Here is an 89,517-nt window from a genome sequence, read left to right as displayed (position 1 = left end):
GATGTCGAGCGCGATCAGCTCGGCCGCCGCGCGCGCCTGCGCCCGCGTCTCGGCCACCACCGCCGCCACCGGGTCGCCCACATGGCGCACCTTGCCCTGCGCCAGCACCGGGTGCGGCGGCTCCTTCATCGGCTGGCCGTGCTTGTCCGTCACCTGCCAGCCGCAGGGCAGCCCGCCCACATCCTTGAAGTCCTCGCCCGTGAACACCCGCAGCACCCCCGGCGCCGCCGCCGCCGCCGAAACGTCGATCGAACGGATGCGCCCATGCGCCACCGGCGAGCGCAGGAAATGCACATAGGCCTGCCGCGGCAGGTTTATGTCGTCCACATACTTGCCGTTCCCCGTCAGGAACCGCACGTCCTCGCGCCGCTTCGACGCGGCCCCGATCCCGAAATCCTTCGGCATTCGCTCGTCCTCCCTTGCGGGCCGCGCTCGGCGCCCGCCCATCTTCCCGCCCGCGGCCGCGCCGCGGGCCCCGGGCGGCGCCGCGCGCCGCCCCGCCTTCCCCGCCGGGCCCCTCCGCGGCCCGGCCGCCGCCTCACTCGGCCGCCGCGGGCGCCGCGCGCAGCTCCTCGGCCGCCGCCAGAATCGCCTTCACGATGTTGTGATACCCCGTGCAGCGGCAGATGTTCCCCTCCAGATACGCCCGAACCTCCGCCTCGCTCGGCGACGGGTTCTCGCGCAACAGCGCCGCCGCGCTCATCACCATCCCCGGCGTGCAGAACCCGCACTGAAGCCCGTGATGCTCCTGGAACGCCCGCTGGATAACCCCAAGCGAGCCGTCCGGCGCCGCCATCCCCTCGATCGTCGTCACCTCCGCCCCCTGCGCCTCGAGCGCAAGCATCGTGCACGACTTCACCGCAGAACCGTTCACATGCACCACGCACGCCCCGCATTGCGACGTGTCGCACCCCACATGCGTCCCCGTCAGCGAAAGTCCCTCGCGAAGAAACTCCACCAGAAGCGTCCGGTCCTCCACCTCGCCCGCAACCGCGCGCCCGTTCACCCGCATCGATACGATCGTCATGCGTTCCGTCTCCCTGTTCCCTGCCGCGCGACGGCTCAGCCGGTGATGCGGCTCAGCCAGCTCTTCTTCTTCGGCGCGTCGCCCTCGGCCGCGCCCTCGGCGGCTTCGGCCTCGGCTTCGGCCTGCGCATCGGGGCCCTCGACGACCTCCTTGAAGCGGGTGAAGAACTGATCGGCCATCTTCTTGGCGAAGCCGTCGATCAGCCGCGAGCCCAGCTGCGCCAGCTTGCCGCCGACGCTTGCCTCGACCTCGTAGGTGAGCTCGGTTCCCTCCTCGACGTCGCTCAGGCGCACATTGGCCGCGCCCTTGGCGAAGCCGGCCGCGCCGCCCTTGCCTTCGCCCGAGATGCGGTAGCTTTCGCCCTCGACCACGTCCGACAGCTGCACCGCGCCCTTGAAGGTGGCCTTCACCGGGCCGACCTTCTGCGTGACGGTGGCCTCGAATCCCTCTTCGGGGCTGCCGGTCAGCTCCTGGCAGCCGGGGATGCACTGGCGCAGCACCTCGGGATCGTTGAGCGCGGCCCAGACCTGGGCGCGGGGGGCCTTGATGATGCGGGAGCCTTTGAGTTCCATGCGCGTCTTTCCTTGCAAGTGCGCCGCGGCGCGGCCATGAGCGGCCGGCGCGGGCGGGGATCAGCCGTGATCGGCGCGCGGCATGGCCGCACGCTCATAGGCGGGATAAAGGTGAACGACCGAGCGCGCGAACTCGTCCGGCTGCACGCCCATGGCCGCGAATTCGGGCGGCAGCGGCGCGGCCATGAGCTCGGGCATCGAGAGCCCGCGCTCGGCGCCGTCGCGCAGCGCGCCGTCGAGCCAGTCGAGATAGGCGCGCGTCTGGCGCAGCGCGCGGCCTTCGGGGTCGATCGGGCCATGGCCCGGCAGCGTCGCCGCGGCGTCGAGCGCGGCCAGCTGCTCGATGCTGCGCCGCCAGGCGTCGAGATCGGCGTCTGGCGTGGTCGGCGCGCGGTCGAGAAAGGCGAGGTCTCCGGCGATCAGCGTGCCCGTGCGCCGGTCGAGCAGCGCCAGATCGGCCGGCGTGTGCCCCGACAGGGCCAGCGCCAGGAAGGGGCGGCCGCCCAGCGCGACCTCGCCCGGCTCGACGACCGCGTTGGGCGGCGTGGCTTCGGAGCCCCGCATCCAGTCGCCCAGCAGGCGATACATGTTGTCGGCGTAGGAGTCGCCATGCAGGGCGATCTGGCGCTGCGTTTCGGCCAGCGCCAGCACGGGCAGGTCGGCGAAGGCCTGCGCGCCCATGAAGTGGTCCGGGTGCTGATGCGTGACGAGGGCGGCGAAGACGGGCCTGCCCGTGGCGCGCAGCGCGGCGGCGCGCAGCTCTTCGCCGTAACGCAGCGAGGGGCCGAGATCGACGGCCAGGACGCCCTCGTCGGTCTCGATCAGGGCGCAGTTGACGATGGCGCCGCCGTTCTCGGCCGAGAAGTATTCGCGCCGGCCCTCGATCATCCAGATGCCGGCGGCGACCTGGCGCGGCTCGAGCGCATAGGCGCGCCGCGCTTCGGCCCAGAGCGGCGCCGCGCCGCCCAGCGCGCCCGCCGCGAGGCCCGCCGCGCCAAGGGCCGCCGCCCCGCGCAGCGCCTGGCGGCGCGACAACGCAGCCGGGGCGGCGGGGGCGGCGGCGGCGTCGGGCCCGCCGCGCGCCGGCCGGGGGGCGGCGCGGCGCGGCGCGCATCGGGGGCGGCGCGGGCTCATTGGCCCACCGCCGCGCGCAGCTCGGCGCGGATCTCGTTGCCGTTGTTGTCGCGCCCCTCCAGCAGCGCGGCTTCGCGGATCGCGCCCGGGGGCCAGAACAGGGTGAATGCGGGGTCTTCCTCGACCGGCTCGTGCAGCTCGATGCGCGCGGGCGCGGCGCCGCCGTCGGGGGCGACGGTCAGGGTCTCGATGAAGAAGGCGGGGATGCCGTCAGCAAGGCCCGTGTCCATGGGATGGTCGACGACGAAGCGCACGCGTCCGCTGTCGGGCCAGACGCGCCCGCGCACCTGGCCCAGCCGGTCGGCCCAGTCGTCGGTGGCGTAGGCGGCGGCGGGCGCGGTGCAGCCGCCGCCGGCGGCGTCCACATAGGCGCCGCCCACATGCCATGCGCCGTCTGCGGTGCGGGCGGCCGCGCGCACGGGCGTGGCCTGGTCGATCTTGAAGCGCAGAGCGATGCGCGGCTCGGCCCCGCCGGGGCGGTAGGTGAGGATGTGCGGGATCGGGCCGTAATCGACGCTGACCACGATCATCTCGACATCGCCCAGCGCGCGCGCGTCGACCAGCACGGGAACGTGAAAGCTGTCCTCGGCCGAGGCGGGGGCCAGCACGCGCACGCGATCGTCGAAGGCGATGCGGTCGGGATCGCCCAGCAGCATCATCTGGTGGTAGTCCCACATGCCGCTGGCGAAGGGATCGTCCAGCTTGACGCGGGGCGCGTCGAGCGCGCGCGCGGGCGCGGCGGCCGTCAGCGCGGCCAGGGCGGCCAGCGCGGCCAGCGCGGCGGGGGCGCGGGTGCGGGGTGCGGGCGTCATGGCGTCTCTCCTTCTCCGGCTCGGGTCCGGGGGGCGCGTCACCAGACAGGCGGCGCGTAGGTCAGGCCGCGCCGCGCGAAGATGGCGGCGACGCGCCCGTCCTCGACCGCGGCGCGCACGGCGTCGTTCACGGCGTAGCCCAGCGCGCGGTAGGTGTGGCGCACCGCGACCCCCAGCGGCCAGGAGGGGCGCGCCAGCCCCGGCAGGGGCGGCGCGTGCACGGCCATGCCCTCGGTCAGCGCCGCCTCGAGCTGGCCGCGCGGCCCCATCACGGCGGGCACCTCGCCGGCGGCCATGGCGGCCATGGCGGCGGCCGTGCTGGGGTAGTGGCGCACGTTCTGTTGCAGGGCGCCGCGCGCCGCGCCCAGAAGGTAGAGGTCCGCGATCGAGTCGGTCTCGACCCCCACCGTGGCGTAGCGGAAATAGGCCGGGGTGGGCTTCTCGTTCGGCTCAAAGGCGTCGCGCCGCCAGGCGATGGCCAGCGTCTCGGTCATGTAGAGCCCCGTGATCACGGCCAGATCGTTGCGCAGCGCGAATTCGCGGTCGTAGGGCACGTGCATCAGCACGTTGACCACCTTGCGCTCGATCACGTCGCCCTTCCAGACGTGGTTGCGCAGGTCGTCGTCCACGGTCTCGTCGGCGCCGACGAGGCGAAAGCGCGGCTCGACGTCCAGCGCCCGGGCGATCAGGCGCCCGATCTCGACGTCCACGCCCTCGGCGCGGCCGTCCTGCTCGTAGGACCACGGGGGGAAGGCGTCATAGACGCCGATCTCGATCCAGCCGCGCTCGACGATCTGGTCGAGCGATTGCCCGACCACGTCGCGCCCGGCGTTCTGCGGCCTGTCGCGGCCCGCGGCCGGCGCGCCCAGCCCCGCGCCCAGCCCCGCGCCAAGCGCCGCCGCCGCGCCCAGCACGAAGCGCCGCCGCCCGTCCCTCGGTCCGTTCCGCGCGGCCATGCCGTTCCTCTTGCGCCCGTCGCTCATGCGCGCATTCTCCGTCCGCGGGGCGGGCCGGTCAATGGCGCCTTGGTCGCCCCGGCCCGCGCGCGCCTCAATGCGAGGCGGAAAGGCCGATGGTCAGCTGCTCGGCGGCTTTGTGCGCGCCCGCCGCCCCCTCGGCCAGGGCCAGCGCCGCCTCGCGCGCGGGCGAGTCGGCGTATTCGGCGCCCGACAGGGTGGGGATCTGCTCGGCGATGGCCTCGAGCTCGGCGCGCAGCTGCGCGGCGCGCGCGTCGTCCACGCCGGCGGCCAGCTCGTCGCGGATCTGCCTTAGGCGCTCGGCATGCGGCTCGAGCGCCTCGTTGTCGGGGCGCGTCTCGATATAGGTGCGGATCGCCCAGGCCGCCTTCTGGCCCAGCAGCTCGCCGAAGGCGGGCATCTTGGTGATGCCGTTCTGGGTGTAGCCGTGGCGGAAGCGCTCGACGAACCACTCGTCGCCGTCGAAATCGGCGCTCAGATAGCGCAGGTCCGGCGCCAGCCCGCCCGACACCGCGCCCAGCCCGTGGCAGCGCGCGCAGTTCTGGTTGAAGCCCGAGGCGCCGATGCGCACGGCCTCTTCCAGCACCTCGCGGCCCATCGAGCGGTAGGGGTTCTCGTCCAGCCACTCCTCGCCCAGATCGGGCAGCGAGCCCGTCTCGACGGGTTGCGGAGCGACGTCGCCATGACCATGCGCGGCGGTGGCGGCGGCGGCGAGGACGAGGGCGAGCGCGGCGCGGGCCGCGGGGCGGCGGTGTGGCAAGGCTGATCCTCCCTGGATCTGGACCGCGCGGCGGTGGGCCGGCGGGGTCGGTTTCCGTTGCGTTCATCTAGGGGCGCCGGCCATGGTTGCGCCATTGAACTTTGGTTGCGGCGCGGGCGCGGCGGCGCCGTTCTTTCGTCGTATCGCCCCCACGCGCGAAGGCGCGCAAGATGCCCCCACGCGCGAGGTGCGCAGGGCGATGGCCGCGCGCGCAGGCGCGCGACATGATCGCCGCGCGCCGGCGCGCGCTTGACGAAGCGGCGCCGCGGGCAAGGTGGACGAGGGGCGCGCGTGCGCCCCCGATGTCGAGGGCGGAGGAAGGATGACGAGCTGGATCGGGGCGAAGACGCGCGGGGCCGCCCGGCTGCTGCTGGGCGCCGCGCTGGCGCTGGGGGCGGCGCGCGCGCCGGCGGCGCAGGACGCCGAGGCGTTCGAGATCGTCTATCTGGAACGCGCGCCCGCGCCCAGGCCGGTCTTGTCGAATCTCGACCCGCGCCCCGCGGATCTGGGCCTGGCGGGGGCGCGGCTGGGGGTGGCCGACAACGCGGCGATGGGGCGCTTTCTGGGCCAGAGCTGGCGGCTGAGCGAATTCGTCGTCCCGCCCGAGGGCGACTTCGCCGCCGCCGCCCGCGCGGCGCTGGCGCGCGGCGCGCCGGTGATCGCGAACGCCCCGGCCGAGGATCTGCTCGCCCTCGCGGACATGCCCGAGGCGGCGGGGGCGCTGATCTTCAACGCCGCCGCGCGCGAGGACGCGCTGCGCCGCGGGGCCTGCCGTGCCAACGTGCTGCACACGATCCCCAGCCGCGCCATGCTGGCCGACGCGCTGGCCCAGTTCCTGGTGCGCAAGCGCTGGACGCGCTGGTTCGTGATCGAGGGCCGCGGCGCGCGGGACCGCGCCTTCGCCGACGCCATGGCGCGCGCGGCGGCCAAGTTCGGCGCCCGCATCGTCGAGCGGCGCGAATGGCCGCTGGACGCGGACATCCGCCGCACCGCCTCGTCCGAGGCGCCGCTGCTGACCCAGGCGCCCGAGCACGACGTGCTGATCCTGGCCGACGAGGCCGACGACTGGGACCGCTACATCCCCTACAACACCTTCAGCCCGCGCCCGGTCGCCGGCACCGAGGGCATGGAGCCCGTCGCCTGGTCGCGCCCGGTCGAGGCCTGGGGCGCGGCGCAGCTGCAGTCGCGCTTTCGCGATCTGGCCGGGCGGGACATGACCTCGGAGGACTACGCCGCCTGGGCGGCGGCGCGCGCGGTGGGCGAGGCGGTCACGCGCCTGGCCGCGGGGCGCGATCCGCACGATCCGCGGGCGCTGCGCGCGCATCTTCTGTCGGGCGCCTTCGAGATGGGCGGCTTCAAGGGCCGCAAGCTCAGCTTCCGCCCGTGGAACGGCCAGCTGCGCCAGCCGATTCCGCTGACGCATCCGCGCGCGCTGGTCGCGCAGGCGCCGATCGAGGGGTTCCTGCACCGCGTCACCGAGCTCGACACGCTCGGCTACGATCAACCCGAGGCCGGCTGCGCGGCCTTCGAAGACAAGGGAGAATGACCTCATGAGCATCCGCGCGCGCATTGCGTCGCTGCTTGTCGCCCTGGCGCCGCTGACGGCGCTTGCGCCCGCCGGCGCGCAAGGCGCCGAGATCTGGGTGACGAACGAGAAGGACGACGCGATCTCGGTCATCGACGTCGAGTCGCTGTCGGTCACGCGCACCGTCCCCGTGGGCGAGCGCCCGCGCGGCGTCACCTTCTCGCGCGACTACTCCAGGCTGTATGTCTGCGCCTCGGATTCCGACGCGGTGCAGGTCATCGACCCCGAGACGGGCGCCTTGCTGCACAACCTGCCCTCGGGCGAGGACCCCGAGCAGTTCATCCTGCACCCCGACGACCGGCGCCTTTACATCGCCAACGAGGACGACGCCGTGGCCACCGTCGTGGACACCGCCGCGCGCACGGTGCTGGCGCAGATCGACGTCGGGGTCGAGCCCGAGGGCATGGCGGTCAGCCCCGACGGCAAGGTGGTGATCGTCACCTCGGAAACCTCGTCCATGGCGCACTGGATCGACGCGGACACGCACCGGATCTTCGCCAACACGCTGGTCGATCAGCGCCCGCGCCACGCCGAGTTCACCCATGACGGCAAGCAGCTCTGGGTCTCGTCCGAGATCGGCGGCACGATCAGCGTGTTCGACGCCGCCACCCAGGCGCTTCTGGGCAAGATCGGATTCGAGATCCGCGGCGTGAACCCCGACCTCATCCAGCCGGTGGGCTTCAAGATCACCTCGGACGATTCGCTGGCCTTCGTCGCGCTGGGCCCGGCGAACCACGTCGCGGTGGTGGACGTGCCGGGCCGCAAGGTGCTGGACTACATCCTGGTCGGGCGCCGCCCCTGGCACATGGCGATGACGCCCGACGACAAGCTGCTTTTCGTCACCAACGGCGTGTCGGGCGACGTGACGGTGATCGACGTCGCCGCGCGCGAGGCCGTCAAGACGATCAAGGTCGGCCGCTATCCCTGGGGCGCGGCCTGGCGGCCCTGAGCGGCGGGGCCGGCCCGCGCGGCGGCGGCTCCGGGGCCCCCGCGGCGGGCGGTTGCGATCGAGGCTCGCGCCCGCTTTGCGCGCTTGCGGCATCGCATCGCGGGCGCGGCGCGCCCCCCGGATCGCGGCGCCCCGATCGCGGCCCCGAAGCGCGCCATTGACCGCGGCGCGCGGGCGGTGGAACCTGACGGCGCGCGCCGCGGCGGACGCTGCGCGCCAGGCGAAAGGAGCAGGGCATGAGCGATCGCGAACCCCGGGACAGGGTCGAGCGCTGGGTTGATCTCGATGCGGACGCGCAGAGGGTGTGGGCCGAGGTGGGCGGCTTCGGCGCCATCGCCGACTGGCACCCGCTGGTCGAGAGCTGCGAGCTGGTCGAGCTGGACGGCGACCTGCACCGGCATCTGCGCCTGGCGGACGGGGCGCTGATGCTCGAGCGGCTGGTCGAGCAGGGGCCTCATCATTACCGCTACGAGATCGTCGAGGGGCCGCTGCCGGTCGAGGACTACCTGTCCACCTTCACCGTCTTCGCCCGCGGCAAGGGCTGCCGGGTCTTCTGGTCGGCCAGCTTCGAGCCGGCGATTCCCGACGCCGAGGAGGCCGACCGCGTGGTCGCGGCCGTCTACGAGGCGGGTCTTGCGGCCATCAGGGACCGGTTCTCGGCGTGAGCGGGGCGCGCATGGGCGCGGGCGAGGGGGCTCTGGCCGCCGGGCTGGCCGGGGGGCTGAGCGTGCAGGGGGTCAGCTTCGCCTATGGCGCGCGCGAGGCGCTGCGCGACGTCGGCTTCTCGGTCGCGCCGGGGCGCTTTTGCGCGCTGCTGGGGCCGAACGGGGCGGGCAAGTCGACGCTCTTCGCGCTGCTCACGGGGCTGGCGACGCCGGCGCGCGGGCGCATCGTTGCGGCGGGGGCCGACCTTGGCCGCGCGCCGCGCGCGGCGCTGGCGCGCATGGGCGTGGTGTTCCAGCAGCCGGCCATCGATCTGGATCTGAGCGTGCGGCGCAACATGCGCTATTTCGCGGCGCTGCATGGCCTGTCGGGGCGCGAGGCCGACCGGCGCATCGACGCGGCGCTCGAACGGCTGGGCATGCGCGAGCGCGCGCATGAGAAGGCCCGCGCGCTCAATGGCGGGCACCGCCGGCGCATGGAGATCGCGCGCGCGCTGGTGCACGATCCGTCGCTGCTGCTGCTGGACGAGCCGACCGCGGGGCTGGACGCGCGCGCGCGCGCGGCGCTGGTGGCGCATGTGCACGACCTGGCCGAGGACGGGGTGTGCGTGCTGTGGGCCACGCATCTGACGGACGAGGTGCGCGCCTCGGACGACGTGGTGATCCTGCATCGCGGGCGCGTGGCGGCGGCGGGCCGCGCGGACGAGATCTGCGCCGGGCGTCCGCTGGCCGAGACCTTCGCCGCGCTGGCCCCGGCCGAGGAGGCGGCATGAGCGCCGGATCCGCGCCCAAATCCGCCCCCGAGTCCGCCCCCGAATCCGCGCCCGGCCTGCGCGTTCCCGGCGCCCCGGGGGCGGGGCGCGCGCGCCCGGCGCCGCGCCTTGGCGCGCGGGCGCATCTGGCGGCGCTGCGCGCCATCGTCGCGCGCGAGGCGCTGCGCTTTCTGACCCAGCGCGCGCGCTTCTTCGCCGCGCTGGTGCGGCCGCTGGTGTGGCTGCTGGTGTTCGCGGCGGGGTTCCGCGCGGCGCTGGGACTGTCGATCACGCCGCCATATCAGACCTACGTCACCTACGAGGTCTACATCGTGCCGGGGCTTGCGGCGATGATCCAGCTGTTCAACGGCATGCAGTCGTCGCTGTCGCTGGTGCATGACCGCGAGACGGGGTCCATGCGGCTGCTGCTGACCAGCCCGCTGCCGCGCTGGTGGCTGCTGTCGTGCAAGCTGGCGGCGGGCTGCGCGGTGTCGCTGCTGCAGGTCTACGTCTTCCTGGCGGCGGCGGCGCTGTGGGGCGTGCGCGCGCCGCTCGAGGGCTATGCGCTGGCGTTGCCGGCGCTGATGCTGACGGGGCTGATGCTGGGGGCGATGGGGCTGGCGCTGTCCTCGACCATCACGCAGCTCGAGAATTTCGCGGGAGTGATGAACTTCGTCATCTTTCCCACCTTCTTCCTGTCCACGGCGCTTTATCCGCTGTGGAAGATGCAGGAAAGCTCGCCGCTGCTGGGGCGGATCTGCGAGCTCAATCCCTTCACCCATGCGGTCGAGCTGGTGCGCTTCGCGCTCTATGGGCAGATGAACTGGGCGGCGGCGGGCTGGACGGGGCTGGCGCTGGCGGCGTTCTGGGCGCTGGCGATGGTCGGCTACGACCCGGCGCGCGGGCTGATGCGCCGCCGGGCGCGCTGAGGGCGGCGCGCGGCATCGTGATCGGGTTTGAGCGCGCGGGCGCGGCGCGATGTGGCAGCCTGACGGCGATCCAGCGCCAGGGAGCCGAACCATGCCCCGACATCTCCGCCTTGCCTTGACGATCGCCCTTGTCTCGCCCGTCGCCTTTCCCGGCGCCGCGCCGGCCGGCGCGGCCGGGACCGCGTCCGCGCGCCCCCTCGCCGCCGCGTCGGCGCCGGGCGGGGCGGGCGGCCAGGGGATGACGGGGCATGTTTCCGCGCCCTCGCGGGGTCAGGCCGGTCCCGCCGGGGCCGTCCATGACCACGCGGCCCATGGCCATGCGGGCCAAGGCCGCGCCGCCCACCACGACCGGGTCGCCGACGGACACGCCGCCGACGGACACGCCGCCCATGACCACGCCGCCCACGGCCACGCAGCCATGGGCGCCCAGGCGGCGGCGTTCGCGCCGCCGCGCGCGCCGCGGGGCGGGCGGATGATCGAGGTCGCGGGCGAAGTCATCGACAGCTGGTGCTATCTTTCGGGCGTGATGGGCGGCCCCGAGGCGGTGACCGGCTCGGCGCATCACGCCTGCGCGCTGTGGTGCGCGGCGGGCGGCATTCCGGTCGCGCTGCTGGCCGATGACGGCGCCGTGCACATGGTGCTCAAATGGGAGGGCGACGACCATGTCGCGGGCGGCGAGATGATCATGGACGCGCAGTCGCGCCGGGTGCGCGCGCGGGGGCTGTCCTTCGCGCGCGACGGGGTGCGCTGGCTGCTGGTCGAGCGCGTGCTGACCGATGAGGGCGTGGTGCGCCGCTCGCACGAGGAATACGGCGTCGTTCCGGCCTTCGCCATTCCCGAGCCCGCCGCGCAGGGAGAGGACCGATGAGCCCCGCCGCGCGCCGGGTGCGCGCGCCGCGGGTTTGGGCGGGTCAGGGGGCCGCGCGCCGCTGCGCCGCCCGCGCGCGGCGCGCGCTGGCCGCGGCGGTGGCGCTGAGCTGCGCGGCGGCGCAGGGCGCGGCGCAGGAGGGCCGGTTCGCCGCCGGCTCGCAGGCCGCCTCATGGGGGCTGGCCGGCGAGGAGAAGGCGCGCTTCGAGGCCCGCGTGACCGACATATTGTGCGAGCTGACGGGCGACTGCCCGCCCGATTGCGGCGGCGGGCGGCGGCAGCTGGGCCTTGTGCGCGCGGCCGACGGCGCGCTGATCGCGGCGGCCAAGAACGCGCAGCCGGTCTTTTCGGGCGCGGTCGCGGATCTTGCGCCTTATTGCGGGCAGGTGATCGAGGTGGACGGGCTGATGGTCGGCGCCGATCCGCGCGATCCGACGCGGGTCTTCATGGTGCAGCGCATCCGCGCGCCCGGCGCGGCCGAGTTCGCGCCCGCCAACCGCTTCACCCGCGCCTGGGACGAGGCCCATCCCGATCTGGCCCGCCTGCCGGGGCCGTGGTTCCGCAAGGATCCGCGCATCCTCTCGCGGATCGCGCGCGACGGCTGGCTCGGGCTGGGCCCCGCGGCGGACGCCGACTTCCTCGCCCGCTGGTTCGAGTAGCCCGCCCTTCCGCCAGATGAAACTTTCGTTCGCGGGGTGAGCAATTCGGGCGAAAGCAAGGCATTATTTCCTTCCGGGCGTGCGCGCCGCGCCGCGTCCGCATGAACGTCAGGGAGGATGACATGATCGAGAACGGCAAGACCACCCGCCGCCGCGCGCTGGCCGCGCTGGCCGGGGCGGGGGCGGGCGCGCTGGCGGCGCCGGCCATCGCCACCGCCGCCGGCCAGACCACGACCTGGAAGGTGCAGACCTCGTGGCCCGGCGGCGTGGGGCTCAAGATCTTCAAGGACTGGTGCGCCACCATCGTCGAGAAGACCGGCGGCGAGCTGGCCTTCCAGCCCTTCGGCGCGAACGACGTGGTGGGCGACTTCCAGCTGTTCGACGCCGTCAAGAACGGGGTGCTCGACGCGGTCAACCCCTTCACCATCTATGCGCAGGGAATCATCCCCGCGGCCACGTTCCTGACCTCGTATCCGCTGGGGCTGCGCAACCCGCACGAGTTCGACGTGTTCTATTACGGACTCGGCGGGCTCGACATCGCGCGCGAGCTCTACGCCGCGCAGGGCATGCACTTCGTCGGGCCGATCCATCACGGGCCGAACATCATTCACTCGAAGGTGCCGATCCGCTCGATCGACGACTTCCGCGGCCGCAAGATGCGTCTGCCCGGCGGCATGGTGGCCGAGGTGTTCAAGGAGATCGGCGCCGAGACCACGGTTCTGCCCGGCTCCGAGATCTTCCCCGCGCTCGAGAAGGGCACGATCGACGTCGCCGATTATGTCGGGCCGGCGGTCAACTACGCGCTCGGCTTCAGCCAGGTGACCAAATACATCTCGATGGGCCCGCCGGGATTCATGTCGCTCTACCAGCCGGTCGACCTCATGGACCTGACCGTGGGCATGCGCAGCTGGGAGGCGCTGAGCCCGCAGATGAAGCAGTTCGTCGAGATGGAGGTGCACGAGTATTCCGACCTGCACCACGCCGCCATCCAGAAAGCGGACCAGGACGCGTGGAAGAAGTTCGAGGCCGACGGCGTCGAGATCACGCGTCTGAGCCAGGACGACGTCGAGCTGATGACCGAGGTCGCCGTGCCGATCTGGTTCAAATACGCCAACCGCGACCGCGATTCGGCGCGGATCTTCAAGATCCAGCTCGACTACATGATGTCGGGCTCGCTGGGCTATGTGACGCCCGAGATGGTCAAGGGCCTCGAGCTCAAGCTCTGACCGCGTCGCGGCGGGCGCCCCGTGCGTCCGCCGCGCCTTCTTGCGCCGATCCACCGCCAACTCTTCAGGAAGGAGGGGCTTGATGCCCGCTCTGGATTTCACCCTGCCGCACTGGGCCTATCTGCTGGGGCTGATCCTGTTTCCGGCCGCGGCCATGGTCCTGGCCCGCCGCCCGCGTCCCAGGGCGCGGCGCCATTCGCTGTTCCTGGGCTACCTGATCCTCGTCCTTGGCGGGATCATGGGGCTGCACAGGCTGTATCTGAAGAACTTGTGGGGCCTGGCCTACGCGCCCTTCTTCATCTTCATCCTCTACGCCAACGGCATGGCGACGGATGCGCGTTCGGACTATTCCGACGCGGCCGACCTGGTCCGCCAGGCCGAGCGCGTCATCGCCCAGGAAGAGCCGCGCGTCGCCCAGGCGCGCGAAGAGCTGGACCGCCTGCGCGCCGCCGTCGCCGAGACCGAGGAGGACAGCTTCGCCCGCAAGCGCGCCGAGAAGAACCTTCAACGCGCCCTCGACCGCATCGAGCGCGGCGAGGCGCGGCTGGAGCAGGCGCGCGCCGACCTTGAAGCCGCCCGCCCGCGCGAGGCCGAGGCCGCCGAGCGGCGCGCCTTCTGGAACGCGGCGGCGGGCTGGGCGCTGCGCGCGATCCTGCTGTTCATGCTGATCGACGCCGTGCTGATGCCCTGGATGGTGCGCCGCGCCGACGCGGCCATCGTGCCGGACGCGCCGCTGAGCGAGGCCGAGCGCAAGCTGGCCGAGATCGAGGAGGCCGAGCGCCGCCGCGACGAGGACCACGTCTCGGACGGGTGGACGGGCTGGATCGACCGGCTGTCGCTCTATTCGGGCGAGTTCGTGGCCTACTGGGCGGTGATCGCGGTGGTGGTCTACTACTACGAGGTCATCTCGCGCTATGTGTTCAACTCGCCGACCAGCTGGGCGCACGAGTCCATGTATCTGATGTTCGGCATGCAGTATCTGGTCTCGGGCGCCTATGCGATGCTGACCGACAGCCATGTGCGGGTCGACGTCTTCTACGCCCGCCTGCCCCCGCGCGGAAAGGCGCTGGTGGATCTTCTGACCTCGGTCTTCTTCTTCATCTTCGCGGGCACGCTGCTGGTCACCTCGTGGATCTTCGCGATGGACTCGATCGCCGTGTCCACGGGCAACGGCCTCGTGTCGCAATGGGCGCGCGGCGAGCTGGGCCTGGGAGAGATGCTGGCGCGCTTCGATCTGGGGCAGCTGACCGACCCGGCGATCCGCTGGGGCGAGATTTCGTTCAACGAGTGGGAGATTCCCCTTTGGCCGATGAAGTGGATGATGGTCGCGGGCGGCGCGCTGCTGCTGCTGCAGGGCGTGTCGAAATTCGCGCAGGATCTGCGCGTCCTGGTGCGGGGAGGCTGAGCCATGGGGCTTGAGATTTCGATCGAGTGGCTGACCCTGATCATGTTCGGCAGCCTTCTCGTGCTGCTCATGGCGGGTCTGCCGCTGGCCTTCGTCACCGGCGGGCTGGCCTGCGCCTTCCTCTTCATCCTGGGCGACGCGCGGGCGCTCAACATCGTGCCCAGCCGCATCTTCCCGCTGATGACGAACTACCAGCTGTCGGCGATTCCGCTCTTCATCTTCATGGCGGCGATGCTGGAGCGGGCGGGCATCATCAACGACATGTTCGACGTCATCTACAAGGTGCTGGGCGGGGTGAAGGGGGGGCTGGCCTCGGCCACCATCCTGGCCTCGACCATCCTTGCGGCGATGGTGGGCGTGATCGGCGCGGCGGTGGTGACCATGGGCATCATCGCCCTGCCGGCCATGCTGCGCCGGGGCTACGATCCCAAGATCGCCATGGGCTCGATCATGGCCGGCGGCACGCTGGGCATCCTGATCCCGCCCTCGATCCTGGCGATCATCTACGCGGTGGTGGCCGAGCAGTCGGTGGGCGAGCTGTTCATCGGCGCGGTCATCCCGGGTCTGATGCTGTCGGGGCTCTACATCCTCTACGTCACTGCGCGCTGCTACGCCAATCCGCGCCTGGGGCCGCCGATCCCGGTCGAGGAGCGCATTCCCCTGCGCGCCAAGATCCGCCTCATCGGCAAGATGTCGGCCCCCATCGCGCTGATCGTCATCGTGCTGGGCGTGATCTTCACCGGCGTCGCGACGCCGGTCGAGGCGGCGGGCATCGGCACCTTCGGCGCCTTCATCGTCGCCGCCATCCACCGCAAGCTGGACTGGCCGACCGTGCGCGAGGCCTGCCTGACCACGCTCAAGGCCTCGGCCATGGTCATCTGGATCATGTTCGGCGCCACGATCTTCGTCGGGCTCTACGTGCTCGAGGGCGGGCAGCAATTCGTGCAGAACGCCCTGGCGGCGACCGGGCTGGGCCCGTGGGGGGTGCTGCTGACGATGCAGGCGGTGCTCATCATCCTGGGCATGTTCCTGGACTGGGTGGGCATCCTGCTTTTGTGCGTGCCGATCTTCGTGCCCATCATCAAGGCGCTGGGGCCGGCGGCCTTCGGCATGGCCGATCCCGACGACCTGGTGCTGTGGTTCGGGGTGCTCTACCTGGTCAACATGCAGATGAGCTTCCTGTCGCCGCCCTTCGGCTACGCGCTGTTCTACCTGCGCGGCGTGGCCCCGGCCGAGATCCCGATGAGCGACATCTTCCGCTCGGCGCTGCCCTTCCTGTTCCTGCAGGCATGCGGGCTGGCGCTGTGCATGGTCTTCCCGAGCATCGTCATCTGGCTGCCAAGGCTGGTCTATGGCTGAGCCCGCGCGGCGCGCCCCGAGGCGGGCGCGCCGCATCCGCGCTTGCCCCGCGGGGCGCGCGGGCTATCATGCCCGCGCAGCACGGAGCGCCGCATGAGTTTCTCGATAAGGCAGAAGCGCATCCTCGAGATCGCGCACAAGGTCGGTCACGTCACCGTCGAGGGTCTGGCCGAGGAGTTCGACGTCTCGCCCCAGACGATCCGGCGCGACCTGAATGAGCTGTGCGAGCAGGCGGCGCTGATGCGCACCCATGGCGGGGCGGTGGTGGCCTCGGGGGTGGCGAACATCGGCTACGACCAGCGCCGCGTGCACATGCAGGCCGAGAAGGAGGCGCTGGCGGCGCTGTGCGCGGCCGACATTCCCGACGGCTGCTCGCTGTTCATCAACATCGGCACCACCACGGAGGCGGTGGCGCGCGCGCTGCTCAAGCATCGCGAGCTGATGGCCATCACCAACAACATGAACGTGGCCATGACCCTGGCCCGCAACCCCGATTGCGAGGTGGTGGTGGCCGGCGGCGTGCTGCGCCGCTCGGACAACGGGCTGGTGGGCGAGGCCACGACCGACTTCATCCGCCAGTTCAAGGTCGACATCGCCATCATCGGCGCCTCGGCGGTGGACATGGACGGTACGCTTCTGGACTTCGACTATCGCGAGGTGCGCGTGGCGCAGGCCATCATCCAGAACGCGCGGCGCGTGTTCCTGGTGGCGGACGGGTCCAAGTTCGAGCGCTCGGCGCCGGTGCGCATCGCCTCGCTGACGGATCTGGACGCGCTTTACACCGACCGCCAGCCGCCCGCCCCGATCCGCCGCCTGTGCGCCGAGCACGACATCGCCCTGCGCGTGCCCGCCTGAGCGCATGCCTGAGCGCACGGCGGCCCCTTTCCAGCGATTGAGACCCTGCGAGGCCGCATGAAGACCATCCGCGAACCCGCGCGCGACATTCCCGTGATCCACGAGACCGAAGTGCTGGTGGTCGGTTCGGGCCCCGGCGGGCTGGCGGCGGCGCTGGCCGCCGCGCGCGCCGGCGCGCGGACGGCGCTGGTCGAGCGCTTCGGCTGCTTCGGCGGCAACCTGACCGCGGTCGGGGTCGAGGGTTTCGCCTGGTATCGGCACGAGCGCACGCAGGACAGCGAAGGCATCGGCCGCGAGTTCGAAGAGCGCGCCCGCGCCGCCGGCGCCGGCACGCCCGAGCCGCAGTCGCAAAGCTGGGCCATCGACGCCGAGGGCTTCAAGGTCGTCGCCGACCGCATGGTGCAGGAGGCGGGCGTGCATCCCATGCTGCACCGCGCCTTCGCCGCGCCGATCATGGAGGGCGACGCGATCGTGGGCGCCATCGTCGAATCCAAGGCCGGGCGCGAGGCGATCCTGGCGCGCCGGGTGATCGACGCGACGGGCGATGCGGACGTGGCCCACCGCGCCGGCGCCCCCACGCGCAAGACCGCGCGCGAGCGCATGCAGGCGGCGTCGGTCATGTTCTCGATGACGGGGGTGGACAAGCGCGCCTTTCTCGAGGCCGTCAAGGCCGAGGCGCCCACCTACAAGGACTGGGAAAGCGGCGAGTGGACGGTCGAGACCGACGGCAAGGAGGATGCGATGTTCTCGCCCTTCCTGCGCAAGCCCTTCGAGAAGGCCATGGCCGAGGGGCTGATCGATCCGGGCCTTCAGACCATCGCCGGCACCTGGGGCGCGGCCTATGACACGGGCGACCTGACCTATCTGAACCTGGTTCACCTGGCCGGCTGCGACGGCACGGACCCCGACGACCTGACCCGGTTCGAGATGGAGGGGCGGCGCCAGGCGATGCTGGCGGTCGAGGCGCTGCGCCGCCATCAGCCCGGCTGCGAGCGCGCCCGGCTGCGCAATTTCGGCATGACCATCGGCATCCGCGACACGCGCAAGATCCTGGCCGTGCACGACATGACCGGCGCCGAGGTGCGCGGCCAGGCGCGGTTCGAGGATTCGATCGGCATCTTTCCCGAATTCATCGACGGCTACGGCATCCTGATCCTGCCGACGACGGGGCGCTATTTCCAGCTGCCCTACCGCACGCTGCTGCCGCGCCGGATCGAGAACCTTCTGGTCGCGGGCCGCGCCACCGGCGGCGACGAGGTCAGCCACGCCGCGACGCGCAACATGATGTGCTGCACGGTGACGGGGCAGGGGGCGGGCGTCGCGGCGGCGCTGTCGGCGCGCAGCGGCCGCAGCCTGCGTGAGCTGGACGTCGGCGCCCTTCAGGCCGAGCTGCGCCGGCAGGGGGTGCGGCTGTGCTAGCGACGCCCTTTGCGATCATGGCCGCGGCGGCGCTGCTCGAGATCGCGGGCTGCTACGCGGTCTGGGTGTGGTGGCGGCTGGGCGGCTCGGCGCTGTGGCTGGCGCCTGGGCTGGTTTCGCTTGCCGGCTTCGCGTGGCTTCTTGCGCTGGGGCCGGCGCAATTCGCGGGGCGGGCCTATGCGGCCTATGGCGGCGTCTATGTGACCGCTTCGCTGCTCTGGCTGTGGGCGGTCGAGGGGCAGCGGCCCGCGCCGGCCGATCTGGCGGGCGCGGCGCTGTGCCTGGCGGGCGCGGCGACGATTCTGGCCGCCGCCCGCTGAGCGCACCGCCGCCGGCCGCCCCCTGGGCGGGCGATGCCCTGGGCCGACCCCTGCGCGCAGAATGACGCCCTCGGCCGTCGGCGGCGCGCCCGCCGCCGTACTCGGCAGGCGACCCGGGCCGGGGCGCCCCTTGGGCGGGCGATGCGGCCAGCCGTCCTTTTGCTGGAGGCGCCGCCGAGCACTCGCTTGCGGGCGATGCCCTGGACCGACCGTGCCGCGGGGGATGGCGTCGTCGTCCGCCGCCGCGCGGGGGCCGCGCCGTGCGGGCGGCGCCGCCGAGAGGCCGCCCTGCGGGGGGCGCCCCCGGCCCAGCCCGCCGGCGATGCGGCCGGCCGCCCCTTGCTTCGGCGATGCCGCCGGGCGCCCCCGGCGCGGTCGCGTCGGCCCTGCGCCGCGCGCGCCATGCCGCGGCCGGCCCGCCGAGGCGCCGCCGGGCCGTCGGCGAGGTTTAGCGCCCCACCGAGACGTAGCGCAGCCCCGCGCGCTCGGCTTCGGCCGGGTCGTAGACGTTGCGCAGATCGGCGAAGCCGTCGCCCTTCATCACGCCGCGCAGCCGCGCCAGGTCCAGCGCGCGGAACTGGTTCCACTCGGTGATCAGCACCGCCGCGTCGGCGTCGCGCGCGGCCTCGTAGGGGTCCTCGACCCATTCGACGCCGGGCAGCAGGGCCTCGCCCTCCTTGCGGCCGGCGGGATCGCAGACCGCCACGCGCGCGCCCTGGCCGATCAGCGCGGGCACGATGGTCAGCGCGGGGCTTTCGCGCATGTCGTCGGTGTTGGGCTTGAAGGTCACGCCGAAGACCGCGATCTTGCGCCCGTTCACCGAGCCGCCGCACAGATCGATCACCTTCTCGGCCATGCGGCGCTTGCGCGCGTCGTTGACCGCGATCACCGTCTCGACGATGCGCATGGGCGCGGCGTGCTCCTGCCCGGTGCGGGCCAGCGCCATGGTGTCCTTGGGAAAGCACGAGCCGCCATAGCCCGGCCCCGCATGCAGGAACTTGGGCCCGATGCGCCCGTCCAGCCCCATGCCCTTGGCGACCTCCTTCACATTGGCGCCGACCTTCTCGCACAGATCCGCAACCTCGTTGATGAAGGTGATCTTGGTGGCGAGAAAGGCGTTCGAGGCGTATTTGATCATCTCGGCCGACTCGAGCGAGGTGAACATCACCGGCGCCTCGCGCAGGCTCAGCGGGCGGTAGATCTCGCGCAGGACCTCGCGCGCGCGGTCGGTCTCGGCGCCGACCACCACGCGGTCGGGGCGCATGAAATCCTCGATCGCCGCGCCCTCGCGCAGGAATTCGGGGTTCGAGGCGACCTCGAAGCCGATCTTGCGGCCCGTCTCGTCAAGACGCGCGCGGATGGTCTGCGCGACCATGCGGTTCGTGCCCACCGGGACGGTGGACTTGGTCACCACCACCGTGCCGTCGTCCATCACGTCGGCCAGCTCGCGCGCGGCGGCGAAGACGTAGCTCAGATCCGCATGCCCGTCGCCGCGCCGGGTGGGCGTGCCCACGGCGATGAACACCGCCTGCGCGCCGGCCGCCGCCTCGGCCAGATCGCCGGTGAAGGACAGGCGCCCGGCCTCGACGTTGCGGCGCATCAGATCCTCGAGCCCGGGCTCGTAGATGGGCGTGCGGCCCGTGCGCAGCGTGTCGATCTTGGCCGGATCCTTGTCGACGCACACCACATCGTGCCCGAAATCCGAAAAGCAAACCCCCGAGACCAGACCGACATAGCCCGTCCCGATCATCGCGATGCGCATGCCCGCGCCTCCTTGTCCCGCAATTGCGTCGTCCAAATCCCGCGGCCCGGCCGCGCCGGCGGGGGTATCAGGTTCAGGCGGCTTTCTCCAGCCCCGGAAGGTTCAGCGCGCGCACCAGGTCGCGCACCTCCTGGCGGGCGGCGACGTGGCTGAGCGAGAAGGTGAAGCCCTGCTCCTTGAGGTCGAGCAGCGTCAGCCCGTTCAGGAACATCTCGCGAAAGATCACGCGCTCGGAAAAGCCGGGCACGATGCGAAAGCCGATGCGCCGCGAGAGCTCGGCCATGGCCTCGCCGACCTTGTGCTTGTTGCGCGCGTGCAGCGTCGAGACGCGGTTGCGCAGCACCACCCAGTCGGCGGGCCTGAGGCCGGCGCGCGCGCGCAGCTGGCGCGCCTTCCAGACCATTTCCGAATAGATCGACGGCCCCAGCACGCGCCCGCTTTCGGGATCGACCCGCGCCAGCAGGTCGAAGTCCACGAGGCTGTCGTTGATGGGGGTGATGAGCGTGTCCGCCGCCGCATGGGCCATCTGGCTGTAGAAGCTGTCCGAGCCGGGGCAGTCGATCAAGATGAAGTCGCACTCGCGCTCGAGCTCGGCGATGGCCTCGGAGAATCGCGCCTCTTCCTCCTCCTGCGCGGCGATGCGGTCGCGCAGGTCGGAGGCGGCCAGCGCGATGCGCCGCGGCAGCGCAAGCTGCTGGCCCGTGCGGCGGGCGAAGGCCTCGCGGTTCTCGAGGTAGCGGAAGAAGGTCCTCTGCCGCAGGTCCAGATCGAGCGCCCCGACCCGCATGCCCGCGCGCGCCAGAGCGACGAAGATGTGCATGGCGGTGGTGGACTTGCCCGAGCCGCCCTTCTCGTTGCCGGTCACGATGATGTGCGCCACGCGCCGACCTCATGTCACGAATGCGAAAGCGCGCCCCGAAGCGGAGCGCGCCTGCAAGCTAGCGAATCCCCGCGGCGGGGGGAAGATCAGAAGCCGAGGCCCTCGTACTTCTTCTTGAACTTCGACACCCGGCCGCCGGCGTCCATCAGGCGCTGCCCGCCGCCGGTCCAGGCGGGGTGCGAGCTGGGATCGATGTCGAGCGCCAGCACGTCGCCTTCCTTGCCGTAGGTCGAGCGCATCTTGACGATGGTGCCGTCGGTCATCTTGACGTCGATGAAGTGATAGTCGGGGTGGATGTCTTTTTTCATGACGTTGCGACCGGCGCCCGCCGGCCTCCTCTGTTGCGTCGGGACTGACCGCCGCGCGCGCCCGCGGGCCGGTGACGACGTCGCCCCCCAGATCCGAAGCCCGGCCTTTAGCGCATAGGCGCGCGCGCCGCAAGAGGGGGCGCGCGCGGCGTTGGCGCCGGGGCGCGGGCGGCCTATCGTGCCGCCGGGTCGGGGCGGAGCGGAAGGGGTTGCGGATGAGCGGCGGATCGGCGGGGCGGCCCGCGCTGGGTTTCGTCTTCGCGGCGGTGATGATCGACGCGATGGGCATCGGGCTGGTCATGCCGGTGATGCCGGCGCTCTTGCGCGAGGTGACGGGGCTGGGCCTCGATGGCGCGGCGCGCTGGGGCGGGGCGCTGTCGCTGTGCTACGCGGCGATGCAGTTCCTTTGCGCGCCGCTTCTGGGGGCGTTGTCGGACCGGCGCGGGCGCCGGCCGGTGCTGCTGACCTCGCTGGCGGCGCTGGGGGCGGCCTATCTGGCCATGGCGGCGGCGGGGTCGATCTGGACCCTTCTGGCGGCGCGGCTGGCGGCGGGCGCCGCGGCGGCCACGCATTCGACCGCCTACGCCTATGTCGCCGACGTGACCGCGCCCGAGCGGCGGGCGGCGCGCTTCGGCCTTCTGGGCGCGGCCTTCGGGCTGGGCTTCGTGCTGGGGCCGGCGCTGGGCGGCGCGTTGGGCGAGCTTGGGCCGCGCGCGCCTTTCCTGGCCGCCGCGGCGCTGGCTTTCGCGGCGGCGGGGCTGGGCCTGGCGGCGGCGCCCGAATCGCTGCCGCCCGAGCGCCGGCGCCGCCGCCTGTCGCTGCGCGGGGCGCACCCGCTGCGCGCTCTTGCGCGCGCGGCGCGGATGCCGGGCATGGGGCCGATCCTGGGGGCGGTGCTGCTCTACGATCTGGCGATCTACGCCTATCCCTCGGTATGGAGCTTTCACGTCGCCGCCGCCTATGGCTGGAGCGCGGGGCAGGTGGGCATGTCGCTGGCCGCCTATGGGCTGGTGTCGGGAATGGCGCAGGCCTGGCTGATCCGCCCGGCCCTGGCGCGGCTGGGCGAAAGGCGCACGGCGCTGATGGGGCTGGGGGCCGATGCGCTGGGCGCGCTGGGGCTGGCGGCGGCGCTGGGCGGTTGGAGCGTCTATGCGCTGATGCCGCTTCTGGGCGCGGCGGCCATGGCCGGGCCGGCGATGACGGCGATGCTCAGCCGCCGCGCAAGCGAGGCCGCGCAGGGCGAGCTGCAAGGCGTGCTGGCGGCGCTGTCGGGCGCGGCGGCGATGATCAGCCCGCCCGTGATGACCTGGATCTTCGACCTGTTCGTCGGGCCCGGCGCGCCCTTCCACGCGCCCGGCGCGCCCTTTGCGCTGGCCGCGGCGCTGGCGGCGGGGGCGGCGTTGCTGCTGGCCGCGCGCGCCTGAGGCGTCGCCCGCCCCCGGGTGCGAAGAGCATCGCCCGGCCCCGGGCGCGTAGAGCGTCGCCCGGCCCCGGGCGCGAAGAGCGTCGCCCGCCCCCAGGCGCGAAAGAACCTCGCCCCCCCGGGCGCGAAGAGCATCGCCCGAGCCGGCGCCGCCGGCGGCGCACGCTCAGTCGAAGCGGTAGAAGGCCTCGTAGATCGGCTGCAGCGTGCGCTCGTCGAACAGCGAGGACACCGAGGTGTCGTTGCCCACGTTCAGGATCGCCTGCGCGAAGAGCGGCGCGACCGACACCGCGCGGATGTTCGGCGCGGCCTTGGCTTCGGCCGGCAGCGGGATCGAGTCGGTGACCACCAGGCTTTCCATCGCCGAGTTCGACACCCGCTCGACCGCCGGGCCCGAGAGCACGCCGTGCGTGATGTAGGCGTGCACGGCCTCGGCGCCCTCGTCCTTGAGCAGCTGCGCCGCCTTGCACAGCGTGCCCGCCGTGTCGCAGATGTCGTCGACGATCAGGCAGATGCGGTCCTTGACCTCGCCGATGACGGTCATCTCCTCGACCACGCCGGGCTTCGAGCGACGCTTGTCCACGATCGCCAGCCCCAGGCCCAGGCGCTTGGCCAGCTCGCGCGCGCGCGCCACGCCGCCGACGTCGGGCGAGACCACCGTCAGCTTCGACAGGTCGGGGAAGTGATGGCGGATGTCCAGCGCGAAGACCGGCGAGGCGTAGAGGTTGTCTACCGGGATGTCGAAGAAGCCCTGGATCTGGCCCGCATGCAGATCCATGGTCAGCACCCGGTCCACGCCGGCCTGGGTGATCAGATTGGCCACCAGCTTGGCCGAGATGGGCGTGCGCGCCGCCGTGCGCCGGTCCTGACGGGCGTAGCCGAAATAGGGAATCACCGCCGTGATGCGCTGGGCCGAGGATCGGCGCAGCGCGTCGGCCATGATCAGCAGCTCCATCAGGTTGTCGTTGGCCGGGTTGCAGGTCGACTGGATGATGAACACGTCCTCGCCGCGGACGTTGTCGTAGATCTCGACGAAGATCTCCTTGTCGTTGAAGCGCTCGACGCGCGCGTCGGCCAGCTCCATGGGCGCGCCGCGATAGACGGTCATGCGCCGGGCGATGGCGTTGGCCAGCGCCGGGTTCGAGTTGCCGGCGATCAGCTTCAGATTGATGTCCGCCTTCATCTTTCGTCGCCCCTTCCTGTCATGGCCGCGCCCGCCGCCGGCTCCGCCGCGCGGGTTGCGCCGACTGATTGCGCCGCCTGTTCGCGCCGCCTGCGCCCGCCGCCGGCTCCGGCTCCGGCGCCCGCGCGCGGGCTCGGCCGCCTGCGCCCGCGGCCGCGTGCGCCCCATACCATCGGGCGGGGGGGTTGCAAAGCCCGATGAACGGGTCATTCTGGCGCAAACGCCCGTAAGGAGACCGAACGAATGCCGCAGGACGCCCCCGATCCCGCCGCCGATTCCGCAGCCGAGCGCGTGATCGAGTATTTCTTCTCGCCCCTTTCGCCCTTTTGCTGCCTTGCGGGGCTGCGGCTGGAAGAGATCGCCGCGCGCCACCGCGTCAGGGTGCGCTACATTCCCTTCGACATCATGAAGGTGTTCGCCGCCGTCGGCGCCCAGCCGGTGGGCAAGCGCCATCCCTCGCGCCAGGAATACCGCCTGCAGGAGCTGCGCCGCCTGGCGCGGCTGAGCGGCATTCCCCTGCGCCTGTCGCCGGCGCACTGGCCGACCGACCCCGCGCCCGCCTCGATCGCGCTGGTCGCGGCGCAGCGCGCCGGGGCGGGGGATGTGGGCCGGGCGGCGCATGCGCTCATGCGCGCCTGCTGGGTCGAGGAGCAGGACATCGCCCGCCCCGAGGTCATCGCCCGCGCGCTGGCCGAGGGCGGCATCGACGCCGGCGCGCTGAGCCCCGACGCGCGCGACCGGGCCGAATACGAGGCCAACGCCGATCTGGCGCTGGCGCGCGGGGTGTTCGGCGCGCCCTTCTACATCGTGGGCGACGAGCGCTTCTGGGGCCAGGACCGGCTCGGGCATCTGGACCTGCACCTGTCGGGGCTGCTGTGAGCAAGGCGCGCGTCGAGCTCGACGGGCTGTCCTTCGCCCTGCGCCGCGCCGGCCCCGAGACGGGGGGCCGCGCGCCGGTCCTGCTGGCGCATTGCTCGCTGGCCCATTCGGGGCTGTGGCGCCCGATCATGGATGCGCTGGCCGACGAGCGGCGCTGCGTTGCGCCCGATCTGCCCGGCCATGGCGCCTCGGCCGCCCCGCCCGAGGGCGTGACGCTGCCCGATCTGGGGCTGCGGCTGTGCATCCGCCTGCTCGAGGAGCTGACCGAGGGCGGCGCTCGCCCGGCGCATGCGGTCGGCCTGTCGCTGGGCGCGGCGATCCTGGGCATGGCGGCGCGCGAGCGGCCCGACCTTCTGGCCAGCGCAACGCTGATCGAGCCGGTCTATTTCCACCTGCTGCGCCTCGCCGGCCGCGAGGAGGAGGCGCGCGAGGAAGAGGCGCTCATGGCCGAGGTCGAGGCGCTCTGGCGCGCCGGCCGCGGCGCCGAGGGGGTGCGCCGCTTCATGCAGGTCTGGGGCGCGCCCGGCGGGCTGGCGGGCCGGGGCGAAGAGGGCCTGGCCTATGCGCTGCGCTGCTACGGCCATCTTCGGCGCGACTGGGACCGGCAGCGCGCGGGCGGGGGGCTGATCTCGGCGCAGGACATCGCCGCGCTGCGCACGCCGCTTCTGCTGGTCGACGGCGCGCGCACGCCGCGCCCGGCGGCGGCGGTTCTTGATGTGATGCAGGCGCTGAACCCGGCGGCGCGGCGCGTGACCATCGCCGAGGCGGGGCATCTGAGCCCCGTCACCCATCCGGCCGAGACGCTTGCGGCGCTGCGCGCCTTCTGGGACGAGGTCGAGACCCCGGCCCCCGGCGCGGCGCCCTGCGACCCGGTCGGGGCCGGGCCGCTCGGCTGATCCGACCCGGCGCGGCGCGGCGCGCCGCGCGCATCTGGCGCCGGGGGGCGCGATCGGCTATGCGGTCCCTCGATCCGACATCCGAACAGGAAGCCCGCCATGCCCGAGCTCGACCTGGACTTCGTCCGCGACCAGTTCCCCGCCTTCCGCGAGCCCTCGCTGCGCGGCTGGGCGTTCTTCGAGAACGCCGGCGGCTCCTACGCCTGCCGCCAGGTGATCGACCGGCTCGACCAGTTCTACCGCCGCACCAAGGTGCAGCCCTACGGGCCCTATCCGGCCTCGCGCATGGCGGGGGCGTGGATGGACGAGGCTTATGAGCGCATGGCCCAGTGGCTGTGCGTCGGCCCGGACGAGGTGCATTTCGGCCCCTCGACCTCGCAGAACGTGCAGGTGCTGGCGAACGCCTTCCGCCAGATCTGGGCCGAGGGCGACGCGGTCATCGTCACCAACCAGGATCACGAGGCCAACTCCGGCCCCTGGCGGCGCCTGGCCGACGCCGGCATCGAGGTGCGCGAGTGGCGCGTGGACGAAGAGGGGCGGCTCGACCCGGTGCGGCTCGACGCGCTGCTGGACGACAAGGTGCGCCTCGTCGCCTTTCCCCACGCGTCGAACATCGTTGCGCAGATCAACCCGGCCGCCGAGATCTGCGCGCGCGTGCGCGCGGCGGGGGCCGTGTCGGTGGTCGACGGCGTGTCCTTCGCGCCGCACGGCCTGCCCGATGTCGAGGCGCTGGGGGCGGACGTCTACCTGTTCTCGGCCTACAAGACCTTCGGCCCCCATCAGGGCGTGATGACCGTGCGCCGCGAGCTGGCCGACCGCCTGCCCAATCAGGGCCACTTCTTCAATGCCGGCGACATCCGCAAGAAGCTGGTTCCCGCCGGCCCCGACCATGCGCAGGTCGCCGCGCTCGAGGGCGTCGTCACCTACATGGAGGCGCTCGACGCGAAGCACTTCCCCTCCTCGGCGGCGGCGGACCGGCGCAACGCGCGCGTGCGCGCTCTGATCCGCGCCGCCGAGACGCGGCTCCTGGCGCCGCTCATGGCCTATCTCGAGGGGCGTGGCGACGCGCGGCTGCTGGGGCCGGCCGATCCGGCCGGGCGCGCCCCGACCCTGGCGCTGGACACCCGCCGCGACCCGCGCGAGGTCGCCGAGCGCCTGGCCGAAAGCCGCGTCATGGCCGGGGCGGGGCATTTCTACGCCTGGCGGCTGATCGAGGCGCTGGGGATCGACCCGCGCCGGGGCGTGCTGCGGCTCAGCTTCACGCATTACGCCTCGGACGAGGAGATCGACCAGCTGATCGCCGCGCTGGACCGGGCGCTCTGAGCCATGCGCGTGGTGGGCGGAGCGCTGCGCGGACGCCGCCTGGCGGCGCCGGGCGCGGCGGGGGGCGGCGCGGCGCATCTGCGCCCGACCGCCGACCGCGTGCGCGAGGCGCTGTTCAACATCCTGGCCCATGGCGTGCCCGACCAGCCGCCCCCGCCGCAGGGGCGGCGGGTGCTGGACCTGTTCGCGGGCACCGGCGCGCTGGGGGTCGAGGCGCTCAGCCGCGGCGCCGAACGCGCGACCTTCGTCGACGACCTGCCCGCCGCCCGCGCCCTGATCCGCGAGAACGTCGAGAATCTGGGCCTGATCGGGCGCGCGCGCATCCTGCGCCGCGACGCGACCCGGCTCGGGCCGTGCCGCGAGCGTCCCTATGATCTCGTCTTCCTCGACCCGCCCTACGCGCAGGGCCTGGGCGAGCGGGCGCTGGCTTCGGCGCAAGAGGGCGGCTGGCTTGCGCCCGGCGCGCTGATCGTGTGGGAAGAGGCCGCCGAGGTCGAACCCGCCCTCCCTGCCTGGGCCGAGCTTGTGGACGCGCGGCGCATGGGGCCGGCCTCCCTGCGCATCCTGCGCGCGCGCTAGCGCGCCGCCCCGCTCCGCCGGGCTGGGCCGGCGCAGGGCAAGGGCGGGGCGGAGCTTGGCAGACGACTCGCGCGAACGCGCCGGCCGGCGAGAAGGCTCCCTGGCGCGGAGTTCGGCGGATGACGCGCAAGAGAACGCGCGGGCCGGCCGCCGGTTCCGGGGCGCTGGGCGCAGCGCCCGGGGCGCGCGCGAGAAGGCGCGCCGGTCCGGGGCGCGGGCGCCCGCCGCGCCGGCCGGCCTCGGCGCCCATCCCCAGGCGCGGGCGGATAGGCGGCGCGGGCCGCGCCTTGTCGTTGCCTCTGGCGCCGCGCGCGCGGGCCGCTATGTTGATGCGCGGACAATCCATGTCGCAGCGAGAGGAACCCGTCATGACCATCGAACCCGGCCAGCGCCTGCCCGAGGCGCGTTTTCTGGAGCTTGGCCCCGAGGGCCCCGTCGAGGTCCCGTCCGAGGCGCTGTTCAAGGGCCGCCGCGTGGCCGTCTTCGCCGTGCCCGGCGCCTTCACGCCGACCTGCTCGAACGCCCATCTGCCCAGCTTCGTCAAGGCCGCCGGAGAGCTGAGCGAGAAGGGCGTGGACGAGATCGTCTGCATCGCCTCGAACGACCCGTTCGTGATGCGCGCCTGGGGCGAGGCGACGGGCGCGCTCGAGGCCGGCATCCGCATGCTGACCGATCCCGACGGCGCCTTCGTGCGCGCGCTCGGGCTCGACTTCTCGGCTCCGCCGGCGGGGCTCTTCAACCGCGCCAAGCGCTTCTCGATGCTGGTCGAGGATGGCGAGCTCAAGGTCCTCAACGTCGAGGACAACCCCGGTCAGGCCGTGTGCTCGACCGGCGAGGTGCTGGTGGACATGATCTGATCCGCCCCGGCCGGACGCGGCCGCGCGCCGCCTCCGGCCCTTGCGGGCGCGGCCGGGGCGGCGATGGCCCATGCGCATCCTGCCCGGCGGCGCGAGGCGCGGCCTTGCCCGCGCAACAGCCGCGCCGCCTGTCGCGCCTTCATCGCTCCCGAACCCGTATTGGCGGCGGCGGCGTGCGCGCCGGGGGCCGGCCGCCCGCCCCGGCCCGTTGCGCGGCCCGGGGCGGGCGCGATTCCGAAGGGTTGCGCGCAAGGGCCCGCGGCGGCCGGGACTTGCGGGGCGGGGCGCCGGCCGCGCGCCGCGCCCGCCTCAGCCCGGCGCGCCGCCCGCGCCGCGCGCGGCGCGGGCGCGGGCCGAGCACAGATCCTCGACCGGCTCCGAGTGGTCCAGATGCACGCGCGCCTCGGGGCCGGCCAGCGCGTCCATGCGCCGCGCCAGGCGCAGGTCCAGCTCGCTCAGCCCGTCGCAGTCATGGGTCGAGAGCGTCACGTCCACGACGTTGTAGACATTCGTCCATTCGGGATGGTGGTTCAGCTTCTCGGCCCACAGCGCCGCGCGGGTCATGAAGCCCCACGCCTCGACGAAGCTCTTGAACTCCCAGATCTTGCGGATCGCGTCGCGGCCCGGAACCGCGCGCCAGCCCGCGCGGCCCAGCTCGGGCAGCGCCGCGGCGCGCGCGTCGTCGTCAAGCGGAGCGGTCATCGTCGTCCTCCTGCGTTGCGGGGCCGGGGGCGCCCTTGCGGAATGGCGCGCGCGCGCCCGCCCAGGCGATTTCGCGCGCCACCGCCGTGCGCTCGGCCGCCAGCCAGTCGTCCAGCGCGGCGCGAAAGCCCGGATCGGCGATCCAGTGCGCCGACCAGGTGGGCCGGGGCTCGTAGCCGCGCGCCAGCTTGTGCTCGCCCTGGGCGCCGGCCTCGACGCGCGACAGGCCCATCTCGATCGCCGCCTCGACGGCCTGATGATAGCACAGTTCGAAATGCAGGAAGGGGCGGCGTTCGAGGCAGCCCCACCAGCGGCCGAACAGCGCCTCGCGGCCGATGAAGTTGAGCGCCCCCGCGATCGGGCGCCCCTCCCGCTCGGCCAGGATCAGCAGGATGTCGTCGCGCAGATGCGCATGCGCCTCTTCGAAGAAGGCGCGCGTCAGATAGGGCCGCCCCCATTTGCGCGCGCCCGTGTCCTGGTAGAAGCGCCAGAAGGCGTCCCAGTGCTCGGGGCGGATGTCCTCGCCCGTCAGGCGGCGGATGCGCAGGCCCTCGGCGCCCTCGCGTCGCTCGCGCCGGATCTGCTTGCGCTTGCGCGAGGACAGGGCGGCCAGAAAGTCGTCGAAGCCGCCATAGCCGCGGTTGAACCAGTGGAACTGCTCGCCCATGCGCGGCAACATGCCCAGCCCCTCGGCCAGGCGCGCCTCGTCCTCGGTGCAGAAGGTGACGTGCAGCGAGGACATCCCCGCCCGCGCCGCGACGCGCGATGCGGCGCGCAGCAGCGCCGCCGCCGTCCCGGGCGGGGCGTGCGCGCCGGTCAGCAGCCGCCGCCCGCCGACCGGGGTGAAGGGCACGGCCGATTGCAGCTTGGGGTAATAGCGCCCGCCCGCGCGCTCGTAGGCGTCGGCCCAGGCATGATCGAACACGTATTCGCCGAAGCTGTGCGACTTGACGTAAAGCGGCATCACGGCCAGCGGCGGCGCATCGTCCCGCCCGGCCGGGCGCAGGGTCAGATGGGCGGGCGTCCAGCCCGAGCCCGGCCCGACCGAGCCGCTGTCCTCGAGCGCCTTGAGGAAGCGGTGCGTGACGAAGGGATCGGCGGGGCGCCCGCCCGCGGCCGCCTCGGGCGCGGCGCAGGCGTCCCAATCGCGGGCGGGCAGGGCGCCGACGCCCTCGACAAGCGTCGCGACGAAGCCCTCGCCCGGCGCGTTCATGGCCGCGCCGCCCTCAGGCGCCTGGCCGCGCGGCGGGGGCGGGGCGCCGGGCCGCGTAGCCCTCGAAGGTGACGTTGTCGGCGTGCTCGCGCGCGCGGTCGTCCTCTTCCTGCGAGCGGGTGGTCCAGCACAGCACCGGCACGCCCCGCGCCCGCAGCGCCGCGCAGGCCGGCGAGGGGAAGTCGCGCGCGCCGAACGAGACGAAATCGGCCCCGAGCGCGTCGAAATCCTCGAGCCGCGACAGGCGCCCGCGCTCTTCCTCGCTCAGCGAGGCCAGCGCCTCGGCGTTGCCGTAGCCATACGAGACCAGACCCCGCGCCCATTGCGGCGCGTTGTCGCGAAACCAGGCGATCACCCGCGGATCGAAGGACATCACCGCCACCGGCCCGCGCGCGCGCGGCAAGAGCTCGGCCACGCGGCGCTCGAGCGGGCCGACGCCGACGTCGATGTGCTGGCGCTTGATCTCGATGAGCAGCGGCGTGTCGACCAGCTCCATCAGCTCGGCCAGGGTGGGAATGGTTTCCGTCCCGCCCATCAGGGTCATGCGCCCGAGCTCGGCCGCGCTGCGCGCGCGCACCGGGCCGGCATGGCCGGGAACGAGGCGGTCGAGGCAGTCGTCGTGGAACACCATCGCCTCGCCGTCGGACGAGATCTGCACGTCGGTCTCGACGCCGTAGCCCGCCGCGCAGGCGGCGCGGGCGGCGGCGCGCGAGTTCTCGGGCGCGCGCGCGGGGTCGTTCAGGTCATGCAGCCCGCGATGGGCGATGGGCATGCCCCGGAAGTCGGGATGAAGGCGGGTCATCGGATCTCGAACACTCCCTCGACCTCGACCGCCACGCCCAGCGGCAGCGAGGGCACGCCCACCGCGGCGCGGGCATGCGCGCCGATCTCGGGGCCGAAGACCTCGGCCATCAGGTCCGAGGCGCCGTTCATGACGATCGGGTGGTTCTCGAAATCGGGGGCGGCGTTGACGTAGCCGGTCAGCTTGACCACGCGCGTCACGCGGTCGAGATCGCCGCCGCAGGCGGTCTTGAGCTGCGCCAGAAGGTTCAGCGCGCAGGCCCGCGCGGCGCGCATGCCCGCGTCGATCTCCATGTTCGCGCCCAGCTTGCCCAGGATCAGGCGGTCGCCCTCCTTGGCGATCTGGCCCGAGACGAAGACCAGATCGCCGCTGCGCACCCAGGGCACGTAATTGGCCGCGGGGGCGGGGGCGGCCGGCAGTTCGATCCCCAGTTCGGCGAGCCGCGCCTCGATGCGTCCGGTCATGGCCTCTCCTCTCTCTCTCGTTGCGCCTTCAGCCCTCGCGCAGGGCGCGGGCGAAATAGTCGGTCAGCGGTTTGGTCAGATAGCTCAGCGGCGATCTTTCCGTCGTCTTTATATAGGCTTCGGCGGGCATTCCGGGAACCAGCTTCAGCCCGCCGAGCTTGGCCTCCTCGCCCTCGTCCATCTGCAGCGTGACCACATACCACGAGCGCCCCGTCGCCTGATCGACGAAGGCGTCGGGCGAGACGCGCAGCACATGCCCCTCGATCTGCGGCGTGGTGCGCGAGGAAAAGGCCGGAAAGCGCAGCGTGGCCGGCTGGCCGGGGTGGATCTGGTCCACGTCGGCCGGGTTCACCTGCGCCTCGATCAGCAGCCGCGCATCGGTGGGCACGATGTAAAGGATCGGGTCGCCCGGGCGCACCACCGCGCGCACCGCGTGCACGGCCATCGAGTGGATGACGCCGCCGATGGGCGCGCGCACCTCCATCCGCTCGAGCCGCTCGTCGAGCGAGGCCAGCCGCTCGCGCAGCTGGTTGGCCTGATACTGGATGTCGCGGGCCTGGGCGATGGCGTCCTCGCGCCGCTGCGCCTCGAGCTCGAGGATCTGGATCTCGATCTCGGCGGCGCGTCCGCGCGCCTCGGCGATGGCGGCGGCCAGTTCGCCGACCTGGCCCTGCAGCCGCGCCTCTTCGCGCTGCAGCGCCAGCAGGCGGCCCAGCTGCGCAAGGCCCTGCTCATACAGCTTGCGCTGGCCCTCGAGCTCCTGCTCGACAAGCGCCAGCTGGCGGCGCAGGGCGTCGGCCTGGGCCTGGGCGCCGGCGATCTGCTCGTCGATCTGGGCGCGGCGCTCGCGCAGCTGCTTGATCTTTTCGCGCAGGGTTCGGCGGCGCGCCTCGAACAGCTGGCGCTGGCCCTCGACGATGGCGCGCGCCTTGGGGTTGACGGCGGCCGCTTCGACCAGCTCGGGATCGAACGAGATCTCTTCGGCGTCGTCGCGCTCGGCCTGCAGGCGCGCGCGGCGGGCCAGAAGCTCCCAATACTGGCCTTCGAGCGCGGCCTTCTCGTTGCGCATGAGCGTGTCGTCGAAGCGCAGGAGCGGCTGCCCCGCCTCGACCCGGTCGCCCTCCTGCACGAGGATCTCCTTGACGATGCCGCCGTCCAGGTGCTGGACGACCTGCTGGCGCGTTTCGACCACGACCCGGCCCGGCGCGACGACCGCGCCGGCGATGTTGCTCAGCGCCGCCCACGAGCCGAAGCCCCCGACCAGAAGCGCCAGCCCGACGAGCCCCGTCAGCACGGCGCGCCGGGCGGGAAAGCGGCGGGCGGGATCGTCGTCGGGCGCGGGGGCCGGCTTGCGGGTCGCGGGTTCGGCGGGGCGGGCGCGCCCGCGGGCGGCCTGGGCGGTCATGGGCGTTCTCCCTTCGCGCCGGGCCCGGCCTTGGCCGCCGGGCCGCCGGGCCCGGGATCGGGCGCGGGATCGGACGCGGGATCGGATGCGGGATAGGGGGCCGGGCGCGGGGCGCGGCCGGCGGCGGAGCCGGGCGCAGAGACGGGCCGGCTCGCGGGCGCCGCCGAGGGCAAAGTTGCGCTCGCCGGGGCGGAGGCGGGGGCCGAACCCGGCGCCGCGCCCCGCGCCGATGCCGCCGCCGATGCTGGGGCCGATGCCGGGGCCGACGCCGGGGCCGATGCCGGGGCCGAACCGGGCGCGGCGGCCGCGGGCGGGCGGGCCGCCGCGGCGCCGGGGACGACCTGCGCGTGGTTGAGAACATGCTGGCGCAGCACCTCGTCGCGGGGGCCGAAGGCGCGGCGCACGCCGTTCTCCATCATCAGGATCAGGTCGCAATGCTGGATGGCCGCGGGGCGATGCGCCATGACGATCACCGCCTTGCCGCGCGCCTTCGCCTCGACGATGGCGCGGTTGAGCGCCTCGGACCCCTCGGCGTCGAGATTCGAGTTCGGCTCGTCCAGGATCAGCACCGCCGGGTCGCCGTAAAGCGCGCGCGCCAGCGCGATGCGCTGGCGCTGACCGCCCGACAGCCGCGCGCCGCCGGCGCTGACCTGGGTGTCGTAGCCCTGGGGCAGGTTCAGGATCATCTCGTGCGCGCCGGCGCGCTTGGCCGCCTCGACCACCTTGGCGTCGTCGGGCCGATCGGACATGCGGGCGATGTTCTCGGCCACCGTGCCGTCGAACAGCGCCACCTCCTGCGGCAGATACCCCACATGGCGCGCCAGATCCTCGTCCGAATACTGATCGAGCGCCGCCCCGTCGAGTCGCACCGTCCCCGAGGCCGGCTTCCACACCCCCGCGATGGCCTTGGCCAGCGTGGACTTCCCCGAGGCCGAGGGGCCGATCACGCCCATCGCCTGACCCGGCTCGAGGCGGAACGAGATCATGCGGATGGTCGCCTGGCTTTCGCCCGGCGCAAGAACCGTCAGGTGCTGCGCCTCGAGGATCGAGCGCGGATCGGGCAGGCGCGTGCGCGGCGGCTCGGGCGGGCTGCGGTCGAGCAGCTCGGACAGCGAGCGCCAGCCCTGCACCGCCCGCTGCAGCAGCGGCCACTGCCCGATCGCCTGCTCGATGGGCGCCAGCGCGCGCCCCATCAGGATCGAGGCGGCGATCATCATGCCGGGCGACACGTCGCCGCGGATCGCCAGATAGGCGCCCAGCCCCAGCATCAGCGACTGCAGGAAGAAGCGCAGCGTCTTGGACGCGGTCGAGAACCAGCCCGTGCGGTCCGAGGCCGCGATCGTGCTTTCCAGCGCCAGCCCGCGCACCTGCGCCCAGCGGTCGAGGATCGCGCGCCGCATGCCCAGACCCAGCACCGTCTCGCCGTCGCGCCGGGCCGCCTCGGTCAGCGCCTCGGCCTCGGCGCCGGCCATGGCGGCGCGCTGCTGCAGCTCGCGCGACAGGCGCTGGTTCAGCCAGGTCAGCGTGACCAGCAGCGCCCCGCCCGTCAGCGCCAGCGCGCCCAGCATCCAGTGGAACGAGAAGATCGCCAGCAGGAACACCGGCGTCCAGGGCATGTCGAAAATGGCGAAGGGCGCCGGACCCGACAGCAGCTTCTGCACCGCCTCGAGGTCGCGCAGCCCCGTGGCCGGGCGCGCGCGCTCGGCCGGCGAGACGGCGCGGCGCAGGATCGCGTCGAACACCCGCCGGTCCAGCCGCGCCTGAAAGCGCGCCCCCGCCCGCGCCAGCACCCGCGCGCGCGCATGGTCCAGAACGCCCATCATCAGGAACAGGAAGCTCATGATCGCCACCAGCGCCAGCAGCGTCGCCTCCGAGCGGCTGGCCAGCACCCGGTCGTAGACCTGGAGCATGAAGATGGGACCGGTCAGCATCAGGAGGTTGACGAAGACGCTGAACAGGGCGACCGAAAGGAACAGCCGCCGGCCCTCGGCCAGCGCCTTGCGCAGCTCGTCCCGTCCCGGGCTTGGCTTGGCGGTCATGGAACCTCGTATGCCGGCGCGGCGTTAACCGCGCGTTTCGATCATGCGCCGATCCTGAGGCCCTGGGCGCCCGGCGGGGCGAGTCGGCAGGGCGAGTCGGGGCGCGGCGGATCGCGCCGCTGCGTCCAGTCATACCAGCCCCGCGCCCCGGCTGCGAGGCGATTGCGCGGCGCCGGCGCAACATCGGGGGGCGGGATGGCCGCGCGCGCGGCGGGGCCGATTGCGCCGGGCAGGCGCTTGCTCTAATCGGTCGGGACCGTCGGCCGCAGAAGCGAAGGGATGTTTTGCCGTGAAGCCGCTTTTCAGATCCGTTCTCGTCGCCTCCGCCCTCGCGCTGTCGGGCTGCGCCGCATCGAACGCCCCCGACGCCTTCGCCGCGGACCCGTATGAGGGCGCGAACCGCGCGGTCCACGGCTTCAACAAGGGCGTGGACACGGTGGCGCTGCGGCCCGCGGCCGTGGTCTACGACGTCGCCGCGCCGGCGCTGGTCAAGCACCTGGTGGGCAACGCGCTGGACACGCTGGCGCTGCCGGGACGCTTCTTCAACCGCGTGCTGCAGGGCGACGTCGAGGCGGCGCTGACGGCGGCGGGGCGGCTGACGGTGAACCTGATCATGGGCCTTGGCGTGCTCGACCCCGCGACCGAGATGGGCCTGCCCAGCGAGCCGACCGATTTCGGCGTCACCCTGGCGCGCATGGGCGTCGAGGAAGGCCCCTATCTGGAGCTGCCGCTTCTGGGCCCGAGCACCGCGCGCGACGCCGTCGGCCTGGTGGGCGACGTGCTGCTCAACCCGCTGACCTACGCCGCCTCGGGCACGCTGGCGGGCGATTACGGCTATCTGCGCGCGCCCGTCGCGGCGGTGCATGGGCGCGCCGGCGCCATGGCCGCCATCGACCAGGCGCTCTACGAATCCGAGGACAGCTACATCGCCGTCCGCAGCGCCTATCTGCAGCGCCGCCGCCGCCAGATCGAAGGCGGCGCCTCGGCCGAGTCGCTGCCCGACATCTACGGCCAGTGACCGGCGCGCATGCGCGACGAAAGAACGAGGTTTTCGAGATGATCAAGATCGGCCGCCGCGGATTCCTGGCCCTGTCGGGCGCGCTCCTGCTGGCGCGGCCGGCGGCGGCGCTCGACGTCGGCGCGGCGCGCGGCTTCGTCGCCGATGTCGTCGGGCGCATCCAGGCGCTGGTCGATTCGGGCCGCCCGCCGGCCGAGCAGGCGGCCGAGTTCCGCCGCATCCTGGCCGAGGTCGCCGACGTCGAGGCCATCGCCCGCTTCGTCGCCGGCCGCCCCTGGCGCGAGATGAGCGACGCCCAGCGCGCCGCCTTCCGCGAGGCCTTCCTCGACTACGTGTCGCGCCTCTATGCGAACATCATGGCCGACTACAAGGGCGAGCGGATCGAGATCGTCGACGCGCGCGATTTCGGCAAGAAGGGCGTGCTGGTCGTCGGCCGCATCCTGCGCCCCGCGGGCGACGGCTCGCAGGTCGAGTTCCTGGTCTCGGATCGCGGCGGCGATGGGCTCAAGGTGGTGGACATGGTGGTCGAAGGGGTGTCCATGCTCCAGACCCAGCGGCAGGAGCTGGCCGCCATGCTCGAGAAGCGCGGCGGCGACGTGGACCGGCTGATCGCCGACCTGCGCGGCTGAGCGGCGCTCAGCCCTTGCGCGGCGACAGGTATTTCCACACGCCCGAGGCGCGCAGCGTCTGCCGCCCGCCGGCGTGAAGCTCGCACTCCATGAACGCCAGCTCATGCGTGGCGCGCACCAGCCGCGCGGCGCCCAGAAGGCGCTGCCCCTTCTTGGCCGCGGCGATGAAATGCGCGTCCATCTGGATGGTGGTGCAGGGGCGATTGCCGCCCGCCGCATAGGCGCCCGAGCCCATGCCGATGTCGGCCAGCGTCAGCGACACGCCGCCATGGCAGACGCCGCCGATGTTGATGTGGTGCGCCTCGATGTCGAGAAAGAATCGCCACTCCGAGTCCGAGACGCGGGCGAAGGAAACCGGGCCGACATGGGCGTTGAAGCCGTGTCCGTGTATGGTGCGCCAGGGAAGGTTGGGGTCGAATTCCATGTCGGATTCCATTCGGGCTTCGCGTTTGGTTGAAAAAACGGAATAGCATTTCGCAATGAGGCAGGCGACAGGAATGATCGTCCGGCGCACGCCGGGCCCCGGTCTGTTCGACATCACCCCCGAGGCGCGCGCCTGGGCCGAAGAGCGCGCGCGCGGCGCCGACGGGCTGCTGACGCTGTTCTGCCGCCACAGCTCGGCCTCGCTGACGGTGCAGGAGAACGCCGATCCCGACGTGCGCCGCGATCTTGAGGACGCCTTCGCGCGCCTGGCGCCGCGCGGCGCGGGCTATCGTCATGCCATGGAGGGGCCCGACGACATGCCCGCCCATCTGCGCGCGGTCCTGTCGGGCGTGAACGTCGCCGTGCCGCTGATCGGCGGCAGGCTGGCGCTGGGAACCTGGCAGGCGATCTATCTGTGGGAGCATCGCGACCGGCCGCACCGGCGCGAGGTCGCGCTGCATCTGCTCTGGGGCTGATCTCAGCCGCCCGCGCGCATCGCGCGCGCCGCCGCCAGCCCCGCGGCGCGCCCCGTGGCCAGGCAGGCGGTCAGCAGATAGCCGCCCGTCGGCGCCTCCCAGTCCAGCATCTCGCCCGCGAAGCGAAGGCGGGGCAGGGCGCGCGCCGCAAGGTCCTGGTCCAGCGCGTCGAAGCGCAGCCCGCCGGCGGTCGAGATCGCCTCTTCGATCGGGCGCGGCGCGGTGACGGGCAGGGGCAGGCGCTTGAGCGCCGCGGCCAGCGCGGCCGGATCGGTCAGCGCCCGGCGCGGCGCCAGCTCGCGCGCCAGGGCGGCGCGCACCGGGTCGAGCCGCGCGCGCTTGCGCAGCCGGTTGGCCAGCGACTCGCCGTGCGGCGCGCGCGCCAGAGCCCGCGCCAGATCGGCCTCGTTCCGGTCGGGGACCAGATCCAGCGTCAACGCCGCCGGCCCGCGCGCCAGCGCCTCGCGCAGCGCCGCCGACAGGGCGTAGACGGCGCCGCCCTCGATGCCGTGGCGGGTGACCACGAATTCGCCGCGCACGCGCAGCGCGCCCAGTTGCAGCGCCGCGCCCTTGACCGGCGCGCCGGCGAAACGCGCGCGCATGGTTTCGGACCAGGGCGCGTCGAAGCCCATGTTGGCCGGCTTGAGCGGCGCGATCTCCAGCCCCAGCGCGCCCAGCGGCGCGGTCCACGCGCCGTCCGATCCCAGGCGCGGCCAGCTGGCGCCGCCCAGCGCCATCACCGTTTGCGCCGCGCGGATGGCGCGCGGCCCCTCGGGGGCGTCGAACAGCGCCGTCCCGTCGGGCGCGAAGCCGGTCCAGCGCCAGCGCGCGCGCAGATCCGCCCCCGCCCCCGCCAGGCGCCGCAGCCAAGCCCGCAGCAGCGGCGAGGCCTTCATCTCGCGCGGGAACACGCGCCCGGACGAGCCGACGAAGGTCTCGACCCCCAGCCCGCGCGCCCATTCGCGCACCTCGTTCGGGCCGAAGGCGTCGAGCGCCCGGGCCAGCGCCTCGGACATCGGGTCGAAGGCGGCGCGAAAGCGCTCGGGCGGCTCGGCCTTGGTCAGGTTGAGCCCGGACTTGCCGGCCATCAGCAGCTTGCGCCCGAAAGAGGGCTTGGCCTCGGCCACGATCACGCGCAGCCCGGCGGCGGCGATCGCCTCGGCCGCCATGAGCCCGGCGGGGCCGCCGCCGATGACGAGGGCCTGGGTTGTCTCGACGTCTTTTTCGTGCAGCATGACGGTCGTTTAGCGTTTTTGGGCGGTGGCCGAAATGATCAAGGCGATCGAGATCGCGAATTTCCAGCGCCTCGAGGGGCCGGTCCGGATCGAGCTTGGCCGGGTCACGGTGCTGGTTGGCGCGAACGGTTCGGGCAAGTCTTCGGTGCTCAAGGCGGTGCATTGGGCGACCCGGTGCGCCTCGTTGGCGAGCGGCGCCAAGCCGGGCCGGGTGACGCTGGAGCAAATGGACTATGTCCCGTCGCGCGAATTTCACGCCCTTGCCCATCGCCAGCGCCTGCAGGCGAAAGCGCGCCGTGGAAACCCCAAGAAGCCGGTCGTCGTGGCGTTCGAGGATGCGAACGGCCAAAGGACGACGATCGAGGTGAGCGCCGTCAGCAACGAGGCGGGCGTCAGCGCGCCCGCGGACGGGCCCTTGGCCGACGCGCTCACCGCCGAGCAACCGGCCACGGCCTACATTCCGGGCCTTGCCGGGCTGGCCGAGCAAGAGACGATTCTTGCGGAGCCGATCCTGCGGCGCAAGGCCGCCTCGGGCGAAGGCGGGTCGGTCCTTCGCCAGCTCTTGCTCAAGCTGGCGGCCGGGGACAAGGGCGACACGGGCGCCAAGGAACAGGAGCCCGGCGACCTTGCCGAATGGGTTGGCAACGTCATTCCCGGGGTGACGTTCTGGGTGAAGTTCGATCGCCGCCGCGACGCGGTCGTCGAGGCGTGGTTTCTGACGCCGGACATGCGAATCGCCTCGGGCGGCAACAACGCGACCCAACGTCGGCCGCTGGAGATGGCCGGGACGGGCCTTTTGCAGGTCACGCAGATCTTCGCCTATTTGCTCCACTTCAAGCCGACGCTGCTGCTGATCGACGAGCCCGACGCGCATTTGCACCCCTCGGCGCAAGAGCGCCTGATGCGCGCGCTCGAGGAAGCGGCCGAGGCGTTTCCCCAAACGCAGATCATCCTGACAACCCATGCGCCGCGCATGGTGCGCGCGGCGGGCCCTGACACGAGGGTCGTCTGGATGGAGGACGGCAAGGTGCGCGACACGGGCGCGTCGGTGGCCGAGCGGATGGGTTGGGGCGCGCTCGACAAGGACGTGATCCTTTTCACCGAGGACGAGAACGCGGCGATGCTGCAGGCGCTGCTCCAGCAATGGCCCGAATGGTCGCGCCGCGTGGCCGTCTGGTCCTGCTTCGGCGCCGGCGCACTGCCGGATGGTCGCAAGCTGGCGAAGTTCCGCGAACGGCACAGGATCGGGACGCTGGTGCACAGGGACCGGGACTTCATGTCCGACGCGGACGTGGCGAAGTTGCGGGAGAAGAAGGGATGGCGCGAGGAGGACCTCTGGGTCACCCCCGGCTCCGACATCGAGGATTGCTTTCTCGACCCCAAGCACATCGCGCGCGCGCTGGACATTCCCTTGGCGCTGGCCAAACGCGCCCTGGACGATGCGATCGCCGCCCTCGACGAGAACGAAAGCCGGAATGAGTTCGAGGACGCCTATCGCGCGGCGGTGCAGTCGATCCCTTCGGGCGACCGCGTGGCGCCGGGCGCGCGATACGAGGAACTTGGCAGGCACGGTCGCGCGACCATCAAGGGCAAGACGCTGAAGCGGAAGCTTTGGAAGTCGCTTGTGAAAATCCTCAGGCAAGAGGGGTTTGCCGATCGGCTGGGCCGCAAGCAGCGCCTTTGTCGCGGCGATCGCGAGCGGCCCCTTGCGCCTTGCCTGAAGGAAGCGCTCGAGCGGGCGGCGCCCCCCGTCTGACCCCGCGTCGCCTTTGCGCCGCGCGGCGTCGCGCGCGGGCGGCCGGGGCGGGCGGCGCGGCGCCAGAATGCGGGCCGAGCGCACGGCGATGGCGTCGCCGGGGGCCTGGCCCCGCTCTCGACCGTCCTGAACGCCCGGATGCCTTTGGCCGGGCGCCGATCGCCCGGCAGATGCGGGAGATCGGAACATGACCCGGACCGAAGCCGCCGAGCGGCCCGAATTCTTCGCCTTTCGCAACGGCCCCAAGGCCCCCTTGCCCTTCGCGCCCGAGGAATACGCGGCGCGCCTTGCGGGGCTGCGCGCGATCATGGCGCGGCGGGGGATCGACGCGGCGGTGCTGACCTCGATGCATTGCGTGGCCTATTACTCGGGCTTTCTCTACTGCGCGTTCGGCCGGCTCTATGCCTGCGTGGTGACGCAGGGGGCGGCGACGACCGTCTCGGCCAACATCGACGGCGGCCAGCCCTGGCGGCGCTCGGCCTGCGACAACGTCGTCTACACCGACTGGAAGCGCGACAATTTCTGGCGCGCCGTGCGCGCGCTGGTTCCCGCGGGCGCGCGCATCGGGATCGAGGGCGACCACCTGACGCTGCAGCAGTCGGCCAGGCTGGCCGAGTTCCTGGGCGCGCCCGAGACCGCCGACATCGCCCCCGACGCCATGCGCCAGCGCATGGTCAAGTCGCCGGCCGAGATCGCCCTGATCCGCGAGGGCGCGCGCATCGCCGATCTGGGCGGCGAGGCGATGCGCGGCGCGATCCGCGAGGGCGCGCGCGAGATCGACGTGGCCATGGCCGGGCGCGACGCGATGGAGCTGGAGATCGCCCGCGCCTTTCCCGATTCCGAGCTGCGCGACACCTGGGCGTGGTTCCAGTCCGGGCTCAACACCGACGGCGCGCACAACCCGGTCACGACGCGGGCGCTGCGGCGCGGCGACATCCTCAGCCTCAACGCCTTTCCCATGATCAACGGCTATTACACGGCGCTCGAGCGCACGCTGTTCCTTGGGGCGCCGGACGCGGCCTCGCTGACGATCTGGGAGGCCAATGTGGGCGCGCACGAGCTGGGGCTGAGCCTGATCCGCCCCGGCGCGGTCTGTTCCGAGATCTGCGCGCGGATCAACGAGTTCTTCGCCGAGCGCGGGCTGCTGCAATGGCGCTCGTTCGGCTACGGGCATTCCTTCGGCGTGCTCTCGCACCACTACGGGCGCGAGGCGGGGCTGGAGCTGCGCGAGGACGTGGACACCGCGCTTGCCCCCGGCATGGTGGTGTCGATGGAGCCGATGCTGACGATCCCCGAGGGCCGGCCCGGCGCCGGCGGCTATCGCGAGCATGACATCCTGATCGTGACCGAGACGGGGGCCGAGAACATCACCCGCTTTCCCTACGGGCCCGAGGCGAACGTGATCGACGCCTGAGCCCCGCGCGGCCCCGGCGGGGCCGCGCCGCGGCGCGCTCAGCGGGTTTCGAGCTCGTCCATGATGCGCACCAGCATCCCCGCGATGCCCGGCTCGGACAGGGCGTGGCCGGCGTCGGGGACCATGTGAAGCCGCGACTCGGGCCAGGCGCGGTTCAGCGCCCAGGCCGAGACCGGCGGGCAGATCAGGTCGTAGCGGCCCTGGACGATGTGCCCCGGAATGCCGCGCAGCCGCCCCGCGTCACGCAGGATCTGGCCGTCTTCCTCGAGCCAGCCGCCATGGGCGAAGTAGTGCGCCTCGATGCGGCTGAAGGCGCGCGCATAGGCGCCGTCGGGTGCGCCGCCGCCCCCGCGCAGGGTGGCGCAGGCGGCCTCCCAGCCGGCCCACAGGCGCGCATGGACCGTCTGGACGTTCGTGTCGGGATCGGTCAGGCGGCGGTAATAGGCCGCGATCAGGTCGCCGCGCTCGTCCTCGGGTATGGCCTCGACGAAGCGCGACCACGCCTCGGGGCGGAACAGCCCCGCGCCGCCGCCATAGAACCAGTCGAGCTCGCGCCGCGTCATGAGGAACACGCCGCGCAGCACCAGCGCGGCCACGCGCTCGGGGTGGGCCTGGGCGTAGAGCAGCGCCAGCGTCGCGCCCCAGCTGCCGCCGAACACCGTCCAGCGCTCGATGCCCAGCGCCTCGCGGATGCGCTCGATGTCGGCGACCAGGTCCCAGGTCGTGTTCGCCTCGAGGCTGGCATGGGGGCGCGAGCGCCCGCAGCCGCGCTGATCGAACAGCACCGCGCGCCAGCGGCGCGGGTCGAAGAAGCTGCGCATGGCCGGGCTGCACCCGCCGCCCGGGCCGCCATGCAGCACCACCACCGGCTCGCCCAGCGGGGCGCCGCATTCCTCGACATACAGGTCATGCCCGCCGGGAACCTGCAGCCGCATGGTGCGGAAGGGTTCGATGGGCGGATGAAGGGGGCGCCGGGCGCGCGGGTCGTTGTCGCTTTCTCGCATCGTGATGCTATGTCATAGGCCGAGCATCCTTCATGTCCAGAGGCAAACGCATGACCGTCAACACCGTGGATCCGGCCGAGGTGGCGAAATTCGAGGCCATGGCGGCCGAATGGTGGGACCCCAACGGCAAGTTCAAGCCGCTGCACATGCTCAACCCCTGCCGGCTCGACTATGCCGTGGCGCAGATCGCGGCCCAGCACGGGCGCGACCCCGACGCCCCGCGTCCCTTCGAGGGGTTGCGCATTCTCGACATCGGCTGCGGCGGCGGGCTCCTGTCCGAGCCGATGGCCCGGCTGGGCGCGCAGGTGGTGGGCGCCGACGCGGCCGAGCGCAACATCCCCGTCGCGCGCCTGCACGCCCGGCGCATGGGGCTCGAGATCGACTACCGCCACACCACCGCCGAGGCGCTGGCCGCGGCGGGCGAGCGCTTCGACGCCATCCTCAACATGGAGGTGGTCGAGCATGTGCCCGATCCGCAGGCCTATCTGGACGCCTGCGCGACGCTGCTGCGGCCCGGCGGGGTGATGATCTGCTCGACCATCAACCGCAATCCCAAGAGCTTCCTGTTCGCCATCATCGGCGCCGAGCATGTCATGCGCTGGCTGCCGCGCGGCACGCATGAGTGGTCGCGCTTCATCACGCCCGACGAGCTGGCCGCCCATCTGTCGCGCGCGGGTCTTCAGCTGGTCGATCGCAAGGGCTTCGTCTTCGACCCGCTGCGCTGGTCGTGGTCGATCTCGGAGCGGGACCTTTCGGTGAACTACGTCACCGCCTCGGTCAAGCCGCCGGCCTGAGGGGCCGGCGCGGCCCGCGCGGGGCTCGGCGCGGGGTTCGGCGCGGGGCTCGGTTCGGGGCGCGGCTCGGCGGCTCGGCTCGGCGGCTCAGGGGTCCGGCGGGGCGAAGGGGCGCGCATTGGCCAGCGCCGGCACGCGCGCGCGGGCCTCGTCGCAGGCGCGCGGGTCGAGCTCGACCAGGGTCACGCCGGGCGCCTCGCCGGCGTCGGCCAGCACCTCGCCCCAGGGACCGACGGCCAGCGAATGCCCGAAGGTCGCGCGCGCCCGGCCCTCGCGCGCGGGGTGGGTCCCGGTCTGGGCCGGGGCCAGCACGAAGCATCCGGTCTCGATGGCGCGCGCGCGCAGCAGCACATGCCAATGCGCCCGGCCCGTGGGCACGGTGAAGGCCGCGGGCGAGGTCAGCGCCCAGGCCCCGGCCTCGGCCAGCGCGCGGTGCAGGGCGGGAAAGCGGACGTCGTAGCAGATGGTCAGCCCCATGCGCCCCCAGGGGGTGTCGGCGGCGACGGCGCGCGCGCCGGGCCGGAAGGCGGCCGATTCGCGATAGCGCGCGCCGTCTTCGCCGCCGGGCTCGGCGTCGAACATGTGGATCTTGTCGTAGCGCGCGCAGCTCGCCCGCCGCGTCGATCATCAGCGCGCGGTTGACGAACAGCTCGGGCGCGTCCTCGGCGCGCAGCAGGGCCGAGCCGACCAGGATCCAGATGCCCAGCTCGGCCGCCAGCTCGCGCATTCCGGCCACGAAGGGGTCCTCGGCCTCGGGGCGCAGCACGCGCTGCTGCAAGGCGCGCGAGAACGAGATCAGGTTCGAGGCTTCGGGCGTCAGCGCCATCTGCGCGCCCTCGGCGGCTGCGCGGCGGATGAGCGCGCGCGCCGCGTCGAGGTTCTCGGCCGGATCGTCGGACGAGGTCATCTGCACCAGCGCCGCGCGCAGCGGCCTTGGGGGCGGCGCCGGGCGCGGGGGGGCGGGGGGCATGCCCTCAGGCCGCGCTCAGCAGCGCGTCGAGCTTGCCCGCGCGCTCGAGCGCGAAAAGATCGTCGCAGCCGCCCACATGGCGCCCGTCGATGAAGATCTGCGGCACGGTGCGCCGGCCGCCCGAGCGCTGGATCATCTCGGCGCGAAGGCCGGGTTCGCGCATCACGTCGTATTCGACGAAGGGCACGCCCTTGCGCGAAAGCAGCGCCTTGGCGCGCGCGCAATAGCCGCAGATGGGGGTGGCGTAGATCTCGACCTTGTTCACGCTTCTCGTCCTTTCGCCCGGCCATGCGCGAACCCGCCGCGCGCGCAGCCCTGGGGCAATATATGCCGCCCCGGCCCGGGCGCAACGCCGGGCGATCGCCCGAGGCGGCGATTCGCGCGGGGCCCCCGCCCCCGACGTCCCCCCCGACGTCCCGCAGCCGCGGCCCGGCGCCTTCAGGGGGCGTCGTCCTCGGCGAAGGGCTCGGGCACGGCGCGGGCCAACGCCAGGGCGAAGACCTCGGCCGCGCCCGCTTCGCGCAGCGCGTCGGCGCAGGCCGAGAGGGTGGCGCCGGTCGTGATCACGTCGTCCACCACCAGCACCCGCCGGCCGGCCACGCGCGCGCGCAAGGCCGGGCGCACGCGGATCGCGCCAGCGAGGTTGGCGCGGCGCTCGTCGCGGCTCAGGCCCTTCTGGCTGGGCGTGGCGCGCACCCGCTCGAGCAGGTCGGGAACGAGGTCGTCCTTGCGATCGGCCAGCCGCGCCACCTCGCGCGCCAGCGTCGCCGCCTGGTTGGCGCGGCGGGCGAAAAGCCGCCGCCAGTGCAGCGGCGTGGGCGCGATCAGATCGGCCGAGTCGATCAGCGGGCGGCCGATGCGCCGCATCCACAGCGCCGCCGGCCGCGCCACGTCCAGCCGGTCGCCATGCTTGAGCGCCAGCGTCAGGCGCCGGCCGATCCCCTCATAGACCAGCGCGGCGCGCGCGCGCGCGAAGCTGGGGGCCTGGTGCAGGCAGGCGTCGCAGATGTCGGCGTCCTCGTGCCCCAGCGTCGGCGCGCCGCAGCGGTCGCACACGGGCTCGGCGACGAAGGTCGTCTCGCGCCAGCAGTCCGGGCACAGGCCGTGCGGGGTCTCGACCTCGGCGCGGCAGTTGATGCACAGCGGCGGGAACAGCGCCTCGGTCAGCCAGCGCGCGGCGCGGCGCAGCGGCGTCGGGGGGCGTTCGTCCCGGTGCGGGCGATGGGGGGCGCGCGATGGCGCCGCCGCGGCGGAGCGGGGCGGGCTGGCGGCCGGTTGCGCAAGCGGGTCCGGGGCCGCCGCGCGCGCGGCGATGATGGATGGAGCCGTCGACGTCATGCGTCTCTCCTTCCCCTCGCCGCCCGGGGGCACTATACCCTCGTCGCGCGCCGCTGTCGCGCGCGATGTGCGCCGCGGCGCGGGCGCGAAGGAGGGCGGCGCATGACCAACGAACCCCCGCTTCTGTTCGACCGCGCGCTGCTGATGGCGCGGCGCGCGCGCGTCGGCGCGCCGGGCGCGGCCGATTTCCTGCATGCCGAGGCCGCCGCCGGCGCGGCCGAGCGGCTGCTGCCGATCGCGCGCGAGTTTCCGCGCGCCGCGCTGGTCTGGCCCGGCGCGCCGGCGTGGCGGCGCGCGCTCGAGGCCGCGCCCTCGGTCGGGCGCATCGACGAGGTCCCGCTGCGCGCGGACGAGACGCTGGAGTTGCCCGAAGGGGCCTATGATCTGGCGGTGTGCGGGCTGACGCTGCACTGGGCGAACGACCCCGTGGGAGCGCTGATCCAGATGCGCCGCGCGCTGCGCCCCGACGGGCTGATGATCGCCTGCCTTCTGGGCGGGGCGACGCTGCACGAGCTGCGCGCCGCGCTGGCCGAGGCCGAGGCCGCGGAGGAGGGCGGGCTGAGCCCGCGCGTCGCCCCCATGGCCGAGATCCGCGACCTTGGCGGGCTGCTGCAGCGCGCGGGCTTCGCCATGCCCGTGGCCGACGGCGACCGCATTCAGGCCACCTATGCCGATCCGCTGGCCCTGATGCGCGAGCTGCGCGCCATGGGCGAGACCAACGTGATGACCGCGCGCCGGCGCCGCTTCCTGCGCCGCGCGACGCTGGCGCGGGCGTGCGAGATCTATGCGCGTCACTTCCCCGCCCCCGGCGGGCGCGTGCGCGCCACCTTCGAGATCATCACCCTGACCGGCTGGGCGCCCGGACCGGGCCAGCCGAAGCCAAGGCGCCCCGGTTCGGCCACGGCGCGGCTCGCCGACGCGCTGGGCGTGCCCGAGCTGCCGGCCGGCGAGAAGGCGCCGCGCGCGCCCGCCGCGCCGCCGTCAACCGACGGCCCCGGCGACAAGGATGGCGGCCAGGGCGGCCGAAGCTGACGGCGCATCCGCCCGGTCGGCGGCGACGCGGAGGCAAGGCGGCAGGCGGCAGGCCACGTCCGCCCGCGTCGCTGCGGCGCGCCCGCCCCGGGGCCTGCGCCGCCCCTGCGCCGCGCCGCATCCCTTCGCCCCCGGCCCCGGCCGAACGGCGCCCCCCCGCGCCTGCGGCATCCGGCCCGCCCGCCGGCATCGGCCTTTGATCGCGGCGCGCGGCGGGCTAACTAAGCGCCAGCCCGCGGCGCGTTCGCGCGATCCTGCATGCCAATTCAGAATTCAGACGGAGACCCGTATGCCCGACGCCAGCCCGATCCTCGACAGCCCCGGACAGGGGCGCCTGGCCCACGCGCCCGCCGATCACCCGCCCGTGCCGCGCGCGCGCATCGGGGTCATGCTGGCCAATCTCGGCACCCCCGACGCCACCGACTACTGGTCCATGCGGCGCTATCTGAACGAGTTCCTCTCGGACCGGCGCGTCATCGACTATCCGCGCTGGTTCTGGCAGCCGCTGCTGCAGCTGGTGATCCTGACCAAGCGGCCCTTCACCTCGGGCGCGGCCTATCGCAGCATCTGGAACGTCGAGCGCGACGAAAGCCCGCTGCTGACCGTCACCCGCGCCCAGACCGAGGCGCTGGCCGAGCGGCTGACCCGCGATCTGGGCGAGCGCGTGGCGGTCGATTTCTGCATGCGCTACGGCAACCCCTCGACGCGCGAGCGCGTGCGCGCCATGGCCGAGGCGGGGTGCGAGCGCATCCTGTTCGTGCCGCTCTATCCGCAATACGCCGGCGCGACCACGGCCACGGCCAACGACGCCTTCTTCGCCGCGCTGGCCGAGCTTGACCGCCAGCCGGCCGCGCGCACCGCGCCGGCCTATTTCGACCACCCGGCCTATATCGACGCGCTGGCCGCCTCGGTCGAGCGCGCCTACGCGGCCATGGAGCGGCGCCCGGACGTGCTGGTGGCCTCGTATCACGGCCTGCCCAAGCGCTACCTGACCGAGAAGGGCGACCCCTATCACTGCCAGTGCGTCAAGACCTCGCGCCTGTTGCGCGAGCGGCTCGGCTTCGCGCCCGACGAGGTGGTCACCGCCTTCCAGTCGCGCTTCGGCTCGGAGGAATGGCTTCAGCCCTACACGGTCGAAGAGGTGGCGCGCCTGGCGCGGGCGGGCAAGCGGCGCATCGCGGTGATCGCGCCGGCCTTCGCCGCCGACTGCGTCGAGACGCTCGAGGAAATCAACGAAGAGATTCGCGAGGCGTTCGTCGAGGCGGGCGGCGAGTCGTTCGACTACATCCCCTGCCTGAACGACGACCCGGCGCATATCGACGCGCTCGAGCAGATCGTGCGGCGCGAGCTGGCGGGCTGGATATGAGGGGCTGGCCCGGCCCGGAGCGGGCATGAGCGACGACGCCGGACCTGCCCCCCGAGCGGTTGCCGCGCGGGTCATGCGGGGCCCTCGGCCGGTCGCGCGGCCCATTTGACGCGCCCGCCCGCGCCGCTAGGGTGGAGCGGGCCGAATCCCCGCGCCCCCGCGGCGCGGTTCCCCATCGAGCGGAGAGCACCATGACCGACCCCACCCCCGTCGCGGCCGTCGCCCTTTACGCCGGGCTCAACGGCCTGATCCTGGCATGGATGGTCATCGCCATCGTGCGGCTGCGCCTGCGCCTTGGCGTGTATTTCGGCGATGGCGGCCACGCGATCCTGGCGCGGGCCATGCGCGGGCAGGCCAATTTCATCGAATTCACGCCCATGTGCCTGATCCTTCTGCTGATGATGGCCATGCTGGGCGCGCCGCTCTGGGTGCTGCACCTGTTCGGCGCGACGCTGACGCTCGGGCGTCTGCTGCACGCCATGCACTTCATGGCCGCCGACGCTCCGGCCTGGCAGCGCAGCGTAGGCGCGACGCTGAGCCTGGCGGTTCTGGTCCTGGGCGCGCTGGGCGTCGCGGGGCACGCGCTGGCGGCGATGTGAGGCGGGCCATGACGGATTTCGACCGAGCGATCGACCCCGCCGCCGTCGCGCGCGCCCTTCTGGACGAGGCGCGCCGCGCCGGCGCGGCCGAGGCCGACGCCGTGGTGGCGGCCGGGGTCAGCCTGTCGGCGGATGTGCGCGGCGGCGCGCTCGAGCACGCCGAAAGCGCCGAGGGGGTGGATGTGGGGCTGCGCGTCATCCTGAACGGGCGCCAGGCCTGCGTCTCGGCCTCGGACGCGTCGGCGCGCACGCTGCGCGCGCTGGCCGAGCGCGCGGTGGCCATGGCGCGCGTCGCGCCCGAAGACCCCTGGTGCGGTCTGGCCGCGCCCGAGCAGCTGGCGCGCGACGTGGACGCCTCGGCGCTCGAGCTCGAGGACCCCGCGCCGCCCCCCGCGCCGGCCGAGCTCGAGGAGCTGGCCCGCGCCGCCGAGGCGGGCGCGCTCTCGGTCGCGGGCGTGAGCCAGGTCGAGGGCGCGGGCGCCGCCTGGGGCCGCAGCGTGTTCCACCTGGCCGCGACCAACGGCTTCGAGGGCGGCTATGCGCGCACCACCTCGTCGATCCATGTCTCGGCCATCGCCGGCGAGGGGCTGGGCATGGAGCGCGACCACGCCGCCGAAAGCCGCCGCCGGCGCGACGCGCTGCCCGACCCGGCCGAGATCGGCCGCCTTGCCGGCGCGCGCGCCGTGGCGCGTCTGGGCGCGCGCAAGCCGCCCTCGGGGCCCGTGCGCGCGGTGTTCGAGCGGCGCGTGGCGGCGACGCTGATCGGCCACCTGACCGCGGCGGCCAACGGCGCGGCCGTGGCGCGCGGCGCCAGCTGGCTGCGCGATCGTCTGGGCGAGGCGGTGCTGCCCGAGGGCTTCGACCTGATCGAAGAGCCCCGGCGCAAGCGCGGCCCCGCCTCGCGCCCCTTCGACGCCGAGGGTCTGCCCACCGCCGAGCGCGCCATCGTGCGCGGCGGCGTCCTGCAGGGCTGGACGCTGGACCTGGCCAGCGCGCGCCAGCTGGGCATGGCCCCCACCGGCAACGCCCAGCGCGGCGCGGGCTCGCCCCCGCATCCCGGCGTCGGCAACCTGCGCCTGCGCGCGCCGGCGCTCAGCTTCGACTCCCTTCTGCGCGAGCTTGACCGGGGCGTGCTGGTGACCGGGCTCATGGGCGCCTCGATCAACCCGACCACGGGCGATTACAGCCGCGGCGCCTGGGGGTTCTGGGTCGAGGACGGGCGCATCGTCCATCCGGTCGGCGAGATGACCCTGGCCGGTTCGCTGCCGCAGATGCTGCGCACGCTGCGCGCGGCCGACGACGCGGACGAGCACCGCGCCTTCGTCGTGCCCAGCCTGCTGGTCGAGGGGCTGACCCTTGCCGGAAGCTGAGCGCCCCGCGCCCGGCCCGCGGGGCGGCGACGCGCCCGCGCCGCCGCAGGACTGGCGCGCGGCGGATCTGCGCCTGCTCGAAGAGGCCGCGCGCGAGGCCGGGCGCCTGGCCATGCGGCGCTTTGGCGGCGCGCTCGACAGCTGGGACAAGGGCGGCGGGCAGGGGCCGGTCTCGGAGGCCGATCTCGAGATCGACCGCATGCTGCGCGCCGAGCTGCGCGCCGCGCGCCCCGATTACGGGTGGCTGAGCGAAGAGACCGAGGACGACCCCGCGCGCCTTGACGCCGAGCGGGTCTTCGTCGTCGATCCCATCGACGGCACGCGCGCCTTCATCGCCGGACAGCCGACCTTCGCCCATTCCCTGGCGGTGGTCGAGGGCGGGCGCCCCCAGGTCGGGGTCGTGTTCCTGCCGGCCAGGGAGCGCATGTTCGCCGCGCGCGCCGGCGCCGGGTCGACGCTGAACGGCGCGCGCCTGACCCATGGCGGGCGCGAGACGCTCGAGGGCGCGGCGGCGCTGACCGGCGCGGCGCAGCTGGCGCCCGAGCTGTGGCCGGGCGGCCCGCCGCCGGTGCGCCGGCATTTCCGCTCGTCGCTGGCCTATCGGCTGTGCCTGGTGGGCAGCGGCCGCTTCGACGCCATGATCACCCTGCGCGACGCGTGGGAGTGGGACGTGGCGGCGGGCGAGCTGATCGCCGCCGAGGCGGGCGCGGTGGTGACCGACGCGCGCGGCGCGCCCACGCGCTACAACGGGCCGCGCGCGCGCCTGCCCGGAATGATCGCCGCCGCTCCGGCGCTGCATCCGCAGATCATGGCGCGGCTGCGGCGCGCGGATTGACGCGCGCCGCCCCGCCGGTCTAGGGCTGCGCGCAGAACGCGCCATGGGCGCCTGAACGATCGGAGCCGGACATGACCCAGAGACTGCACCTCGTCTTCGGCGGCGAGCTTGTCGATCCGCAGAGCACCAGGTTCAAGGATGTGAGCAAGATCGACGTGGTCGGCATCTTCCCCAACTACGCCGCGGCCTACGACGCCTGGAAGGAAGCCGCCCAGCGCACCGTCGACGACGCGCACACGCGCTATTTCATCGCCCATCTTCACCGCCTGCGCGACGAAGAGACCGAGGCCAGCCCCACCGAAGAGCTCGGCTGAGCCCGATGGCCGCGCCCCTGCGGGCCATAAGGCGCAACGCCTTCGCGCGCGAGCTGGCGGCGCGGCTGGGCGCGTGGCTGATCCGCGCGCTCGACCGCACGGTGCGCTGGCGCGTCGAGGGCGAAAGCGTGCGCGCCGCGCTGCGCTCGGGGCGGGGCAGGTGGCTTCTGGCGGCGCCGCATGGGCGGCTCTTGATGGCGCCGGCGGAAAAGACGCCGGGGCTGCGCGTGGCGGCGATGATCTCGGCCAACCGCGACGGCGAGATCATCGCCGCCGTGGTGCGCCGCTTCGGGGTCGAAGCGGTGCGCGGCTCGAGCTTCGATCCGCGCAAGGCGCACAAGGATCGCGGCGGACGCAAGGCGCTGGCCGAGGCCGGCGCGATGCTGGCGGCCGAGGAGGATCTGCTGATGGTCCTGACCCCCGACGGGCCGCGCGGCCCGCGCCTGCGGCCCAAGGCCGGGCTGTCGGTGCTGGCCGCGCGCACGGGCGCGCCGGTGGCGGTGTGCGCCTATTCGGCGCGCCCGGCGCTGGTGCTGGGCAGCTGGGACCGCTTCATGATTCCCTTGCCCTTCGCGCGCGGCGCCAAGGTCTACGGTCCCGTCATCCCGCCGCCCGACGGCGCCGAGCCCGCCGCCATCGAGGCGCACCGCCTGCAGGTCGAACGCGCGATGATCGAGGCGGTGCGCCGCGCCGACGCGCTGGTCGGGCGCGCGCCGCTCGAACCCGGGCCGCCGCTGGGGCAGGCGCGCGCCGGCATCGACCGTGACGACCCGGCCCCGCTCGCCGGTCGGGCCGGACCCGCGCGCGCCGCCGCGCCGGATTCCGACGCATGAGCGCGCGCGCGCCCTTCAGCCCCGCGCTTGCGCTTTACCTCGGCGCGGCGCGGCTGGCCGAGGGGCCGGCGCGGCTGCTGCTGGCGCGGCGCGCGGCGCGGGGCAAGGAAGACCCCACGCGGCTGGCCGAGCGGCTGGGCCATGCCTCGCGCCCGCGCCCCGACGGGCCCCTGGTCTGGATCCACGCCGCCAGCGTCGGCGAGTCGCTGTCCGCCCTGCCGTTGATCGAGGCGCTGGGCGCGGCGCGCGCGGATCTGCGCTTTCTGGTCACCACCGGCACGCGCGCCTCGGCCGAGCTGATGGCCGCGCGCCTCGGTCAGCGCGCGCTGCACCAGTACGCGCCGCTCGACGCGCGGCCCGCGGCGCGGCGCTTCGTGGCCCATTGGCGGCCCGATCTGTGCGTGTGGCTTGAAAGCGAGCTGTGGCCGGCGCTCATCGTCGAGGCCGCCGCTTCGGGCGCGCCCCTGGCGCTGGTCGGAGGGCGGATGTCGGCGCGCTCGGCCGCGCGCTGGCGGCGGCTGGCGCCGGGCATGGCGCGCGCGCTGCTCGGCCGCTTCGCCGTCGTGGCGGCCCAGGACGAGGACGCAGCCGCGCGCCTTGCGGCCCTTGGCGCGCGCGAGGTGCAGGCGACCGGCTCGCTCAAGGCCGGAGCGCCGCCCCCGCCCGATCTGCCCGAGGCGCGGGCGGCGCTGGCGGCGCTGGGGCGGCCGCTGTGGCTGGCGGCCTCGACCCATCCGGGCGAAGAGGCGATGGTCGGCGCGGCGCATCGCGTCGCCGCGGCGCGGGTTCCGGGGCTGCTGACGCTGATCGCGCCGCGCCATCCCGCGCGCGCGCAGGAGATCGTCGATGCGCTGCGCGCCCAGGGGCTGACGATCACGCGCCGCGCGCTGGGCGAGGCGCCGACGGGCGACGTGCACCTGCTCGACACGCTGGGCGAGATGGGCGCCTGGCTGCGGGTCGCGCCGGTCGCCTTCGTCGGCGGCTCGTTGGCGCCGGTGGGCGGCCACAACCCGCACGAGCCGGCCGCGCTGGACGTGGCCATCCTGCACGGGCCGCATGTCGGGAATTTCCGCGCCGAATACGAGGCGCTTCGGGTCGCGGGCGGCGCCGTGCGCGTGGACGACGCCGAGGCGCTGGGGCGCGAGGCGGCGGCGCTGCTGCGCGACCCCGACCGCCGGCTGGCGCTGACGCGCGCCGCGCGCGCGGCGCTTGACGGCGGCGCGCGGGCCGTGGCGCGCACCGCGGCGCTGCTGGCGCCGCTGCTGCCCGCGCCGGCGTCGCCCCAGGCGGAAAGAGGCGGGACATGATGCGCGCGCCCCGGTTCTGGTTCCGCCCGCCCCGGGCGCCGGGCCTTGCCGCGCGGCTGCTGGCCCCGCTTGGCGCGGCCTACGCGGCGGCCACGCGGGCGCGGCTGGCGCGCGGGCAGGGCTGGCGCGCGCCGGTTCCCGTGATCTGCCTGGGCAATCTGACGGCGGGCGGCGCGGGCAAGACCCCCGCCGCGATCCACGCGCTCGAGCGGCTGGCCGAGATGGGCGTGCGCGCCCATGTCGTCACGCGCGGCCATGGCGGAACGGCGCGCGGTCCGCATCTGGTGGACCTGGCGCGCGACGACGCGGCGCTGACCGGCGACGAGGCCCTGCTGCTGGCCGCCTTCGCGCCGGTGTGGGTGGCGCGCGACCGGGCGGCGGGGGCGCGCGCGGCCGTCGCCGCGGGGGCCGAGGCGCTGGTTCTGGACGACGGCTTCCAGAACCCGGCCCTGGTCAAGGACCTGTCCATCCTGGCGGTGGACGCCGAGACCGGCCTTGGCAACGGGCGCCCCATTCCCGCCGGCCCCTTGCGCGAGCGTCCGGCCGAGGGCATGGCCCGCGCCGACGCCGTGCTGCTGATCGGCCCGCCCGAGGCGCGCGCCGCCGCCCCCGCGCGATGGCCCGTTCTGCGCGCGCGGCCCATCCTGAACGCCGAGCTTCGCGCCCGTCCCATAGGCATCGACTGGCGCGGGCGGCGCGTGGTCGCCTTCGCCGGGATCGGCCGGCCCGAGAAGTTCTTCGACACGCTGCGCGCGCTCGGCGCCGAGCTGGTCGGCGCGCACGCCTTTCCCGACCACGCGCCCTACGCGCCGCGCATCCTGCGCCGCCTGCAGGCCGAGGCGGCGCAGGCCGATGCGCAGCTCGTGACCACCGAGAAGGACGCGGTGCGCCTGCCGCCGGCCTTTCGCGGCATGGCGATGCCGCTTCCCGTCGCGCTGGTTCCCGAGGATCAGGCCGCCTTCGACGCCCTTCTGCGCCGCGCCCTCGCGCGGCCTGCGCAAGGCTGAGCGGCCGGGCGCGGATCGCGGATCGCGGAGCCGATCGCCGGCCGCCCCTTCGGCCCGAGGGCGCCGGGAGACGGCAAGGGCGGCGGCTCGAACGCGCCGAGCGGGCCCCTTGGGCCGAGGGCGCCGGGAGACGGCTCTTGCGGGCGGGTCGGACATGGGGCGCCGATGCGGCGCGCCGGCGGCGCGGGCCGAAGGGCATGCCCCATCGCCGCGGCGACGCGGCCTGCCGGCGCGGCGCCGCGCGCGGCCGATCGAGCGCGCGGCGTCGGCGCGGGGCGGGCCGCACGGGCCAGGGCGCGAGCGCAGGGCGCCCCCAAATCGCCCCAAAGCCGCCCATCGACCGGCGCCCGGCAGGGTCAGCCTGCGCGGCATGGTCCCTCGCGCGACGCTTCTCGCGGCGCGTTGCGGGCGCGCAGCCCCGGCGGCTTGCGCGCCCGTTTTTTTGCGCCTTCCTTTTCTGGCGCTCTCTCGCCCCTCTCTGCGGGCCATGCGCATCGCTCGCGGCCCAAGCCGGCGCCCCGGCCCTTGTGCGGCGGCGGCGAGGGGGTCCAGGCGGCCCTTGTGCGCGGCGGCCTCGGCCGCGCGCCGGGCGCGAGCGCGCGCCCAAAGTCGGATGGCGGCGCGCCGCCGCCGCGCCTAGCATGGCGCCATGATCGCACGTCTCGTCCTGTTCCTTGTCGCCGTGATCTGGACGCTTGCGGCGTCGGCTCCGCCGGCGGCCGCGGCCGCGGCCGAAAACGCGCCGCTTCTCTCCGAGGCCGAGCTTGCGGCGCGCGTTCCCGCTCCTTACCGGCTGGGCGCAAAGCTGACGGAGGAGGGGGTGCACGAGATCATCGATCTGAGCGGGCGCCCGGCGGGCTACATCTTCGAAACGCGCCCGCTTGCGCCCATTCCGGGCTTTTCCGGCGCGCCGATCGACCTTCTGGTGACGCTGGACGGCGAGGGGCGCTTCCTTGACGTCGAGCTCATCGACCATAACGAGCCCGTCTTCGTCTCGGGCCTGGGCGAGGCGCCGTTTCACAAGTTCGTCGAGCAGTATCGCGGCCGCTCGATCGCCGAGAACCTGACCGTCGGCGTGCCCTACGGCGCGCAGGGGGGCGCGGGCTCGGCGGCGACCTATCTGGACGGCGTGACCAAGGCCACCGCCTCGGTGCGGATCGCGCATGAGAGCATCCTGGCCGCGGCCTTCGCCGTCGCGCGCGAGCGCATGAAGGGCCTGCGCGCCGGTCCGCCGCGCGCGCCCGATCCCGACCATGACGAGAAGCTGGACTGGGCCGCGCTCGAGGCGCAGGGCCTGGCGGGCCGGCTGACGGTCACGAACCGCCAGCTGCAGGAGGCCTTCGCCGGCTCGTTGTGGGAGGATGACGACCCCGAGGCGGCGGCCGACCCCGACGGCGTGTTCCTGGATCTGTGGGTGGTGGATGTCGGCCCGCCCGCGCTGGCGCGCGCCGCCCTTGCGCCCGAAACGCTGGCCGAGCTGCGCGCCTTCCTGGCCGTCTCGGACCATGACGAGCCGCTGCTGCTGGTCGATGCGGGCCGCCATGGCCTGGTGTCGGAGGATTTCGTGCGCAACACGGCGCCGGACCTGATCACGCTCGAGCAGGACGGCCTGCCCATCGCCCTGCGCGACGCGGATCTGGAGGTGCAGCTTGCGCCCGGCGGCCCCGAGGCGGCGCGCGCGATGATCCTGCGCACCGATCGGCGGCTGGGCTTCGACCCGGCGCGGCCCTGGACGCTGCGCATCGCCGCCTTGCGCCGCCACGGCCCCTTCATGCCCCAGATTGGCGCGCGCAGCTTCGAGCTGACCCACGTCACGCCCGAGCGCTTCTTCCGCGCGCCGCAGGCCGCGCCCGCGCCCGCGCCGCCCTGGGTCGAGGCGGCGCTGGCGCGGCGGGTCGATCTGGCGGCGCTGGCGGCGCTGCTGCTGGCGCTGTTCGCGGCGCTTGGGCCGTGGATGCGGCGCCTGGCCGCCAGCCGCGCCTATCTGCCGGCGCGCCTGGCCTTTCTGGCCGCGATGATCGCCTTCGTCGGCTGGCACGGGCAGGGGCAGCTGTCCATCGTCACGGCGCTGGGGACGCTGCGCGCCGCCGTGCAGGGGGGCGGCTTCGCCTTCCTGCTCTACGACCCGTTCTCGCTCATGATCTGGGGCGCGGCGATTCTGGGCTTCGTGCTGTGGGGGCGGGGGCTGTTCTGCGGCTGGCTGTGCCCCTACGGCGCCATGCAGGAGCTGGCCCACCACGCGGGCCGCGCGGCGCGCCTGCCGCGTCTGCGCGTGGCCGAGCGCTGGGACCGCCGGCTCAAGCTGGTCAAATACGCCGTGCTGGCCGTTCTGGCGGCGGCGGCGCTGATCTCGCCCTCGGCCACCGACGCGCTGGTCGAGGTCGAGCCCTTCAAGACCGCCGTCACCGTCGGCTTCGACCGCGAGTGGCCCTATGTTCTTTACGCCGCCTTCTGGCTGGCGCTGGGCGCGGCGCTGTTCAAGGGGTTCTGCCGCTATGTCTGCCCGCTCGGGGCGCTGATGGCGCTGGGCGGGCTGCTGCGCGGGCGCGACTGGATCGCGCGCCGGGCCGAGTGCGGTTCGCCCTGTCAGCTGTGCCGGGCGAAATGCCCCTACCAGGCGATCGAGAAAAGCGGCCGCATCCGCTATGACGAATGCTTCGCCTGCCTCGACTGCGTCTCGATCTACGAGGACCCGGCCCGCTGCGTGCCCCGCGTCCTGGCCGCGCGCAAGGCCGGGCCGAGGCGGCAGGCGCCGGTCGCCGCGCCGTCCGCAGCGGCCAGGGCGCGCTGAAGGGGGCCGCGGAGCCCGGCCTTCCGCCGGGCGATCGCAGCCGGGGCAGGGGAAGGCGCGGGGGGCGAAGCGGCAAGTGCGCATGGCCCCGTCGCCCGCCTCGGCAGGGCCGTTGCGCGGGCGCGCGCGCGGCGGATAGGCTGAGCGCGACGCGCGGGGCAGGGAGGATGCGATGGATTACGACGCCATGGACGCGACGGCGCTGGCCGCGCTGGTCGCGGCGGGCGAGGCGACGCCGGACGAGCTGCTGGACCTGGCGCTCGATCGGCTGCGCGCCGTGGATGGAACGCTCAACGCCGTGCCGCTGGTGTTCGAGGAGACCGCGCGGCGAAAGATCGCGCAGGGGCTGCCCGAGGGGCCGCTGCGCGGCGTGCCCTTCCTGCTCAAGGATCTGGGCGCCGAGGCGCGCGACTACCCTTCGCATAACGGCTCGCGGCTTTTTCGCTGGACGCGCTATGACCGCGACTCGGCCATTTACGAGCGCCTGGCCGCCGCCGGGCTGGTGGTGTTCGGGCGCACCGCCTCGCCCGAACTGGGCATCGGGCCGGTCACCGAGGCCGCCGTCTATGGCGGGCCCACGCGCAACCCGTGGGACCCGTCGCGCACCCCCGGCGGCTCGTCGGGCGGCTCGGGCGCGGCGGTGGCGGCGGGGGTCGTGCCGGCGGCGCATGGCTCGGATGGCGGCGGGTCGGTGCGCATTCCCGCCTCGAGCTGCGGCCTGTTCGGCTTCAAGCCCACGCGCGCGCGCCTGCCCGACGGCCCCTATGCGGGCGAGGGCTGGGCGGGAATGGCCATCGACGGGTTCCTGACCCGCAGCGTGCGCGACTCGGCGCTGTTGCTGGACGTGACGCAGGGGCCGGACCTGGGCGCGCCCTACTGGGCGCCGCCGCTGCGCGAGGGCTTCCGCGCCGCGCTGGCCCGCCCGCCGCGGCCGCTGCGCGTGGCCTTGTGCGAGACGACGCTGACCGGCGCGCCGGTGCATCCCGAATGCCGCGCCGCCGCCCAAGAGGCCGCCGCCCTGCTGGCCGATCTGGGGCACGAGGTGACGCCCGCGCGCCCCGACGCCGATCACGAGGGGATGATGGCCGCCTGGACAGACATCGTCGCCTGCGGCACGGCGCTGAGCATCCGCAAGGCGGTCGAGGCGCGCGGCCGCCCGCTCGAGCCCGACGAGGTCGAGGGCGTGGCGCGCGGCGCGGCGGCGCATGCGCGCGCCATTTCGGGCGACCGCTACCTCGAGGCGGTCGGGCGCATCCATGCCTATGGCCGGCGCATGGCCGAGTTCTTCCTGCGCCACGACATCCTGCTGACCCCGACCCTGGCCGAGCCTCCGGCGCGGATCGGGCGCTTCGCCCATGACCGCGAGGATTACGTCGCCTACCGCATGGGGCCGGACGGCGTCTTCGCCTATTCGCCCTTCACCGCCGCCTTCAACGCCACCGGCCAGCCGGCGGCCTCGGTTCCGCTGCGCTGGACCCCCGAGGGGCTGCCCGTCGGCGTTCACCTGGCCGCGCCCTTCGGCGAGGACGAGCTGCTGATGGCGCTGTGCGGGCAGATCGAGGCGGCGCGCCCCTGGTTCGACCGCCGCCCGCCGCTCGTCGCCGGCGGGCAAGACGCTTGACGCCGCCGACGCCGCCTGCGACCCTTTGTCCGGGCAATGACGGGGGGAGCCGCTTGACCGAAGATGACGCCGCGGTCGAGATTCGCTCGGCGCGCAAGGAATACCCCAGCGCCGCGGGTCCGGTGCGGGCGCTGGACGACGTGTCGCTGACCATCCGCAAGGGCGAGTTCTTCACGCTTCTGGGCCCGTCCGGTTGCGGCAAGACCACGCTGCTGCGCCTGATCGCGGGGTTCGAGACCCCCGATGCGGGGCGCATCCTGCTCGAGGGACGCGACATCACGGACGATCCGCCCAACCGGCGGCCCGTGAACACCGTGTTCCAGAGCTACGCCCTGTTCCCGCATCTGAGCGTGGCGCGCAACATCGCCTTCGGGCTCGAGATGCTGGGCCGCCCGGCCGCCGAGACGCGCGCGCGCGTGGCGCAGATCCTTCGCCTCGTGCGGATGGAAGAGATGGCCGACCGCCGCCCCGACCAGCTTTCGGGCGGCCAGCAGCAGCGCGTGGCGCTGGCGCGGGCGCTGGCGCCGGCGCCGCGGGTGCTGCTGCTGGACGAGCCGCTTTCGGCCCTCGATCTGAAGCTGCGCAAGGAGATGCAGCGCGAGCTCAAGCGCCTTCAACACGAGACCGGGATCACCTTCGTCTTCGTCACCCACGACCAGGAAGAGGCGCTGACCATGTCCGACCGCGTCGGCGTGATGCGCGGGGGCCGCCTGCAGCAGGTCGGCCCGCCGCGCGAGATCTACGCGCGGCCGGTCAACCGCTTCGTGGCCGACTTCATCGGCGAGACGAACTTTCTCGAAGGCGTCGCGCGCGGCGGCGCGGTGCATCTGCCCGCGGGCGCGGCGCTGCCCGCGCCCGGCGGCGCGCCGGCCGAGGGCAAGCGCATCACCCTGACCGTCCGCCCCGAGCAGCTGCGCCTGGCGGCGCCGGGCGCGGGAAGGCTCGAGGCGACGGTGGCCGAGATCGTCTATTTCGGCCCCGCCGCCCATTGCCACATGAAGCTGGACGACGGCACGCCCATCGTCGCGCGGCTGGAGGAGGGGCGCATGCCCGAGCCCGGCGCGCGGGTCGGGCTGGACTTCGCGCCCGGCGCGCTCCAGGCGCTGGAAGATTGAGGAGGGACGCCATGAACCGGCCCGCGCGTCCGCCCGCCCGATGACCGCCGAGGAAAGACGGCGCGCGCGCCAGGGCTGGCTGCTGTCGGCGCCGGCGCTGGCGCTGCTTCTGGCGGGGGCGTCCGGGCCGCTGCTGATCGTCGTCGTCTACGCCTTTCTCGAGCCCGGCGAATATTCGGGGGTCGAGTGGAAGTTCTCGCTCGAGGCGTGGTTCCGCGTCCTGTTCGAGCGCGACATCTTCGACGGCACGGTGCGCCTTGCCGACGCGCATCTGTCGATCTTCTGGCGCTCGGTCAAGCTGTCGCTGCTGACCACGCTGCTGACCTTCGTCTTCGGCCTGCCGACGGCCTGGTTCATCGCCACGCGCCCGGCGCGCACGCGCATGCTGTGGCTGTTCCTGATCACGGTGCCGTTCTGGACCAACCTTCTGATCCGCACCTTCGCCATCATGGAGGTGCTGCGCAACGAGGGCATCCTGAACGGCGCGCTGATGCGCCTTGGGCTGATCTCCTCCCCGATCCAGATCCTCTACACCGACGTCGCCGTGCTGATCGGCATGACCTACGTCTATCTGCCCCTGATGGCGCTGCCGCTCTATGCGGCGATCGAGCGCTTCGACATGCGCATGGCCGAGGCCGCCTACGACCTTTACGCCTCGCGCTGGCAGGTGCTGCGCAAGGTGGTGCTGCCGATCGTGCGGCCGGGGGTGGTCGCGGGCTCGATCCTGGTCTTCGTGCCGTCGCTGGGCGCCTATGTGACGCCGCGTGTTCTGGGCGGGGGCAAGAACATGATGATCGGCAACTTCATCGAGCTGCAGTTCGGCGCCGGGCGCAACTGGCCGCTGGGCGCGGCGCTGTCGCTGATCCTGCTGGCGATGGTGGCCTGCGCGCTGACGATCTATGTGCGGGCCGCCGCGCGGGCGGGCGCCGATGGCTAGGGCGCGCCCGTTCTCGGCCGCAAGGCTGCCCGGCTTCGCCGCGATGGCCGCGGCGACCTTCCTGATCCTTTATGCGCCCATCGCCACGCTGGTGATCTATTCGTTCAACGGATCGGATTCGGTGGCGGTCTGGGGCGGCTTCTCGCTCAAATGGTATGGCGCCGCGTGGGAGAACGCCCAGGTGCAGGAGGCGACCATGCGCTCGGTCGTCATCGCGCTGGCCGCTTCGGGCATCGCCACCGTCACGGCGACCATGGCGGCGCTGGGCACGACGCGGCGCGGACGCTTTCCCGGGCAGACGCTCATCTACGCCATCATCAACCAGCCGCTGATGGCGCCCGAGATCGTCACCGCCGTGGCGCTGCTGATCTTCTTCTCCTCCATCAAGGTCGCCACCGGCTATACGGGGCTGGGCTATCTGATCCTGGCGCATGCCGCCTTCTGCGTGCCCTTCGCCTATCTGCCCATCCGCGCCCGGCTCGAAAGCATGGACCTGACGCTCGAGACCGCGGCCGCCGACCTTTACGCCACGCCCTGGCTGGCCTTCCGGCGGGTGACGCTGCCGCTGCTGGCGCCCGGAATCGCGGCAGGGGCGATGTTGGCCTTCGTCATCTCGCTCGACGACGTCATCATCACCGAGTTCGTCAAGTCGGCCGGCCAGGACACCCTGCCGACCTACATGCTTGGCCAGATCCGCCGCGCCGCCACGCCCGAGGTCAACGCGATCTCGACCGCGCTGCTGGCGGTGACGGTCGCGTTGCTGACCCTGTTCTTCGCGGTCACGAGAAAGCGGGCCTGAACCGTTCGCGCCGCGCCAACCCGGCGGGTCTTCCGGTCCGCCATCCGACAAGGAGAGAAAGTCATGCGCATTCCCGCCCTGGCGGCCGCGACGGCCCTTGCCGCCGCCGCCGCTCATGCCGAAGGGGCCCTGAACATCTACAACTGGGGCAACTACACCAATCCCGAGCTGATCAAGAAGTTCGAGCAGACCTATGACGTCAAGGTCACCATCACGGAATACGACTCGAACACCACCGCCCTGACCAAGGTCGAGGCGGGCGGCCACGGCTTCGACATCGTCGTGCCCTCGCACAGCTTCGTGCCGATCTTCATCGAAAAGGGGCTGCTGCTCGAGACGCGCCCCGATCAGATGGAGAACTTCAAGAACGTCGATCCGGTCTGGGTCGACGTGCCCTGGGATCCGGGCCGGCGCTACACCGTGCCCTGGCAGTGGGGCTCGACGGGCATGGCGGTCAATGTCGACGCCTATGACGGCGACATCAACACCTCGGCCATCTTCCTCGATCCGCCGCCCGAGCTGGCGGGCAAGATCAACGTCGTGCCCGAGATGCAGGACGTGATCAACCTGGCGCTCTACTATGTCGGCGGCGAGGCCTGCACCGAGGACAAGTCCAAGCTCAAGGCCGCGCGCGACGCGCTGGTCGCGGCCAAGCCCAAATGGCTGTCGATGGATTACGGCACCACCGACAAGCTGGCCTCGGGCGAGTGGGTCGCCAGCGTGAACTGGAACGGCTCGACCTTCCGCGCGCGGCTGGCCAATCCGAAGGTCCGCTATGGCTACCCGCGCGAGGGCTATCCGCTGTGGATGGACTCGGTCGCCGTGCTGGCCGACGCGAAGAACGTCGAGAACGCCAAGCTGTTCCAGAACTTCATCATGGATCCCGAGAACGCGGCGCTGATCTCGGCCTTCGCGCGCTACTCGAACGGGATCAAGGGGTCGGACGCCTTCATGCCGCCCGAGATGAAGGACGCGCCCGAGATCAACCCGCCGGCCGAGCTGGCCGCCGCCGGGCGCTTCGGCCCCAGCTGCCCGAAGGAGATCCAGGCGATCTACACCGCCATCTGGACCGAGCTCCAGAAGTGAACCGCGGCCGGGGCGCGCGCGCCCCGGCCGACAGGCGCGGCTCAGGCGTCCAGAAAGCCTTCGAGAACGTTGACCGCGTTCACCCCGATCGCCTCGATCGCGTAGCCGCCCTCCATGCAGAACAGCGTCGGCAGGCCCAGCCGCCCGATGCGCCGGCCCGCATCGAGGAAATCGGGGCTGTCGAGCGTGAAGAAGCTGATCGGGTCGTCCTTGTAGGCGTCCACCCCCAGCGACACCACCAGCGCCTCGGCGCCGAAGGCGCGGATGCGCGCCAGCGCCGCGTCAAGCGCCTCGGCCCAGGGGCCGTAGCCCGCGCCCGGCGGCAGGGGCAGGTTCAGATTGGCGCCCTCGCCGGGGCCTTCGCCGGTCTCGTCCGAATAACCCAGATAGTAGGGGAAGGCGTGCTCGGGCGCGCCGTGGATCGAGGCGAAGAACACGTCGCCGCGGCGATAGAAGATGTCCTGCGTGCCGTTGCCGTGGTGAAAGTCGATGTCCAGCACCGCGACGCGCGCCACGCCGTCGGCGCGGAAGGCCTCGGCCGCCAGCGCCGCGTTGTTGATGAAGCAATAGCCGCCGAACATGTCGGCGGTGGCGTGGTGGCCCGGCGGGCGGCACAGGGCGAAGGCCGCCCGCGCCCCGCCCGCCACGATGCGCTGGGCGGTTTGCGCCACGGCCGCCGAGGACAGCGCCGCGGCCCAGGTTCCGGCGGTGATGGCCGTCTCGGCGGCCAGCGCGTAGAAGCCGACCTTGCCGTCGATGTTCGTGGGCGCGCGATCGGCGTTCATGCGCCGGGCGGGAAAGCTGGCGGGAATGATCTCGCCCGCGCAGCCGGCCCGCTTCCATTCGTCCCAGGCGTGTTCCAGAAACGCCAGGTAATCGGGCCGGCACAGGGCGCGGATGGGCGCCATGGCGACGGGATCGGGCGCGGCGATGTCGTTCAGGCCCCGCTCGCGCAGCCGCGCCAGGATGTATTCGACGCGGCTCGGCCGCTCGAAGGGCGTGACGAACTGGCCGGCATGCAGCTCGGCCTGCGGGAAGTGCAGGCGGTGGTCCTCGCTGCAGATGGTGCGCATGGCGTTTCCCTTCAGGCCCCCGGGGGCCGCTTCATCGGCCGGCCGCCCGACCACACGGCCTTCACCGCGCGGTCGTCGCCCAGGATCATGGTCGCGAACAGCGCCTCCCACACGTCGCGCGCCCGCGCGGCGCGCTGGGCGGCGACGGGCGTTGCGGCCAGGTCCAGCGCGACCAGGTCCGCTTCCAGGCCCGTCTCGAGCCGCCCGATCCGGTCGTCCAGCCGCATGACCCGCGCCGAGCCGGCCGTGGCCATCCACAAGAGCTGCGCCGGATGGAGCGGGGCGCCGCGCAGCTGGCTGATCTCGTAGGCCGAGCGCATGGTCGCCAGCATCGAGAAGCTCGACCCGCCGCCCACATCCGTCGCCAGCCCCACCGGCACGCCGCTGCGCGCAAGCCCGGCTACGTCGCACAGGCCCGAGCCGATGAAGGCGTTCGAAGTCGGGCAATGCGCGACGCCGGTTCCCGTCTCGGCCAGCGCCGCGCGCTCGCGCGCGGTCAGGTGAATGGCATGGCCCATGATCGCGCCGGGCCCGGCCAGCCCGCGCGCCTCATAGACGCCGAAATAGTCGGGATCCTCGGGGAACAGCTCGCGCACCCAGGCGATTTCGTCGGGCTGTTCGGACAGATGGGTCTGCATGAGGCAGTCGGGATGCGCGGCCCAGAGCGCCCCCGCCGCCTCGAGCTGCGCGGGCGTCGAGGTCGGGGCGAAGCGCGGCGTGACCGCGTATCCCAGCCGCCCGCGCCCGTGCCAGCGCGCGATCAGCGCCGCGCTTTCGTCATGGCCGCGGCGCGGGTCGTCGGTCAGGCCGGGGGGCGCGTTGCGGTCCATCATCACCTTGCCCGCGCACAGGCGCAGCCCCCGCGCCAGCGCCGCGGCGAACAGCGCGTCGGCGCTTTGCGGGTGCACGGTGCAATAGACGCAGGCGGCGGTGATGCCGTTGGCCAGGTTCAGATCGAGGTATAGCTCGGCCTGCGCGCGCGCGTGGTCGGGATCGGCGAAGCGCAGCTCCTCGGGGAAGGTGTAGGCGTTGAGCCAGTCGATCAGCCGCTTGCCCCAGCTGGCGATGATGCCGGTCTGGGGGTAATGCGCGTGGCAATCGACGAAGCCGGGGATGATGAGCGCATCGCCCATGTCCTCGACCCGCGCGCGCGGATGGGCGGCGCGCAGCGCGTCGGCCGGGCCGACGGCGGCGATGCGGCCTTCGCGCACAAGAACGCCCCCGCGCGAGTCATGCGCGGCGCAGTCCTCGGGCGGGACCAGGAAGGGATCTTCGCGCAGGCGCAGGGTCTGGCCAAGGATCAGCAGCTCGTCCTGCGAAGCTGCGCCGGGTTCGGCGGCGCCGGTCATGGGGTCTTCCATTCTTGCGGGTCGGGTCGGGCGCGGCTCAGACCTCTTCGAGGCGGTCGGTCGCGGGCGGCGGCGTGCGCGACAGGGCCGAGATGCGCGCGCGCAGCTCGTCGGTCATGTCGAACTCGGCCGCGGCCAGCGAGGGGCGCAGCTGCTCGAGCGAGCGCGCGCCGATGATGGGCGCCGTCACCGCCGGGTGCGCGCCCGCCCAGGCCACCGCCAGCGTCGCCGGATGCACGCCCAGCTCGCCGGCCAGGGCGACGAAGGCGCGGGCGGTCTCGTGCATCCAGTCCTCGCCATAGCGGGCGCGGTAGGCGGGGTTGACCGCAAGGCGGCCCGTCTCGCCGCGCAGATACTTGCCCGTCAGCAGCCCGCCGCCGAGGGGGCTGTAGGGGATGACCCCCAGCCCCTCGGCCTGGGCGAGGGGCAGCAGCTCGACCTCGGCCTGGCGCTTGACCAGCGAATACATGGGCTGGAGCACGTCGATGCGGCCCCAGCCGCGCAGCGCCTGAACGCCCAGCGCCGTCGCGACGCGCCAGGCGGGGTAGTTCGACAGGCCCAGATAGATCGCCTGGCCCGAACGCTGGATGTCCTCGAGCGCGCGCAGCCGGTCCTCGAGCCGGGCCGGGTCGGCGTCGTGATGCAGGAACAGAACGTCCACCCGATCGGTTCCCAGCCGGCGCAGGCTGGCCTCGACCTGGGCGCGGATCGCCCGCCGGCTCGATCCGCCGACCATGTGGCACTTGGTCGTCACCACCAGCGAGTCGCGCTCATGCGCCATGAGCCGGCCGAGGATGCGCTCGGCCTCGCCGCCGTTGTAGACGTTGGCGCAGTCGATGAAGTCCACTCCCGCGTCGCGGGCGGCGGCGTAGATGCGGGCGGCCTCGGCCTCGTCGGCGTCGCCGCCGAAGGACATCGTGCCAAGGCACAGGGCCGAGACCTCGACCCCCGTGGCTCCCAGAAGCTTGCGGCGCATGTCGGCTCCTTCGCATGGGGCGCCCGGCGCGCGGCCGGGCGCCGCCTATCGCGGATCACTTGGGCAGTTCGCCCTCGATCCCCTCGACGTAGAAGTTCATGCCGGCCAGCGTGGCGTCGTCGGCCACCTCGCCTTCCTTGAGCCAGACCGAGCCGTCCTGACGGCGGATCGGGCCGGTGAAGGGGTGCAGCTTGCCCGCCGCGATGGCCTCGATGGCGGCCTGCGCCTCGGCGCGCACCTCGGGGGGGATGCGCTCGGAGAAGGGCGCGAACTCGACCATGCCCGAGGCGATGCCGTCCCAGGTGTCCTGCGATTCCCAGGTTCCCTCAAGCACCGCCTTGGCGCGGCTGACATAGTAGGGTGCCCAGTTGTCGATGATCGCCGTCAGCTGCGCGTTGGGGCCAAAGCGCTTCATGTCCGAGGCCTGGCCGAAGGCGAAGATGCCCTTTTCCTCGGCCACGGTCATCGGCGCGGGGCTGTCGGTGTGCTGCATGATCACGTCCGCGCCCTGTTCGATCAGCGCGTTCGCCGCGTCGGCTTCCTTGCCCGGGTCGAACCAGGTGTTGACCCAGACGATCTTGAACTTGACGTCGGGGTTGACCGACCTGGCCGCCAGATAGGCGGCGTTGATGCCGCGCACCACCTCGGGGATGGGGAAGGAGGCGATGTAGCCGATGGTGTTGGTCTTGGTCATGCGCCCGGCGATCAGGCCGATCACATGCCGCCCCTCGTAGAAGCGCGCCGAGTAGGTCGAGACGTTGTGCGCGCGCTTGTAGCCGGTGGCGTGCTCGAACTTCACGTTCGGGAACTGCTTGGCCACCTTCAGCGTCGGGTTCATGAAGCCGAAGGAGGTGGCGAAGATCAGGTCGTGGCCCGCGCGCGCCATCTGGCGCAGGGCGCGTTCGGCGTCGGGGCCTTCGGGCACGCTCTCAAGATAGGTGGTCTCGACCTTGTCGCCCAGCGCGGCCTCGATGGCCTGGCGGCCCTGATCGTGCTGATAGGACCAGCCGAAATCGCCCACCGGGCCCACATAGATGAAGCCGACCTTGATCTTGTCGGCCGCTGCGGCGGCGCCCGCCAGGCCCAGCGCGGCGGCCGCGGCCAGAAGCGTTCGGGTGAGTTTCATGCGGTGACGTCTCCTCTGTCGGTTCTCGCGCGGCGGAGCCGGGCGCGCCGCGCCGGGCTCTCGGGCGGGAACGATACCCGCGTCGCGCCTTTGCGTCACCGTGCAATCTTCGCGCCCGGCGCTTGTGCGCGCCGTCAGCCGACGAGGGCGGCGCCGGCCCCGTCGCGCGGGTCGGCCAGCGGCGAGGGACGGGCGTGGCAGGGCTCGAGCGTCGCCTGCAGCCCCGCGCGCGCCCGCGCCGCCGCTTCGGACAACGAGCGGTCGTCGGCCCGGATCTCGGTCACCCCGAGGTGCGCGGCCGCGGCCCCGTCCTCGTCGATCAGCCGCTGGGCGACGCGCAGCGCCGCCACCGCCGCCGCGGGAGCGTCCGACTCGGGCAGGATGAGGGCGAGGACGTCCTCGGCGATGAAGGCCGCGATGTCGGACACGCGCAGATCGCGCAGCGCCAGGGGCGCGGCGCCCATGGGCGCGCGGGTGAACTCGATCAGCGCCAGCGCCGCGGGCCGGCCCTTGCGCGCCCGCAGACCCGCCGCGGCGCGCAGCGCGGCCTCGATCCCGGCCGGTCCGGGCGTCTGGGCGCCCGCCTGCGCCGCGATGGCGCGCGCATCGGGCGCGCCGCAATCCTTGCGCGAGGTCATGGTCTTCGCTCCCCTATCCATCCCACCGCGGACAGGATAGGGGCAAATCCCTAACGAAACGGGAACGCGCTCAGCCCTCGGCGCGGAAGGGCTTGCCCAGGCACGCCGGCGCCTCGGCCGCGCGGCGCCGGTCGCCCGAAATCAGCACCAGCACCAGGATCGTGGCCAGGTAGGGCGTCATCGACAGATACTGGCTCTGGATCGACACCCCCAGCGCCTGCAGGTTCAGCTGCACGATGGTCACGCCGCCGAACACATAGGCGCCCAGCAGCGCTCGCCAGGGCCGCCACGAGGCGAAGACCACGATGGCCAGCGCGATCCAGCCGCGGCCGGCGGTCATGCCCTCGACCCAGAGCGGGGTCTGCACCAGCGCCAGATACCCCCCGCCCAGCCCCGCGCAGGCGCCGCCGAACAGCACCGCGGCGAAGCGGATCGCCGTGACGCGGTAGCCGATGGCATGGGCGGCGTGGTGATTCTCGCCCACCGCGCGCAGGATCAGCCCCGCGCGGCTGCGCCCGAGCCACAGCCACGTCCCCGCCGTCAGCGCCAGCGACAGATAGACCAGCGGATCGTGCGAGAACAGCAGCCGCCCGAAGAAGGGCAGGTCCGACAGGGCCGGCAGCCAAAGGGCGGGAAACTCGGGCGCGGGCATGCCCGAATAGGGCTGTCCCAGCATCGCCGCCAGTCCCAGCCCGAACATGGTCAGCGCCAGCCCCGTGGCCACCTGGTTGGCCATCAGGATCAGCGCGAAGAAGGCGAAAACCGCCGACAGCGTCGCCCCGGCCGCCGCCGAGGCGACCACCCCCAGCAAGGGCGAGCCCGTCTCGACCGCCGCGGCGAAGCCGGCGATGGCGCCGACGATCATCATGCCCTCGACGCCCAGGTTCAGCACGCCCGACTTCTCGACCACCAGCTCGCCCAGCGCCGCGAAAAGCAGCGGCGTCGCGGCCACGATCAGCGCCGCGCCGATGGCGGCGGGGTTGAGAACGCTCAGATCCATCACGCGGACTCCGTGGCCGGGGCGGCGGCGCGGCGAAGGCGCAGGCGATGGTTGACGAAGACGTCCGCCCCCAGAAGGAAGAACAGCAGCATGCCCTGAAAGACCGAGATCGCCGCCGCGGGCAGCTGCATCTCGAGCTGCGCCGACTCGCCGCCGATATAGGTCAGCGCCATCACCCCGCCGGCCAGCACCACGCCGCCCGGATGCAGCCGCCCGAGAAAGGCGACGATGATGGCCGTGAAGCCGTATCCCGCCGGCAGACCCGGCACCAGCTGCCCGACGGGGCCCGCGGCCTCGAACACCCCCGCCAGCCCGGCCAGCGCGCCCGAGACGCCCATGCAGGCCAGCACCGCGCGCCGCTCGGAGAAGCCGGCGAAGCGGGCCGCGCGCGGCGCCTGCCCCATGACCTTGAGCGAAAAGCCGAAAACATGCCGCTGCAGCGCCAGCCAGGCCAGCCCCGCCACGGCCAGCGCGACCAGAACGCCGACATGGGCGCGCGTGCCCTCGATCAGGATCGGCATGGTGGCGCTGTCGTGAAACAGGCGCGATTCGGGAAAGTTGAATCCCTCGGGGTCGCGCAGCGGGCCGCCGACCAGCGCCGAGAGCCACAGCTCGGCCACATAGACCAGCATCAGGCTGACCAGGATCTCGTTCGTGTTGAAGCGGATGCGCAGGATGGCCGGGATCATCGCCCATGCGAAGCCGCCCAGCATGCCCGCCGCGCACATCATCGGCAGCACCCAGAGCCCCGGCGTGTCATATACGGCCAGCCCCGCCGCGCCGCCGGCGACGGCGCCGATGATGAACTGCCCCTCGGCGCCGATGTTCCACACGCCGGCGCGAAAGCCCAGGCTCAGCCCGACCCCGATCAGCACCAGCGGCGCGGCCTTGACCAGAAGCTCGGCGCGCGAGAAGGGCGAGAGCAGCGGCTCGACGAAGATGATCTCGACCGTGCGCAGCGGGTCCTTGCCCAGCGCGGCGAACAGGACCATGCCGAAGACCAGCGTCAGCAGCACCGCCGCGGGCGGCGTCGCCCAGACCATGAGCCGCGAGGGCTCCTTGCGCGGCTCAAGCCTCAGCATGCGCGACCTCCCCGCCCGTTCCGCCCATCATGCGCCCGATCTCCTCCACGCTCAGCTCGGCCATGGGACGCGGCGCGCTCAGCCGCCCGCCCGCCATCACGGCGAAGCGGGTGGAGATCTCCATCAGCTCGTCCAGATCCTGGCTCACCGCCAGAACCGCCGCGCCCGCCTCGGCCATGTCGCGCAGCGCCTGGCGGATCGCCGCCGCCGCGCCCGCATCCACGCCCCAGGTCGGCTGCGCCACCACCAGAACCGCGGGGTTCTGCATGATCTCGCGCCCGACGACGAATTTCTGCAGGTTGCCGCCCGACAGCGAGCGCGCCGCGTGCTCGACGCCGGCGGTGCGCACGTCGAAGCGCTCGACCACCGCGCGGGCGAAGCGCGCGGCCGCCCCAAGGCGCAGCACGCCCCCGCGCGAGGCCAGGCGCGCGCGCCGCCGGGCGGTCAGGATCGCGTTCTCGGTCAGGCTCATGTCCGGGACCGCCGCATGGCCCAGGCGCTCTTCGGGCGCCACGCACAGCCCCAGCCGGCGCCGCCGATCCGGCCCGAAGGCGCCGATCGGCGCGCCGTCCAGGCGGATGGCCTCGTGCTGGGCGCGGCGCTCGCCCGACAGGGCCTCGACGAACTCGTCCTGCCCGTTTCCGGCCACGCCGGCCACGCCCAGGATCTCGCCCGCGCGCAGATCGAACGAGATGTCGCGCAGCGCCGTGCCGAAGGGGCGGTCCGCCGGCAGGCTCAGCCCGCGCACCGTCAGCCGCACCTCGCCCGGCGCGGCCGAGAGCGGGCGCGTGGCGGCCAGCTCCTGCCCGATCATCATCTCGGCCAGGCTGCGCGCGCTTTCGCGGCGCGGATCGCAGCGGCCCGTCACGCGGCCATGGCGCAGGATGGTGGCGGCCTCGCACAGCTCGCGGATCTCGTCGAGCTTGTGCGAGATGTAGAGGATCGAGACCCCCTCGTCGCGCAGCTGGCGCAGCGTGCGGAACAGCTGCCCGACCTCCTGCGGGGTCAGCACCGAGGTCGGCTCGTCCATGATCAACAGCCGCGGCCGCTGCAAGAGGCAGCGCACGATCTCGACGCGCTGGCGCGCGCCCACCGACAGCTCGCCCACCCGCCGCTCGGGATCGAGCGGCAGGCCGTAGGCCGCCGACACCTTGCGGATGCGCTCGGCAAGGTCGGCGCCGGCCTCTTCGGGCGGCAGGCCCAGCGCCACGTTCTCGGCCACGGTCAGCGCGTCGAACAGCGAGAAATGCTGGAACACCAGCCCCACCCCCGCGCGCCGCGCCGCCCCCGGATCGGCCGGCGCGTGGGGCCGCCCCTCGAGGCGCATGACGCCCGCATCCGGGCGCATCGAGCCATAGATCATCTTGACCAGCGTGGACTTGCCTGCGCCGTTCTCGCCCAGAAGCGCGTGGATCTGGCCGCGCTCGACGGCGAAGCTGACCGCGTCGTTCGCCAGCACGCCCGGAAACCGCTTGGTCAGCCCCTCGACCTCAAGCAAAGCCGTCACGCCGTCGCCTCCCTCTCACGCATGCCGCGCCCCTCGGCCATGCGGGCGCGCCAGGCCAGCAGATCGGCCGCGATCGCCACCGCCACCTGCGCGGGCGCCTTGCCCAGCGCCGGATCGCCGATGGGGCAGGCCATGGCCGCCACCTGCGCCTCGTCATGGCCCAGCGCCCGCAGCCGGGCGCGAAAACGCGCCGCCTTGGTGCGCGAGCCGATCACCGCCAGCCGCGCGCAGCCGCGCCGCAGCGCCCGATGGCATATCTCCAAGTCGAGCGCATGGGAACAGGTCATCGCCACATGCACCGCCTGCGGCGGCGCCAGATCGACCGCATCGGCCGGATCGGGCGCGATCAGAACCCGCGCATGGGCGGGGGCCGGATCGGGAAAGCGCCCGCGCGCCGAGTCGATCCAGGTCAGCGCGAAGGGCAGGTCCTGCAGAACCCGCGCCAGCGCCCGCCCCACATGCCCCGCGCCATACAGAAAGAGCGGCGTCGGCGCCTCGGCCAGCGGCTCGAACAGCCAGGGCGGATCGCCCGGCGCGCAAACCGGGCCGGGCGCCGCGGCGGCGCCCCCTGCGCACGCCGCCGCCGCCAGCGCCGCCCGGATCGCCGCAGGCGCATCCGCGGCCCGCCCGACCCCGCCCAGAGGGCGGGCGAGGGCGGGCCGGCCCCCCGTCCGCCCGGCGCGCGCGCGCGCCTCGTCGGCCAGCGCCTCGAGCCGCGACAGAACATCCGCGTCCACCACCTCGTAGGCCAGCGTCGCCGCGCCGCCGCAGCACTGCCCCAGCGCCGGCCCCAGCGCATGGCTCTCGAGCCCCGAGCGGCCGCTTCCAAGCCGCCGGCGCGCCTCGGCCAGCGCCGCGAATTCCAGCGCGCCGCCGCCGATCGTGCCCGCGAAGCCGTCCGCCCAGACCAGCATCTGCGCGCCCGCCTCGCGCGGGGTCGAGCCGCGGGTCTGCGCCACGACCACCCGCGTCACGCGCCCATGGGCGGCCACGGCGGCGCGCAGCGCGTCGATGTCCAGCCCCGCGCCGCTCCCCGCGCTCATGGCCAGCGCTCGCCCCGCGCGCGGGCGATCGCGCGCAGCACCCGTTCGGGCGTGGCCGGCGCGTCCAGCGCCGGATAGGCCGGGCCGCACGACGCCGCCGCGTCCGACAGCGCCAGCCAGGCCGAGATGCCCAGCATCAGCGGCGGCTCGCCCACCGCCTTCGAGCGGTGGATCGTCGGCTCGCGATTCTCGCCGCGCTCCCAGATGCGGATGTTCATGCGCCGCGGCCGGTCGCCCGCCGCCGGAATCTTGTAGGTCGAGGGCGCATGGGTCCTGAGCCGGCCCGCCTCGTCCCAGACCAGCTCCTCCATGGTCAGCCAGCCCATGCCCTGCACGAAGCCGCCCTCGATCTGGCCCAGGTCGATCGCCGGGTTCAGCGAGCGGCCCACATCGTGCAGGATGTCGACCCGCTCGATGCGCCACTCGCCCGTCAGCGCATCGATCGCCGCCTCGGTCGCCGCGGCGCCGTAGGCGAAGTAGTAGAACGGACGCCCGCGCCCCGCCGCCCGATCCCAGCTGATGCGCGGCGTGGCGTAAAAGCCCGTGGCCGAGAGCGGCACGCGCGCCTCCCAGGCCATGCGCACGAGGTCGGGAAAGGCGATCTCCTCCTCGCCGACCCGGACGCGGCCGGGCAGAAAGCGCACCTGCTCGGCCGAGGTCTGGAAGCGCTCGGCGGCGAAGGCGGTCAGGCGGCGCTTGATCTTCTCGCACGCGTCGCGCACGGCCATGCCGTTCAGATCCGAGCCGCTCGAGGCCGCCGTGGCCGAGGTGTTCGCCGCCTTGCCCGTGTCGGTGGCGGTGATGCGCACGCGGTCGAGGTCGATCTGGAAGGCTTCGGCCGCCACCTGCGCGACCTTGACGAACAGGCCCTGGCCCATCTCGGTGCCGCCATGGTTCAGATGCACCGAGCCGTCGGTGTAGACATGCACCAGCGCCGCGGCCTGGTTCAGATGGGTCAGCGTGAAGCTGATGCCGAACTTGACGGGCGTCAGCGCCAGGCCGCGCCTGATGACCGGGTTGCGCGCGTTCCACTCGGCGATCTCGGCGCGGCGGCGCGCATAGCCGCAGCTCTCGGCCAGCTCGTCGACGATGTCGGCGATGACGCAATCCTCGACCGTCATGTGATAGGGCGTGAGCACCCGCGCCCCGCCGGGCGGATCGTAGAAGTTGCGCCGCCGCACCTCGAGCGGGTCCAGCCCCAGCTCGTGCGCGACATGGTCCATGACGCGCTCGATCCCCGCCATGCCCTGCGGGCCGCCGAAGCCGCGAAAGGCGGTGTTCGAGACCGTGTGCGTCCGGCACCGCCACGAGCGGATGCGCGCATGGGGCAGGTGATAGGCGTTGTCCGCATGCAGCATGGCCCGGTCGCACACCGGCAGGCTCAGATCCGTCGCCCACCCGCAGCGCGCCGCCTGGTCGAAGACGACCGCCAGAAGGCGGCCCTCGTCGTCGAAGCCGACCTCGTAGTCGATGCGGAAATCGTGCCGCTTGCCGGTGACCACGAAATCGTCGTCGCGGTCGTAGCGCATCTTGACCGGCCGCCCCAGCAGCCGCGCCGCCGCCGCCGTCAGGCAGGCCGGCGCGTTGCCCTGGCTTTCCTTGCCGCCGAAGCCCCCGCCCATGCGCCGCACCACCACGGTCACGGCGTTGAACGGAACGCCCAGCGCATGCGCCACCTTGTGCTGGATCTCGGTCGGGTGCTGGGACGAGGCGTGCACGGTCATCTCGTCGCCCTCGCCGGGCACGGACAGCGCCGCCTGTCCCTCGAGGTAGAAATGCTCCTGCCCGCCCAGCTCGACGCGCCCGCGCAGGCGGCGCGGGGCCGCGGCCAGGGCGGCCTCGGGATCGCCCTTGACCATCTCGCGCATGGGCTCGAGCAGGCTGCCCGCGGCCAGCGCCTGGTCGATGGTCAGAATGGCGGGCAGGTCCTGGTAGCGGATGCGCGCCTTGCGCGCGGCGCGGCGCGCGGCCAGGTGGCTTTCGGCGATCACCGCGAAGATCGGCTGGCCGTGGAAAAGCACCTCGTCCTCGGCCAGAAGCGGCTCGTCATGCGCCGAGGCCGACACGTCGTTCGCCCCCGGCAGGTCGCGCGCCGTCAGCACCGCCACCACGCCCGGCGCCTCGCGCACCTCGGTCAGGTCCAGCTCGAGAATGCGCGCATGGGCGCGCTCGGACAGGCCGAAGGCGGCGTGCAGACAGCCCGGCGGCTCGGGGATGTCGTCGACATAGACGGCCTCGCCGCGCACATGGCGCACGGCCGAATCGTGCGGAACGGGCGTCGCGACGCCGCCCTTGATGCGCTCGGGGCCCGTCATGCCGCGCCCTCCCGCGCGCCGGCCAGGCGCGTCGGCGCGCCGGGCGCCATGTCCTCGATCAGCCGCTTGCGCAGCAGCGCGCCGGCCGCGCGCAGGCGGTAGGCGGCCGAGGCGCGCATGTCGTCGATGGGCGAAAAGTCCTGCGCCAGGGCCGGCAGCGCCGCTTCGACCGTGCGCTCGGTCCAGGGCCGGCCGAGCAGCGCCTGCTCGAGCGCGCGCGCGCGCTTCGGCGTCGCCGCCATGCCGCCGAAGGCGATGCGCGCATGGCGCACGACGCCCTCCTCGACCGCGATGTCGAAGGCGCCCAGCACGGCGGTGATGTCCTGATCGAAGCGCTTCGAGATCTTCCAGCAGCGCAGCCGCTGCGGATCGGCGGGGCGGGGCAGGCGGATGGCGGTCAGCAGCTCGCCCGGCGCGCGGTCCTGGCGGCCGTAGTCGATGAAGAAATCCTCGAGCGGCAGGCTGCGCAGGCGCGCGCCATGGCGCAGCTCGATCCGCGCCCCCAGCGCGATGAGCGCCGGGGCCATGTCGCCGATCGGCGAGCCGTTGGCGATGTTGCCGCCGATGGTGCCGGCATTGCGCACCTGCACCGAGCCGATGCGGCGGATCAGCTCGCCCAGATCGGTCGCGGCGCGGGCCAGAACGGGGCGGGCATCGACATAGCGCACGCCCGCGCCGATGGTGATTTCATTTTCTCGGTCAATTATTTGCCGCAGCTCCTTGACCCGATGCGTGAAGATGAGCTCGGCCGGCTCGTCAAGCCGCTTGGTCAGCCACAGCCCCACATCCGTGGCCCCCGCCACCACCAGCGCCTGCGGCCGCTCGGCCGCCAGCGCGCACAGCGCCTCGAGCGAGGCGGGCGCGTGCGCCACGCAGCCGCCGCCCTCGAGGCGCAGATCCTCGTCATCCTCCATCCCGCGCAGCATGGCCGCCAGCGCCGCCTCGTCGGGCTCCCAGTCGGGGCGCGGGGCGGCGCGCGCCTGGCGCGCGGCCTCGAGCAGCGGACCGTAGCCCGTGCACCGGCACAGATTGCCCGCCAGCAGGTCGGGGGGCGAGTCGGCCTCGGGCGGCGCGCCGGGGCCGCAGGCGGCGTGGATCGACATGACGAAGCCGGGCGTGCAGAACCCGCATTGCGATCCGTGCAGGCGCACGATCGCCTCCTGCGCCGGGTGCAGACGGCCCGCGGGGGCCGCGCCCTCGACCGTGGTCACTGCGCAGCCGTCGAGCATCGGCAGAAGCTGGATGCAGGCGTTGAGCGCGCGCCGCGCCGGGCGTCCGTTCTCGAGCCGCGTGACGCTGACCGTGCAGGCGCCGCAATCGCCTTCGTTGCAGCCCTCTTTCGTGCCGGTCATGCGGCGCTCGACGCGCAGCCAGTCGAGCAGCGTCATGCGCGGATCGACCCCGCGCAGCTCGACCGCCCGTCCGTTGAGCAGCAAGCGGATGGCGTCGCGCATTCAGGACCCCCTGTAGGTGGAATAGCCGTAGGGCGAGAGCAGAAGCGGCACGTGGTAGTGCGCATCGGGGTCGTCCACGCCGAAGCGCACGGGCACGTCCGACAGGAATTTCGGGCTGGGCAGCGCCAGCCCCGCCGCGTCGAAATAGGCGCCGGCGTGGAAGACCAGCTCATACACGCCCCGGCGCAGCGCCGCGCCCTCGAGCAGCGGCGCGTCGCAGCGTCCGTCCTCGTTGGTCACGGCGTCGAGCAGGTGGTCGCGGCTGTCGACCGACAGCCGGTAAAGGCCGATGCGCAGCCCCGCGGCGGGGCGGCCGCGCGCGGTGTCGAGAACATGCGTGGTCAGGCGTCCCATGCGCCGATCCTCCGTGGCGTCGAGCGGAGCCGCGCCGCGCGTCATGCGTCCGAGTCGCGGCCCGACATGCGTCAAGTCAAACGCGCCGCGCGGCGCCGGGCAAGGATTTTTCCGTTTGGAAAAACTTTCGCGTCGCCCCCGGCCGATTCCCGGCCGATCAGTCGGCGCCGGGATCGGCCGCGGCGGCGGCGCGGCGCTCGACATGGATGAACCACAGGTTGCGCGCGTAGATGAAGAAGCCCAGCGACTGGCCGAGGATGAACACCGGATCGGCGCGATGGATGGCGTAGGCCAGCAGGATCGCCGCCCCCGCGATCGAGAACCACCAGAACGAGGTCGGCACCACCGAGCGCCGCGCCTTCTCGGAGGCCAGCCATTGCAGGAGGAAGCGCATCATGAACAGCAGCTGCCCGCCCAGCCCGATCGCGATCCAGGCGAGCTCGGCGGGCGTCTCGGCCCCCAGCCAGCGTCCCAGCGTCTCGATCACGGGTCGATCCGCTCGATGCGGGCCAGCTTGCGCCGGCGCAGCAGCCACCACACCCCGAACAGGTCCAGCGCCCCGACCATGGCCCGCCCCAGATTGGTGTAGTGCGAGCGGCCGGCCCCGCGCGGGCGGTGGCTGACGTCCACATGCGCCACCTCGTAGCCCTCGCGCCGCACGAGGGCGGGCAGGTAGCGGTGGATGTGGTCGAAGAAGGGCAGCTCGAGGAACACGTGCCGCGGAAAGGCCTTGAGCCCGCAGCCCGTGTCGCGCGTGTCGTCGCGCAGGATGCGCGCGCGCAGCGCGTTGGCCGTGCGCGAGGCCAGCCGCTTGGACAGCGTGTCCTGTCGCGCGACGCGCTGGCCCGCCACCAGCCCCAGCCGCCCCTCGCGGTCGGCCAGAAGCGGCGCGACCATGCGCGGGATCTCGGCCGGCGGGTTTTGCCCGTCGCCGTCCAGCGTGCAGATGATGGGCGCGCGCGCCGCCCGCACCCCCGACAGCACCGCCGCCGACTGGCCGCAGCTTTGCGCATGGCGCAGCTCGCGCAGCCAGGGATGGCGGCGGCGCGCCTCGGCGATGGCCTCGGCGGTGCCGTCGTCCGATCCGTCGTTGACGAAGATCGCCTCGAACGGGGCCAGGGGGGCGCAGGCCTCGGCGATCTCGTCGGCCAGCGCCATCACCGAGCCCGCCTCGTTCTTCATCGGGGCGATGACGGTGATGCGCGGCGTCTGGGGCTGGGGCCGTTCCATGGATGCGCTCATGCCTGCGCCGCGCTCAGCGCGCGAACTTCTTGTACTTGATGCGCTTGGGCTGCGCGGCGTCGGCGCCGAGGCGGCGGATCTTGTCGGCCTCGTATTCGGCGAAGTTGCCCTCGAACCACTCCACATGGCTGTCGCCCTCGAAGGCGAGGATGTGGGTGCACAGCCGGTCCATGAACCAGCGGTCGTGGCTGATGACCATGGCGCAGCCGGCGAACTGCTCGAGCGCGTCCTCGAGCGCGCGCAGCGTCTCGACGTCGAGGTCGTTCGAGGGCTCGTCCAGCAGCAGCAGGTTGCCGCCCTCGCGCAGCAGCTTGGCCATGTGCACGCGGTTGCGCTCGCCGCCCGACAGAAGGCCGACCTTCTTCTGCTGGTCCGGGCCCTTGAAGTTGAAGGCGCCGCAATAGGCGCGGCTGTTGACCTCGGCGTCGCCCAGCTTGATCACGTCGAGCCCGTCCGAGATCTCCTCCCACACGGTCTTGTTCGGGTCGAGCGCGTCGCGCGACTGGTCCACATAGCTCAGCTTGACCGTGTCGCCGAACTCGATCGTGCCGGCGTCGGGCTTCTCGTGGCCGGTGATCATGCGGAACAGCGTGGACTTGCCCGCGCCGTTGGGGCCGATCACGCCGACGATGGCGCCCGGCGGCAGGCTGAAGGACAGGTCCTCGATCAGCACGCGGTCGCCATAGGCCTTGGTCAGGCCGTTGACCTCGAGCACCTTCGAGCCCAGCCGCGGCCCGTTGGGAATGATGATCTGCGCGCGGCCCACGCGCTCGCGCTCGGACTGGTTGGCCAGCTGCTCGTAGGCCTTCAGGCGCGCCTTGGACTTGGCGTGCCGCGCCTTCGCGCCCTGGCGCACCCATTCGAGCTCGCGCGCCAGCGTGCGCTGGCGGGCCTTGTCCTCGCGCGCCTCCTGCTCGAGGCGCCTGGCCTTCTGCTCGAGCCAGGACGAGTAGTTGCCCTCGTAGGGAATGCCGCGCCCGCGGTCCAGCTCGAGGATCCAGCCGGTGATGTCGTCGAGGAAGTAGCGGTCATGGGTCACGATCAGGATCGTGCCCTTGTATTCGATCAGGTGCTTTTGCAGCCACAGGACCGTCTCGGCGTCGAGATGGTTGGTCGGCTCGTCCAGCAGCAGCATCTCGGGCGCCTCGAGCAGCAGCCGGCACAGCGCCACGCGGCGCTTCTCGCCGCCCGACAGCTTGCTCACGTCCGCGTCGTCGGGCGGGCAGCGCAGCGCCTCCATGGCCACGTCCACCTGCGCGTCCAGATCCCACAGGTTCTGCGCGTCGATCTGGTCCTGAAGGGCGGTCATCTCCTCCATCAGCTCGTCCGAGTAATCCTCGGCCAGCTTCATGGCGATCTCGTTGTAGCGGTCGACCAGGGCCTTCTTGGCCGCGACGCCGTCCATGACGTTCTCGCGTACGGTCTTCGTGGGGTCGAGCTCGGGCTCCTGCGGCAGGTAGCCCACGCGCACGCCCTCGGCCGCCCAGGCCTCGCCCTGAAAGTCCTTGTCGATGCCGGCCATGATGCGCAGCAGCGTGGACTTGCCCGCGCCGTTGACGCCGACGACGCCGATCTTCACGCCGGGCAGGAAGTTGAGGCGGATGTTCTCGAAGCACTTCTTGCCGCCGGGGTAGGTCTTGGAGACCCCGTCCATGTGATAGACGTACTGGTAGGAGGCCATCTGCGCGCCCTTGATGCTTGAAACGGTCTTCGCCGCCCGTCTATCGGTTTCCGGCCGCGGGCGCAACGGCGCGCCCGGCCCGGCGCCGCGCAAGGGGGCGCCGGGGGCGCGGGCCGGGCGAGGGGCCCGGAGCGGAGCGAGGATCGGGCCCCACGGGCCGAGCGGAGGGATGCGCATGCGCGAGGGATTGCCGGAGAACCCCGACGGGCTGCGCATCGGGCTGCTGGGGGGCTCGTTCGATCCGCCGCATGAGGGGCACGCGCTGATCTCGCGCCGGGCGCTGGCGACGCTGGGGCTCGACCGGGTCTGGTGGCTGCCGACGCCGGGCAACCCGCTCAAGCCGCGGCCGCCGGCGGATCTTGCGCGGCGCCTGGCGGCGTGCCGGCGCGCGGCGCCGGGGCCGCGCGTCAAGGTCACCGACATCGAGGCGCGCCTGGGAACGCGCTATACGGTCGACACGCTGCGGCATCTGCGCGCCATGTGCCCGCGCACGCGCTTCGTGTGGCTGATGGGCGCCGACAACCTGGCGCAACTGCACCGCTGGCGCCGCTGGGACGAGATCATGCGCCTCGTCCCCGTGGCGGCCTTCGCGCGCCCCGGCGCCATGGTGGCGGCGGGGCTGTCGCCGGCGGCGCAGCGCTTTGCGCGCGCGCGGCTGCGGCCCGAGGCGGCGCGCGCGCTGGCCTTGGCCGACCCGCCCGCATGGACGCTGCTGCCCGGCCCGACAAGCCCGCTCTCCTCGACCATGATCCGCGCTTCCGGCGCGTGGCCCTGAAGGGCGCGTTCGGCGGCGTCCGGCTCCGGCAGGGTGCGGGCGACGTCGCCGTTGGGGCCGCCTCCTTCGCGCCGGGCGGCGCGCGAGGGCGGCCGCTTCGGACGAGAGCGGGGGCGGCCGCCCGCGCAAGCACCGGTCGCCCGCGCAACGGCCGGTCGCCAGAGCGCAACCGGGCGCGCGCCATGGCTTCGGGCCCCTTGTCCGGCCGCGGCCTCCCCCACTGCGCCCAGCCTCTGCACCCCGTCTCTGCGCCAGTCGCCGCGCCCGCCTGGCGCGCCGGCCTCGTCGCGCCGCTGGCCTTCGCGTTCCAGCTTTCGCCGGCCCGGCGCCGGACCCCGGACGGCGTCTGCGCGTCGCGCCCTGCGTTGCGCCTTCGGCGCGCGCGGGGCATGATCGCGTCTGCGGCGCATGTCTCGCCGCGCAAGGCCGGAGCGCGCATGCCCATCTCTCGAGCGTCCAAGCCCCCCTTCAGCCTTCGCCGCGCCGCCGCGCTTCTTGGCTGGCTGGCGGCCCTGGCCTCGGCCGGCCCGCTCTGGGCGGCGGGCGCGCCGCGCGCGGCGCCGACGCCCGCCGCGCGCCCGGGCTCGGAAACGCCGCTCGACGCCGGCGCGATCGTCGCCCGGCTTGCGCCCTCGGGGCGCGCGGGCTTTGCGCTGATCGACCTGCAAAGCGGCGCCATGGTCGAGGGGCGCGAGGCCGCCCGCCCCTTTCCGCCCGCCTCGACGGCCAAGGCCGTGGCCGCAGCCCGGGCCCTGGCCGCGCTGGGGCCCGAGGCGCGCTTCGTCACGCGGCTGGTCGCCTCGGCCCCGCCGCGCGAGGGGGTGCTGCGCGGCGATCTGGCGCTGGCGGGGGGCGGCGATCCCGAGCTCGATTCGGACGCGCTGGCCGAGATGGCCGCCCAGGCCGCCGCGCGCGGGCTGCGCCGCGTCGAGGGCGCCTTCCTGGCCGATCGCGGCGCGCTGCCGGCGGGGCCGCGCATCGACCCCGAACAGCCCGAGCAGGCCGCCTACAACCCGGCCTATTCGGGGCTGAGCCTGAACTTCAACCGCGTCCTCTTCTCGTGGGGCGCGGAGGGCTCGGCCGACGGCGCGGCGGGCGGCCTGCGGCTCGAGGCGCGGGCGCTGCGCGCCTCGCCCGCGGTGACGGGGATCGTGATCGACGCGGCGCCGGCCCCCTCGGCGCCGCTGTTCCAGCGCGAGGACGGACGCGGCGACGCGCCCGAGCGCGAGCTGTGGCAGGTCAACGCCGAGGCGCTGCGCCCGGCCGAGGGGCGGCGCTGGCTGCCCGTGCGCCATCCCGAGCTTTACGCCGCCGAGGCGCTGCGCGCGCTGGCGGACGAGGCGGGGGTGAGCCTGCCCGCGCCGCGCCTGGGCGCCGCGCCGTCGCCAGGCGTCGAGCTGGCCCGCCGCGAGAGCCGGCCCCTGCGCCAGATCCTGCGCGCCATGCTGCGCCATTCGACCAACCTGACGGCCGAGCTCGTCGGGCTGGCCGCCGACGCGGCCGAGGGCCGGGCCGGGCCGCGGGCCGAGGAGGCGGATCCTCTGGCGGCCGCGGGGGCGCGCAGCTCGGCCTGGGCGGCGCGGCTGGCGGGGGCGGCGCCCGCGTCCATCAAGCTGCGCAACCATTCGGGGCTGAGCGCGCAATCGCGCGTCACGCCCGCGGCCATGGCGGCCTTCCTGCGCGCGGCGGCGCGCGGGGCGCTGGGGCCGCGCGCGCGCTCGCCCGAGCTTGACGCCGAGGCGGCCGAAGCGCCCGCGCCCGGCCCGCTGGCGGCGCTCTTGCGGCCGCTGCCGCTGCGCGCCGCGCCCGGCGAGCCGCCGGTCCCCGAGGACGCCGCCGCGGTCGCCAAGACGGGCACGCTGCTTTATGCGCGGGGGCTGGCGGGATATCTGCGCGCCGGGTCTGGCCGCGTCTACGCCTTCGCCATCTATTCCGAGGATCTCGAGCGCCGCGCGCGCCTGGCGGATCTGAGCCGCGCCGACCACGCGGCGCGCGCATGGATGACCCGGGCCGTGGCCTTCGAACGCGCGCTGCTGCGCAGCTGGGCCGTCCGTTTCTGAGCCGCGCGAGGGGGCGCGCCGCCCACGGCCCGCCCGCCCCTCGCGCCGCGGGCGGGGCCGACCCCGCGCCTGGCGGTCCGCGCCGGGCGGCGGCCGGTCCATGGCCGCCGGCCCGTGCGCCTCAATCCGTGCGCGCCGGAGCCATCATGGCGGTCCCTGCGCGTCGCTGCGCACAAGCCGATCCGCGCATGTGGCGCGCCTTGCGCCCCATGTCCGCGACGGTCCATGCGAGGCAGGCCGGGCGGTTCCGTTCCTGGCCGGCCGCCCGGCAGGCTTCGGCCCCTGCGCATCGATCCGGGCGCGTCGGCCCCTGCGGGTGTGACCCTGCGCGTCGCTCTGAAAAAGTCGGCCCGCGCAGGTCGCGCGCATGTGTCGGGCGCTTCGCGCTCGATGACCGCGCCGGTCCGCGCGGGGCGCGCCGGGCGGGTCCGTTCCGGGCCGGTCGCCCGGCTGGCTTTCGCCCGCGCGCGTCAATCCGCGCGCTTCGGTGGGATCCCTTCAGTCCGGGCGCGTCGATCCGCGCAAGGCGCTCGGCGCAAGTCAGTCCGCGCGCGGAATGCGCATGTGGCGCGCGCGTGCGCCGCGCTCGATGGCCGCGGCGGCCAGGCGGCCGACGTTCAGCTCGTGGCGCACCATCTCCAGAAACCGCAGCTCGGTCATCTTGACCCGCCCGTCCGCCGCCGCCACGTCGCAGGCCATGGCGTAGGCGGTCTCGCCCAGCTCGTCGGGCAGGGCCTCGCGCACAAGGCCCAGTATGGCGTCGAGGCCGTCCTCCTCGGACAGCATGTCCATCACCATGCGCGAGACCATCGCCACGCGGTCGGGGTCGTAGCCCTCGAAGGCGGGCATGGCGCTCACGATCCGCTCGATCGAGAGCAGCTCGGGCGTGGAAAGCCGCTGATCGGCCGCCGAGGTCGTCACCATCACCGCCACCAGGGCGTCCTGCGGGGTCAGGACCGTCATCGCTTCGCCTCCTGCCAGAGCGCCGCCTGTCGCGGGGCGCGCGCGCACGATATTGACCGCGACGCGCGCGGGCAATAGGAACTGGGGCCCGCGCGCGCCAGCCCGCCGCGCGCGCCGCCGCCCGCCCCGCGCCCGTCCCGCGCCGCGCCCGGCGCGGCCCCCCCTTGCGGGCCATGCGCGGGCGCCGCCCCGCCGATTTTCGAAGGACGAACGCCGATGACCAAGCTGCGCGAAGCCGCGATGACCTCCCGGGCCTGGCCTTTCGAGGAAGCGCGCCGGCTGGTCAAACGCTACGAGAAGAAGCCCCCCGAGAAAGGCTACGTGCTGTTCGAGACCGGCTACGGCCCCTCGGGGCTGCCGCATATCGGCACCTTCGGCGAGGTGGCGCGCACGACCATGGTGCGCCGCGCCTTCGAGGCCCTCTCGGACATCCCCACCCGGCTGCTGTGCTTCTCGGACGACATGGACGGGCTGCGCAAGGTGCCCTCGAACGTGCCGAACCGCGAAGAGCTGGAAAAGGACCTGAACCTGCCGCTGACGCGCGTGCGCGACCCCTTCGGCACGCATGAAAGCTTCGGCGCGCACAACAACGCGCGCCTGCGCGCCTTTCTCGACCAGTTCGGCTTCGACTACGAGTTCGCCTCCTCGACCGAGTATTACCGCTCGGGCCGCTTCGACGAGATGCTGCTGCGCTGCCTCGAGAAGTTCGACGAGATCATGGCCATCATGCTGCCCACCCTGGGCGAGGAGCGCCGGGCCACCTATTCGCCCTTCCTGCCCATCAGCCCCAAGACGGGGCATGTGCTGCAGGTCCCGACGCTCGAGCGCAACCTCAAGCGCGGCACGATCGTGTATGCCGAGCCCGACGGCGAGCGCGTCGAGATCCCCGTCACCGGCGGGCATGTGAAGCTGCAGTGGAAGCCCGACTGGGCCATGCGCTGGGCCGCGCTCGGCGTCGATTACGAGATGCACGGCAAGGACCTGATCCCCTCGGCGCAGATCGGCGCGAAGATCTGCCGCGTGCTTGGCCGCCCGACGCCCGAGCTGTTCAACTACGAGCTGTTCCTGGACGGCGAGGGGCAGAAGATCTCGAAGTCGAAGGGCAACGGGCTGACCATCGAGGAGTGGCTGACCTACGCCAGCCCCGAGAGCCTGCAGCTGTTCATGTATCAAAAGCCCAAGGCCGCCAAGCGCCTGCACTGGGACGTGATCCCCAAGGCGGTGGACGAATACCACGCCCATCTGCGCGCCTATCCCGAGCAGAGCCTCGAGGACCGGCTGCGCAACCCGGTCTGGCATATCCACGCCGGCCAGCCGCCCGCCTCGGACATGGTGGTGCCGTTCTCGATGCTGCTGAACCTGGCCTCGGCCGCCGGCGCCGAGGACAAGGCGACCATGTGGGGCTTCATCCGCAAATACGCCCCGGACGCCGCCCCCGAGACGCACCCGATGCTGGATCAGGCGGCGGGGCACGCGGTGGCCTACTACAACGACAAGGTCAAGCCGACCAAGACCTACCGCGCCCCGACCCCGGCCGAGGCCGCCGCGCTGGCCGATCTGCGCGCGCGCCTGCGCGCCTGGCAGGGCGGGGCGGATGCCGAGGCGCTGCAGGACATGGTCTATCAGGTGGGCAAGGACCATGGCTTCGAGAACCTGCGCGACTGGTTCAAGGCGCTTTACGAGGTGCTGCTGGGCGCCAGCCAGGGCCCGCGCTTCGGCGGCTTCATCGCGCTTTACGGGGTCGAGGAGACCGCCGACCTGATCGACCGCGCGCTGGAAGGCCGCCTGACCGATTGATCCGGGCAAGGCCCGGCACCCAGCGGCGGCGCCGGGCCTTGCCTTGGCGCGCCGCGCGCCCGCATGGCGGCCGGCGGCGAAGACGTGCGGCGAAGAACCGCCGGGAAACTGAGGGGCGAAAAGCCGCCCGATACGCAAAAGGCCCCGCCATGGCGGGGCCTTTCGCTTGTCCGGCGGGGCCGGCTCAGCGGTTTTCGACCTCGACATAGTCGCGGCGCACCGGGCCGGTGTAGAGCTGGCGCGGGCGGCCGATCTTGGACTTCTCCTCGATCATCTCCTTCCACTGCGCGATCCAGCCGACGGTGCGCGACATGGCGAACAGCGCGGTGAACATCGAGGTCGGGAAGCCCATGGCCTCGAGGATGATGCCCGAATAGAAGTCCACGTTCGGGTAGAGCTTCTTCTCGATGAAGTATTCGTCCTCGAGCGCGATGCGCTCCAGCTCCTTGGCGACCTGCAGGGTCGGGTTGTCGTCGATGCCCAGCAGGTGCAGCACCTCGTCCGCGCTCTGCTTCATCACCTTGGCGCGGGGGTCGAAGTTCTTGTAGACGCGGTGGCCGAAGCCCATCAGGCGGAAGGGATCGTCCTTGTCCTTGGCGCGCTTGATGTATTCGGGGATGCGGTCGACGGTGCCGATCTCGCGCAGCATGTTCAGGCAGGCCTCGTTCGCCCCGCCATGGGCCGGCCCCCACAGGCACGCCACGCCCGCCGCGATGCAGGCGAAGGGGTTCGCGCCCGACGAGCCCGCCAGCCGCACCGTCGAGGTCGAGGCGTTCTGCTCGTGATCCGCGTGCAGGGTGAAGATGCGGTCCATCGCGCGCGCCAGGACAGGGTCCACGTGATATTCCTCGGCCGGCACGGCGAAGCACATGTGCAGGAAGTTCGACGCGTAGTCGAGGTCGTTGCGCGGATAGACGAAGGGCTGGCCGATCGAATACTTGAACGCCCAGGCGACGATGGTCGGCATCTTGGCGATCAGGCGGATGGTCGCCACCTCGCGCTGCCAGGGGTCGTTGATGTCGGTGCTGTCATGGTAGAAGGCCGACATCGCGCCGACCACGCCGCAGACGATCGCCATCGGGTGCGCGTCGCGCCGGAAGCCGCGGTAGAAATACTGCATCTGCTCGTGCAGCATGGTATGGCGCGTGACGCGGTTCTCGAAATCCTCGAGCTGCGCGGCGTCGGGCAGCTCGCCATAGAGCAGCAGGTAGCAGACCTCGAGATAGTGCGACTTCTCGGCCAGCTGCTCGATGGGGTAGCCCCGATACAGAAGCTCGCCCTTGTCGCCGTCGATGAAGGTGATCTTCGACTCGCAGGCGGCGGTCGAGGTGAAGCCGGGGTCGAAGGTGAACACGCCCGCATCCGCATAGAGACGCTGGATGTCCACGACCGACGGGCCAAGGGTGCCGTCGCGTACGGGAAGCTCGACCTGACGTCCGTCGATGGACAGGGTCGCGGACCGGCTCGTGTTCGTGCTCATGGGCAAAACCCCCCTTGATGGTTGCTTGGCGCTGACGTCGCGCCCGATCTTGCTCCGCGGCCGCGCAGGCGCGCCGCCGCGTTCGGTCATTTCGTGCCTTGAACGGCGTCCTCGATCCGCGCGAGGGTCTCGTCGCGTCCGAGCGTGACCATCACGTCGAAGACGCCGGGCGAGACCGCGCGGCCCGTCAGGGCGGCGCGAAGCGGTTGCGCGATCTTGCCCAGCTTCAGCCCTTCGGTTTCGGCGAAGCCGCGCACCAGAGCCTCCAGCGCAGCGCCGTCCCACGGGCTAGCATTCCGCAATTGCGAAGTCAATCTGGCCAGCATCCGGCGCGCATCCTCGTCCAGGATGCGGCGCGCCTTCTCGTCCGGCTCAAGGGGCCGATCGGCGAGAATATAGTAGGCGATGTCAACGAGTTCGACGATGGTCTTGGCGCGTTCCTTGAGGCCGGGCATCGCCTGCTCGAGCATTGCCAGCCGGGCCGGGTCGGGCATGGGCTTTTGTTGCGCTGCGAAAAGATCCTTCACCGCCTCGACCAGCCGCGCGTCCGAAGCCGCGCGCATGTGCTGGCCGTTCAGATTGGCCAGCTTGGCGAAGTCGAAGCGCGCCGCGCTCTTGCCGATGCCGGGCAGGTCGAACCAGGCCTGCGCCTGGGCGTCGTCGAAGAACTCGTCGTCGCCATGGCTCCAGCCCAGCCGCGCCAAATAGTTGCGCATAGCCTCGGGCAGGTAGCCCATCTTGCGGTATTCCTCGACCCCCAGCGCGCCGTGGCGCTTGGACAGCTTGGCGCCGTCGGGGCCGTGGATCAGCGGGATGTGCGCGAAGACCGGCGTGCGCCAGCCCATGGCCTGGTAGATCAGCGTCTGGCGCGCGGCGTTGGTCAGGTGGTCGTCGCCGCGGATCACATGCGTCACGCCCATGTCGTGATCGTCGACCACCACGGCCAGCATGTAGGTGGGCGTGCCGTCCGAGCGCAGCAGGATCAGGTCGTCCATCTGCGCCGCGTCCCAGGTCACCGTGCCCTGCACCGCGTCCTCGACCTGCACGCGCCCCTCGCGCGGGGCGCGCAGGCGCACGGCGTAGGGCGCGCCCTCGGGCCAGTCCTCGGGGCCCTTGTCGCGCCAGGGGCTCTGGAACAGGGGCGGGCGGCCCTCGGCGCGGGCGGCCTCGCGGAAGGCGTCGATCTCTTCCTTGGTGGCGTAGCAGCGATAGGCCGCGCCCGAGGCCAGCATGGCCTCGGCAACCTCGCGGTGGCGCGCGACGCGCGAGAACTGGCTGACCGGCTCGCCGTCCCAGTCGAGGCCGAGCCATTTCAGCCCCTCGAGGATCGCCTCGGTCGCCTCGGGCGTCGAGCGCGCGCGGTCGGTGTCCTCGATCCGAAGCAGGAACCGCCCGCCGCGTCCGCGCGCATAGAGCCAGTTGAACAGCGCCGTGCGCGCGCCGCCGATATGCAGGAAGCCCGTCGGCGAGGGCGCGAATCGCGTGACGACAGGGGCGTCTTCGGTCCTGGTCGGAGTCATGGCTTCATCGCGTCCCGATTTTGTCTAAAGTGCGCCGGTCTTATCGCAACCCTTCGCACGGAGAACAAGCGGCTTGAGGCGTGAAGATCTGGTTGACTGGCTGTTGCGCGAACGCCGCCGGGCCGCGTTGTGGGCGCCCGTCTGCTTCGGCTTCGGAAGCTGGGTCTACTTCCAGGGCCCCGACGAGCCGGGCGCATGGGCCCTGTCGGCGGCGACGGCGGCGGCCGCGGCGCTGATCCCGGCCGCCTTCGCCGGCCGCGCGCCCTGGCTGCGGCTGGCGCTGATGGCGCTGGGGCTGCTTTGCGCCGGCTTCTCGGCGGCGGGGCTGCGGGCGCGGGCGGTCGCGGCGCCGGTGCTGCCGGCCGCCACCGACGCCACGGTCGAGGGACGCATCGTCGAGATCACGCGCTCGCGCACCGACATGCGCCGCGTGATGCTGGAGGACGTCATCATCTACGGCCTGGCGCGCGCCGACACGCCGCGCCGCGTGCGCGTCTCGTTGCTCGAGGGCGACTTCGCGCGCGACGTGCGGGTGGGCGAGCGGGTCGCCCTTTACGCGCGAATCGGACCGCCCGCGCCGCCGGTCGAGCCGGGGGGCTTCGACTTTCGCCGCTGGGCGTGGTTCCACGGCGTGGGCGGGGTGGGATTCGCGCGCGGGCCCGCCATGCCCGCCCCGCCGGCCGAGCTGCAGGGCCCGCTGGCGCGCGCGCAGGACTGGATCGGACGCGCGCGCGGCGCCATCGCCCGCGCCATTCAGGCCGCCGTGCCCGGCGAGCGGGGGGCCTTCGCGGCGGCGATCCTCGTCGGCGTGCGCGAGGGGGTGACGCAGGAGGCGCTTCAGGCGCTGCGCGATTCGAACCTGGCGCATCTGCTGGCGATTTCCGGGCTGCACATGGGGCTGCTCTCGGCGCTGGTCTTCGCGGTGGCGCGCATGGCTCTGGCGCTGATCCCGGCGGCGGCGCTGCGCGTCGAGCCGAAGAAGGCCGCCGCGGCGGCGGCGATGGCGGCGGGGCTGGTCTATCTGGTGC

82 protein-coding genes and 3 pseudogenes (1 of these 85 only partly in view) are annotated in these 89,517 nt (G+C 73.2%); 44 read left to right on the top strand and 41 right to left on the bottom strand.

The features are described 5' to 3' along the window. From BMW67_RS05265 to pedF, 7 genes and pseudogenes are all read right to left on the bottom strand, one after another. Positions 1–405, bottom strand: a pseudogene (locus BMW67_RS05265) (xanthine dehydrogenase family protein molybdopterin-binding subunit); the annotation flags it as partial. A 133-nt stretch (positions 406–538) separates the two neighbouring features. Further along, positions 539–1,027 (bottom strand): (2Fe-2S)-binding protein, encoded by a 489-nt coding sequence (locus BMW67_RS05260; RefSeq protein ID WP_072745628.1) that lies wholly within the window; start codon positions 1,025–1,027, stop codon positions 539–541. Positions 1,028–1,062: 35 nt separating this feature from the next. Beyond that, complete coding sequence (locus BMW67_RS05255; protein ID WP_072745629.1) at positions 1,063–1,599, bottom strand: SRPBCC family protein; 537 nt, start codon at positions 1,597–1,599, stop codon at positions 1,063–1,065. Between the two features lie 60 nt (positions 1,600–1,659). Next, positions 1,660–2,733, bottom strand: coding sequence for a quinoprotein relay system zinc metallohydrolase 1 (locus BMW67_RS05250; RefSeq protein ID WP_083581045.1), 1,074 nt, complete (start codon positions 2,731–2,733; stop codon positions 1,660–1,662). Then, positions 2,730–3,545, bottom strand: a complete 816-nt coding sequence (locus BMW67_RS05245; RefSeq protein WP_072745630.1) for a quinoprotein dehydrogenase-associated SoxYZ-like carrier — start codon at positions 3,543–3,545, stop codon at positions 2,730–2,732. The genes BMW67_RS05250 and BMW67_RS05245 overlap by 4 nt, the downstream gene beginning before the upstream one ends. A gap of 38 nt (positions 3,546–3,583) precedes the next feature. Further along, positions 3,584–4,528 (bottom strand): substrate-binding periplasmic protein, encoded by a 945-nt coding sequence (locus BMW67_RS05240; protein ID WP_245728456.1) that lies wholly within the window; start codon positions 4,526–4,528, stop codon positions 3,584–3,586. A 67-nt stretch (positions 4,529–4,595) separates the two neighbouring features. Further along, on the bottom strand, positions 4,596–5,282 hold the full coding sequence (gene pedF / locus BMW67_RS05235) for a cytochrome c-550 PedF (RefSeq protein WP_072745631.1): 687 nt from the start codon (positions 5,280–5,282) through the stop codon (positions 4,596–4,598). A 322-nt stretch (positions 5,283–5,604) separates the two neighbouring features. Here pedF and BMW67_RS05230 point away from each other — a divergent pair, with 322 nt between their 5' ends. The 13 genes from BMW67_RS05230 (at position 5,605) to BMW67_RS05170 (ending at position 18,270) form a co-directional block, all read left to right on the top strand. Next, entirely contained in the window at positions 5,605–6,828 is a 1,224-nt protein-coding gene (locus BMW67_RS05230; RefSeq protein ID WP_072745632.1) for an ABC transporter substrate-binding protein, read from the top strand. Positions 6,829–6,832: 4 nt separating this feature from the next. Beyond that, positions 6,833–7,816, top strand: a complete 984-nt coding sequence (locus BMW67_RS05225; RefSeq protein WP_072745633.1) for a YVTN family beta-propeller repeat protein — start codon at positions 6,833–6,835, stop codon at positions 7,814–7,816. A gap of 236 nt (positions 7,817–8,052) precedes the next feature. Next, a complete protein-coding gene (locus BMW67_RS05220; protein ID WP_072745634.1) occupies positions 8,053–8,481 on the top strand; it encodes an SRPBCC family protein in 429 nt (142 codons plus the stop codon). An 11-nt stretch (positions 8,482–8,492) separates the two neighbouring features. Continuing rightward, positions 8,493–9,251, top strand: coding sequence for an ABC transporter ATP-binding protein (locus BMW67_RS05215; RefSeq protein WP_072745635.1), 759 nt, complete (start codon positions 8,493–8,495; stop codon positions 9,249–9,251). Then, a complete protein-coding gene (locus BMW67_RS05210; protein WP_083581046.1) occupies positions 9,248–10,159 on the top strand; it encodes an ABC transporter permease in 912 nt (303 codons plus the stop codon). Before BMW67_RS05215 ends, BMW67_RS05210 begins: the two co-directional genes overlap by 4 nt. A 91-nt stretch (positions 10,160–10,250) precedes the next feature. After that, positions 10,251–11,027: a hypothetical protein gene (locus tag BMW67_RS15815; protein WP_218139749.1), complete on the top strand. Its 777-nt coding sequence runs from the start codon at positions 10,251–10,253 to the stop codon at positions 11,025–11,027. Beyond that, positions 11,024–11,686 (top strand): hypothetical protein, encoded by a 663-nt coding sequence (locus BMW67_RS05200; protein ID WP_245728455.1) that lies wholly within the window; start codon positions 11,024–11,026, stop codon positions 11,684–11,686. Before BMW67_RS15815 ends, BMW67_RS05200 begins: the two co-directional genes overlap by 4 nt. Positions 11,687–11,808: 122 nt before the next feature. Next, the gene (dctP, locus tag BMW67_RS05195) at positions 11,809–12,912 is read left to right on the top strand and encodes a TRAP transporter substrate-binding protein DctP (RefSeq protein ID WP_072745636.1); all 1,104 of its coding nucleotides are present in this window, start codon (positions 11,809–11,811) and stop codon (positions 12,910–12,912) included. 82 nt (positions 12,913–12,994) lie between these two features. Then, positions 12,995–14,317, top strand: coding sequence for a TRAP transporter small permease subunit (locus BMW67_RS05190; protein WP_072745637.1), 1,323 nt, complete (start codon positions 12,995–12,997; stop codon positions 14,315–14,317). 3 nt (positions 14,318–14,320) lie between these two features. Next, positions 14,321–15,676 (top strand): TRAP transporter large permease, encoded by a 1,356-nt coding sequence (locus BMW67_RS05185; RefSeq protein WP_072745638.1) that lies wholly within the window; start codon positions 14,321–14,323, stop codon positions 15,674–15,676. Between the two features lie 93 nt (positions 15,677–15,769). Next, on the top strand, positions 15,770–16,531 hold the full coding sequence (locus BMW67_RS05180) for a DeoR/GlpR family DNA-binding transcription regulator (protein ID WP_072745639.1): 762 nt from the start codon (positions 15,770–15,772) through the stop codon (positions 16,529–16,531). A 57-nt stretch (positions 16,532–16,588) separates the two neighbouring features. Further along, positions 16,589–17,950 (top strand): FAD-dependent oxidoreductase, encoded by a 1,362-nt coding sequence (locus BMW67_RS05175; protein WP_072745640.1) that lies wholly within the window; start codon positions 16,589–16,591, stop codon positions 17,948–17,950. Between the two features lie 17 nt (positions 17,951–17,967). Beyond that, complete coding sequence (locus BMW67_RS05170; protein WP_072745641.1) at positions 17,968–18,270, top strand: YnfA family protein; 303 nt, start codon at positions 17,968–17,970, stop codon at positions 18,268–18,270. 448 nt (positions 18,271–18,718) lie between these two features. On the opposite strand, the gene BMW67_RS05165 is transcribed toward BMW67_RS05170, so the two are convergent. The 3 genes from BMW67_RS05165 to rpmE form a co-directional block, all read right to left on the bottom strand. Beyond that, the gene (locus tag BMW67_RS05165; RefSeq protein ID WP_072745642.1) at positions 18,719–20,032 is read right to left on the bottom strand and encodes a UDP-glucose dehydrogenase family protein; all 1,314 of its coding nucleotides are present in this window, start codon (positions 20,030–20,032) and stop codon (positions 18,719–18,721) included. 73 nt (positions 20,033–20,105) lie between these two features. After that, on the bottom strand, positions 20,106–20,912 hold the full coding sequence (locus BMW67_RS05160) for a division plane positioning ATPase MipZ (RefSeq protein WP_072745643.1): 807 nt from the start codon (positions 20,910–20,912) through the stop codon (positions 20,106–20,108). An 86-nt stretch (positions 20,913–20,998) separates the two neighbouring features. Next, positions 20,999–21,220 (bottom strand): 50S ribosomal protein L31, encoded by a 222-nt coding sequence (gene rpmE, locus BMW67_RS05155; RefSeq protein WP_072745644.1) that lies wholly within the window; start codon positions 21,218–21,220, stop codon positions 20,999–21,001. A gap of 215 nt (positions 21,221–21,435) precedes the next feature. On the opposite strand from rpmE, the gene BMW67_RS05150 reads away from it, so the two are divergent. After that, the gene (locus tag BMW67_RS05150) at positions 21,436–22,644 is read left to right on the top strand and encodes an MFS transporter (protein WP_072745645.1); all 1,209 of its coding nucleotides are present in this window, start codon (positions 21,436–21,438) and stop codon (positions 22,642–22,644) included. 165 nt (positions 22,645–22,809) lie between these two features. Here the strand turns inward: BMW67_RS05150 and BMW67_RS05145 are convergent, their stop codons facing one another. Beyond that, the gene (locus BMW67_RS05145) at positions 22,810–23,826 is read right to left on the bottom strand and encodes a ribose-phosphate pyrophosphokinase (protein ID WP_072745646.1); all 1,017 of its coding nucleotides are present in this window, start codon (positions 23,824–23,826) and stop codon (positions 22,810–22,812) included. 243 nt (positions 23,827–24,069) lie between these two features. Here BMW67_RS05145 and BMW67_RS05140 point away from each other — a divergent pair, with 243 nt between their 5' ends. The 5 genes from BMW67_RS05140 (at position 24,070) to BMW67_RS05120 (ending at position 28,360) form a co-directional block, all read left to right on the top strand. Beyond that, positions 24,070–24,705: a 2-hydroxychromene-2-carboxylate isomerase gene (locus BMW67_RS05140; RefSeq protein WP_072745647.1), complete on the top strand. Its 636-nt coding sequence runs from the start codon at positions 24,070–24,072 to the stop codon at positions 24,703–24,705. After that, positions 24,702–25,601, top strand: a complete 900-nt coding sequence (locus BMW67_RS05135) for an alpha/beta fold hydrolase (RefSeq protein ID WP_072745648.1) — start codon at positions 24,702–24,704, stop codon at positions 25,599–25,601. Before BMW67_RS05140 ends, BMW67_RS05135 begins: the two co-directional genes overlap by 4 nt. A 99-nt stretch (positions 25,602–25,700) precedes the next feature. Continuing rightward, complete coding sequence (locus BMW67_RS05130; protein ID WP_072745649.1) at positions 25,701–26,924, top strand: aminotransferase class V-fold PLP-dependent enzyme; 1,224 nt, start codon at positions 25,701–25,703, stop codon at positions 26,922–26,924. Positions 26,925–26,927: 3 nt separating this feature from the next. Beyond that, on the top strand, positions 26,928–27,503 hold the full coding sequence (rsmD, locus tag BMW67_RS05125) for a 16S rRNA (guanine(966)-N(2))-methyltransferase RsmD (RefSeq protein ID WP_072745650.1): 576 nt from the start codon (positions 26,928–26,930) through the stop codon (positions 27,501–27,503). 368 nt (positions 27,504–27,871) lie between these two features. Next, on the top strand, positions 27,872–28,360 hold the full coding sequence (locus BMW67_RS05120) for a peroxiredoxin (RefSeq protein WP_072745651.1): 489 nt from the start codon (positions 27,872–27,874) through the stop codon (positions 28,358–28,360). A 414-nt stretch (positions 28,361–28,774) separates the two neighbouring features. Here the strand turns inward: BMW67_RS05120 and BMW67_RS05115 are convergent. From BMW67_RS05115 to BMW67_RS05090, 6 genes and pseudogenes are all read right to left on the bottom strand, one after another. Next, positions 28,775–29,062 (bottom strand): annotated as a pseudogene (locus tag BMW67_RS05115) (4a-hydroxytetrahydrobiopterin dehydratase); the annotation flags it as partial. Continuing rightward, positions 29,046–30,275 (bottom strand): GNAT family N-acetyltransferase, encoded by a 1,230-nt coding sequence (locus tag BMW67_RS05110; RefSeq protein ID WP_072745653.1) that lies wholly within the window; start codon positions 30,273–30,275, stop codon positions 29,046–29,048. The gene BMW67_RS05110 and the pseudogene BMW67_RS05115, both read right to left, overlap by 17 nt. A gap of 13 nt (positions 30,276–30,288) precedes the next feature. Beyond that, positions 30,289–31,077, bottom strand: a complete 789-nt coding sequence (locus BMW67_RS05105; RefSeq protein ID WP_072745654.1) for a glycerophosphodiester phosphodiesterase family protein — start codon at positions 31,075–31,077, stop codon at positions 30,289–30,291. Further along, on the bottom strand, positions 31,074–31,541 hold the full coding sequence (locus BMW67_RS05100; RefSeq protein WP_072745655.1) for a RidA family protein: 468 nt from the start codon (positions 31,539–31,541) through the stop codon (positions 31,074–31,076). Before BMW67_RS05100 ends, BMW67_RS05105 begins: the two co-directional genes overlap by 4 nt. A gap of 28 nt (positions 31,542–31,569) precedes the next feature. After that, on the bottom strand, positions 31,570–32,946 hold the full coding sequence (locus BMW67_RS05095) for an HlyD family type I secretion periplasmic adaptor subunit (protein WP_083581047.1): 1,377 nt from the start codon (positions 32,944–32,946) through the stop codon (positions 31,570–31,572). Then, on the bottom strand, positions 32,943–34,985 hold the full coding sequence (locus BMW67_RS05090; protein ID WP_072745656.1) for a type I secretion system permease/ATPase: 2,043 nt from the start codon (positions 34,983–34,985) through the stop codon (positions 32,943–32,945). Before BMW67_RS05090 ends, BMW67_RS05095 begins: the two co-directional genes overlap by 4 nt. Before the next feature lie 289 nt (positions 34,986–35,274). Between BMW67_RS05090 and BMW67_RS05085 the strand changes: the two genes are divergently transcribed. Beyond that, entirely contained in the window at positions 35,275–36,003 is a 729-nt protein-coding gene (locus tag BMW67_RS05085) for an MlaA family lipoprotein (protein WP_072745657.1), read from the top strand. Positions 36,004–36,041: 38 nt separating this feature from the next. Then, positions 36,042–36,632 (top strand): MlaC/ttg2D family ABC transporter substrate-binding protein, encoded by a 591-nt coding sequence (locus tag BMW67_RS05080; RefSeq protein WP_072745658.1) that lies wholly within the window; start codon positions 36,042–36,044, stop codon positions 36,630–36,632. A gap of 7 nt (positions 36,633–36,639) precedes the next feature. On the opposite strand, the gene BMW67_RS05075 is transcribed toward BMW67_RS05080, so the two are convergent. Next, positions 36,640–37,056, bottom strand: coding sequence for a PaaI family thioesterase (locus tag BMW67_RS05075; protein ID WP_072745659.1), 417 nt, complete (start codon positions 37,054–37,056; stop codon positions 36,640–36,642). Positions 37,057–37,111: 55 nt separating this feature from the next. Here BMW67_RS05075 and BMW67_RS05070 point away from each other — a divergent pair, with 55 nt between their 5' ends. Further along, positions 37,112–37,531 (top strand): secondary thiamine-phosphate synthase enzyme YjbQ, encoded by a 420-nt coding sequence (locus BMW67_RS05070; RefSeq protein ID WP_072745660.1) that lies wholly within the window; start codon positions 37,112–37,114, stop codon positions 37,529–37,531. Positions 37,532–37,533: 2 nt separating this feature from the next. Here the strand turns inward: BMW67_RS05070 and BMW67_RS05065 are convergent, their stop codons facing one another. Continuing rightward, positions 37,534–38,766 (bottom strand): TIGR03862 family flavoprotein, encoded by a 1,233-nt coding sequence (locus BMW67_RS05065; protein WP_072745661.1) that lies wholly within the window; start codon positions 38,764–38,766, stop codon positions 37,534–37,536. Between the two features lie 34 nt (positions 38,767–38,800). Between BMW67_RS05065 and BMW67_RS05060 the strand changes: the two genes are divergently transcribed. Together BMW67_RS05060 and BMW67_RS05055 are read left to right on the top strand one after the other, a co-directional pair. After that, positions 38,801–40,522, top strand: coding sequence for an AAA family ATPase (locus BMW67_RS05060; protein WP_072745662.1), 1,722 nt, complete (start codon positions 38,801–38,803; stop codon positions 40,520–40,522). Between the two features lie 187 nt (positions 40,523–40,709). Further along, positions 40,710–41,936: an aminopeptidase P family protein gene (locus tag BMW67_RS05055; RefSeq protein ID WP_072745663.1), complete on the top strand. Its 1,227-nt coding sequence runs from the start codon at positions 40,710–40,712 to the stop codon at positions 41,934–41,936. Between the two features lie 38 nt (positions 41,937–41,974). Here the strand turns inward: BMW67_RS05055 and pip are convergent, their stop codons facing one another. After that, a complete protein-coding gene (pip, locus tag BMW67_RS05050) occupies positions 41,975–42,940 on the bottom strand; it encodes a prolyl aminopeptidase (RefSeq protein WP_072745664.1) in 966 nt (321 codons plus the stop codon). 32 nt (positions 42,941–42,972) lie between these two features. On the opposite strand from pip, the gene ubiG reads away from it, so the two are divergent. Further along, positions 42,973–43,734 (top strand): bifunctional 2-polyprenyl-6-hydroxyphenol methylase/3-demethylubiquinol 3-O-methyltransferase UbiG, encoded by a 762-nt coding sequence (ubiG, locus tag BMW67_RS05045; RefSeq protein WP_245728454.1) that lies wholly within the window; start codon positions 42,973–42,975, stop codon positions 43,732–43,734. Positions 43,735–43,821: 87 nt separating this feature from the next. Here ubiG and BMW67_RS05040 read toward each other — a convergent pair. From BMW67_RS05040 to BMW67_RS05030, 3 genes and pseudogenes are all read right to left on the bottom strand, one after another. Continuing rightward, positions 43,822–44,662, bottom strand: a pseudogene (locus BMW67_RS05040) (carbon-nitrogen hydrolase family protein). Positions 44,663–44,708: 46 nt separating this feature from the next. Then, on the bottom strand, positions 44,709–44,969 hold the full coding sequence (gene grxC, locus BMW67_RS05035; RefSeq protein WP_072745666.1) for a glutaredoxin 3: 261 nt from the start codon (positions 44,967–44,969) through the stop codon (positions 44,709–44,711). Positions 44,970–45,142: 173 nt separating this feature from the next. After that, positions 45,143–46,042 carry a ComF family protein gene (locus tag BMW67_RS05030; RefSeq protein WP_083581050.1) on the bottom strand — a complete coding sequence of 300 codons (900 nt, stop codon included), beginning with the start codon at positions 46,040–46,042 and terminating at the stop codon, positions 45,143–45,145. A 102-nt stretch (positions 46,043–46,144) separates the two neighbouring features. Between BMW67_RS05030 and BMW67_RS05025 the strand changes: the two genes are divergently transcribed. The 15 genes from BMW67_RS05025 (at position 46,145) to BMW67_RS04955 (ending at position 63,054) form a co-directional block, all read left to right on the top strand. Then, entirely contained in the window at positions 46,145–47,074 is a 930-nt protein-coding gene (locus tag BMW67_RS05025) for a class I SAM-dependent methyltransferase (RefSeq protein WP_072745667.1), read from the top strand. 289 nt (positions 47,075–47,363) lie between these two features. Further along, entirely contained in the window at positions 47,364–48,440 is a 1,077-nt protein-coding gene (gene hemH, locus BMW67_RS05020) for a ferrochelatase (RefSeq protein WP_072745668.1), read from the top strand. Positions 48,441–48,631: 191 nt separating this feature from the next. Further along, positions 48,632–49,039: an MAPEG family protein gene (locus BMW67_RS05015; RefSeq protein ID WP_072745669.1), complete on the top strand. Its 408-nt coding sequence runs from the start codon at positions 48,632–48,634 to the stop codon at positions 49,037–49,039. Between the two features lie 8 nt (positions 49,040–49,047). Further along, the gene (locus BMW67_RS05010) at positions 49,048–50,409 is read left to right on the top strand and encodes a TldD/PmbA family protein (RefSeq protein WP_072745670.1); all 1,362 of its coding nucleotides are present in this window, start codon (positions 49,048–49,050) and stop codon (positions 50,407–50,409) included. After that, complete coding sequence (locus tag BMW67_RS05005) at positions 50,396–51,244, top strand: inositol monophosphatase family protein (protein WP_245728453.1); 849 nt, start codon at positions 50,396–50,398, stop codon at positions 51,242–51,244. Before BMW67_RS05010 ends, BMW67_RS05005 begins: the two co-directional genes overlap by 14 nt. Positions 51,245–51,315: 71 nt before the next feature. After that, positions 51,316–51,558, top strand: a complete 243-nt coding sequence (locus BMW67_RS05000) for a DUF4170 domain-containing protein (RefSeq protein ID WP_072745671.1) — start codon at positions 51,316–51,318, stop codon at positions 51,556–51,558. A gap of 5 nt (positions 51,559–51,563) precedes the next feature. Beyond that, a complete protein-coding gene (locus BMW67_RS04995) occupies positions 51,564–52,391 on the top strand; it encodes a lysophospholipid acyltransferase family protein (RefSeq protein WP_072745672.1) in 828 nt (275 codons plus the stop codon). Next, positions 52,388–53,698, top strand: coding sequence for a 3-deoxy-D-manno-octulosonic acid transferase (locus BMW67_RS04990; protein WP_072745673.1), 1,311 nt, complete (start codon positions 52,388–52,390; stop codon positions 53,696–53,698). The genes BMW67_RS04995 and BMW67_RS04990 overlap by 4 nt, the downstream gene beginning before the upstream one ends. Then, entirely contained in the window at positions 53,698–54,705 is a 1,008-nt protein-coding gene (gene lpxK, locus BMW67_RS04985; protein WP_072746064.1) for a tetraacyldisaccharide 4'-kinase, read from the top strand. Before BMW67_RS04990 ends, lpxK begins: the two co-directional genes overlap by 1 nt. A 649-nt stretch (positions 54,706–55,354) precedes the next feature. After that, a complete protein-coding gene (locus BMW67_RS04980) occupies positions 55,355–57,496 on the top strand; it encodes a 4Fe-4S binding protein (RefSeq protein ID WP_072745674.1) in 2,142 nt (713 codons plus the stop codon). Positions 57,497–57,668: 172 nt separating this feature from the next. After that, the gene (locus BMW67_RS04975) at positions 57,669–59,117 is read left to right on the top strand and encodes an amidase (RefSeq protein WP_072745675.1); all 1,449 of its coding nucleotides are present in this window, start codon (positions 57,669–57,671) and stop codon (positions 59,115–59,117) included. A gap of 53 nt (positions 59,118–59,170) precedes the next feature. After that, positions 59,171–60,232, top strand: coding sequence for an ABC transporter ATP-binding protein (locus BMW67_RS04970; RefSeq protein ID WP_072745676.1), 1,062 nt, complete (start codon positions 59,171–59,173; stop codon positions 60,230–60,232). 40 nt (positions 60,233–60,272) lie between these two features. Next, entirely contained in the window at positions 60,273–61,169 is an 897-nt protein-coding gene (locus BMW67_RS04965; protein ID WP_072745677.1) for an ABC transporter permease, read from the top strand. Continuing rightward, positions 61,162–61,968 carry an ABC transporter permease gene (locus BMW67_RS04960; protein ID WP_072746065.1) on the top strand — a complete coding sequence of 269 codons (807 nt, stop codon included), beginning with the start codon at positions 61,162–61,164 and terminating at the stop codon, positions 61,966–61,968. The genes BMW67_RS04965 and BMW67_RS04960 overlap by 8 nt, the downstream gene beginning before the upstream one ends. 63 nt (positions 61,969–62,031) lie before the next feature. After that, on the top strand, positions 62,032–63,054 hold the full coding sequence (locus BMW67_RS04955) for an extracellular solute-binding protein (protein ID WP_072745678.1): 1,023 nt from the start codon (positions 62,032–62,034) through the stop codon (positions 63,052–63,054). Between the two features lie 41 nt (positions 63,055–63,095). On the opposite strand, the gene BMW67_RS04950 is transcribed toward BMW67_RS04955, so the two are convergent. The 15 genes from BMW67_RS04950 to ettA form a co-directional block, all read right to left on the bottom strand. Then, positions 63,096–64,127: a histone deacetylase family protein gene (locus BMW67_RS04950; protein WP_072746066.1), complete on the bottom strand. Its 1,032-nt coding sequence runs from the start codon at positions 64,125–64,127 to the stop codon at positions 63,096–63,098. An 11-nt stretch (positions 64,128–64,138) separates the two neighbouring features. Further along, positions 64,139–65,476, bottom strand: coding sequence for a guanine deaminase (gene guaD, locus BMW67_RS04945; RefSeq protein ID WP_072745679.1), 1,338 nt, complete (start codon positions 65,474–65,476; stop codon positions 64,139–64,141). A 37-nt stretch (positions 65,477–65,513) separates the two neighbouring features. Next, positions 65,514–66,452, bottom strand: a complete 939-nt coding sequence (locus BMW67_RS04940) for an aldo/keto reductase (RefSeq protein WP_072745680.1) — start codon at positions 66,450–66,452, stop codon at positions 65,514–65,516. A 55-nt stretch (positions 66,453–66,507) separates the two neighbouring features. Beyond that, positions 66,508–67,578, bottom strand: a complete 1,071-nt coding sequence (locus tag BMW67_RS04935; protein ID WP_072745681.1) for a BMP family ABC transporter substrate-binding protein — start codon at positions 67,576–67,578, stop codon at positions 66,508–66,510. A gap of 134 nt (positions 67,579–67,712) precedes the next feature. Further along, on the bottom strand, positions 67,713–68,216 hold the full coding sequence (locus tag BMW67_RS04930) for a hypothetical protein (RefSeq protein ID WP_072745682.1): 504 nt from the start codon (positions 68,214–68,216) through the stop codon (positions 67,713–67,715). A 70-nt stretch (positions 68,217–68,286) separates the two neighbouring features. Then, positions 68,287–69,216 carry an ABC transporter permease gene (locus BMW67_RS04925; RefSeq protein WP_072745683.1) on the bottom strand — a complete coding sequence of 310 codons (930 nt, stop codon included), beginning with the start codon at positions 69,214–69,216 and terminating at the stop codon, positions 68,287–68,289. Continuing rightward, complete coding sequence (locus tag BMW67_RS04920; RefSeq protein ID WP_072745684.1) at positions 69,216–70,298, bottom strand: ABC transporter permease; 1,083 nt, start codon at positions 70,296–70,298, stop codon at positions 69,216–69,218. Before BMW67_RS04920 ends, BMW67_RS04925 begins: the two co-directional genes overlap by 1 nt. Further along, positions 70,285–71,805 carry an ABC transporter ATP-binding protein gene (locus BMW67_RS04915; protein WP_072745685.1) on the bottom strand — a complete coding sequence of 507 codons (1,521 nt, stop codon included), beginning with the start codon at positions 71,803–71,805 and terminating at the stop codon, positions 70,285–70,287. The genes BMW67_RS04920 and BMW67_RS04915 overlap by 14 nt, the downstream gene beginning before the upstream one ends. Further along, complete coding sequence (gene xdhC / locus BMW67_RS04910) at positions 71,802–72,848, bottom strand: xanthine dehydrogenase accessory protein XdhC (protein ID WP_072745686.1); 1,047 nt, start codon at positions 72,846–72,848, stop codon at positions 71,802–71,804. Before xdhC ends, BMW67_RS04915 begins: the two co-directional genes overlap by 4 nt. After that, positions 72,845–75,163: a xanthine dehydrogenase molybdopterin binding subunit gene (gene xdhB / locus BMW67_RS04905; protein WP_072745687.1), complete on the bottom strand. Its 2,319-nt coding sequence runs from the start codon at positions 75,161–75,163 to the stop codon at positions 72,845–72,847. The genes xdhC and xdhB overlap by 4 nt, the downstream gene beginning before the upstream one ends. Beyond that, positions 75,160–76,617 (bottom strand): xanthine dehydrogenase small subunit, encoded by a 1,458-nt coding sequence (xdhA, locus tag BMW67_RS04900; protein WP_072745688.1) that lies wholly within the window; start codon positions 76,615–76,617, stop codon positions 75,160–75,162. Before xdhA ends, xdhB begins: the two co-directional genes overlap by 4 nt. Next, positions 76,618–76,971 carry a hydroxyisourate hydrolase gene (gene uraH, locus BMW67_RS04895; protein ID WP_072745689.1) on the bottom strand — a complete coding sequence of 118 codons (354 nt, stop codon included), beginning with the start codon at positions 76,969–76,971 and terminating at the stop codon, positions 76,618–76,620. A gap of 157 nt (positions 76,972–77,128) precedes the next feature. Then, entirely contained in the window at positions 77,129–77,458 is a 330-nt protein-coding gene (locus tag BMW67_RS04890; protein WP_072745690.1) for a lipid-A-disaccharide synthase N-terminal domain-containing protein, read from the bottom strand. Beyond that, a complete protein-coding gene (locus tag BMW67_RS04885) occupies positions 77,455–78,201 on the bottom strand; it encodes a glycosyltransferase family 2 protein (RefSeq protein ID WP_072745691.1) in 747 nt (248 codons plus the stop codon). The genes BMW67_RS04890 and BMW67_RS04885 overlap by 4 nt, the downstream gene beginning before the upstream one ends. Before the next feature lie 25 nt (positions 78,202–78,226). Further along, entirely contained in the window at positions 78,227–79,894 is a 1,668-nt protein-coding gene (gene ettA, locus BMW67_RS04880; protein ID WP_072745692.1) for an energy-dependent translational throttle protein EttA, read from the bottom strand. 175 nt (positions 79,895–80,069) lie between these two features. Here ettA and BMW67_RS04875 point away from each other — a divergent pair, with 175 nt between their 5' ends. Then, positions 80,070–80,669 (top strand): nicotinate-nucleotide adenylyltransferase, encoded by a 600-nt coding sequence (locus tag BMW67_RS04875; protein WP_072746067.1) that lies wholly within the window; start codon positions 80,070–80,072, stop codon positions 80,667–80,669. A 437-nt stretch (positions 80,670–81,106) separates the two neighbouring features. After that, on the top strand, positions 81,107–82,729 hold the full coding sequence (locus tag BMW67_RS04870) for a D-alanyl-D-alanine carboxypeptidase (RefSeq protein ID WP_083581051.1): 1,623 nt from the start codon (positions 81,107–81,109) through the stop codon (positions 82,727–82,729). A gap of 540 nt (positions 82,730–83,269) precedes the next feature. Here the strand turns inward: BMW67_RS04870 and BMW67_RS04865 are convergent. Continuing rightward, the gene (locus tag BMW67_RS04865) at positions 83,270–83,692 is read right to left on the bottom strand and encodes a tellurite resistance TerB family protein (protein ID WP_072745693.1); all 423 of its coding nucleotides are present in this window, start codon (positions 83,690–83,692) and stop codon (positions 83,270–83,272) included. Between the two features lie 216 nt (positions 83,693–83,908). Here BMW67_RS04865 and BMW67_RS04860 point away from each other — a divergent pair, with 216 nt between their 5' ends. Continuing rightward, positions 83,909–85,489: a lysine--tRNA ligase gene (locus BMW67_RS04860; protein ID WP_072745694.1), complete on the top strand. Its 1,581-nt coding sequence runs from the start codon at positions 83,909–83,911 to the stop codon at positions 85,487–85,489. 184 nt (positions 85,490–85,673) lie between these two features. On the opposite strand, the gene gltA is transcribed toward BMW67_RS04860, so the two are convergent. Together gltA and gltX are read right to left on the bottom strand one after the other, a co-directional pair. Beyond that, positions 85,674–86,969 carry a citrate synthase gene (gene gltA / locus BMW67_RS04855; RefSeq protein WP_072745695.1) on the bottom strand — a complete coding sequence of 432 codons (1,296 nt, stop codon included), beginning with the start codon at positions 86,967–86,969 and terminating at the stop codon, positions 85,674–85,676. Between the two features lie 86 nt (positions 86,970–87,055). Then, positions 87,056–88,489, bottom strand: a complete 1,434-nt coding sequence (gene gltX / locus BMW67_RS04850; protein WP_072745696.1) for a glutamate--tRNA ligase — start codon at positions 88,487–88,489, stop codon at positions 87,056–87,058. A 73-nt stretch (positions 88,490–88,562) separates the two neighbouring features. Between gltX and BMW67_RS04845 the strand changes: the two genes are divergently transcribed. Further along, on the top strand, positions 88,563–89,517 hold the 5' portion of the coding sequence (locus BMW67_RS04845) for a ComEC/Rec2 family competence protein (RefSeq protein WP_083581052.1). 1,136 nt of this gene lie beyond the right edge of the window; 955 of the gene's 2,091 nt are visible here — the first part of the coding sequence; the start codon lies at positions 88,563–88,565; the stop codon falls past the right edge of the window.

Source organism: Oceanicella actignis (assembly GCF_900111545.1).
In the GTDB taxonomy this organism is placed as follows: Bacteria; Pseudomonadota; Alphaproteobacteria; order Rhodobacterales; family Rhodobacteraceae; genus Oceanicella; species Oceanicella actignis.
The sequence above is the reverse complement of the archived record's forward strand: the minus strand, read 5'-3'. Positions and strand labels throughout refer to the sequence as shown.

Bases quoted from the DNA above. Each gene is read 5' to 3' on its own strand.
- BMW67_RS05260 (WP_072745628.1), bottom strand. From the start codon at position 1,027: ATGACGATCGTATCGATGCGGGTGAACGGGCGCGCGGTTGCGGGCGAG.
- BMW67_RS05255 (WP_072745629.1), bottom strand. From the start codon at position 1,599: ATGGAACTCAAAGGCTCCCGCATCATCAAGGCCCCCCGCGCCCAGGTC.
- BMW67_RS05250 (WP_083581045.1), bottom strand. From the start codon at position 2,733: ATGAGCCCGCGCCGCCCCCGATGCGCGCCGCGCCGCGCCGCCCCCCGG.
- BMW67_RS05245 (WP_072745630.1), bottom strand. From the start codon at position 3,545: ATGACGCCCGCACCCCGCACCCGCGCCCCCGCCGCGCTGGCCGCGCTG.
- BMW67_RS05240 (WP_245728456.1), bottom strand. From the start codon at position 4,528: ATGAGCGACGGGCGCAAGAGGAACGGCATGGCCGCGCGGAACGGACCG.
- BMW67_RS05230 (WP_072745632.1), top strand. From the start codon at position 5,605: ATGACGAGCTGGATCGGGGCGAAGACGCGCGGGGCCGCCCGGCTGCTG.
- BMW67_RS05225 (WP_072745633.1), top strand. From the start codon at position 6,833: ATGAGCATCCGCGCGCGCATTGCGTCGCTGCTTGTCGCCCTGGCGCCG.
- BMW67_RS05220 (WP_072745634.1), top strand. From the start codon at position 8,053: ATGAGCGATCGCGAACCCCGGGACAGGGTCGAGCGCTGGGTTGATCTC.
- BMW67_RS05215 (WP_072745635.1), top strand. From the start codon at position 8,493: ATGGGCGCGGGCGAGGGGGCTCTGGCCGCCGGGCTGGCCGGGGGGCTG.
- BMW67_RS05210 (WP_083581046.1), top strand. From the start codon at position 9,248: ATGAGCGCCGGATCCGCGCCCAAATCCGCCCCCGAGTCCGCCCCCGAA.
- BMW67_RS15815 (WP_218139749.1), top strand. From the start codon at position 10,251: ATGCCCCGACATCTCCGCCTTGCCTTGACGATCGCCCTTGTCTCGCCC.
- BMW67_RS05200 (WP_245728455.1), top strand. From the start codon at position 11,024: ATGAGCCCCGCCGCGCGCCGGGTGCGCGCGCCGCGGGTTTGGGCGGGT.
- dctP (WP_072745636.1), top strand. From the start codon at position 11,809: ATGATCGAGAACGGCAAGACCACCCGCCGCCGCGCGCTGGCCGCGCTG.
- BMW67_RS05190 (WP_072745637.1), top strand. From the start codon at position 12,995: ATGCCCGCTCTGGATTTCACCCTGCCGCACTGGGCCTATCTGCTGGGG.
- BMW67_RS05185 (WP_072745638.1), top strand. From the start codon at position 14,321: ATGGGGCTTGAGATTTCGATCGAGTGGCTGACCCTGATCATGTTCGGC.
- BMW67_RS05180 (WP_072745639.1), top strand. From the start codon at position 15,770: ATGAGTTTCTCGATAAGGCAGAAGCGCATCCTCGAGATCGCGCACAAG.
- BMW67_RS05175 (WP_072745640.1), top strand. From the start codon at position 16,589: ATGAAGACCATCCGCGAACCCGCGCGCGACATTCCCGTGATCCACGAG.
- BMW67_RS05170 (WP_072745641.1), top strand. From the start codon at position 17,968: ATGGCCGCGGCGGCGCTGCTCGAGATCGCGGGCTGCTACGCGGTCTGG.
- BMW67_RS05165 (WP_072745642.1), bottom strand. From the start codon at position 20,032: ATGCGCATCGCGATGATCGGGACGGGCTATGTCGGTCTGGTCTCGGGG.
- rpmE (WP_072745644.1), bottom strand. From the start codon at position 21,220: ATGAAAAAAGACATCCACCCCGACTATCACTTCATCGACGTCAAGATG.
- BMW67_RS05150 (WP_072745645.1), top strand. From the start codon at position 21,436: ATGAGCGGCGGATCGGCGGGGCGGCCCGCGCTGGGTTTCGTCTTCGCG.
- BMW67_RS05145 (WP_072745646.1), bottom strand. From the start codon at position 23,826: ATGAAGGCGGACATCAATCTGAAGCTGATCGCCGGCAACTCGAACCCG.
- BMW67_RS05140 (WP_072745647.1), top strand. From the start codon at position 24,070: ATGCCGCAGGACGCCCCCGATCCCGCCGCCGATTCCGCAGCCGAGCGC.
- BMW67_RS05130 (WP_072745649.1), top strand. From the start codon at position 25,701: ATGCCCGAGCTCGACCTGGACTTCGTCCGCGACCAGTTCCCCGCCTTC.
- rsmD (WP_072745650.1), top strand. From the start codon at position 26,928: ATGCGCGTGGTGGGCGGAGCGCTGCGCGGACGCCGCCTGGCGGCGCCG.
- BMW67_RS05120 (WP_072745651.1), top strand. From the start codon at position 27,872: ATGACCATCGAACCCGGCCAGCGCCTGCCCGAGGCGCGTTTTCTGGAG.
- BMW67_RS05110 (WP_072745653.1), bottom strand. From the start codon at position 30,275: ATGAACGCGCCGGGCGAGGGCTTCGTCGCGACGCTTGTCGAGGGCGTC.
- BMW67_RS05105 (WP_072745654.1), bottom strand. From the start codon at position 31,077: ATGACCCGCCTTCATCCCGACTTCCGGGGCATGCCCATCGCCCATCGC.
- BMW67_RS05100 (WP_072745655.1), bottom strand. From the start codon at position 31,541: ATGACCGGACGCATCGAGGCGCGGCTCGCCGAACTGGGGATCGAACTG.
- BMW67_RS05095 (WP_083581047.1), bottom strand. From the start codon at position 32,946: ATGACCGCCCAGGCCGCCCGCGGGCGCGCCCGCCCCGCCGAACCCGCG.
- BMW67_RS05090 (WP_072745656.1), bottom strand. From the start codon at position 34,985: ATGACCGCCAAGCCAAGCCCGGGACGGGACGAGCTGCGCAAGGCGCTG.
- BMW67_RS05080 (WP_072745658.1), top strand. From the start codon at position 36,042: ATGATCAAGATCGGCCGCCGCGGATTCCTGGCCCTGTCGGGCGCGCTC.
- BMW67_RS05075 (WP_072745659.1), bottom strand. From the start codon at position 37,056: ATGGAATTCGACCCCAACCTTCCCTGGCGCACCATACACGGACACGGC.
- BMW67_RS05070 (WP_072745660.1), top strand. From the start codon at position 37,112: ATGAGGCAGGCGACAGGAATGATCGTCCGGCGCACGCCGGGCCCCGGT.
- BMW67_RS05065 (WP_072745661.1), bottom strand. From the start codon at position 38,766: ATGCTGCACGAAAAAGACGTCGAGACAACCCAGGCCCTCGTCATCGGC.
- BMW67_RS05060 (WP_072745662.1), top strand. From the start codon at position 38,801: ATGATCAAGGCGATCGAGATCGCGAATTTCCAGCGCCTCGAGGGGCCG.
- BMW67_RS05055 (WP_072745663.1), top strand. From the start codon at position 40,710: ATGACCCGGACCGAAGCCGCCGAGCGGCCCGAATTCTTCGCCTTTCGC.
- pip (WP_072745664.1), bottom strand. From the start codon at position 42,940: ATGCGAGAAAGCGACAACGACCCGCGCGCCCGGCGCCCCCTTCATCCG.
- ubiG (WP_245728454.1), top strand. From the start codon at position 42,973: ATGTCCAGAGGCAAACGCATGACCGTCAACACCGTGGATCCGGCCGAG.
- BMW67_RS05030 (WP_083581050.1), bottom strand. From the start codon at position 46,042: ATGACGTCGACGGCTCCATCCATCATCGCCGCGCGCGCGGCGGCCCCG.
- BMW67_RS05025 (WP_072745667.1), top strand. From the start codon at position 46,145: ATGACCAACGAACCCCCGCTTCTGTTCGACCGCGCGCTGCTGATGGCG.
- hemH (WP_072745668.1), top strand. From the start codon at position 47,364: ATGCCCGACGCCAGCCCGATCCTCGACAGCCCCGGACAGGGGCGCCTG.
- BMW67_RS05015 (WP_072745669.1), top strand. From the start codon at position 48,632: ATGACCGACCCCACCCCCGTCGCGGCCGTCGCCCTTTACGCCGGGCTC.
- BMW67_RS05010 (WP_072745670.1), top strand. From the start codon at position 49,048: ATGACGGATTTCGACCGAGCGATCGACCCCGCCGCCGTCGCGCGCGCC.
- BMW67_RS05000 (WP_072745671.1), top strand. From the start codon at position 51,316: ATGACCCAGAGACTGCACCTCGTCTTCGGCGGCGAGCTTGTCGATCCG.
- BMW67_RS04995 (WP_072745672.1), top strand. From the start codon at position 51,564: ATGGCCGCGCCCCTGCGGGCCATAAGGCGCAACGCCTTCGCGCGCGAG.
- BMW67_RS04990 (WP_072745673.1), top strand. From the start codon at position 52,388: ATGAGCGCGCGCGCGCCCTTCAGCCCCGCGCTTGCGCTTTACCTCGGC.
- lpxK (WP_072746064.1), top strand. From the start codon at position 53,698: ATGCGCGCGCCCCGGTTCTGGTTCCGCCCGCCCCGGGCGCCGGGCCTT.
- BMW67_RS04980 (WP_072745674.1), top strand. From the start codon at position 55,355: ATGATCGCACGTCTCGTCCTGTTCCTTGTCGCCGTGATCTGGACGCTT.
- BMW67_RS04975 (WP_072745675.1), top strand. From the start codon at position 57,669: ATGGATTACGACGCCATGGACGCGACGGCGCTGGCCGCGCTGGTCGCG.
- BMW67_RS04965 (WP_072745677.1), top strand. From the start codon at position 60,273: ATGACCGCCGAGGAAAGACGGCGCGCGCGCCAGGGCTGGCTGCTGTCG.
- BMW67_RS04960 (WP_072746065.1), top strand. From the start codon at position 61,162: ATGGCTAGGGCGCGCCCGTTCTCGGCCGCAAGGCTGCCCGGCTTCGCC.
- BMW67_RS04955 (WP_072745678.1), top strand. From the start codon at position 62,032: ATGCGCATTCCCGCCCTGGCGGCCGCGACGGCCCTTGCCGCCGCCGCC.
- BMW67_RS04950 (WP_072746066.1), bottom strand. From the start codon at position 64,127: ATGCGCACCATCTGCAGCGAGGACCACCGCCTGCACTTCCCGCAGGCC.
- guaD (WP_072745679.1), bottom strand. From the start codon at position 65,476: ATGACCGGCGCCGCCGAACCCGGCGCAGCTTCGCAGGACGAGCTGCTG.
- BMW67_RS04940 (WP_072745680.1), bottom strand. From the start codon at position 66,452: ATGCGCCGCAAGCTTCTGGGAGCCACGGGGGTCGAGGTCTCGGCCCTG.
- BMW67_RS04935 (WP_072745681.1), bottom strand. From the start codon at position 67,578: ATGAAACTCACCCGAACGCTTCTGGCCGCGGCCGCCGCGCTGGGCCTG.
- BMW67_RS04930 (WP_072745682.1), bottom strand. From the start codon at position 68,216: ATGACCTCGCGCAAGGATTGCGGCGCGCCCGATGCGCGCGCCATCGCG.
- BMW67_RS04925 (WP_072745683.1), bottom strand. From the start codon at position 69,216: ATGGATCTGAGCGTTCTCAACCCCGCCGCCATCGGCGCGGCGCTGATC.
- BMW67_RS04920 (WP_072745684.1), bottom strand. From the start codon at position 70,298: ATGCTGAGGCTTGAGCCGCGCAAGGAGCCCTCGCGGCTCATGGTCTGG.
- xdhC (WP_072745686.1), bottom strand. From the start codon at position 72,848: ATGAGCGCGGGGAGCGGCGCGGGGCTGGACATCGACGCGCTGCGCGCC.
- xdhB (WP_072745687.1), bottom strand. From the start codon at position 75,163: ATGACGGGCCCCGAGCGCATCAAGGGCGGCGTCGCGACGCCCGTTCCG.
- xdhA (WP_072745688.1), bottom strand. From the start codon at position 76,617: ATGCGCGACGCCATCCGCTTGCTGCTCAACGGACGGGCGGTCGAGCTG.
- uraH (WP_072745689.1), bottom strand. From the start codon at position 76,971: ATGGGACGCCTGACCACGCATGTTCTCGACACCGCGCGCGGCCGCCCC.
- BMW67_RS04885 (WP_072745691.1), bottom strand. From the start codon at position 78,201: ATGGAACGGCCCCAGCCCCAGACGCCGCGCATCACCGTCATCGCCCCG.
- ettA (WP_072745692.1), bottom strand. From the start codon at position 79,894: ATGGCCTCCTACCAGTACGTCTATCACATGGACGGGGTCTCCAAGACC.
- BMW67_RS04875 (WP_072746067.1), top strand. From the start codon at position 80,070: ATGCGCGAGGGATTGCCGGAGAACCCCGACGGGCTGCGCATCGGGCTG.
- BMW67_RS04870 (WP_083581051.1), top strand. From the start codon at position 81,107: ATGCCCATCTCTCGAGCGTCCAAGCCCCCCTTCAGCCTTCGCCGCGCC.
- BMW67_RS04865 (WP_072745693.1), bottom strand. From the start codon at position 83,692: ATGACGGTCCTGACCCCGCAGGACGCCCTGGTGGCGGTGATGGTGACG.
- BMW67_RS04860 (WP_072745694.1), top strand. From the start codon at position 83,909: ATGACCAAGCTGCGCGAAGCCGCGATGACCTCCCGGGCCTGGCCTTTC.
- gltA (WP_072745695.1), bottom strand. From the start codon at position 86,969: ATGAGCACGAACACGAGCCGGTCCGCGACCCTGTCCATCGACGGACGT.
- gltX (WP_072745696.1), bottom strand. From the start codon at position 88,489: ATGACTCCGACCAGGACCGAAGACGCCCCTGTCGTCACGCGATTCGCG.